This window comes from Sinorhizobium sojae CCBAU 05684, from assembly GCF_002288525.1.
GTDB classification, from domain to species: Bacteria; Pseudomonadota; Alphaproteobacteria; order Rhizobiales; family Rhizobiaceae; genus Sinorhizobium; species Sinorhizobium sojae.
In genome coordinates this window covers 1,436,164-1,551,187 of record NZ_CP023068.1, presented here as the reverse complement: position 1 = coordinate 1,551,187, position 115,024 = coordinate 1,436,164, and the positions used below count along the sequence as shown (strand labels likewise).

Below are 115,024 nucleotides of genomic sequence, written 5' to 3'. Positions count from 1 at the left end.
TCACATGCCGCCCGCGTTGTGCTCGACATCCTTGACGACAAGCTTGACGATTTCCGGTGGTTGCTGATTGGCTTCCGGAAGGAATGGGCCTTTGACATGCACGGCCATGTGATCGCGCTCGATGTCGGCGGTCCGTCAGAGTGGAATAGCAATACCGAGGATGCCGAGGCCCAGAAATTTGTAATCGAGATTGCCGGAGAATTGCTGGATGCTCTTAAAGCTTTCACCCAGTGAACTGGCAACTCTGACGACTGCCCTCAAGCGTGCCGGCGACAAGGAAATCGGGGGCCAGCTGTTCGGCGAACAGGTTGAGCCCTCGCACTTCCGCGTATCCACAATGACGCTTCAGGCTCGGCCCGGCACTTTCAGCCGGTTCCTGGTCGACATTCTTCAGGCCGTACGCGATGCAACGCGATTCTTCGACCGGACTCATCACCAGTATCGCCGCTACAACTATATCGGCGAGTGGCACAGCCATCCCAGCTTCGAAGTCCGCCCTAGTGGGGTCGACGTCCAGAGCATGCGGGATCTGGTCAGGGATCCGGATTTCAAGGGCAGCTTCGCAGTGCTGATGATCGTTCGCCTGCGCGCCGACAAATTCGAGGCGGGCGCTTGGCTCTTTGATCCACGCGGCTTCGAGCAAAACGTAAAATTGGAATTGGACGCATGACCGACAAGCAGCCAGCGCCAACGCTGACCGATTACAGAGGTATGGGTGGCGTGATCGCCCAGAATGGTTTTGAATACCAGATCTGGGACGGCCTTGCCCGACTGCCGGCCTGGCTCGTGAATCCCGCGTTCGAAGGCATGATCTTCGAAGGTCTCGAAGATCTCGAAGCCCGCTTTTTTGCGCCTCTGGCGCCACACGGCTCAGTCATCGACCGCCATCAGGCCAAGTCGGGTGTTCTTAAGCCGGCCGACGTCAAGGAGATCGTGGAAGGGTTCTCTCATTATCATGATAGCTACCCCGATACCGCGAGAACCCATATTCTCGTCACGCCGCAGATTCCCGCCACCTTGGCTTACATGGCGAAGGACCGGGACCGGGTCCGGAAGGCGCGCCCATTCTATGATCCGTTTACGGAGATCAAGGCACACTTCGATGCCAAGTTCCGAGCCGATGTTGTCGCTCAATATCCGGATCCGCTTGGCGGATTCGTGGTCGATTTTGTAGACTTTGACGAACGCAACATACCGGACGAAAACACAGCCCGAAGCCTGTTTGATAGTGCGTTCCATGAGGCGTTTCCCGCCTTGGACCTCAAGTCCAGCCAGCTCCAGAAGATCTTCGACGATCTTCTCGCAATGGCCAAGGCGAACCACAACATCGGCAGTTTCCTGACCCGATCGGCCTTGGTTCAGTGTATTGAAGCAGCGATGGACGAAAGCCTGCCTTTGCCACCCTTCGCTCTGCATATTCTCTCCGACCGGAAGGAGAGTAATCCCTCGATGCTGGAACTGGACGCCGCCGCATTTTCGGCCGGCGCCGGCAGCACGGCCGACTGGCATGAAGGATTGCTCAAGCCTCTGCAGCGAACGGCCACCTGGCTGAAGCAACAGGGAGCGTCCCGCCTGACTCTGCAGGGATCCTATCGTCTGTCGGCCGGCTTTGCTCTCGGATGGTCGTTTCGATCAGCCTCCGGCTTCGACATCGATATCCTGACCCGTGACGGCGTATGGGCAACGGACGATCGTCCTGAGGCAGGCGCTGCGTATCCTCAATGGGACGTGTCGGAGCCTCAGCTGGATCCAGGTGATGTTTTGACCGTGAGCATCGGGATCCTCCGGGACCCTTTCCGCGATCTGGTCTCATCGGGGATTCCTGCCGAAAAAATCCAGCGCTTCCAACTCTCAGTGCCGGTTACGTCGGCCAAAGAAATGCAGGCGATCGTCGGGCAGGTCAAAGGGCGCATTGCCCGTCTTGCGGCAAAATACCAGCTGAAGCAGATCCAGTTCTATTATGCCGGTCCATCTCAGTTCGCCGTCGCGCTCGGCCACCGGTGGAATACCATGCCTGAAACAGTGCTCCACGAGTTCAACGCTGGAACCCGAGAATATGTGGCTACGCTGACGCTCAAATAGGCCGCCGAAAACTTTGGCGGGCAGGCAATGGTGCGGACGTCACGATGGGAGGCAAGCTCCCCAAAGCCACCTGCGGTTCTTGAAATGTCATCCGGCATAAGCCTTGTCACGCCCGTCAACCAGCATTCCAAGCCAGTTTTCTAGGCCGTCGAGATAATCGGCCAGCTTCTCCATATGTATGGCAAACCAGCGGATATTAATATGGACGAGATCCGCCCCCAGCGTGCGCGTCGCGTCGCGACTGCGCGCGTAGCGGAAGCTCTCCCCTCGTGGATCCCGCTCATTTAGCTGGCGCATGTAGGCTTCGATACCGTCGAGATCTTCCAGGGCAAGTGGTCGGCGCCTGCCAGATCGCAAATGGGATCAAGCATGGGCCGAATCATGTTCCACAGCTGCGCAAGATCGTGCCGACCCAGGTGCTTTTCCTGACTTCCCGATATCGGCGCGTTGAGAAGATCGGCGCCGAGGCGGAAAATGTCCTTGAGCATCAGTTCGACGTGATGACGGTAAAGATAGACGATCGGATAAACGATGGAATCCTGATCGTGGGGGCGCTCGCACATCTGTGCGGCCAGCTGGTAAGCAGCCCTCCGGAAGCCGGCCTTATAAGCATGGTCAACCTCGCCCCAGTGCTGAATGCAAGCATTGAGTGGCCAGTCTTCAGTGCTCGACCCGAACAGGACATCAGCCGCGCGCGGAGGTGGGGAGGCATTAAAGACGGATCCGGTTGCGTCGTTCATGGCAAATCTATTTGTATTGAAACTTGGGTCCGCCCCCCAACGCAACCAGCTGGTCGAGGACGTCCTCAGCGTCGGTGAGAATCTTGGTGCGCTCTTGGTCGAACTCTCCATTCGCACCATAAGCTTGGATCCAAGCCGCCCGGGCCTCTGTGTCAGAAATCCATGTCAAACGGGCATGGAGGGCATCTAAACGCTTGTTCAGCTCGTCTTCGTTCATCGGGTTCTTCTTTGATATGACATTATCACATCGAATCAGTGTTTTGGTCTCAATGATCCTATGGTGTCATGGGTTCGATTCCGACCTCACTCTGCCGCTACTCACCCCTGATGGGATCTCAAGGCGAGGGGTTGCCCTTCAGAGAATTGCTCTTAGCCCACAGAGCCTACAGGTCTACCCCATCTTGCCTGCTTTGGCCACGATGTGCTCTCGCAGAGGGTCGTGAACATCCAAGATGGGAGGTGGGGCATTTCGTCCACCACTGGTGACTGATGCTGTAATTTCCGGAGGGGCAGCGCGATCAAGGATGCTGCGGCCACCGTTGCGTTTTTCGAACATCCGCTTAATTGAGAGGAACGGCAATTTCAGATCGTACGGTCGGCAGCACGCGCCATATCGCCGATCTGACCCACAGCTGCAAAGTTCAGCCTCCTTGAACTGGAGTAGCCGGTAGTAGGGGTCAGATCGCCCTGCAGCATCCGGCATCGCGTGCTGGCGTCCCACCCACCGATCAAAAACCGCCAAGTGCAGGTGCCGGAGCGCCCATACGCTGTAGAGGTCCAGCAAAGTGCGCAAGTCACCGCCCGGCGACCAAGCGTTGTCGAGCTTCGGGTGATAAGCGCATACAGAGCCATCAGTGAAATTAGTGTGTCGCGGGCCGATCCATTCGACCTGCCCATCTTGCTCCCAAAACGCCCATCCGCGCGGCTCCACCGCAGGTGTGTACGGCAAGGCGATAAGAAATTTGGCTTCGCGCGCTAGGCCATCCAAGACGCGGCTGCGCGCGAGAAGCCATACCCCGTGCTCGTCGGGGAGGAGAGTTGCTCCGGGGTATGCTCGTTGCACATCCTCTAGCTGCCGAGCGTAGTGGCCGGCGAGGCCGACGACCCGTGGTTGGGCACGGGTCGCCCGTGATCGATCGGACGACCCTTGCCGTCGGGTGGACCCTTGCCGTGACCTGGCTGCGGGTCCTCGCGCACTCTGTCGTTGCTCATGATTTTTCTCCTGGACGGTTGTTGACGTGGGCTGCGGGTCGAGGATGACGATGCCCCCGTCCTTTACCCTCACGGGCTGGCGCGCGTCCAAACCGTCGCCAATCCGCTGCAACTCAGCGCGCGCATCGCCGTTTAACAAGACTTCCATTTTACCTGCCGATGTGCGAATCTGTGTCACCAGCACAGGATGCCTTTAGCGAGGAAACGTGTCAACGTGTGCTGATCGCACAATTGGGTAAAAATGAACGAATTCGAGGAAAAACTCGTCAGGGCCGTCCGCGAGAAGCGAGAACGCGAAGGCTTCAGCATTAGGGCGCTGTCGGGGATCGTGGGGATCAGTTTCTCCACGCTGGCCCGCATCGAGCGGGGCGATGGATCGCCCGACAACAACTCCAAGATCAGGCTGCTCGAGTGGCTCGGCCCGGACGCCGATGCACATGAGCTCGGCTTTGACCAGGTGGCATTCGTCCACTTCCGCGCCGGGAAGAACGCATCCTCCGGGACGGTGCAAACCTTGCTGCGGGCCGCGGCATGTCTTCGGCAGCACTATGCCGAGGGAGACACATCGGAGCCGAGCAATGCGCTAACAGATGGTGAAGTTATCGTTATGTCCAAGGAGGAACTAGAGCAGACCGCTGAAGATTTCCGAAAGGACTTAGGATTGAAGAAGAACGATCCATTGGATCCGTTCTTTTTGATTGTCGATTCAGTCACAGTAGAGCGGCTGCGGGATTCATCCTGCATCGATGAGAAAACAAGAAACACGCTTGCAGGACCATCGTGCAACGAGTGGTCGGCGATGAGCATTCCGTTGAACGCTGTTCAGGATAGCTGGGTTGTTTTTCTAAACGACTCCCATACCATAGAGAGACAAAGAGTAACGCTGCTCGAAGAGTATTGGCACATTCTTTCCGGGCATAAGCTTACTAAGATAGCGAAGATTGCCGGCTCCTTCGGCCGTACGTACGACAGTGCTGAAGAACACGACGCTTATTTCCTTGCGTCGGCGACGTTGCTCCCACGAGATGCGGTCAAGCGAATGATCTCGGATGGCAAGAGTGCCGCTGAGATTGCGTCTTTCTTCGGGACCTCACCAGAGCTGGTTGAATATCGAATAAAGCGGCTTGGACTTTGGCGCGATCATATCGGAAAGAAGGTGAGCCTCGCTAAGCCCTAAGAAGCTCCCCCTAAAGCGACTGCGCACTTTCAGCAATTGGCGTCCCGAGAAGCTGACTCGGCTCTCGGCCATGTGCACCGCTGCTAAGCGTCCGAAGACTTTCATCGCAGCAAATCGGATGTTTCCGTTCTGTGCTAAAAAGATGGTGTAACGGGCGGAACCCGGCCCGCCCGGTTTGAAGGGCCGGTGGTCGTCCCTCACAATGATGGTGTCGCGGAGTCAGGAGTGGCCTGCTCCATAGCAGCACGGAGAGACGACCATGAAGCAGTATGCCGGCATCGACGTATCCCTGTCGCTTGGCACGTAAACGGGTTCTTCCTCACTTTGTGTGGTGGCGATTTTGGCCGAGCGGCAGCAGCGGGCTCGGTATCCCGCTTCAGCTGCCGCAGGATCGTGTCGTCGCTGACCGGCATGCCGAGCGTCGCATCAAGCGCTCGCCGGGACGGTCGCCTGCGCTATGGTCTAGCAGACCGACAATCGCGGAGACCCTCCTTGTCCGGCGCGCATAAGGGGAGGCAGTCGTCGGCAGTCGCTCGGTGAACGTTTGTCGTTCACATTTCTGATGCGCGCACCGCCAGCGGCTCAACCGAAGCTTCACCGTTACGGTCTTTCCCTGGACCGGCAGATCTTGAAGGCTTCGGTTGGACCAGCCATGCCGATTTCGGGTCCGCCGTCCGCAATCAGGGCAAATGCCGAAGGCTGGTCCGGCAGCGGAAACAACCCAGCTGTCATCATCAGTGAGCGCGACACCCAGAACTTGATCCCTGGCCGGCGGCCATTTCATTTTCGTTCGCATACCACGCCTATAGCGGCATCATGTCTAACGGCGAGTGAACCACACAAATTGAGGGAGACCCAAATTAAATGCCAAGCGACAGTACGGCGTCTGCCCTTGCACGCAGGCATCGACGGTCACTTCCAATGACTTCCCACAAGAAAAATTAGCGTTGGAGATTTGTGAATCACAAATTGTAACGGGCGGCTTTGCAACTGGCTAATTTAAGGGGTTGGTTGTATAAACTGGTGCTGATAAATGCCTCCCGCAGGGCGCTGCATTGAGCAGCAATGTTACTTCTGGAACAGACAGGTATTCCGGCGGGAGTACAATAAGCAGCCGTTGCAGATAGAATGTCGATTTTTCGTTTGGCGGCCATCGCGAGATAGCTGCGGATATTTGTCGTGCGAATGCTGCGAGCATTGTTGCTCAGGACTTAATCGACGGTAGCGCGGGGCGATTACATTTAGTGAATAGTTGCAGAGAGAAGTGGCTGGTGACGCCAATCACTTCTGAGAAGCACTCGTGTTGTCTAATTCAAGATGCCGCCGCGTATCCTGACTTATTGGTGGAGGGGAATGACCATGAGTGTGGAGCAACGATATCCCGAAATTCAGCCGTTTCTTGACGACACAACTGATTACGTGAACGAGGGGGCCGAGATAAACGTCAATGGCAGAAGATATCTTGTGGTGACACAGCGCGGCGAGGAGGATTCCGGCCAACTTCTCTTCGAAATTACCGAGCGCGGACTGGAATTGCGCGACTCGGACACCGCCATTGATGTCCTCCAGCGTGAGACCGCAACGCCGACGGCAGCGGGCGTCTCATGTGGTCCTAGCGATGCTAACGCCCATCGTGACGTGCATTCTCGGGCCGTCGAGCAGGTCGACAGATTTTCGTCCGCTGACGGACCAGACCATGGGAATTTGGCGTGCGTGTGGGCTGTTCGGAGGATCGCCCACCAGGTTCTTGGCAGATGGATAACGAGAACCGACGGAACCGCTATCTTTGACCAGGAACTACGCGCCTGCTTCGGACACACACTCCAGGATGACGAAGTACCAGCGGGCGGGATCATCATCTCGCCAACGGAGACGGTCGGTACGCGCCGAAACATAGGCCATGTGGGGCTGCTTGGGCCCCACACGGGCAACGGGAGCCGGCTTATCTATTCAAACTCCAGCTCCGCCGCGAAGTGGAAGCAAAATTTCACCCTGGAGAGCTGGATTGCCAGGTACCGCGTAGCGAAGGGGCTGAAGGTCCGCTTTTTCCCTCTGCCCCTGAGAGGCGGGCCAATCGCCTGAGATACTGGCGCAATATCGTGGAGTTCCGCAGATTGTGAGCTTTTGCCGCAAAGCCCGCGCGGATCCCCACACATTATTGAGCTTTCATTTGAACTTCTGAAATAAGGAGGGTGCGATGTTGTACAGAACGATCACCCTGTTAGGGCTGGCGACGCTATCTTCGATTGCAGTTGCTTTGCCCACGCATGGGCAATCCACGTTTTCCAAATCCGGAACCGCTCTCCCATCGAAAGACGCTAGCGCCGCGATCGAGCAACTCGGTACCGTTGGCGTCGAGGAATGGAAGAAGCAAAGGACACAGCCGCGGGAGCTGACGGCCGACACCGAGGGACTCGATCCTGCCGGGAAAGCCGCTCTGGAAATGAGCGGCGAGCAGACCAAGAGCATGCCGTTCGTGGTGCCGAACTCGATGATAATACAGTTCAAGCCCAACACCACCCCTGAGCAGATTGAAGACTATGTGGAGACGAAGAACGTCGAAGTCATTCAAACGTTTCCGAACATCGGGGCGATTCAGATCGACGTGGACATCTCGCAATACTTCGAGCCGAGATTGTCCGACCAAAGTTCCAACGATGCGATTCTGCGGGGCGTTACCACAGCTATCTCGGAATTCAGGAAGGACAGCCGGGTTCAAGCCGCCACGCCCGACATCCTTCTAACCGACAAAAGCGGAAACGACCCGGAAGCTGACCCGACCAGCGCGCTCCCCCCAGAGACAGCTGCGCCCGTGGCTGCGATGGCTGGCGAAGTAATGGACTGGGGCGTAAGCGACATAGAAGCCGATCAACTGTGGAACATGCCCGGAGCCCGCGACGGAGCAATCTTGGGCGTCCTTGACGTTGGATTTTCGCGACACACGGATCTTATCTTCCTCGGGCTGCCGCCAGATACAAAACCGGACAACCACGGCAATCATGTCGCCGGGATTGGCTGTGGGCTTCACAACGGAAAAGGCGTCCAAGGCGTCCTTCCGAACTGTTTCGTCAGGGCCCGCGCAGGCGACGTCTTTTTCGAGGCTATGGAAGGAAACCCCGAACTGAGATTCATGGTGCTTTTTGGCCAGATTCTCAGCACATTGGATAGGTTTGTGCTGGAGCAGAGCGACATAAGGACGTTCAACGTCAGCCTCGGATATAACTGGAGACGCAACTTCGGCATCAATCCTGATCTCCCAGAGTCCTCTCAATGGAGAACGCTGGTGGAGATGCAAGGGCTTATGCTCGTAACCGTGCTTGAGCGGGCTGATCAGAGTGGAAAGGTAATATTCTCGGCTGCCGGCAATGACAGTTCCGGACTCGGTGTCCCGATCCAAGCGAAGTATGCAAGCCCCTTCAACTGGGCCGCCATCACCGCACGCGAACGGGGTATCGCCGACAACGGATACATCGTGGGAGCACATGGATCTAACGGCAGCAGGGCTGGCTTTTCGAACAGCGGAGCCCAGATATCCTGCCCGGGTGTCAACGTCCTCAGCGCCGTTGCCTTCGACGCGAATAGTCAGCCTTCAGAGTCCGCCTATGGAAAGATGAGCGGGACATCGATGGCATCACCGTACTGCGCTGCGGCTCATGTTCTGCTGAAGCTCGTGCGGCCCGGCTACACCGGCGCAGAGATCGCACGGTGCATGTTGGCGACAAGCGTCAACACAGACGACGGCACGCCGCGCCTTAAGCTGACGCAAGCGCTGGCCGCATGTCCTCCGCGCGGATGACATTCACTTAGATCGACGCCATTGCTGGAGGGGAAAGATGGGACGAACAATCGATCAGCGTTTCCCGGTCGCCGCTACGGTTTTCCTGGCAACGACACTCGCCTTCGTTTCTCACTCGAAGGCAGACTTCGTTGGTAGTCTCGAGCTCCTGCCTCCGGGGTGCGAGACCGCGGGAAACTGCAGACTAGGCCAGGACTTCGGTTTCGTGGACGCGAGCGGACTAGGCTGGCAGGCAAGTAAGGGCCTGCTGACTGATGGGGCGTCCATTCCCCCTTGGGCGAGGCCACTTGTGGGCGCCCCTTTCGAGGCAGCGTTCATCAAGGCGGCTGTGATCCATGACCATTATTGTGACAGACACGTTCGCCCTTGGAGGCAGACCCACAGAGTTTTCTATGACGCATTGATCGCAAGCCAAGTCTCAAAATCGAAGGCTGGGGTCATGTATTTCGCTGTGATGATCGGCGGCCCCAAATGGGCCAGACTAATAAGAGGCAGACCGTGCCCCGTGGGAATGAGTTGCATCAACCAGGTAAACGTCACCAACTCGGTACCGGGAAGCGCGATCGCATTGGGCGAAGCTGGAGAGCTGTACGTCTCGCGGCCAGACGAATACGGTTCTGCCCGATTTGTGAACACCCTTTCTGGCCATCTGCCTGACCTTGAAAAGTCGGGAGAAGGGCTGACGGCAGAAGACGTCGAACGGTTGGCCGGGAAGGCGATGGCGGACGATTTCTATTATAGGAACGGAGACGAAGTGGGGTCCGGTGTGAGCGTTACGCTGCAGACCGAATAACCCGCAGCCGCGACGCGACACGCACGGTGGTATCTGGCACCTTCGGCCCAAAAATCGGAGTTTAGGGGAGGGGCACACATGAGAAACAAACTTCGGGTTTGGCTAGTATCCGGGACTTTGTTGACAATGTCATGCTCTTTGGCACAAGCCCAGAGCGCCCGTCCCGCGGGTGTCACTGATGAGGAATTGTTCGGGACTGTCATCCGTCAATCGAAATGGGAGACTCTACCGATCCAGGTCTGCTGGGAAAACCCGGGGGAGAACGACGCGCGCTATCGAGCAATTACTCGGTCTGCTGTCGAGGAGACTTGGGAACGGCATTCCGCCGTCCGGTTTACAGGTTGGAGGGCTTGCGCCGCCAACGACTCCGGAATTCACATTCGTATCGCCGATGAGGGGCCGCACGTGAAGGCGCTGGGACGCTACCTCGACAAGCGGCCCGAAGGAATGGTCCTGAATTTCACCTTTGCGAACTGGAGTCCTGGCTGTCAGCGCACCCAAGACTTTTGCGTGTACGCGATCGCCGCGCACGAGTTCGGCCATGCCCTCGGGTTTGCCCATGAGCAGAACCGCCCCGATGCTCCTGCGCAGTGCCGCGCTGAAAACGCGCAGGGCACGACCGGCGACTACAATGTGACGAAGTATGATCCCTTTTCCATCATGAACTATTGTAACCCGACATGGAACGGCGACGGGAAACTGAGCGAACTCGACATCGAGGCGGTGCAAAAATTCTACGGCAAGTAGTCTCTTGCTTGCTTGTCGCTTGGCACGTAAACGTGAGAATGCGGCTGTTTCAGCCGGATGTGGCATTTAAAGATGAGAATCCGACGGGCGGGATTCTCAAATTAACTGCAACTGCGAAGACGCCACCGAACGGCATGTATGGGTCATGATCTCGTCGATAGCGCTGCTGAATCGTGCTTGGTTCTGACCCATCATTTTCGCACGCAGCATTTTGAGCATCTCTGGTCCAGCCCGCTCGACGATAGCTACTCCTGCCAGCAGAGCAGGTCGCAGATGCAGCGGCAGGATCGGACTTGCTGGAGTAGGCAGGTTCCTCCGTTCCGTAGCGACGACACCATCGAGATCTGGAATGATTGTGCCGAGCACCCTGAATCGCCACGGTTCGTACTCACGGGGAAGGGGTCTCGGCACGCGTCGCATCAGCAGAAGGCGCGCGATTTCGGCCGGCGATGTCCAGGTTCGGATACCGCGCTCGGCTTCATCGTCGAGGAGCCGTTCTCCTATGAGCGCGGCCCTTTATAGCGGTCGAAAGGAGAGGGGCGATCATGCCCTCCTGCGCGCTCGAGCAGGTCGCCGCAAAGCGGACAGGTGATGCGCCAGCCGAGAAACTGGCTGCGAAGGAGAGGCCTCGGTTCGTGGTCACCCGAATGACAGGCACAGGACTGTAGCGGTCTGGCCGCAATCAGGCGTCGCGATGCTGGCGCCACATTCGAAAAGGTCATGCGGCGCAGGGTGGCCGGTTCGGTGGAGAAGATGCCGGCGAGGCGGGTGACCTGAGTAGCCGTCAGATTGCGATCGGCCGAGCGCAAAGACGACACCTCGGGAAGACAATGCCGCAGCATACCAAGTGGCGGGATCGCATAGAAGGAAGCATGCCGGCTGATCCACGACGACAAGAGCTCGTCGGCGTGGGGCGCCAAGATTACCGGCAATTGCCGCGAGGATGTTCCCGCGTCATGCGAAGGCTGCCTCGGCATCAAACTCCGGCTCCCACTTCTCGATCGCTTCGTTGGTAATCTGCTCGCGTCCGCTTTCGATGGCCTCAATGGCGAGGGTGTTGATGGTGTGGAAAATGTTGGCGGTAATGCCCTCGGTGATCTGCAGCATCCGCCGCAGCGATTTTGCAGTTAACACCGAGGACTGCCGCAATGGAGTGTTGCGCAAGATTGACACGACCAGAGTCTCGAACTGTTCGTTTGCAGCCCAGCGGCTCAACGTGAATTGCTCGAACCGGCGGGCCAGTTGCACGTCGCCGCTAATGGCTTCCCGCGCCTCGTTGACGCCGAAGCAAACGAGTGAGATCCGCAGACGATTGCTAAGAAAGCGCAGAGTGTTGAGAACGATGCGCTGCTCACGATAGGTTCCGGCGAGAATGTTGTGCACCTCGTCGATCACCAGCACCTGCACGCCGATCGCTTCCATGATCCGCAATGCAGCCTGCTCCATCTGGGCGATATCGGCCCGCGGCCGCTGGGGTGCGCCGAGCAGGGTCAGCAGTTCAGCGTAGAACCGCCGTTCGCCGGGCCGGCTGGTCATCTCCATCGCCAAAACCGGTGTCTTCAGTGTTCCCGTCAGCGAATTGAACGTTGGCGGATGCTGGTCGCGGAAACGCTTCATGATCATCGTCTTGCCCATGCCGCTGTCGCCATAGATAGCGACGGAAGGCATCCGCGTTCCTCGTGGATGATCGAGGAGCCGGTTCAGCCGATCGAGCGCCTGCTTGGCGCGCGGGTAGAGCACCCACCGGCGCGATCGTATCGCACGAATGCGTTGCTCGTCCGTTTCAGCAAGCAGCGCTGCGGCGCTCGCGGTCAGGTGGGAGATTTCGTTGTTCATGCCAGCTCACTCCGTGTCCTCGACAAAGGGCACAGGTTTGCTGGAGTCGATTCCCCGAAGCGAGCCCCATCCGCGGTCATCCACGTTCGTTTTTGGCTTTCCTGCACCGCCGCGTCGTACGGCTGCCGTCTTCTTGGTTGCTGCATCCACCAGTTGGCGCTGCGCGATTGCCGTGCCGACGATGGCGCGGGTATTGATTTCCTGTCGCCCTTTCGCCAGCAGTGTGCGTCGCGCCGCCACGGCCTCATGAAGTGTCACCGAAGGCAGGGTCAAATCAGCATAGCGGGCTTCCACGAAATTGCCCGAAGGTCGCCGTACGAAGATACGGGCCATGTCCCGAGGGTCGTATTTAACGAGCAGGCGACGGTTCGAGCGACCGACGTCGGCGCTGAGCGCAGCTGACCAGTAGCGCAGGCCAAACAGATGAATACCGTTTGGCCGCAATGTGCGCTCCTGTTCGGGCAGGAACGCCAGCCAGAAACGCATTCGATCCTGCGGCAGTCGCAGCGGAATCTCGCCCTCGTGCTCCCGCCAGACGGCAATTGGCGGGCGGCCCAAGCTGCTGTGGATCGACTGATGATAGGAGCCGACAATGTCGAGGACGATGTAGCGCTCGAGTTCGCGCAAAGTGAGCGCCGAATGCCGCTTGGAATCGTATTCGCCAAGCTCCTGCGCACTGCTGAAAGTCGTGCCGGGCAGCAGGTGGAGTTTTCCCATCTGGGTGCCGATCAGACGCTCGATATGGCCACCGAAGCGCGGCTCAGCCGGCGGTCGCCATGCGATCGCAATGCCTGCATCCTGGCACCCTCTCTTGAAAGCACGGCTCCTGAAGTCGGCGCCGTTGTCGACGTGCAGCGTCTCCGGCAGACCGGCGACGGGCCAAGGTTCGGTGATCTCGCGCTCCCGCAACCAGGCCGATTTGTCGAAGACTGAGTGCAGCAGGCACAGACTGGTCGACAGCCGGGAGGGCGCATCCATCGTCAGGTAAAATCCCGTCACCATGCGGCTGCAGACATCCATCGCCAGTGTCAGCCAGGGCCGGCCGATCGGCTGCCGGGTCTCCTCGTCGACGACAAAGATGTCCGCCTTCGTATGGTCGACCTGAACGACCTGCAAAGGCCGGGAGGCGGCAAACACCCCAGGAACGGCCTGTGTCTGCTTCACGATCTCGGTTTCGCCGCGTCGTTTGGCGCGCTTCTGCAGATCGATCTCCTCGAGACGAGCCTTGATCGTTCGGCGATGCGGCGGCTTGAGCCCGGCCGACATGCAGTTCGTCTGCACATCCCGGACCAGCTGCGAAACTGTCGGCCGGTTTCGTGTCAGGTAGTATCTGTTGATCGTCGTGCGGATGATCTCTTCCCGCTGGTCATCCAGTACCCGGTGGCCCTGCGGTCGACCGCGCTTGCGATCCACCAACGACATGACCGTGCCACCGGCTCGAAACAGCTTGATAAGGCGATACGCGGTCGCTCGACTGACTTCGAGCTCGGTCGCAAGCAGTGCCACATCTCCGGCTGTCATCTTGCCAGTCCGGTGTTTCAGAAATTCCCGAATCGCGTCTGCGCGTCGGCACGCTTCATCCCAAAGCGCTTCATCGACTTCATCGGGAAGTGGGTCACTCATTGCAGGAACACCGTCGATTATCTCGACTGCCTGATTCTCACATTAAGTGACAAAATCCAAGTCGCATTCTCAAATTAAGGGCCGATTCTCAAATTAAGAGTCGTGGCAACGTATTGAAATCATTGGCGCGGAAATCTCATAATTTAATGGCAAATGACAAGCATGAAATGCGAGCTCTGAAAACTCGGACTCACGTTCCCGAATGTTACGCTTGATGCCGACCGGACCACGGCTGAAATAACCTGCGCGGGCCAAGCCGCTCAATTCTTCGGCCCCGCCGTGGCGGGGCCGCCCTTTCTGGTGCGACAGTAAGCAACGGGGCAAGGCACGTAGGGGCCGCTATGGTGCCTCGCCACGGGCACTACGGAGATGTTCTCATTTTGTGCTTCGAAAATCGCATAATGTATCGACCGGAACTGCGCTGGTAGAGGCGTCGAATGCGAGGTTTGTTCGACGAGACTTCGGAGTGGCCCTGGAATTTGTCATGCAGGTGCATTACAATGACAGTGAAGGGAGACACGGATATGGTTTCAAATGCACTGGTCCAGACCCGGATTGATGCCGACGTCAAAGAGCGCGCCACGGCGGTTCTAGAAAACATGGGACTCACGCTCTCAGATGCCGTTCGAATCCTGTTAACCCGGACGGCGAATGAAGGCGCTCTGCCGCTTGAACTTGTCAGTCATAGCGAGGCTTACGATACCTGGTTCCGCGCGAAAGTGTTGCAGGCGCTCCAGGACACCCGACCGGACGTCGATGATGCTGACGCCGATGTGCACTTTCGCGAGCGTCGGGCGGCCGCCCTGCGTAAGGCCGTAGCGGGTGACCGAACCCATGTGCGGTAACTCTGTGGTCGCGTGGTGCCCTCCGGCTGCAGCCGCCGGGAGGAAGATGCGGTCTCGCCTGCGCGAATCCTCAGGGCCGCCAGAGGTTGCCATTCCAGTGCTCTCCCCAATGAACCTTGAAGATCAACTTGCGGTAGCCTCCAGGCATACCGTCATACAATACCCAAATGGTTGACCTGCGGCGCCTGGATCGGGCTTGCGGCAATCTCGATGACATTCCTGATAGTCAAGGGCTGGGTAGCATCCGCGCATTTGCAATTCAAAGGCGGCTTCGCGCCCCGGAGCGGACACTGCGACTACATGCCAGGTTCTCAGTTCCCCACTCAAGCGGTCGTTCAACCAGCCTTACCCTGGGCATTCGGCCTGGGAGACGTCGGATTTGCTTGTCCTGGATCGTCTTTCTCCCGTTATAGTGTTATTTCTCGAGATTGCCGGTTTGGGGGGAAAAAGATGAACGAAGGTACTGGAGGATTTGGCAACCGGCACATGCCAAGTGTTCTTGATAAAGAAGTGTCCGATTTGACGAATGATGCTTTCGGGCACGAGCATTTCGCGAACGCCCTCAGGAATCTGATTGAAGGCCCGCATCGAGCTCCATTCAGTATTGGATTGCTTGGGTCTTGGGGAACCGGGAAAAGCACGATCAAGGAGCTTTATCTCGCCTCTCTCGCTTCAGACTCCAGCGGTCCCAAGGGGAAGAGGCGAAGAGATCGATTCCGTCCAATTACCTTCAACGCGTGGAGGTATGGAGGGGACGAAGACATCAAGCGGGCATTGCTCCGCCACGTGTTTCTCCAGTTGGGAGGCGACGATGTGGAACTTCGTCGCAACCTCTACCAGCAGGTGACCGACTCCGCCCAGAGCAGGCGAGGCATGGGAGAATGGCTCAAAGAAGCCGTCCTTCAAAATGCCGCTTCGGTCGTGCTGTTCCTAGGACTTCTCGCGGCCACCATGGGGATCATATGGGCTGCCTCCTACTCTCTAGGCCTGTCGGACCAATGGGGCCTGACGCTCGTCCTGTCCGTGGGAGCAGTTGTTGCGGCATTCCTCGGCAAATACGTGGTCGATATCCGACTTAAGTCACCCACGCTTTTCAACAATCAGTCGGTGATTTCCTTCCCCGCCACGACCGCAGAGGAATACGAACGATTGCTGGTGGATCAAATTAAGGAATTCAGGGCAGGACGCGAAGGTCGTTCTTGCGAGCGGCTCATTGTGTTCGTGGATGATCTCGACCGATTGTCCGCCGCTGAAATGGTCTCTGGATTGGATGCCATTCGAACTTTCCTAGAGCTCCCACTTGGCAAGGAAACGGAGAATTTTGGCGTCATCTTCGTCATTTCCTGTGACGAAGACCGAGTGGCAGATGCTCTGTCTCGTGGACGCGGGAGGATCAATCCGGAGCTGCCGGGATCGGTGTTCACGCGCTCGGACGCGCGACGCTATCTCGACCGCCTGTTCCAGTTCCGGCTAGAGATCCCGCCCTTCCCTAAACTGGACATGAGGCAGTTCACGGAGAAGAAGCTTCGGGAGTCCGGTTCTATCGCCGCTGAAATCGAAAAAGGCGGGGTGCGGCTGCACGATGTCGTGGAAAGGCTTATCCACGTGGGTGTCCAGAGTCCGCGCAACGCAATTCAGATCCTAAATGCGTTCACACAGACGTGGTGGATTGCCGTTCAGCGCGAGCGCAGCGGAGTCGGATCAACCGCCCCCGGCGTCCTTTATGCCGGCGCTGTATCAAATCATCCCCTGGCCTTGGCCGCTCTATGCGTGCTGCGCGTCGATTTTCCAGATTTCTACAACGAGCTACAAAAACGCCCGGAACTAATCCAAGAATTCAACCGCGTAGTTTTCAGGCGCGAGGCATTGGATTCGCTTGCGGTCGGCGCTCAACATGCTCTGAAGGACTTCCTCGTCGTTCAAAATGGTATGGTCGGGAATGACGTCCGCGCCGAGCACCGAAACCTTCGTCAGTACCTGTCGAGCCTCCTTGATCTTCGGTGGCCGAAATCGCTGCAGCCACTTCTACTTCTTGCGCAGGATGCGATTTCCCGGAAGTACGGAGATCGCGCCGCTGAGCTCAATGATGCGTTCGTTTCCGGCGACACCCAAGGAGTCCTGGAAATCTTTGGCCACCATCTCGACGACAATGACCTCGGCCGCGAAGACGTTCGATTGCTGGAAGAGCTCGCCGAAGGGCTTTCGGACGACACGCAGACGCGCCGTGTGAACGCGGCCAGGGTTCTGGCTGCGATAGCCGATCGAATCCCGACGGAGGCCCGCAACGGCTTGATGGTTCCCTTGGCGCGCCAGATGATCGACCTCAAAGATATCAGGATGAACGTTGGGCCAACCGCCGCTAAGGAGATTATCGCCTCCCTCGCGGCGGCTGACAGACGTGAGGTTGCCGACAGCTTCTCCAGCGATCTGCTTACGGGGCAGAATCTCGAGTGGCGCCTACCCACCGGCGAAACTCCAAACCTCGAGGAACTGGTCTCCGATGCCAAGGCCGCGGCCGAGCTCGTCCTCGATGTTCGCGCGAACAACGGGCTTTCTCCCGCCACGGACTCCCGCTTGAGAACTTGGCTGCTGGGACGAGAGATCCAATCCTCTCAGGGAGCGCAGACGCTACCCTTCGCACAGTTAGAAAGGTGGATGGACGAGCATGCTGAACACCTGCTGCATTTCCTCGCTGAGGACTACACCCGTCTGGGCATTGATGAGCTCGAAAGCGATCCGGAAGGCATCCCTGACAAAGATCGCATGCTCCAGAGATTCGGGCAGGTGTTCAAAGGTCTCGCTGAAGGCGGTCAGGAGAGCCGTGAAGTATTGTGGCAGCAGCTAACTGGGCTTGTCGCTATCCCTGATTCCGACGGCGTATCCAGAGCGTGGATCGAGGCGGCTGCCCACGCTGCCTTGGCTACAATCCAGCAAGCACGAATATTTCTCCTCGCACTGGCCAATCGACTGCACCAGGAGATGGGAGACGCCGACCATTGGGGATTAGATTGGAAAACCGGCGCACAGCAGTTTCTTGACCTGGCCACCCGATGGGCGGATCACATAGATCAGAAAACCGCATCGGGAGTTCTCCCTCTCGCTCAATCATGGAGCGAAGACGGCGAGACTTCTGGATACATGGTCCGGATCGCAAAAATCCTGATGCGCCGCGACAGGGAGTCCTGGGACGGATTGATCGGAACTCTAACTAGTAAGGCCTTCGGGGATTTGCCTTGGACATCCCTCGAATACATTGCCTCAAACCTTCAAGAGCTGAATGATGAACAGAAAACGGCCTTAGCGGGTCAGATGAACGCGTTCGTGAATGCCGACGCTGTCGAGGCGGATGAAGCGGAGAAGTATGTAAGGTTCATAGCCGCCGCACCCGAGGCTGAATGGTCATCGGCCCCGCTTTTGGCCCATACGAAGACCTCCGGGGCACGCGTGCTCGCGATGTCGACCAGAGCTGATTACCTGTCCGCGGTTTTTCCTGCCGCTCGAATACTCCTTAGCAGCGCTCCAAAGGGGCAGATCGCTGCTGTTCTTAAGCCACTCTTCGAGCAAGCGGCGGGTTCTCCCGAGGCCTATCCAATCCTGCATCGCGAGATGGCAGACAACTGGCCGGTGGAAGACGAACAGACGGGGCAGTATGACCCCAGCACCATCGCCTCACGTGCGATCAAGTTCATCAGGGAAAACCCCGCACTCCCGGGATCAGGGGACGTCTTCAAGTCTGTCGTAGACATGGTATCGCGCGGTATCGTTGGTGAGAATATACGCACCGGAGTATCAGACGTGGCCACGATCTTATGGCCGCATTCACCAGCATCTGTCGTTGAATCCGTGAGGCAGATCGCCTCGTTCATATCACCTGGTGATGTGACGAAACTCCTGACCGGTAAACAGGCGAACGACGCAGGCGAAGAAGAGATTCAGGCAATAGTTGGCGCACTCTCCGCCAGCGGAGACGAACATCGGTGCTTGGATATTGCGAAGGAAATTCTGGCGGTCCCGCCCAAGCAGATCAATGACCGGCCCGATGGGGCACTTTCGATCTGGCTTTCGGAGCTCGGCGACAAAGAAGATCGAGTCCTGAAGACACTGTTCGAGGTTAAAGGTCTCAATGAGGCTCAGAGGGAACGGATACTCACCTACGCGCTGGCTAAACGGCAGAAACTTGGCCTGACGTTCTTTGTCGAGATAGCGCCGATCGTGCTGACGCGGCCGGGAGAAGCAAAGCCGCTTGGAATCCTCATCAGTGGGATCGACAGCATCGTCTCGTTGGCCCGCAACAGTGATCAGAGAAGCTCGCTCGCCACGGCGCTTGTTCCAACTCTGCCGAGCCTTTCAAGCGACCCTTTGGCAATAGTCGCTCGGGCCATCAACCAGCTAAATGGCAAGGGGATACTCGAACGAAACACTGAGGTTTTAGACAAAATGGATGTCGACCAGTTGACCATTCTATCGCGAGAGATTCCAGGTTCGAAGGTAATTGCACGTTACGTAGAATCCAGCGAGAATGAACCTGCCGAATGACATTGGCCCGAATATGTGAACGACCGCCGTCAGTTGTTAGGAGCGTCTCCTGTTGAGGTTACACACGTCGGTAAAGGATCAGTTCGCGAGCTCGGCCGCCACGGGGTGAACGTCTGCAAGTTGTCGGCCCCAAATCTGTCGTTCAACCCACGCTGAGCTGATGCCCCTACTGGGGAAGTTGAGACGGAGGGATTTCGTGACAACAGGGTCGTTGGTTCTGATCCCTTCAAGGCGAGGGATAGGAATCGACATCCCGGGCAGCCGGCATGTCGCCGGCTTCCTGTCGTCTTAGTCGGGTGGAACGTTGCCGTTTGACTCGCCCCTCGGAACGAGCAAAGAGCGCTATTGCCAATAGAATGCTCTAACGTCGCGTTCGGGGCGGACCGAGAGGTCAAGCCGAGGATGTCTGCGCCGGGACGGTCGGTTCAAAGCTGTAAATGGGAGCTTTGAACCGCTCCCGCACGCCAGCAACGCTGCAACGGGCTACATCCTCCGTTCGTCGCCGTGCACGACAATCGGAGTGAACAACTACCGTATTCGCCCTCAGGGTACGGCCCCGCTGACCTCAACGACCCGATTGGGCGCCGGTGTGCGCGTCAGCCGAGATGTTGGCTTCGAAGAACGGGCCTTGATTCGTGTTCGCCCGGCTGACGGGCGGAGCAGGACTGCAGCGGTCTGGCTGCAATCAGCCGTCGCGATGATGGCGCTATGTTCGAAAAGATCATACGGCGCAAGGTGGCAGGTTCGGTGGAGAAGATGCGGCGAGACGGATGACCTGATCGCCGCTCAGATGGAGATCGGCCGAACAGATTGTTCGGCACCGCAAATAACAGCTCATGCGCTAGTGGATTGATCGGATCAAAAGAGTCTGAATTGGGATTCCCCTTGGCTTGATGGCATGCGAGTCTGTCGCATGCGCAGCGACATTTCCTTCACCGTATCTCCCCGCCGAGCGTCAGCGATTAGGCGCCATCGCCGCGGACCCCAAGAGCCCGCAAAAGCACGTCTGGCGGGCGCGTATTGTCCTTCTGAGCGGCGACGGTCTGGGCACCTCGGCGATCATGGCCAAGACCGGCAAGTCCAAGACCTGTGTCTGGCGCTGGCAGGAGCGGTTCATGCATGAGGGCGTCGACGGCCTGCTTCGCGACAAATCCCGTCCGCCCGGCAAGACGCCGGTCCCGCCGGAGCGTGTCGCCGAGATCATCCGCCTGACGCAGGAACCGCCACCGCATGAGGCGACCCACTGGACGCTGCGCGCGATGGCCAAGGTCGCCGGGATCGCGGCCTCGACGGTGCAAGCGATCTGGAAGGCGCACGGTCTCAGTCCGCATCGCTGGCGGCACTTCAAGCTCTCCAACGATCCGGCCTTCGCCGAGAAACTCACGACCATCGTCGGCTTGTATGTCGATCCGCCGGCTCATGCCGTGGTGCTGTCGGTCGACGAGAAGTCGCAGATCCAGGCGCTCGACCGCACCCAGCCCGGCCTGCCGATGAAGAAGGGCCGACTCGGAACCTTGACTCATGACTACAAGCGGCATGGCACGACCACACTGTTTGCCGCGCTCAACGTGCTCGATGGGACGGTTATCGCACAGAACATGCAGCGCCACCGCCATCAGGAGTTCATCCGCTTCCTCAACCGCATCGAGCGCGAGGTGCCGGCCAATAAGGCGATCCACGTGATCCTCGACAACTACGCCGCACACAAGAAGGACAAGGTCCGCGCCTGGCTCGCCCGCCATCCGCGCTGGACCTTCCACTTCACGCCGACCTCGTGCTCGTGGCTCAATGCCGTCGAGGGCTTCTTCGCCAAACTCACGCGGCGCAGGCTCAAGCACGGCGTCTTCCATTCCGTCGTCGATCTCCAGGCCGCCATCAACCGCTTCGTTCGCGAATACAATGCCGACAACCCAAAGCCATTTATCTGGAAAGCCGATCCCGAGGACATCATCGCCGCCCGAAACCGAGGGTTCCAAACGTTGGAATCAATCCACTAGCTCTTCGCAGCTCTGACTGCTTTAGCAGGAGCGCCGCTTCCTCAATCGGCCGAACAATCACCGCCCAGCCTTCGTCCCCATTGACGGTCCAAAGGCGCGACGGGAGCCATTCATCTATCTGAGGAGTTCGACGCCAACGGCGCGACAATGCTCCGGCATGCCCACAAACGTTGCCAAGAGAATATCATCGCAGAATGCCGCGGCGTTCCCCCATTTCGTCGAATTCTTTTTGCTGACGTTCTAGGCACAAAAGAGTTTCCGAGTATAATCCGAGAGGGACGTCATTAGATTGCTGTTTCGCGGCAACTCGGAAGCCGGCCACGGCTTTGCAACCTTCAATCATATAGCCGGGGTAGTGACGGGCAATCATGCTGCGTCTGGCCCTCATGTCGTTTACTACACAGCGGTCCTGCATCCTGCGCTCGTTCGATAACTTCGAGCAAGCCCTGCGTATTTCGCCGCGGACATTTGCAGGACTCTGATCTCGCGAAATCACCGCGTGAGGAATCGTTGCAATGGCGCCCGCGATCAGGACTATTCCGATTACGTGCTTGCCAGTTCCGAGCATCATGGACCCTCCTTCCGCTTTATTTATCGGCGCTTTGTTAGCTCGGCCGGTCTGTACCGGAAAATACTAGCAACATTCACCGACTGCTGAAATCGCAAGGTTTCGGGCCGCTGCCTGCGGCGACAAGAGGATCCGCTTATCGCGGGGAATTGCCTACAGATCGTGGGAGAACGACCGCATACCCGGGCATCGAACTGCATCCATCGACAGTCTTGGTGTGATTGAGTACTTTGTCGGGAAAGCTCCCGAGGAATTCTTTCATACTCGCATCACTCGCTTCGTGATGCTTCAGGTAGGGGGTTTGATACCCCAAGATGTTTCGCTTGTTAGCACTGGACAGTTCTTGCTTGACGGGCAGCGCTATTTTCAGCTTTTCGCCGATTGCTCTCTGGATATCTTGTTCATCGCTAGCATCTCGCTCGCAAAGCCCAAGGCGGCATCGTCCACGTCGGAGCGAGGGCGAGTAAGGTGGCAATTAACAACCTGCGCAAGTAGCTAAACTGTTGCATCGAGCATCTCCGTGTGAGAGGATACTAATACAATATCAGATTGTACCAATCAATTTTGCGAAGCAGCCTCGCCGGTCAAAGTAATGCTAGTTGCAGAGGTAGCAATTTTGTGCGGTTAAGTTGTAAGCGCATCTCGTGTCAGCTTTGTAAATTGAAGGCGTAGTCTCGCCTTCTGTCGAGCGTACCCGCGAGTTGTTCGTCGCGGACGGGTGCGCCTGCGTCTTCCGACGAAATACAGCTTTAAGTTGTGTATTCTAGTCAATTCCTGGGGGAATGGCATGAAGCCCGACGCAAGACGCTACTTGGCGTTTCGATTCTTCGGCGCATTTCAATGGCCGCCTGTAAGACGGCTATATGAGTCGACCGCCGATGAAGACGAAAACACGGTGCGGGCTGTCGGTGTCGTAGACGTTTTCTATGCGGAAAGCGGCAATAGGAGAAGGCCTCTCTCAGCTTTCCTGCGTTGGACGCCAAGAGGGGGCTTCGATGGCAATGCCTCCTGGAAGGCGATAGATTCTGACCTCTCCAAGGTTGACCAAATACAGACCTTAGACGACAGAAGACTCATGGATCTGTTCAGGGACGCCCGAGATTCCGTCCTGCTGAGACTCGATCCTCCAAGCCGCGGCAGCTTAATCTGGAACCGACGCCTCCTGTTCAGAGGTGGTCTGATCTTCGATCAATACACGATCAACCGAAAGAATAACGCTGCGTGCAAGGTATTACCTCCAATCGAACGACGCCTGTTGCTGTCGCGTAAGTTCGCAAAAGGTGCAGCTCGCTACTACAGCGACCTTATCGTTGGCCAGCCCGACGAAAAGGACAATACGCACAACTCTTCTTATCGTTTCGATCTCGCGCTTCCCACGATTACACCTCAATTTACGACGGGGAATGCCCAGACGGATGCATTTCCGTTTGGAGTGATCTACGCCAGCAAGATCGAAAGACTGGCTGACCGTCCCGTTAGTATCGACACGCTGGTGGTCGGTCGACGACCTTCGTCACTTGTAGCTATCCCGAGTGACTTTTCACTGGGCCAACTCGGATTCTCTAAAGGCCGGAGTAGCGGATGCGTGGAAGCGCCCAGTAGGCTGTGGCTGAGCGATGGGAGGCTGATGGCTACCCGCGTTTTGGCTCCCCTAGGCTTTGTGACCAGAGGCACCCTGAGAGTGCCTGGAGCGCTTGGTGCCCATCGATTCAGCATCCGCTTCGGCACGAAGGACGGAGTAGAGACGAGCATATTTTACCGCATAAGCGTTGCGGCGGGTGCCAGTGGTCCGTGGGAGGATGGCGACGTTGCCAAAATTTCGGGACGGCTGCACCTTAAGGTTCCGGGACTGCTTAATGAGGATCAATTTCTTGATGTCGGCGACGACGTGCTCCCTATTGAACTCGAACACCGCTATTCCATTGCTGACGCGGAGATTTGGTCGGTCGTAGGGGGCGCAGAGCCAGTTGAACACGTGCTGGCGGCCCGCCTGGGCTTGACGGGAAGGTTCAGTACCCCATGGATCGAACCGGATGAAAAGAGAAGAAGTGCCGCGGATCTGATACAGAACGCAATCCGTGGCATGCGACTTGCCGTCCTGGCTCTGGAGAGTAACCAGTCGGCCGCTCCGGATTCATCCTTGGCCGACATCTACATCGCGCCTCAGACCGCGCTCTTCTCGCTCACTGCCGATTTCGATATCAGGCGAAGCAAGAATGGGAATCTTGATTGGAAGGTCGGATCCGGAGCCGAACCGGACTATCGGCTGACAATGTGGGATAGCGCCCTCGGCGCGGATGGGGACCCCGCATACAAGGTGCCGGCGGATGCATGGCTGCCCTTGCTAACCGGAAGAAAAGGCGGTGTCGGCTGTCCGGACTTAAACCTGATAATCTCAAGCGACATAAAGCACAGCGGCGATAGAAAGTGCCAGTTCCGTCTTCAACCTCGAGATGTTGCGAACGCAACATCAATGACAGCGATGCTAGCGGGGATGTCGCTGCAGACTGTCGGTTCCACGGTGAACGACGATTCTAACAGCGCCGACCAAAGCCATTTCTGGTTTTCAGCGAGAAAGCCGAGCAGCAGCCGAATTCCGGTCGGCACAAATTCAAACACTTTCCAATTGCCAGACATTTTTTTACGGCTGCGGTTGCTCTTGTCACGCGCGGCACCGGTGGCGCTAACCCTTCCGTGGGGCGAGCGCACTAATAGACCCCAACCACTTTTGATCGTCTCGCGACAAGCCGCCTCAACAAGCCGATTTCTCCTCGATTGCAGAGAGGTGATCAGTGACAAGGATGACCGCTGGCTACAGTCGGATCTGATCGACCAGACGCCCGGTATAGTTGAGCGCGACGAGTACGTTGTGCTGGCGCAGGAACCTTTCGGAATCGTCAGATTCCGTTCACAGGCTCTCGAAGCGCTTGGCTCACAGGATAACGCGATCGTTGCGTTCTACGATAGTGACACGCGTCAATGGCAGCTGAAACTAACTGCGCCTACTTACCAATACGAATTTCCTCCGCAGGTCGCTGGGGAATCGATGGACAAGCCGAAACGCCTGGAACTCCACGACATAAACCCCTCGGAAGAAGAAAAACTACGGCCTGCTGTGGACGACGTACACCGCCGGGCCGTCGAGTTCCGTCTAACCCCCTCGGCTGAAATTTGGATCAAACCCAGCGACGTTGAACGTGGTTACGTTCTTCCGCAGTGGGAGAGCGGGGAAATCTTCCGACAAGCCGGCGAGCTTGGCATGGGCGTCGGCTTGGAAGCGCTCAGAGCCGAGTTTCTGTACGGCTTGAGCGTCGGCATCAAGCCGAGCGAAGAGTTGGGACCCTCTCGGCGAGCGCGGATAGCAGAAATAGAAGCTCTTGTTGGCCGGCTTCCGAACCGGGAAGCCACGGTGCGGCTGGACGATGATGTCTCGCTGCGGTGGTCGGCATTGCACCAGACGCTCTCGCGAAGACCGGAGCGGCTCGAAATTTGGTCTGCAGATCCAGATTCAGACGTGGCATTTGCGCCGGCGCGTTTCCAGCGCGGCACTCTTTTTGCGCTGCGCTCAACCGCTCTCCATCGCCCGCCTATTATTGATGGCGAGGTGGCCAACGAGCCTGAGACAGGGAAGCTTCGCTTTGACAACAAGCACGGCTTGAGTGGCGGCGCGCTGTGGCCACTCGAGTCCAAGAACTTCTTCAACACCCTGCTTGCCAATCCAGCCTCAACCCGCGGTTCGATAGAGCGCGTTGCTTTATCCCCGATTGGGGGCGATGCCGACCAGAAAGCAGAGTTTTTGGAGAACCGGCTGGCGATTATCTCCGAGACGAGGAATGGCTTTGTCCAACGCCAGAAGATCGAAATCATAGGGCGTATTGCCGTCTTTTGGCACAGAGCGAAACATGTTGTCGTCTATGAAAGGACGGTCAATCCCACCGCGCAATTCGCACCAAAGGGCGAAAAAGCTGAGACGAGGACCAGACGACCGGTCCTGCGGAAAGTCAGTGAGTATATCGAGTTGCTCGAACCGGTACGGAACTATCCGGATTTTCCAGCGGAGCTTGAGAGCAGCGGCTTCCTGCGGTCGGTTCAGTTCAATCAAAAGATCATCAACGTCGACAGCGAATGGTCGGAAGACACGGGTGAATTTGGCTGGAAGATCCCGCTTTGGAACCGATACAGCGCCACCCAACGACCGCAGGTCTACCCGCGGCCGGACATCGGCTTCGTTACGAACGCGGAAGGAGAAGGAGACGCCCCAACAGCGACGCAGGAGTGCCTTGAACCTGAAAATCTGTACTTCTTCGCCGATGCCACACCAGGTGCAGGAGATAACACCGACGAATGGATTTCGAGAGCAGGCATCGATTATTCCCGGTTGCCTTTCCCAACCGACGAGTTGCAGCGGCAGAGCGATATAGGCCCTGAGGAGGACGCTCGCGCGCCAAGCGCTCGTCGCATTCCACGCGGCTTTCGCCGTTTCACCTGGAGGCTTGCGCCGGCGTCCGCCCGCACCATGGTCAATGCAGGACGAAGTGGAAAGCCGCTCTATGTCGGGCTTGAGTCGATCACGTTCATGCGGCCAAGACCAGAAGAGACTACAAAGATCACGAGGATCGCTGAGGCGCTGAGAGATTCAAGTTCCCTCGAACCGCCTCACCCCTCGGCCCAACTCAAGCATTGGCACAGACCGGGGGAAGGCCCCCCGGAACTACAGGGCTTAGACGAGGCCCTTGTCGGCTTTTTGAATGCGGTTGAGACTGGTGGGGATATCAAAGGCTCTGCGCAGCTGCTTTGGCAGGAACTCAAGGACACAGGCCCGCTACTGCAGCAGGATCCAAAGCTCAGGGCCTGCGTGGTTCAGCTGAACGACTATTGGCAGAAGGTCCAGCAGTTTAGCTTGGAAGATCGCAGCAAAGTACTCCGCTGCGATAAGCTTATTGACGATTTCATCGGTTCTCTTCGGCGTAAGCAACTTCTGATTCTTGAGGAAATTCGCTCATGGGGAGCCTACGACGATACCGAGATAGTTCCGATCGGCAGGGCAACGAGGCTTGACCGGCTTGTCGAGACGATAGCAAACTTGATTGGCGACGAGCTGAGGCCGGTCCTGACGGAAACCGTCAAAGACGTGACCAGCGCAGGCAGCAGTCTCGCGGCAGCCCGTCAGATTGCCCGTGATTGGGAAAGTGAGGTCACCGGCATTTTGCAGCGGGCGGCGCGCGAGTTAAGCTTGGTGCGCACAAGCTATGACCGTAGCAAGCCTTGGTCATCCCAGCGCTTGTTGGAATTTCAGCAGAAAATTCGAAATGTGCAGCAAGGAATCGCTGGTGATCTCGAGGCAACCGTATTCGAGATCCAGCATCGTCTTGCCGCCGAACTTGATGAGGTAGCCCAACAGATCGCCTCGGACGCTGCGTACGCCGTTTGCAGAATTATCGATGGCGAGTCATCCATCGCGGCGGCGCTGGGCGGCGTCGAAACAGCGGCGAAGGCCTACCTTCAGTCAATCAAATACCAGATCGAAAAGTTGAAAATCCACGAACTGGCTGCGCTAGCGTCGGCAAAGCTGGATGAAGCCATGGCTCAGGACGATGGCACATACAGGGCTCTCTTCGAAAGCATGAAGGTTCGCCTGACCGAGCTTGACCAGGCAACCAGCACGATCGAGAGCCGATGTGACGCCCTCGGGCAGATCTTGGGACAGGGGAGCGCGCCGCTGGAGCAGGCGTCAAGCGAAGTCATTCAACTTTGCACCAATTTGATCAGAGACGCGGCAACCTGGTTGGTCGATTCAATTCGTGAATTGGAGAGTATTGCCGATCCCGCCCTCCAGGCGATCTGCGACGAGATCAAGCGCGCGTTGCAGGCGACATTCGAATTGCCGACGGGCCTTCTGTCATATGGCGGAGATCTTGGCCGTGTCGCAGACGGTCTGGTAGACACCGCACTGACGCGGATCGACGAAGCCCTGAGAGGCCTTCAAAATGACGTGAGGGCGGTATTTAACGACATCGATCGCGCCGGGGCCTGGGTCGAGGAAAAGCTAAAGGGCATCGCGATCGAGATAGGTCCCGACAAGGCACTCACATTGATCGTCGAAAATATAGTGGAGCCGGCCGTGAGAGCCGCGTTGAGCGGCCTCGTCATACCCACCGTTGTGGATTTGGAGTTCCAGCTCGCGTTGCGGCAGCGACTGAGAGACCTCAGCACTCTGGCCGAAGAGGAGTTCAAGGGGCTGAGCAACAAGGCGCTTGGCGGCATTGCAACCATAAAGGCTGCTTGCGAAGGGGTCGGCGGAACAATCGACACGCTGGAGGGTCTCTTAAAAAGGGCCGAGGAGGCGGTCAAAGGCCAGATAGATGCAGTGTTCAACAAGCTCGACGCCGCGCTGCAAGAACGTGACATCAATAAAGCCATCGCTCAACTCAAAGATCTCGCCAAGACCATCGATGTCGATGTGCGAAAGATCGGCAACGATCTTGCAGACGCATTGTCGAGCGCAAATGCCTATGTTGACCGGGTTAGCGAAGCAATCGGCGCGTTCAACAGCGGCGATCCGGGGTCTCTGCCAAATAAGGTCCTGCGCCTTTATGCGGCGGCGGCGACGGCGCCTGCCATGCCCAATCTTGATTTCGCGCGTGAGCGTCTCGCCTACTACTATAACGACGTCAACAAGATCATTGACACGACGAAAGCCGAAGCCTGGTTCGGCAAACTTGGTGATGACCTGAAGGCGCTTGGCCTTAGCCTACCCTTCAGCCAGATCGGCGATAGCCTGATCCCGTTTGACCTTAGAAATTACGACATCGGCCGAATCTTCCGAAATTTCGGCGGCCTCAAGCTGGACACCCTTTTTAAGGGGTATCGAGTGCCCGATGGCGTCAAAGATGCCATCAGGATCACCCATGACTTTGAAAAGAAGCTATTCCGGGCGTGGGTTCAGATCGATGTTAATGCGCCGATGAAGGGCCGCAAATCGCTTTTCTCAATCGGCCCATTCCAACTCGATTTTGTCGATACCGACTTCATTGCCAAGGTCAGGCTCGACGCTTCCAAAGACACGGACAAGGTCGAGCAGACCGGTAGCGCCACACTGGTTACCGACATCGAGGCGGTCGTCGGCGGACAGACGATGGTCACAATGCGCCGGGTTACCATTCACTATGATAAGGCCTCCGGACTGAAGGTGGACTTCGATCCAAAGGGGATCAGATTGAACCCCGCCTTTCAGTTCGTACAGGACACTCTGGGAAGTCTCTTTCCGAGCGAACTCGGCGGTTTGAAGGTCATCAAGCAGAGTGGCGTGCCTGTCGGGGTAGAGCACGAATTCTCTATGCCCCCTGTCAGCCTGATGTACGCAACAAGCGGCGTCAGCAACATCTCTATTTCTAACAGCTTCTCTCTGATCGCTTTTCCGGACTTTGTCATCTCCGACAGATTTTCGCTGAGCAAGCCGGAGACGCCGTTCCTTTTCTCGCTCTTCATTCTGGGCGGAACCGGCTATGTCAGCGTCGATACCGAATACCGGCCGTTCCGGAATGAGTTGATGGTCGTTGTGGAGGCGGCAGCGGGCGGATCCGCCTCACTCGGGTTTGCCTTTGGCCCCGTAAGCGGCCAGGTCTATATAACCTTGAGTGTCGCGCTCGCGTACCGCAAACTTATCGGCACTTCCGGCGGTGGATTGACGGTCTCGCTCGTCCTGTTGGTAGCTGGCAACGTCAGCGTCGCCGGGATCGCGACGGTGTACATGGGGCTGCTCCTCAGGCTCGCTTACCGCAACACCGGCCAGATTGACGCGGCTGGAACTCTGACGGTGAGTATCCGCATCTCCCGCTTCTTCACTCTCTCTGCCCGGGCAAACGCCAAATACACGCTGCGAGGAGGAAAGGCGCAAACCGTCACGTCGGTCGATACGAACGCGACGATCGACGACCCGAAACTCGCGGCGGCGGCTCGAAAGGCCGAGGACATAATGGGGGCACGCCATGGATGATCGCGTTTATTGCACGGTGGTTTTCGAGCCGAGAGCAACTTACGATCGACCGGTTGTCCCGCCTGACTCTTTGAAGGCGGTAATGCTGCATCTAAATTTTGATGTGCTTGACACAAACCTTGGACCGAACGTTCCCAAAGACCGATTCCGGGCGTTCCTTAAGGCTCTACCCACAGCGACGTTCAGCGCCTATCGTTTTGACGCCGCGGGTGATCTGACCCTTGTTGATCCTGCTGATCTGGTGCTGACGACCAAGGGGGCGCCCTCCGGCAATCGAGTTGATGAGATCATCGACTGGCTTGACCGGCGGGTAGCGGCACTAGGTGTCCATGGAGGCAACTGGACGGGCGAGGATCCAATCGTCGGGGGCGTTTATACAGCCAAGGAGCTTGATGCATCGAAAGTTCTGTCGACCGCCGGCCTGTGGGACGCTCCGCTACCCCAGGAAGCGGGATTGGTGCGCTTTGTGGAATTGAAAGCGATCAATGCGGGGTTCGATTTCAATGGCCTGCTTGTGTTGCCCTTTTTCAACGCGGCCTCGGCACCGCCCACGATCCCAAAATCGACCGTGCAACAACCCGATGGCCAAGAACTCGATATCACCTATGATGCAGGCTTGCCGTCTGGCTCGACCATCGCCTGCAGGACGCAGGCTACATCGGAACCCAAGTACGACCCCTCGAGCCTCGTCGACGAAAAGACCGGGTTCCTCATGATCAACGAGGAAGCACCGATAATCCACCGGACGCTCGAACAGGTGCGCAACAAGTCAGGGTCTCTTTTCTGGTCATTTCCGCAGATTCAAGGTTTTGAATGGCTCGACCCGAAGAACGGAACCGCCCGGGCGAGTTCCGTAAAACGCCTCATCTGGCGAACGATGAACGGACTTGCGACTATGCTCGACCCGCTCCTGCTTAGTCTCGAGATGCCGTTCCGCAACATGGGGGGGCCTTTTGTCTCAGCGCTGATTGGCGAGGTTTTGGAAAGGGTGCCAGAGGCTGATCCGCGGACGATCAGCGATTCCGTCAGAAATCGTGTGAAAGCACTGATCGCGACGCCTCCCGCGGAAGCAGATTCAGCGGAACGGGAGAAGGTTGCTGAACTTTTTCGCGCTTTGTTCGAAATCGGGGAAGATCCTAACACCACTGCCTTGCTGTCGGCTCTCATGAATCTCTATGTGACGCCAGGCCCTGCTGACGCGAACGAAGACGATCTAGAGAACGAGCTCCGCAAACGGTTTGATGAAAATGACGATCAACCAGCGGCGCTGGACCGGCAACTAGTTTCCGAACTTGGAGATCTCGCAGCCAAGCTTCAGTCGGAGATCGGCATGGAAGATCTTCTTCTTGGAATATTCCAGAAAGCTGACATCAACGCGAGCACGCTATTCGCCGATAGTAGTGTCGGGACGCCAGCGGATTGGGAGTCTGCGTATGATGCGTTCAACGATTTTCTCAAGACATCGTTGAACGGCCTCGATGCTGCGCGTCATGGGCAGGCGACACTTTACGAGATGGCATTGGTGAGCGAGGCTAAGTCGAAGGCGCAAGCTCGTGGCGCGTCGTCCCAATGGAGCCACAACCTCTTGATCGAAACGATACAGGAAGCCGATTGGTTCGCTCGTCGCTTAACGGGAGACAAGGGTGGGGCGTTCGAACCCATAGCATCGGCTTGCCCGGTCTATGCGCTTCAAGCCTTGGACGCTGCTGAGATTGATGCGCTTAGATTGGAGATGAAGCGTGCTTACGACGACGTGCTCGCCGCCGTTCTACCTGTCGGCAAGCCTGCTCGTTTCAATCCGGATCACGTCCCAAGGCCGTTGCCCATTCAGATCAGCGTGGACGCCGACACTACGGACCTCGATAGCTTCGCTGAGCGCTACAACGGCGTTTCAGTGCTCATAAAGCGCAACGACAGCAATTGGGCTTATGCGAACCTTGCCAAGCATCAGGTCGTCGGTAGTTCACAGGACATCGATGAACTTACACTTTATCCTCTCCAATCAGTGGACGTTGACGGACAGCGGCAACTTTTTCTGGAATTCAATGGCCTGCCGTTTTCGTCGAATGCGATGGTGGAGTTTTCGCCGACGCAGGATGAAGCACTTCCGGCATCAGACCCATTCTATACGGTCGATGCTCCGACAAAGGACCAACTTGGTACCTACGCTAAACTACCTAGTCTAGCATACGGCATGACCTACCGCGTTGCTACGCATATTATCTCAAGTTCCGGCGCCTTGCCCACCGTGCTGCAAAAGGTCCCTGACGAGCCATGGTGGCCGAGTGAAACCATCGACCTAGATTCACTTCCAGTTGGCTACATTCAGGATCAACCCTATCTGCGCTCGACGTCGATCGGCCGGACGGTCCTTAATGAGAAAACGGAAGGTCGCGCACCACGGATCGGCGTTAGTATCGATGGCGTCCATCCGCTGTTTGGAGATTTTCCGAGAATTGGTCTGGCAGCGGCCGAGGGCATGGCAGCTTCACTCGATGTACTGCGGAACGCTGACGGGACGGGCGCTTTCACGCTTCCAAGCGAGGGGCAACGTGCAGTAATCGAACTCACGAATTTGATGTGGTGGGGCGGCGCAGGGACATTAAAGCTTGCACTGTTCCTCCGGCCCAACCCTAAGCCTGGCGACAGAGCTGAATCAACATGGACCTTCCCTATATCCAATGCGTTCGAAGACGAGCGCGCCATCATCACTATTGTCGGTGGAACGGCACAATGGTTGGTATCGGCAGTCGGGCCGAAGGGTACGATCGTGGTCGGCCCCCATCCAATTCCAGCCCCTAGCGGTCTTGATGATTCGTCGTGCTGGTTGCGTCTTTCCATCGAAACCTCAAACACCGGCGATCGCGTCGCCCTCAGCTTGCGGGATCTCTCGAACAGCTCTCGCGCCAATCATATGGGATCTCGTACGCCACCGGGAAACCTCGTGCTTGTTGCACCAGACGATGCTTCCGGCCGGACAGAGTGGTTGCCAATATATCAGAAAGTCGTGTCAGCCGAGATCGTGTTTCCGAAGGTGGCCTACGAGGACTTCGATCGCTGGTATAACAATCCAGCGGCACGTTCTGCCCCCACGACTGCCGATCGAGAGAAATTTGAGAAGGCACGGCAAGCCCTCCTCGCCGGCGTCTTGGGAAGGACACTCGACGATCGATTGTCGAAGTTGATCGATGCGCTACCGGATCCCGCGATCGACAAGATGCTTATTGAGCTCGTTCCCTTGGATGGTTTAACAAACAAGCCGGCGGAAATGGTCCTCAACTACGCCGCGTCTTCGTTGCTAATCGAGCTTGTGTCCATCCACGAGCGCCCTCTTCCTGATATCGAAGACGCTGCCAATCTCGTCAGGGCGTTGGCAAACCTCGCGCGGCATCATTCAGCCGACGTGACAATATCGTCTGGAGGAACTGAGCTGCAGGTAAAGCGGGTAGCTCCTCCCCGCGCAGCCCCGCCCGGACGGATCAACCCGGAGTGGACAATTGAAGTCAATGTCCCTCGCGGTCTCGTTGCACAGTTAACTGTGAGACCGCTGCTCTCAGCGGAGAAAGTATCGGCGTTCACTCCCCGCATCCTCGAGCTTGCGACCGAGAAGCGAACGATCGGCGGAAACGACTATTATGTGATGGATGGAGCATCACTGGTAATTGAGAGCATGCTTGGCGTTCTGGCCGCACCGAATCCGACGAACGATGAACCGTGGCTCTCGAGGCTCAAGAAGCCGACCACCCCTTTTGAGGAGCCGATCAACGACTGGGCCGATCTCATCGCAGACGCAATCACGATCGTCGACGCTGGCAAAGAGCGCCGCTATGATCTAGCCCTTCGACCGGACAAAATATTGAAGAACGCTAACGGTTGGCGGTGGCGCCAGTTGGGAAGCGTCGACATTCAAACCCAGCGCTGGCGGCACACCGGGCGTCCAATCTATTCGTGGTTTGACCCCAAAGCTAACAAGACCGGCAACCCGGTTAGCACTCCCGTGATCGCGCTAAAGAGCGACCATGCCGGCCTTGGCCCCTTCATCGGCGAGGCCTTTTTTGACCGCGACGATGAAGATGCAGATACACAAACCACGCGCCTTAAACTCAACGACCTCCATGAGGACTGGCAGCAATATGCGTTTCCAGCAGAGACGCGGCTGCAAGCCTTCCCATGGGAGAGGCCCTCGGCAACGCTTTTCAGGCATCGGCTCGTCGTCAGATCGCGATATGCGGGAGCATTGCGAGATGGCGCTGTTTCGGATGTCCCGGCGTGGAGAACGCCCCCTGACGACCGGACGTTCGAGGCGTGGACCCATGTCGCAATGCTCGCTGATCAAACGCGCCTGCAACTGACAAGACCGCGGCTTCGGGCGCTGATACCATTGACTCAGTCTCCGGAGGTTGGGTGTTCGTCGGGAGTAACCACGCCGCCCATCATGGCGGTTCTGGACGAAGCGCCTTACGTTCACGGAGGGCTAGCTGATCGGATCGGGGCGGAGATCAAAACCGGGTTCGGATACGAACTTCGAAGTGGTCGAGTGGGTCTCAAAGACTCGCGAAAAGAGGTCGGTCCCGACCCACGACTTACCTATTCTCCCATGGAACTCGAGACGGCGCTGGCAATGTCGCTCAGCAATGAAGGCCCGGTCGGACTAACCTTCGATACGATTTCGGCGAGGGCACCCGCTTTTGCGAATACGGCGCTGGTTCTCTGTCCCGTTCATCTCGGCAAGCCTTCCGCTGCGCCCATTGATCTTGAAGAGCACTTCTTAAGCGTTGCTCTGCGTCGATATCTCGATCATCGATGGGTGGTCGAGCACGATCAGGTTCCAACCGAACTGTCATCTGCCGACGCGTGGTGGATCGAGTTTGACGAAGAACAAACATTGTCTTGTTCAGGTGATGATGTCTGCAAAATCTTAATTCAGGACGACCTGTTCGACGTCAGGTTTAATTCTGAGTTACTCTATAAGGGCGGCAATAACTCCAGGGATTTCGTTTCAGTCTGTAAAGCCTTCATGGGTGCACTCGAGGGGCTGGCATTTCAGTACTTACCACTCGAAGCGGGGCGAGCCTCAATATCGGTCTTTGGGCGACCGAATCAGAATGGATATTTTGGCAACACCCTTCCGGTCCTGCTTGCAACTGTTGAGTGGGCGCTCCCGAAGGGGGCGGAGACTTTGGAATTCCGCCCGCCGGGTCGCATAGAGGCACACCGCACTTCCGCAAGTCCCACGACGTTGATGAACTGGACAAGGACCAGCCGAAACTTCGAGTTGCTCAGTGCGTTCGATGAAGGAAACGATGCTGCATTGTCGCGATATCCGGTGAGTGCGATCGCGGTGAAGAACACCGGTGGGACTTATCAATTCACAATGAAAGCCGATGCTAAGACAGTCGCGCTAGAACCGTCACTCACCACGGCTCCCAACCCACTCTATGTTCATCGCCATCTTGCGGTGGTCAGAGCGTTGAATGTCCGCAGCGCAGGAAGAGACGTGGAGGTGTACGATGACGCTCGAAGGCTTCTGGGCAGTGAATTCAAGATAGCCGAGGGAAAAGGTTCGGTTCGTGTCGTAGAATTCGAAACCCCGGCCGTACCCTTATGCTGGAATCTGCCAAATGGCGTCACCGGATTGGACCAATTCAAAGTGGCTCACTTCGACCTCTTTTCGGTGCTTGGCACGAAATTCGCTGACAACAAAGAAAAGGCTCCGATCGGTTTGAGCGTTTTCCTGCGGCCGCTCGTGGGAACCCGTGGAACGAAGAGAATCGCTTCGATTTCGTTCGCTTTGTCGACGAAACCTATACAGTCAGGAGGGAGCGTTCAGGACGCTGGTGAATTTACTGTCTCACTGCCTGCTGACAAGGCCGCTCCGGTTCGCGCAATCGTCCTCAATTTGATTGCGAGCGAAGCAAATTACCCAGGTGAAAAAGTCAATGCAAAGGTGATGTATGGGGGCGGGGGCATCGAGGATGCTCGTGTCTCGTTCACGACGGCGAAGCCTGTGGATTTTTCCGTGCTGGCGTCCGCTTCCATGGACTTAACAATCGCGTCCATCGCGGGCCTTTCAGCAGATAGCGAGTTTTGGGCAGATATATCGATGTTGACACTGCCACCGACGTCCGCCAGCAGCGCCGAACCTCCCGATGTCACATCGTTCACGTTTGACTGGTTCTTCACCGGTGGTGACGCAGAGGCTTCTGATGCCGTTTCCGTCCGGAGTCTCGGTGGAATGGTTGAAGCGCAAGCGCGCATCGTCTCTGTCTCGCCCCCGATACCTGTCGACACTTAAGATATCTCGGTCCTTGTGCGCGCGAGTCGATACCTTGAAAACAGAACAAGGCGTGAACATGGCGAGAAATTCTCGAGGAAGCCGCTGGTCGGAAAGTCCGCGGCTCAAGGCAGGAGCCGGTGACGGAAGGTTCAATTTTGCGTCGCGTTTGAACCCGGAGGCAAACACACCGGAACATTAGGCTGATTGACTCATCAAGTAAGGAAACGACGGAGAACGACGATGGCGAATAGATACGTCTTTAGGCTTAGCGAAGACAATTTCAGTGTAGTGGTGATCGACGAGCTTGGCCCGATAAATACCTGGTCCACCGATCCTGAAAATGTCTGCCTAATCTTTGAATCGGGCATTGTCGATGCAACTGGGAACAAATTCACGTGCCACACGGGGCCGCCGAACAACGCTACCGTGGTGACGCTTCATGGAGCAATATGGGATTCCGAAGTCGACGACAGCGGCGACGCCACTATCGAGCTCGGCGATGGGTGCACGCCGAGCCAGCGATGGACGCTCATTGAAAAGCAGTGAACCGCCGCATTCGTTGATCAATGAGGGCAGTTAGCGCACTCGCACGTTAGTTGATATCACATGAGTAGCGCATTTAGGTGTCGCTTGGCACGTAAATGTGAGAATGCGGCTGTTTCAGCCGGATGTGCCATTTAAAGATGAGAATCCGAGCGACCGGATTCTCAGATTAACTGCAACTGCGAAGACGCCATCGATCTGCATGTATGGGTCATGATCTCGTCAATAGCGCTGCTGAATCGTGCTTGGTTCTGACCCATCATTTTCGCACACAGCATTTTGAGCATCTCTGGTCCAGCGTCCAGCCCGCTCGACGATGGCTACTCCTGCCAGCAGAGCAGGTCGCAGATGCAGCGGCAGGATCGGACTTGCCGGTGCCGGCAGGTTCCTCCGTTCCATAGCGACGACACCATCGAGATCTGGAATGATTGCGCCGAGCACCCTGAATCCTGAATCGCCACGGTTCGTACCTTCGGGAAGGGGTCTCGGCACGCGTCGCATCAGCAGAAGGCGCGCGATTTCGGCCGGCGATGTCCAGGTTCGGACACCGCGCTCGGCTTCCTCGTCGAGGAGCCGTTCTCCTATGAGTGCGGCCTCATTGTAGCGCTGAAAGGCGAGGGGAGGCCCTGCCTGCCCGTGGGTCGGAGCAGGCCGCCACACAGTGGGCAGGTGATAAAAGGCGGTATGCGGTCGCTCGACTGATTTCGAGTTCGGTCGCAAGCAGTGCCACATCTCCGGCTGTCATCTTGCCAGTCCGGTGCTTCAGGAATTCCCGAATCGCGTCTGCGCCTCGGCACGCTGCCTCCCAAAGCGCTTGGTCGACCGCGTCGGGAAATGGGTACTCATGGCAGGAACACCGTCGATTATCTCGACCGCCTGATTCTCACATTAAGTGACAAAATCCAAGCCGCAATCTCAATTTAAGGTAAGCGGTGTGCCGCTCGCACCTGGGCGGGATAACTCCGGGATTGAGTGCTACGGTGACAATTTACCAGATGCGGACAGGCGCGCCTGCCTAAATGTGCATTCTAGTGAGAACGGCATGTAGCGTTTGCGTTTCGGCCTTCGAGTATCTCTTCTGAGGTCATGCGGCCTATCAGGGGTGCCAAAATGACACCGGGATGGCCGACTGCAAGATAGGGATTTCTGATCTCCGGGAGGAAACCGAGACGCGGTAAGCCGTCGGCAAAAACCGGACGATCTCCGATTTCCGCTCTTTTCAGCGCAACCTCGTCGGGCAAATCCAGCTCGTCCTTCATCACAGCCAGCATTTTCTCGCCTACGAGCCGAGGGCAATTCTCATCTCCGGTTTCCACGTAGGACTTCGCAACGAGCAAGGTGCTATCGCTGGTCTGCCTAATTTCCAGCCGGGGACCACGCAGGATATGGTTGATGATGGGGCGATCACACGCGTAACGGAGAAGCAAGGCCGGAGACGTCGTCAGGCCTGTTTGAATGCCAAGCCGATCAGTCAGCGTATGGACGCCAGCGCCCGCTGCCACAACAACGACGTCAGCGGCGATTTTCTCATCCCCTACCCGTACACCGGAGACCTTACCATTGACAGTGTCGATGGCACTGACGGCCGCGCCAAAACGCGTCGAGCCGCCAGCGGCGATTGCGGCAGTTACCAAGTCTCCAGCAAGCTGCATTGGGTCAAGAGCCAGATCATCTGGCGAGAAGGCAGCGAGGTCTGGGACTTGGCGGAGGCGTGGCTCCAATCCCTGTAAGGTGCTTCGTTGCAACAGTTCGACACTCTCCCCGGCGCTACGGTGAAGCTCTGCAAACTGCTCTGTTTCTTGTGATGTAGCCTCCCACAGCAGGGAGCCGAAACGAGCGCGGGAAAAGGCCGTTGGCAGAGCATATTTCAAATTCCGGTACTCAGCGACGGCCTCCCGCCAGAGGGCATAGCTTCTGTCGCCAGGCATTCCGTTAATGACGTTGACCCAGCCGAACGCTTTACCTGTTACGCCGGAACCAGGCATCGGCCCTTGATCCATGAGTAGGACGTCTGCACCCCGAATGGCTAGATTATAGGTGATCGCCGAACCGATGATCCCTGCGCCGATAACTACGATGCGCGGCCGATAGTGTGCCAAGAAAGGAGCTTGAATCGGACGGCTAGGCTGCGTCGATGACAACAGCGTGAAAGGAACGCAGACTTTCAGCGCATCAAGGAACGGGGACGTTCACTGTTGCTCGAAATCACCAGCTCGGCCTGCGTTACGACCGCAATAGGTCACAGCGGTCATTGGTGGCACTTGCAACATAGGGCCGGATGATTCCACGGTAAGAGTTCATCGATCCGGCTCTGCTTGTGGCCTTTGACGATGGCGGTGAGCGTGGCGGTCAGGTACGCTTGCGGATCGACTGCATTGAGTTTGCAGGTCTCAACGAGCGAGGCGATGGTCGCCCAGCTCTCAGCCCCTGCGTCATGCCCCGCGGAGAGTGAGTTCTTTCGATTGAGAGCTATCGGTCTGATGGTTCTTTCGACGCTGTTGTTGTCGATCTCGATGCGTCCGTCGGTCAGGAAGAGCTTCAGGCCCTCCCAGTATTTGGCGATGTAAGCAAGAGCCTCGCCGAGCGGCGATTTGGCAGCGATGCGGGCGCGGTGATGGGCGAGCCATGCTTCCATGTCTGTGACCAACGGGGCTGATCTCTCCTGCCTTCCGGCAAAGCGGGTTTGCGGATCGAGGCCACGCAATTCGGCCTCGATCCGATACAGCTCGCCAATCCGTTTGACGCCTTCCTCGGCAATCGGGGCGGCTCCGTTGCGGGTGATCTCCACCAGCTTGCGACGAGCGTGTGCCCAACAATAGGCAAGCCGGATGTCCGAGCCGACACGGTCAGGTGCGATCAGTCTGTTGTATCCGGCATAGCCGTCGACCTGCAGAATGCCCGAGAATCCCTGCAATATTCGCTCAGCATGCAGTCCGCCGCGACCGGGAGCATAGGTGAAGGCGACGCCTGGTGGAGCATCGCCGCTCCATGGTCGATCATCACGCGCCAGCGCCCAGAAGTATCCGGTCTTGGTTTTACGGGAGCCAGGATCGAGCACCGGAGCGCGGGTCTCGTCCATGAAGAGATTGGACGAGCGCTTCAGGTCGGTGATCAGCGCATCGAAGACGGGACGCAGCTCATAGGCTGCCCGACCGACCCAGTCGGCAAGCGTGGACCTGTCGAGGTCAATGCCTTGGCGGCTCATGATCTGCGCCTGCCGATAAAGGGGAAGATGATCGGCGTATTTGGAGACCAGGACATGCGCGACCGTGGCCTCCGTCGGCAGCCCTGCCTGGATCAAACGGGCCGGGGCCGAGGCCTGGACGACGCCGTCCGTGCAGGCGCGACACGCATATTTGGGGCGACGGGTAACGATGACGCGGAACTGCGCTGGGACCACATCCAGCCGCTCGGACACATCCTCGCCGATGCAATGCAGGCAACCGCCGCAGGCGCAGATCAGGCTTTCCGGCTCGATGACCTCTTCGATACGGGCAAGATGGCTGGGAAGTGAGCCGCGATTGGTCGTGCGTGGCTTGGAGGATCGTTTGCCCGGAGAAGTATCGGCCTCGTCCTCAGCCTGGACGGCCGCAATGGCCGTTTCCAAATCCTCCAGCGCCAGATCGAATTGATCGGGATTCGGTCTTCTCGGATTTGCGCCCGAAGGCTGCTTGCTTGAAGGCGGCAACCAGTCTTTCCAGTCGTTCGATCCGCTCGTCCTTGCGAACTTCACGCGCTTCCGCTGCGATCAGCATCGCCTTCAGGGCGGCAATGTCATCTGGCAGGTCGACGGCGTTCAGCATGCGCCGGGTCTATCAAATTCGGCCTCGGCTTACCTCTGCAATGTACCACCCGAGTCATCGTGACGCAGTTACTCGATGGCCTCTGGCGCTCTCGTCTCGACAGCGCGGACGCGACGCCAGTCCAGGCCCGCAAACAGGGCCTCGAACTGGGCATGGCTCAACGTCATCAAGCCGTCCTTGATGCCGGGCCAGGTGAACGTGTGTTCTTCCAGTCGCTTGTAGGCCATCACCATGCCGCTGCCATCCCAGTAGATCAGCTTCAAGCGATCTGCCTTGCGCGACCGGAAGACGAAGACCGTTCCAGTGAACGGGTCCTTGCGCAGCTCGTTCTTCACCAACGCTGCCAACCCGTCATGGCCCTTGCGGAAGTCCACAGGCTTGGTCGCCACCATGATCCGCACGCGGTTGGACGGAAAGATCATGCCGAGGCCGCCAACGCACGCGCAACCGCAGCGATCCGGGCTGCCGATGCGCCTTCCTCCAGGCGGATCATGACCGGACCGACGATAATCTCGGGACGGCTGACTTCTATAATCGGCGGCACGGCATCACACGTCTCGACAACCATCGCCGCGAATTCCGCCGCATCCTCGGGCGGGGGCAAAACCAGCTTGCCCTGCCGCGCCATCGTGCGCCATGACGACAGGTGGTTCGGCTTCAGCCCATAACGTTCCGCCACCTCGTTCACCGTCACGCCCGGCCGCAAACTCTCCGAGACGATCCGCGCCTTGACCTCCTCTGGCCATTGCCGATGACGTGCACCCGCAGCCTTGGCGGTTGTGAGAACCTCCAACGTAGTCTCCATGGAGAAACTCCCTTCGTTCTTCCATGGAAAGCCGATCACAGATCACGGCAGGCAGGGCAACGTGGAGGCTAAACACCGGTTACAATTTAAGTGGCCATTCTCAAATTAATTGCCATGCCAAGCATATGAAATCATTGGCACAGGAGTCTCGCAATCAAATGCAAAGCGACACTATCAACTCTTCGCGTATGGTCAGAAGTATCTCGGCGGTGCGGGCGACATGTTCCTGGTCTACCCTGCGGTGAGCGGCTTTCCCAAATTTAGCGAGCCATTCAAGCTTTCAGAAGACTTGCGCTTGCATGTCCTGCCATTCGACATGGAGAGGCGGCACGCGGCTTACGCTTTCCTCCCGTAGCTGCAGGCAGTGGCTTTCACGGTCCATGTGCGCTGGAACGTGGCGGTATGACTGTCGCCGCTCATGAGGCGCCAAAATTTGCCCTAGCCAGCTCTCCAGATCGATCGTAAGCGGTAGGGCACCCCACGTATCTTTAAGGCGGCTGAACGCGCATCCTGTCCGGTGAACCGGGGAGCGCTCCATGCGACAAGTAAACAAATCAGGAAGGCGAGGTCGCATTTATGAGGACGTATAAGTTGAAGGCCCCGAAAATAATCCCGAACAGAAATATCCCACTCCAATAAAGGATCTGGCCAAGAACTCGGCGCCAGAACCCTAATTCTTTAGTCGGCAGCACGAACTGGTTCTGGAGCACGGTGATCATGTAGGCAAGGAAGACGCCGCCGAGGGCACCAGCGAGCAGGTAGATGAATATGCAGGCAAGGAGCGGCGTTATCCACATCACGCCAAACGAATCTTCCGGCGCGGCATCCCAATCTATCTGCCGAAGGGTGTAAAATAAGCCAGCATATAGAAAGCCGAGGCGCGTAAAGACGCCTACGATGTCGGACCAATACTTGAGCTGGACGAAGCCTTCTTCCGGGCTCTCGATGCGTTTGAACATGATCCCTCCCTCCAACGACCAATCCAATCATGATCGAAGTCGGGTAGTTGTAAAGCGGGCGTCTAGAGCCGCGTGCGCTGCCATGGGCTGTGGGAGGACCAGTCCGGACACGCAGGTCACCTTCTGGCTCCTGCGTTCCCCTTATGTGCTCAAAAGATCGCATAATATATCAACTGGTACAGATGAGGTTATCAGCTAGGCTCTCCGCTTCATGCGCATGCTAGGGCGCATGAGCTTGCGATGACGCGGGGGTGGGGTGAGTCCGTGCGCCTCGTGCGACTAACCCATTTGTGCAGCTTTTGCAGTTTGGTCGTGTGACTTACGATCTTCGCGCGAAATCTGCGGAGACGGGGCTAGGCGCTATCACGGGGGGCGCGTCGAGGTCTAAGTGCGAAACGCCGAGGTCATTCGATTCTGAGAGTGAGCAGCGCGATTGAGACCTTTCACGCTATGCAAAGCTGGATAATAATGCGTCTTTCTAAGGGGAGCAGCGGAATGTCGGACCAGGATGATCCAGATGCGACAAAGCCGGTTCCTGGACCGCCAGTCGAACCGTTAAAGGATGGGCCGTTACCGGAGTCACCGGAGCAAAAACTGTCGGGTTCAGGCTCTAAGCCAAAGCAAAAGGCCGAAAGAAGATCAGCGCCACGCAACACGGTTAGCCGCTACATACCGGTTTATATACTCGCGCTGATCACCTTGCTCATCGCCGTGATCCTCGCGACCCTCCCAGCCTTTTTCGATTGGGCGCGGTTCCTCTATGACAGCCAGCCCTATGTTCAGACGCTCTTCATACTCTTGAGCTTGTCGGTTGCCCTCGTGACTTTCGGAGTGGTCGGTGACTCGACAGGCTCAGTGACAACGACCTGGTTTCAACTGGGGGGTTCTGTCGCAGGCGCCTTTATATTCTACTGGACTTTAAGCGATGCACTTAATCCGTACCAGAACAAGCTTCTTGTCATCAATCCCGCTGACGCTCCGCAGCCCGCGCCCCAGGAATTCGACTTGATCGTGGGCATCAAGGAAATCAACCAGAATGTCCCTACCAATCAGCGTCAAGCGAGAGTTTTGATACCCAAGTCAGCTGAGCTTTTCACAGTGCGAATACCCAGCACTGACGGCAGGACCTGGCGAATTGCTTCAGTGACGCCGGACGAGTGCTATTCGAATGGCTATTTTGTGGCGTCCTGCGAGAGCAGTTTCGGTGACGTCCAAATCAACGTCGTTGGCGAGAAATGTGTGTCTTCGCTCTCCATGTCCATAGGATTTCAACGGCAGACGACATTGCGATCCATGATCGGCGAATTTGTAAAAGCGGCGCGGGGTCCTGTCCTTCGCTTGCCGCTTGAGGCGCACTACGAAACCTCGGTAGGCGACTCCGAAATATTGCCTGCGGGCTTTGAAAATTCCCTAATAAACGTAGAAGGGTACCCTGATGGTAATGTAGACTTCTGCTTTCATCTCGCATCGATTGAAGGGGTTTACAATGAGCAGAATACACAGCGGATTGAGCTCTATGCCGATTGCAGAAATGTATATGCAGTTCCGGCCGCAGCGTATCCGCAGCGATCGGCGCAGGATATCTGCGCCGGTCGATAAGAAAAGCCTGCTTGAATGGTTCGCGGGCGTTTCCCTTAGCGCGGCTTTATGCATGCAATCTGAGTTCGCATTAGCGGCGAGTTGCAATACATCATCCGGAAGTTTATGCGAGTTGTCGTGCAGTTCGGGGACACCCGTTGCGACGTGCTCGGGCGAAAGTACGACCTGCGCGCTCTCTTGCAGTGCTACCTCAAATCAGCTTCTTGCCAATGTGATTAACTCGGTGCGTAGAGTCACCGGGGACAGAATCTCCGCACAAGCAGCCGAGAATTTCGCAACTGGCGAATTGTCAAACGCACTATCGGAACTTCGCCGCACCGAGGGACCGCAACAATTTACTATTGAGGGAACGACCCTCTTTATCGATGTTGGTGAAACTGCCCGTTGAACTAGCCGCTAGTTAGATGTTCGCACGTGGGCCCATTTGATGCCGTACCAATCGAATTGTACGGATTGAACGCGGCCAGGACGTCCTGCAAATATTCCGCCGGGTGCGAGAATCGCTGGAATTCGCTCGCCAGCCAAGCGTTCCACGAATTGCATCGTCTCGTCCCCCTTGTCAGCATATCCCTCTGTCCAAGCCCACAACAAGTCAGCCTGACCCGACGATAGCGAATTTACCTGAACTGACTTGTCTCTAACATTGACCAGAGTAATTCGCTCGGCGGTTCCCGTCATCTCGGTTTCCGTCCATCCCCACCAATCAGTGTTTCGCTCAAATATGGCCCGATAGTCTTGTTGTATGTCCATGAGCCGGTAAGCACCGGTTCCTGGCGGAGAAGCGCCGCGATCACCATCTACCCAGCTCCGCGGTATGACAGGCAGATATATTAGCCAGGCGGCGAGAGGCGTTTGATCGTTTTCCGCGATCACCTGAATTGTATGGTCGTCGACAACGTCGATGCGGAGACCAGGAAAAGAGCCTTGGTCCTGAGCATGGCGAAGGGAAGCAGCAACATCGGCCGAGCTCAAGGCGTCGCCATTTGTAAACCTGCACTCCCGCAACCGGAGCAGTAAACCCACGCCATTATATTCCCACGAAACAGCCAATGCGGGCACGAGGTTTAGGTTGTTGTCGACGCCGACCAACGCCTCATAGACATTGTTGCGCCACATCACATCCCCTGCGTCGCCCCATTCATTAGGCTCCCTCGAGTCCAATCTGGCCGGCGCAGCAATGACCAATTCTTGGCCAAAAGCCGCGGGGGCGTTTAACCATCCAAGACTGAAGACCAGCCCATAGAAAGCCGATTTCATACACAAGGCGCTCCAAAGCATTTTCGATTTTTCTCTAGTATGCATAGTTCCCGCCCGCACTCTAGGATTTGCATCCACGAACCCGCCCTGTCAGTTCAGCCGGATCGGACTCGTCGGGCTAATGGCGAACAAACCTCGAGCCATTCTCGGGGCGCACGATCGCAAGCCAAGCCCGCTGCCGGCAAAGGATCGGTCAGCTCTGAACGTCCGCTTTGGGCCCGCCCGACATCGTTCTCTTCAAGGGCGGCGGCTCGGTTATGAGCGTTGTCGACGCGCCTTCGGGTGCTACGTGCTCGGATGGCACTTGATGGGGTAAGCTGGGTATCTTCCATCGAGATGTCCAAAGTCTGTTGAGATGTTCACGGTACCGCCCGCCCCCTGATCTTCTTGAACGGGGGATCCCGCAGCTTTCCGGAATTCGATCTCGGCGACGAGCATTTAGGCCCTTGCGAGATATTTTCCCGCTACATGCCGTGCCATACTGTAGTGATCATCCAAGTGGAGGCCCATTTTCCCAACGAAATCAAGCACTTTGATTAAGCAATCGGCTATCTGCCTAGCAAGGTAGTCCAACTGGGCATCCATTCTGCCAACGTCCATGCCGCTCGCCAACGACCGCTGTTCAAAGGCACTATTCCATTGACGCTGATAATTCTCCATAGCGCGTGTTAATGTCTCAATGTATTCGCGATCGCCGCCGCTGAGCGTTTCGCATAGCGTCTGATAAGTTACAGTCTGGTAGGTGGCGCCAGTCTTACGCGACTTAGCAACAAAGGCCTTTTGTTCTGGACTGTCGATGTAAACAAAATCCGGTGGAGGAACGTGCGGCGCAGTTGGCTCTTTTTTTGCCACAACATCTGCAAATCCGCGAAAAATCTTATCAAACGCGCCCACCGCATCCGAGGCCATCTTTGCGATTACCGTTGCTGTTGCTAGGTCTATCATTGCGTCCTCCCCGTGACGACTACCAGCAAGTGAACAACGTTGTCGCTTCACACGTCAACTGAATTCCGTCTGACTAAGTTTGCCGCCGTATGCAATTTCGTTATTTGCTCGCCGAACGCTTCCTGAGGGCACGAGTGGGTCTCAACCCACTGTGTCCCCTACGGCCAGTGCTCCCAGTCGGCGAGCTTCGATCAGACTCTTCGTGAGTTCGATGCGCATGATGCGCTCACCGAGGCGGAACAGCAAGATCACGTTGCGGTCCGGGCCTGAGGCCGCCACGTCGCCGAGCGCCGGAAGCGGGATGTGGACTCCCTAGTCGAGTCGCATGCCGAGTCATGAGCTTGATGCAGCGCGAACGGAGACAGCAACAGACACATCTGGAAACTTAACCACAGCAATTCATAGTCCAAATTGACTATGTGACGATGTGCCGTAACTCTGGTATTTTAGGCGACCTGGAATTGCCAATGGAACATACAATATGTCGCACCCAGCGGTGGGAGTTTAACTACACCCGGCCGTGCTAACCGTGACGTCATACACTTTTTCAAAGCGCTAGTTCATCTGCATGGAGTGACCATGGCTTTTGTTACTCTTACCCGCCCCGACAATTCGAGCATCGCAATCCGGATTGAGGAAATCCTTCATTTTGCACCGGTGCCTAGTTCGGGATCGCTATCGGGCGCACTGAGCAAAGGCACTAGGATCGTTTTCAAAAACAACAGCATTCAAGACGTCGTCGAGTTAATCGACGATGTGCTCGCGAAAATAAATGAGGCGTCGGTTTGATTCTGAAGAATCAAATCAAATTAATGCAATCTGTCGGGCGGATGATCAAAATGTAATCCGTTTTGGTGTGTTCCCTGCGACAAATTCCTGAGGAGGGGAAGCGAGCGCTCAAATGATCCCGATCAGTTCCGGGGTGCGATGGTCGCCCCTGGGGAGATGAGACGCCGCCCGCCGTCTCCTACTTCTACAGTCCGGATCGCAAGGGTGAGCATCCGAAAGCCCACCTCGCAGACTTCTCGGGCGTCTTGCATGCCGATGGCTATGCCGGGTTCCGCGACCTCTATGAAGCAACCCAACCCGATAAACCCGCCGCCATCCAGGAGGCGGCCTGTGGGCGCATGTCCGCCGCAAGTTCTACGATTTGACCACCAGCCCCGGAACGCATCCGATCGCCGAGGAAACGCTCGTTCGGATCGGCGAACTCTACGACATCGAGAATGCCATCCGCGGAGCGCCGCCGGACAGGCGCAAGACCATCCGCCAGCGTCAGGCCAAACCGAAGATCGAGGCGCTCCGGCGGTGGTGGGACAAGATGAACGGAACTGCCGCGCTCGAGCAGCACGGCGGAGGCGATCCGCTATGCGATTACCCGCTGCGCGTCGCTTTGCCGCTTCCTCGACGACGGCACCTCGAGATCGACAACAACGCCGCCGAGCGGGCGATCTGTCGCTTGGCACGTAAACGTGAGAATGCGGCTGTTTCAGCCGGATGTGGCATTTAAAGATGAGAATCCGACGGGCGGGATTCTCAAATTAACTGCAACTGCGAAGACGCCACCGAACGGCATGTATGGGTCATGATCTCGTCGATAGCGCTGCTGAATCGTGCTTGGTTCTGACCCATCATTTTCGCACGCAGCATTTTGAGCATCTCTGGTCCAGCCCGCTCGACGATAGCTACTCCTGCCAGCAGAGCAGGTCGCAGATGCAGCGGCAGGATCGGACTTGCTGGAGTAGGCAGGTTCCTCCGTTCCGTAGCGACGACACCATCGAGATCTGGAATGATTGTGCCGAGCACCCTGAATCGCCACGGTTCGTACTCACGGGGAAGGGGTCTCGGCACGCGTCGCATCAGCAGAAGGCGCGCGATTTCGGCCGGCGATGTCCAGGTTCGGATACCGCGCTCGGCTTCATCGTCGAGGAGCCGTTCTCCTATGAGCGCGGCCCCTTTATAGCGGTCGAAAGGAGAGGGGCGATCATGCCCTCCTGCGCGCTCGAGCAGGTCGCCGCAAAGCGGACAGGTGATGCGCCAGCCGAGAAACTGGCTGCGAAGGAGAGGCCTCGGTTCGTGGTCACCCGAATGACAGGCACAGGACTGTAGCGGTCTGGCTGCAATCAGGCGTCGCGATGCTGGCGCCACATTCGAAAAGGTCATGCGGCGCAGGGTGGCCGGTTCGGTGGAGAAGATGCCGGCGAGGCGGGTGACCTGAGTAGCGGTCAGATTGCGATCGGCCGAGCGCAAAGACGACACCTCGGGAAGACAATGCCGCAGCATACCAAGTGGCGGGATCGCATAGAAGGAAGCATGCCGGCTGATCCACGACGACAAGAGCTCGTCGGCGTGGGGCGCCAAGATTACCGGCAATTGCCGCGAGGATGTTCCCGCGTCATGCGAAGGCTGCCTCGGCATCAAACTCCGGCTCCCACTTCTCGATCGCTTCGTTGGTAATCTGCTCGCGTCCGCTTTCGATGGCCTCAATGGCGAGGGTGTTGATGGTGTGGAAAATGTTGGCGGTAATGCCCTCGGTGATCTGCAGCATCCGCCGCAGCGATTTTGCAGTTAACACCGAGGACTGCCGCAATGGAGTGTTGCGCAAGATTGACACGACCAGAGTTTCGAACTGTTCGTTTGCAGCCCAGCGGCTCAACGTGAATTGCTCGAACCGGCGGGCCAGTTGCACGTCGCCGCTAATGGCTTCCCGCGCCTCGTTGACGCCGAAGCAAACGAGTGAGATCCGCAGACGATTGCTAAGAAAGCGCAGAGTGTTGAGAACGATGCGCTGCTCACGATAGGTTCCGGCGAGAATGTTGTGCACCTCGTCGATCACCAGCGCCTGCACGCCGATCGCTTCCATGATCCGCAATGCAGCCTGCTCCATCTGGGCGATATCGGCCCGCGGCCGCTGGGGTGCGCCGAGCAGGGTCAGCAGTTCGGCGTAAAACCGCCGTTCGCCGGGCCGGCTGGTCATCTCCATCGCCAAAACCGGTGTCTTCAGTGTTCCCGTCAGCGAATTGAACGTTGGCGGATGCTGGTCGCGGAAGCGCTTCATGATCATCGTCTTGCCCATGCCGCTGTCGCCATAGATAGCGACGGAAGGCATCCGCGTTCCTCGTGGATGATCGAGGAGCCGGTTCAGCCGATCGAGCGCCTGCTTGGCGCGCGGGTAGAGCACCCAGCGGCGCGATCGTATCGCACGAATGCGTTGCTCGTCCGTTTCAGCAAGCAGCGCTGCGGCGCTCGCGGTCAGGTGGGAGATTTCGTTGTTCATGCCAGCTCACTCCGTGTCCTCGACAAAGGGCACAGGTTTGCTGGAGTCGATTCCCCGAAGCGAGCCCCATCCGCGGTCATCCACGTTCGTTTTTGGCTTTCCTGCACCGCCGCGTCGTACGGCTGCCGTCTTCTTGGTTGCTGCATCCACCAGTTGGCGCTGCGCGATTGCCGTGCCGACGATGGCGCGGGTATTGATTTCCTGTCGCCCTTTCGCCAGCAGTGTGCGTCGCGCCGCCACGGCCTCATGAAGTGTCACCGAAGGCAGGGTCAAATCAGCATAGCGGGCTTCCACGAAATTGCCCGAAGGTCGCCGTACGAAGATACGGGCCATGTCCCGAGGGTCGTATTTGACGAGCAGGCGACGGTTCGAGCGACCGACGTCGGCGCTGAGCGCAGCTGACCAGTAGCGCAGGCCAAACAGATGAATACCGTTTGGCCGCAATGTGCGCTCCTGTTCGGGCAGGAACGCCAGCCAGAAACGCATTCGATCCTGCGGCAGTCGCAGCGGAATCTCGCCCTCGTGCTCCCGCCAGACGGCAATTGGCGGGCGGCCCAAGCTGCTGTGGATCGACTGATGATAGGAGCCGACAATGTCGAGGACGATGTAGCGCTCGAGTTCGCGCAAAGTGAGCGCCGAATGCCGCTTGGAATCGTATTCGCCAAGCTCCTGCGCACTGCTGAAAGTCGTGCCGGGCAGCAGGTGGAGTTTTCCCATCTGGGTGCCGATCAGACGCTCGATATGGCCACCGAAGCGCGGCTCAGCCGGCGGTCGCCATGCGATCGCAATGCCTGCATCCTGGCACCCTCTCTTGAAAGCACGGCTCCTGAAGTCGGCGCCGTTGTCGACGTGCAGCGTCTCCGGCAGACCGGCGACGGGCCAAGGTTCGGTGATCTCGCGCTCCCGCAACCAGGCCGATTTGTCGAAGACTGAGTGCAGCAGGCACAGACTGGTCGACAGCCGGGAGGGCGCATCCATCGTCAGGTAAAATCCCGTCACCATGCGGCTGCAGACATCCATCGCCAGTGTCAGCCAGGGCCGGCCGATCGGCTGCCGGGTCTCCTCGTCGACGACAAAGATGTCCGCCTTCGTATGGTCGACCTGAACGACCTGCAAAGGCCGGGAGGCGGCAAACACCCCAGGAACGGCCTGTGTCTGCTTCACGATCTCGGTTTCGCCGCGTCGTTTGGCGCGCTTCTGCAGATCGATCTCCTCGAGACGAGCCTTGATCGTTCGGCGATGCGGCGGCTTGAGCCCGGCCGACATGCAGTTCGTCTGCACATCCCGGACCAGCTGCGAAACTGTCGGCCGGTTTCGTGTCAGGTAGTATCTGTTGATCGTCGTGCGGATGATCTCTTCCCGCTGGTCATCCAGTACCCGGTGGCCCTGCGGTCGACCGCGCTTGCGATCCACCAACGACATGACCGTGCCACCGGCTCGAAACAGCTTGATAAGGCGATACGCGGTCGCTCGACTGACTTCGAGCTCGGTCGCAAGCAGTGCCACATCTCCGGCTGTCATCTTGCCAGTCCGGTGTTTCAGAAATTCCCGAATCGCGTCTGCGCGTCGGCACGCTTCATCCCAAAGCGCTTCATCGACTTCATCGGGAAGTGGGTCACTCATTGCAGGAACACCGTCGATTATCTCGACTGCCTGATTCTCACATTAAGTGACAAAAACCAAGTCGCATTCTCAAATTTAGGGCCGATTCTCAAATTAAGTGTCGTGGCAACGTATTGAAATCATTGGCGCGGAAATCTCATAATTTAATGGCAAATGACACTCGGCCCTCGATTTTGACGTTACGCTTTCACGGGCGGAGGAAGGGGAGGGGCTTTCAAAGCCCGGATGCCTTGGTGAGGTTGATCTGGAAGCGGTCGCGCCGGCGCTGGTATTTGGCCACGCTGGCATGGCCGAGTTCTTGACATAACGCTCGTCGACCGTTGCTGGCCCGAAATTGCCCGAGCTGCCGTTGATGTTTGAACTGCAATCGCCTTGGCAAAGTGGCTCCACTGAAATCGTTAGCGGAAAATCGTGCGGTGTTTATCGTCTAAACCAAACCGACATATGACAATTTCCGGTTTGAAGCGGCAAAGCAAAACCCACAATGGTAGACCTTGACTCCCGCGAAGGCAGCTTCGATGGCGACAAGATGACGCAAATGTTCCAAGGCGCTGGCGACACCTTGATGATCCGATCGCTCCACAATGTGACGCGCCACTCCTTGCAAGAGTAAAGCCTTGTTCCTCCTCATTCCGGAGCAACCCGTGCGGGCCTCGGGACAGCCTCCCCAGTATCAGTTGCGAGTAGCAAAACCCCGCGGAGATCGCGTGATCCGGCACACCTATTTGGGATCCATGACAGGATGCCTCAGCCGCTCGGCCGCTTCGATAGCCTGCAGTCTGTCCCGCGCCGCGGCCTGATGCCGTGCCCGATCGATCGCGCGGCCATGCACGGCTACCGCGCCACCGTCGTCGCCGCGGACGTCGCGGCCATCTCGATCAGGGCCAGTCGGCCGATGGTCTGGTCCCGCATCGCCTTAGCGCGGGTCTGCAGCCGGTCGGCCTCATCGCGCCACGCGGCGCTTTCGTCCGGCAAAAGCGCATCGCAGACGCCGATGACCTCGCGGAAGAAATCGATCGCGAAGCGATGCAACGCCCCGCCAAGCTCTGCCGCGCTGTCGCGTGGCACAGGTGTCTCGGCGTCAATTTTGCGGCAATATTGCTCCAACTTCGCGATATCGGCCAGCGCGCCGGTCAAGAGATCGAAGGCCCAGCCGACGCGCGCATCGCTGAAGTCGTAACGATAGCCATCCCACGCGCCCTTGAGCCGCCCGCGCGCCTGCAGATCGCGCTCGGCCGGTGTGCCGGGCAGCACATCCAGCCGGCTGGTCAGCTGGCTGATCTGATAAAGATCGCCATATTGCGCGATCAGTTCGATATTGGCGATCAGCTCTTCGGGCGTGGTGTCGGGATCGAACAGGATGCAGCCAAGGTTGATCGTTTCGGGCCGGTGGCGCATCAGCACATCCAGCGCGCGGTGATTGACCTCGATCGGTGAGTTCTTACCAAGCCGGCGCAGTTGGGACGGCGACCAAGTCTCCATCCCGATGCAGATCCTGTCCATCCCCGCCCCCAACAGCCGCGCCATGATATCGTCATTGATGACTTCGGCCCGCATCGCGGCGAAGAACCGATAGCCGCGCGCGCCGCGCGTCTCGATGCCCTCGCAAATCTCGCGGGCGCGCCTTTGCCCGCGCGTGCCGGGGCCGACGAAATTGTCGTCGAGGATGCGGAATTTCGACACGCCGTGATCGGACCAGAGCGCGTCAAGCTCGGCAAGGACATATTTGGCGCTTTGCCCTCGCCAGAGCGAGCCCTCGGCAAGCCGGGGAAAGACCTGGCTGGTGCAAAAGGTGCATTTCGCCCAGCAGCCACGGCTGGTGATGAGGGTCGGTTGCAGGCCGACCGCGTCGAGATCGGGCAAGAGATCGCGGGCGGGAAAGGGCAGGCTGTCCAGATCCGGCACCATCCGCGGCAAAGGCTGTGAGCGCGCCTGCCCCTCGACAAGGCAAGTCACGCCCTTGACGGCCCGCCAGTCCGTCCCGGCCTCGATATGGCGGATCAGCTCGGGCAGGGCTTCTTCGGCCTCGCCGCGTAAGACACAGTCGACGCGCGGGATCTGGCGCAAAAGCGCCTCTGCCGCGAAGGTCGGCAGCGCCCCGCCTGCCAGGACAAAGGCGTCCGGGCAGACCCGGTCGATGGCGGCGACGATGTCGGTCATCGCGGCAACCTGCGCCCCTCCGGTCAACGAGATCCCGGCAAGGGCTGCGCCCTCCAGCACAGTTTCCAGCGCCGCCGCCCGCTGATCGGGCAACAGAAGGCCAAGATCGCGCAGCGCCACCTCATGCCCCTCGGCCCGAAGCACCGAGGCCAGCGCGAGAATGCCCATCGGCTCTCCACTGACGCCAAGGGGATGGGCGCTTTCGGGCGCGGGGTTGAGCAGAGCGATCCTCATCTCAGTGCCCTTCGCAACAAGATGTCATCCGGTCCGGCATCAGAGCGGCCCCGTCTCGCCCAGCCAGAGCCCGAGGCTCGCGCGCCACGGTCCGGCCTTGGAAGACGGCAGCTCCGGCACCTCATGCCACTGATCTGCACCGACATCGAACACGACCAGACGGTTGGGTCGCGGCTCTATCACGCGCTTGTGTCCGTTCGGCCGGCCGAAATGCAAAAGCCCACCCTGCGCGGAGTTCCAATCGGCATTGAGGTAGAGGATCAGGGCGAAGCGGCGGCGCGAATGGTTGTCGGTATGGGCGCGCAGAAAATCACCCGGACCCATGCGGTGGACGTCCAGAAATACCTCATCCAGAAGCGGCCCCTCGGGGCGGAAGAGCCGTGCGAACGCGTCCCGACGGGCCAGGGTGACGAATTGCGCGAAGTCAAACCAGGGCAGGCTGAAGGGGGCATCCTCTGCCCGCTCGGCCAGGCGCTCGAACCGGAAAAGCCGCCGATCGAGTGGCGCGGCGTCAAAGGCCGCCGCGTCGCAGGGCTGTCCCCGCATCGCCTGGGGTCCCTCGCCGGGCGACGAGGCCAGCGCATAGACCGGCTCGAACCGTGCGGCTTCGAGAAAGCCGCGAAGCGCGTCAAAGCGCTCTGGCAACAACACATCGTCGAAGATGTGAAGCTGCCACGGATCCTCGGGATCGGGTTGCCGAAGGGCCTCTGCCGCGGCCGTCAGAAAGTGGTGTGTGAACCAGTCGTCCAGTTCAGCGGCCAGGACAGGTTGCGTCATGACGGCGACCTCCAGCGATAGATGGGAATGCCGAGCGGCTGAAAGAGGTTGTCGCCTTGGAACAGCTCGGCAGTCGGGCGCTCGCCGTCCCAGAGGGCGTTCAGCGAATCCAACGTGCGGGCGGCCGACCAGCTGGCGGTGGTGAAGAGCCCGGCAATTTCATCGGCTTGTTCGAACCTGGTAAAGCCCTGACCGCCACGGCGACACAATTCGGCGACGATTGCGCGATGGGCCTCATTCATCACGACGCGCGTTTCGTGCCAGCCGAGCGCGCCAGGGAAGAAAGTGACGTCGAACCCCTCGGCTCTCAGCATCTCATCGGCGGCGCGGCTGCCCGCCGACAGCTGGATTTCACCCCCCGGCGCGAGGACGCGGCGCATCTCGTTGAGGCCGCTGATGCCGCCGCTGTCTTCGAAGGGCTGAAAGGCCATATTGGAGACGACGACTTCGAAACTGTCCGCTGGGAAGGGTAAGTCCGAAAACCGGCCCAGACGAAAGCTTGCCCCATTGCGGGAACGGCGGCGCGCGACCGCGAGCATCGGGGCGACCGGATCGACACCGGTTGCCTCTTTCGCATGCCGGGCAACCCAGCGGGTCAGGGCGCCGGTGCCACAGCCGACATCGAGCACGCGCGCGCCGGACAGCAGCGTCGCGGGGAAAAGATCGGGGAAGGGGAAGGCCTGGATCTCGGCAAAGGCGTCATAGGCGTCGGGATGGCGGCGATAGATCAACTCCCAGAAAAGCGCGCTGATGATCCGCTGCTGCGCGCGAAGCGCCGACAGCGGATCAGGGTCGGGCTGGGCGTCAAGCTCGCTGCGCACCGCGCCAGAGCTTTCAGGCGCAAGATTGTCCAGAATATAGGCCGCGAGATCGGGCGTGGCCGCGGCGAGCGCAAGGGCAAGATCCTCTGCGTCCCAGCCATATTCGGCCGGATCGAGCCGGGCGAGGAATGCCGGTTCAAGCGCGGCAAGATCGTCAAACCGCATGGTCATGCGCCAGGCCCTCCTGCTTTTCCGCATGCGCCAGCGCGGTTTCGATATCGTTCAGCTGTGCGACCGTCTTCGGCCCGATCACGACCTTGTCGATGGCGGGGTGACTCAGACAAAAGGCCAGGGCGTCGACGGACGGGGAAATCCCTTTAGGTCGTGCGCGTCCGGCATCAAAGAGTTGCGCGCCCCGAAGATAAAGCGCCCGGATCGAGGGCGGCAACGCCGCGCGAAAATCCCCTTCGGGGAAGGCCCATTGATCGGTGTAGCGCCCGCTCAGAAACCCGTAGCAAAGCGGCTGCATCGCCCAGACCTCCCAGCCTTTGGCCTTCAACGCCCGCGCCGCCGGCGCCGCCATGCCCTGATTGACGCCGTTGAACTCGATTTGTGCGATGCGCCCGCCCCCCGGCAGGGGCAGATCGTGGCAGGCGGCGATCTGGTGCGTAGAAATCCCCGTCTGGCCTCCGGGTGCGAATGCCTGCAGCGTCTCGAGATGTACGGCGAGGGCCTCGGGCGCGTCCAATGGCGGATCCTTCAGCAGAAGGCTTGCCGATGGGCCGATGACCGACTCGGCGCTTGCAAGCTCATCGGCCAAATCCTGCCGGGTCAGGCGCCGCTCTGGCCGGCCCTCTGCGTTCAGAGGGCGCCCGAGTTTCAGGGTAAGAGCGAAGTGGCGGCCCGTTTTCCGCGACCAGCGCGCGATCCGCGCTAGGCCCGCACCGCCGCCATAGCCGGACGCGGTGTCGACATGCCGGATGCCAAGCGCCCAGGCCCGGTCGAGCACGTCCAGGGCCTGGGCCTCCGGCACCGCGCCATAGCCGATCCGCGTGCCCGCGCGTTCGAACTGGCCGGCCAGCCCCCAACTGCCCAGAACGATCCGCTCGCCCCCCCGCATCAGTCCCAGATCCCCAAAAGCGCGGCTTTTGCCGGAGGCGCATCGCGGAGGGCGGCCAGCATCCGCTCGCGGATGCGCGCGGCGGCATCCTCTGGCAAAGGCGGCTGCGGGGCCGTGCCTGCCGGGCCGCGCGCCGGCCCGCGGATCGACAACGACAGCGTGCCCTCTGCCGGCATCAGGATCAGATGGATCCGCTCGGACCCGAGGCCATAGATCTGTCCCGCCGCGACATGCATCTTTTCGACAATGTGTAGGGTGCCCGTCTCGTCCCGGTGATAAAGCCATTGCGCGTAGCGTCCGGACAGCAGCCGCGTCGCGAATGGCCGCTCATGCGCATGCGGCACCAACTCGCCCGCGACCCAGAGTGCGCCAAAACTGTCAGGATCGAAGAAATTCAGCAGAAGTTGCGGGCGGTTGGGGGCGGCCATCTCGTCACCGAGATCGAGGATCCACTGCCCGGCGGGCCCCTCAGGCGGCGAAAGCCGCGCGCGAAACGTCGCAAGCCTCATCGCCTCGATATGATCGGCAAGCTGGTGGGCTGGGTCCGGCGTCTGCATCAGGACATGCGCTGTACGGCCAAGCGGTGTCGTTTCCTGTTGGGAGGTGGCAAGATCACGCATTGGCATGCTCCTGCGGATGGGCGATCAGATCGGACTGTGTCCAATAGCGCACCTCGCCCTCTTTCTGACGCACCCAGGCACAGACAAGAGCGACCGATCCTTCTTTGGATTTGCGCCATGTGCCCAGTCGCGCCCGCAGATCGTCAAGAAGCGTGGCTCCGGAAATTGCGGGCTGGCTTTCCAGCGTCTCGACGGTTTCGCGCATCATCTGGAACAGCTCGGCATTGATCGCCGCTTCCAGCGCGTTGACGACGCGCCGCGTCTCGTCAGAGCGCGCGGGCACGTCGCGTCGCCACTGATAGGTGATCGCCGATTGCAGCGCGGCGATCGCGCCGATGAACGGCGCAGCGGCGGCGGCGATCTCGGCCGCGGCCTCTCTGGCCAGCGCGACATGGAGGTCGAGAAACCCCGTCGCGGTGCGCCGCGCGGCGTCCGTCATCATCCCGTCGCGGGCGACCTTGTCGGCCAAAGGCGTCCCGCGATAGGGCGCCGCGGCGGTGTTGAAATTATACGGTTTCGCCTCGCCGATCTCTTCGAGGAAATCGAGGTTCAGCCGGATGTCAGCCAGCGTGCTTTGGTGGTTGAACGCCATAAAGCCGGCCTGGAACGACAGGCCCAGCCGCTTGACCGTTGCGATCGCGCGGCGGCTGTCATCGAGGGTCTGGGACTTCGCGAACAGCTTCAGCGCCTGAGCGACGCCCGATTCGATGCCGATGAAGACATGCGACAGACCCGCCGCCTGAAGCCGGGCAAACAGCGCCTCTTCGACATTTTCGGCCCGGCACGAGATCGCGAAGCGAATCCCCAGATCGGCTTCAATCAGCCGCGCGGCCAGCTCTTCGGCGCGGCGCTTGCCCGCCTCGCTGCCGCCAAAGAATTCGTCATCGACGAACAGCAATTCGATGATGCCGAAACGGTTCTTCAGATCGCGCATTTCCTCGACAACGCAGGCGGGCGAACGGGAAAGCCACGCGCCAGACGCGTGTTTGTGACCTGCCTCCAGCCCGAAAAAGCGCGGGACGCTGCAAAAGGTGCAGCGCGCATAGCAGCCTCGGCTGGTCGAGATTGCGACCAGCCCGTCATTGGCGAGGATATCCGGCACGGCATCGCGCGCCGGCCTTGGCAGCGCGTCCAGATCTGCCTCGCGCCGGACCGGCCGCTGAACGGCTCGCCCATCCTCGGCGAAGGTCACGCCCGGCGCTGTCCGGAAATCCTCGCCCGCGGCCAGTTTGGTGGCGATTGCGGCTATGGCGCTTTCGCCCTCGCCCCGGATGACGGCCGAAATCTCGGGATGTGCCAGAACGACCTCATCTGCTGCGAAAGAAACCGAATGGCCCCCGACCAAGATCGGCCCGGCAAAGCCGGCGGCGCGCAGCCTTTTGGCGATGTCGGGAATTTCGGGCGGCAGATATTGAAAGGCGACGCTCAATCCGACCACGTCGACATCCGCGGCAAGGATTCGCTCTACCGTCTCATCGACGCTCCACCGCCATAAGAGCCCGTCCAACAGCACCGCCCCGTGCCCCGCTTCGCGCAGCGCGGCGCAAAGATAGCCAAGCGCGAGGCATTCTACCGGCTTTGAATATTCATGCGTCACCGTCGAGGGTGGTCTGACGAAGGCGGCACGGATCGCTCGGGTCATCGGCCCCTCTCTCAGAACGTGAAGCGCGAACAGGACATCAGTTCGCACGGAATGTCGAAATGGTTCGGCAGATCCTTCCAGTGCCGCCCCAGAAGATCGCGGCCCTCGCGATTGAACCCGGTGCCGGGGCTCAACAATAAATCGGGGCGCGCCGCCGCGGTTGTCTCGGCCTCGACATGGCGGGTCATATCTCCGATTGTCGCCATATCCAGCACTTGGATATTTCCGCCCAGATAGTGGTTGTCGACAGGCACCAGCCGCACGCGGTCCCAAAGATCGTAAGGCGCGAGAAGCCGGCGGACGGCCGGCATCATCAGCCGTGAGGTAAAGACCCAGGCATTCTTCGCGCCATAATCGTCGATCTGGTCGCAGACCTGGCGGATATCGGCATCGGACAGCGAGGGTGCCAGCACCATGCCCTTCGGAAAGCGGTATTTGCCATAGCTCTCTCCGACATAAGGAAACGCGCCCGCCGTCGCATCGAGGCAAAGCGTATGGACGGCTGCCCCCCGTCGTACGGTTAGCCGCGCATCACCCCGATCCAGTGACAAAAGCGCCTGGGCCGAGGCGCGCGACGTCACCGGCAGCAACCCGATCCGCTCGATCACGTCGCCCGGCCGCAGCCCGGCCCGATCGGCGGGAGAGTTCGGGATCGTGCCGATGACCCGCGCGGCCACGGGATCGTCATGGTAGAGATTCTCTTCAAACGCGCTGGGAATGACGAGGATGGGCAGTCGCACGTGCGCGCGCAACGCGCGCGCCCATTCGGTAACGCGCGCCCAGGTGGACGGGGTGTCAAAGGGATGCTCGGGCGGCAAATAGCGTGTGTAGCCCGGCAGGTTGATCCGGACATAAGCCGCGCGCAGGGTCGCGACATGCTCGATCGTCGCCTGGAGATCGTCGATCGGAAACTCGGGAAAGGCGGCCAGGCTGATGCCGAATGAGATCCCGCGGTCGTCCAGCCCGTAAAGCCCCTCTAGCGCACGCGCGCGCCTTGTCTTCGATTCGCGCATGACATCCGCGCGCAATTCGGGATTGGCGCTATTGATCGAGACGATCACATGCACCGGCTTGACCGAGGCCAGAAGATCCAGCATCGCCGGTGTCAGGGGATTGCCGTTCGTGACGAAGAAAAAGGGTTTGTCCGATGCCTCTCTCAGCCTCGGCAAAAGCTGCGGCAGTTTCGGATCGACCAGCGTTTCGTTGTTTTCCCACTCGGCATGGAACAGCGCCTGACCGGTATCGGCGAGGAAATAGCGCAGCCTTGTCTCAACCTCGTCCTGGCGAATGACCCGTGTGCCGCGTGCGATCGCTAGATTCCCGGGATTGCCGAAGAGATAGCAGAATTTGCACGAAACATTGCAGACGCGGCCGAGATGTTCATAGACCTCGGCCGGATCGCCGGTAGAAGGTACCTGCCAGTCGGCCGTGCGACGCAGGCGGAAACCGGTGATCGGGGCAGGCAGGCCCGAGCCGTCGGCGATCGCGCCCGCAACCAGTGACCAATGCCGCGCTAAAGCGACGATTGAGGGCTGCGCTCCGACAACCGAATGCAGGGGCTGGCGATGGCCCGAGCCCGCCTTGCCATCGGTTCGCGCGCCGATCTCGGGGGGTGCCGCGGGATGTGGCGCGGGCAGGTCCCTTTTCTCGGCGCCCTGCGCGATCCAGCCCGGTACGATGACTTCGTCCTCGTCCAGCAACTCGACGACGTCGAGAAGCGCCCCGATCAGCGCCGCTGCATGATCGATATCCGCCGGCGCGGGCGTTGTCGGACTGACCGCATAGGAAAATACGAAATCCCCGGGTGCAGGCGGATCGGCATGCCACGCGGTGGCCAAGCCACCCGGCTGCCATTGCCCGGACATAAGTGGGCCACGATCCATCTCTGGCAGTGAAATTCCGATCAGCGCGCGAAAAGCAACGGCCGCAGGATTTTCGGCGAAGGCGGTGCCTTTTGCCCAACCGCCATCCTGCGCCCCGAAATCGCAAAGCGGCAAATCCGGCCCCGCCATGTCACCCGTCTTACCGCGATATCTAACGAAATGCGGGCGGAGCCGCTGCCCATCTCGGCCAAAGCACAATCCCGCCGCGACATAGACCGCAAGGACAGATTGCGCATAGGCCATAAATGCACTGGGCGCGGCAAAACGGTTCACGCGTGCCGCGATCGCAAGGGTACGACGGTCGACCGCCGGCTGAAGCCCAGCCACTAGACGCGGGTGACGTCGATCACCGCGCTGTTCAGATATCGGTTGAGCAATTCGGCCCGCTCGACAAAGTCTTCCATGGTCAGATTGTGACGTTCCATGAACTTGGCGGATTCCTCTTCGCTGGCCAAAGCCTTGACCAACTCATCCACGGGAACGTCCATCTCAAGCTCGCCCGCTTTGTCGTTGCGGGTGCGCAGCTGCCATTTGGATTTTCCAGGAAACTTACTTTCAACCATCGACATGTCCTCCTTTTGCCGTCCTCAGATAAGGTGTCGTACGCAAATCCGATCCCGAGAGACACGCAGCGAGAGAGACATAGACGTGGCCTCTCACGCGCTTCGCCATAAGTTTTAAGGTTATGTTACGAAGGCAGTAGTGTTAAACCTATGTTAAGAAGGCAGTGTCAAACTGTCAACTCATGCGTGCATGACATCGCGGGTCCGGCAGTCGGTTCGATTGAAATTACCGTTTTGAAAAGGTTTTTTGCCTTTGGGCCAAGGTCGAGGCTGATGTGACGTGACCAGTATACTCGAGGAGACCCTTGTCCGAACGCGCCAAGGACCCGCGTTCGGTATTGTGAGCCCCCATACAGCGTTGCCCGCCGGCTAGGGGTCGAGCTGGCGATATGGGTGGCGGTGATGAACTCCCCAAACGCCTCACACCAGATCAAGCCAGTCATTCTGCTCGTAGATGGAACGACCCGCAGCGGCAACGAGGTGCTCGCCTTTGCACTACAGCGCTATGGTGCGACCGTGGTCGGAAACAGGACGGCGGGCGCGGTAGTGGCGGCACGCCCATTCCTGCTCTCGGATCAATCACTCTTGCTGGTTGCCACCCACCGGGTCGAAGTGGATGGCACCGATCTCGAATGCGTGGTGTCGCCCCAGACATCCTAGTCGAGGCAACGCTCCCTTATTCTGCTGGTGTGGATCCGATCCTGGAAGCAGGACTTGCCCTCGAAGGTCGCTGACTAGCGTATTTACCCTCAAGGGCGACGACTCTGCTTTCACGCGAGTGTTGAAAAGATCGGCGCAAAGCTTCTGATCCACCCCGACGTTGCGAGCAATGTCGATGATTTCCTGATAGGAGATCGGCGTAATTGCGGCTTGGCCGCCGAAGGTCGGATCAAGGAGGCCAAGTTTTGCCTTCCGTGCAGTCGGAAAACTCGGGTGATCGGCAAAGGCGGCGACGCCGGCGGCTTGAAGGTTCCGGTGCTCGCGTAGGGCGACCGCCAAAACCACATTCCGCATCCATTGATAAGCTGTCGCTTGGCAGATAACGGTGAGAATGCGTGCTCTGAGGAGCTCCGGGCCTGCTCTGCCATACATCGCACGTTTGATCGTCTTCAGGCGGTTGATCTGGCCCTCTGCCTTGCCGTTGCTCCAGGGCAGTTCGATAGCGTTGCGGACGGCGCCGATGTCACGGCACAAGACCCGCGCGAACCGGACGATCGGGGCGAGCCCGGTGCTGACGGCATCGTCGATCCAAATGTCGAGCTTGCTCGATTCACGGCTCCGGAGAATGCCGCGAAATCGGATGGCAAGGCTGCGCATCAGGGCAAACTCATGTGATCCCTGCTTCAGCGCATCCACCTTGCTCGCCTGATTGATCGTCAGCATGCCTCGCGGCTTCATGCAGAGGGCAGCTGCGACTACAGGCGAGATCACATGGCCGGTCCCCGGATCCCGTATCGGGACAGCATCGGGAGCCGGTTGATCGGGTATGATCGGAGCCGGCGACGCACTGTCCTTGACCGACCTCTCGGCGCGGCGCCAGCTTGCGAGAAGCCGCTCGAGATTCGAAAAACTGCCCGTGTAGCCGCGCTGTTTGATATCGTGGAACAGATGCCGTCCGCAACGATTGCCATCTTTCCAGCATGCCGCGAGAAACACCTCAAAGTACAGGGGCGATGTCGGCTTCAACGCCGCTTTCTGTCGGTCGGGTGGCGTCTCGAAAGTCAGCCATTTCGCGATGCTGCGCCGGCCGTAGCCGGTGCGACGTGCGATCTCCGAACAGGACAGCCCCTCCTTGCGCAAGGCGTGCACTGTATCGAACACCACCTGCCGTGATTGTCGATGAGCGTGACGCACCCGGCGGCGGTGCGTTGCGTCAACGTGCGGATCATCCTGAATCAGATCGATTTGCGCGCTCCCGATACTTTTATCCGACAGCAATGCTCGTCCAGTAGCGCGGCCGGAAAGGCTCATCTGCTCCTCGATTGCGACCCGCAGATTCTGCATGAGATGGAACCGATCAGCCACCTGACGCGCTTGCGGCGCACCCTCGCGAGCGGCTTGCGCGTAAAGCCCGCATCGGTCTCGGCTCACGATTTCGACAGAAGGGTGCCGCTCCAGCCATCGCGCGGCACTCGCCACGCTCCGGTCGTCAAGGATATCGACAACCGAACGGCGCTCCAGGTCGACGATCACCGTGCCGTAGCGCCAGGATCGCCGCCAGCTCCAGTCGTCTATGCCAACGACCCGGATCGTAGCGTCGCAATGAGCGAGCGCGGCATCCTGCTTCAGCCGCCGCAGGATCGTGTCGTCGCTGACAGGCATGCCGAGCCTTCGCATCAAGCGCTCGCCAGGACGGCCGCCTGCGCTATGGCCGAGCAGACTGACAATCTCCGAGACCCTCCTTGTCCGGCGCGCATAAGGGGAAGCAATCGTCGGCAGTCGGTCGGTGAACGTTTGTCGTTGACAGTTCTGATGTGCGCACCGCCAGCGGCTCAACCGAAGCTTCACCGTTACGGTCTTGCCCTGGACCGGCAGATCTTGAAGGCTTCGGTTGGACCAGCCATGCCGATTTCGGGTCCGCCGTCCACAATCGGGGCAAATGCCGAAGGCTGGTCCGGCAGCGGAAACAACCCAACTGTCATCATCTGTGAGCGCGACACCCAGAACTTTGACTCCTGGGCCGGGTGACCATTTCGTTTTCGTTCGCATGCCAGCCCATAGCGGCATCATGCCTAACGGCGAGTGAACCACACAAATTGAGGAAGACCCTTTAATCATGAGCATCCAGTGCTCTGTATCGGTCTCCAAGCCGTCCTTCACACACGGTAGTGTTGCAGCAACTTCGTAGGGGCCCAAGGGCCCGGCCGGCGTAGTCAGGCACTGCATCGCCGCCAACGTGCGGGAGGCTGTCCCGTCTGCCGCCGGAATACTGTGATGAAATGGGTCTGCGAGCGAAATCCAACGTCGATGGCGATTTCGTCGATGCGCATCTCATCGCTCATCAGCTTCGTTTTTGCCCGCTCTATTCGACGGTCGCGAACATAGGCATGCGGGCTGAGGCCCGTCGCCGAGCGGAATCCGGCGGCGAAGTGCATGGGGCTGAGGCCCGCCGCGCGGGCGATGTCTGCGAGGTGAAGCGGACTCGCGAGGTTTGTTTCGATGAAATCCACAGCACGCTTGATCCGCCACGGTGCAAGCACGACAGAACTGGTCTCGCGCCCCCTCATCTTTGGTCTCCCCCCTGGGTCGCAGCAACAAGTCTGGACTGGACCCTATCAAGCGTTCGTTCGAAGACCTCCGGTTCGTCGAGTGCTCTGGCGAGCACCAGGGCCCCCTGAACGGCAACTACCGTTTCTTCGGCGATCGCAAGTGCATCTTGGTGCGAGCATCCAGCCTTCTCGATTGCCTCGGTGAGCGCACTCCGCCATTCGGTGAAGTACTCCCTGACCTGATCGCTGAACTTGTTCCGGACGTTGTCCAACGCAAACGCGCCAACGAGGCACACACGGCGGCCGGAGCGAAAATACTCGGAAACTGAGTGACACATGTTGGCGATAGCGGAGCGCGGATCATCCGCGCTCCGCAATGGTTCGAAGACCTTTGTCGCGAACCATTGGTCGATCTCGCCGAGCACGGCGGCCGCCATTTCCTCCTTCCCGCCGGGAAAGAAGTGATAGAGACTTCCCTTTCCGAGGCCGGTCTTTTCGGTGATGGTCGAAAGACTTGCTCCATCGAAACCAAATTCCCGAAAGATCTCGGCCAGGGATGGGATTACGTCCGAGCGCTCGGCGACGATCTTTGCCATGTTTTAAAGTCCCAGTTCCGAAAGGCTCGGGTGGTCGGCAGGCCGTGGCCCAGACCGGTCCCAGAAGAATTTGCGTTCAGATTCCGCAATCGGCATGTCGTTGATGCAGGCGTAACGGTGGTGCATCAGACCATTTTCGTCGAACTCCCAGTTCTCGTTGCCGTACGCCCGGTACCAGTTTCCGGAGTCATCGCGATATTCGTACGCAAAGCGGACGCCGATACGGTCGCCGTCATGGGCCCAAAGTTCCTTGATCAGCCGATACTCGAGTTCCTTCCGCCACTTCCTGGTCAGGAATTCGACGATCTTTTCGCGACCTTGGACAAACTCTGCGCGGTTACGCCAATAGCTGTCCACGCTGTAGGCGAGGGATACCCGATGCGGATCGCAACTGTTCCATCCATCCTCGGCGGCGCGGACCTTGGCTGCCGCAGATTCGCGGGTGAAGGGAGGCAATGGCGGGCGCTGTTCAGACATGGTCTTGATCTCCTGTTGTCGTCCTACTGTACCGATCGGTAAACAGTGTGTCAATCGGTACATGCGCCTGCGCGTGGCGTCAACAGTCAAAGCTCGGCGCTGGCCGTTTTGCCGTGCGAATTGAAAGGTTGCGCCGCAGGCCGACGAGTGCGCCCGGCCAGGAATTGAGATCTTAGATGTCGTGTTTGTAGCCGTTTGCGAGATGTTTGTCCGCCCAGAGCATGAGCTCACGAAAAACTGACCCAAGCTCTCGCGCGGATAGAAGTAGAGCCCTCGCAAGGCGTCCGCTCGCAGTTATGACGATGATGTCTCGTCGGGAAATGCGGAGGAGGCTGGCCTGCGGAACGGGTCGACGTTTGTGGCGCGGTTATCAAGTTTGGTTGATAGCACGCAAACACTGCTTTACGCCCAACAGCGGAACTCCGAGTGCTGTCGGGGGAGCGGCCGCATTGGGTCGAAACGCGTCGATCCGCAGCTTACGAGGTAAGGTCTGGAAATGGTGCAAACCTGCAGCTCGGCGGCATGTATGCATGTCCGCTTCTGGGGATAGCACCGTGCTCTGCTCAGTGTCCGACTTGGGGGCGCGAAGCGGCCAACCGCGACTCCGCCTGGAGTCTGCTTCGGGTCGATCTTTCCGGTTCCCGATAGTCGCGGGAGCCAATAAAACTTCGTTAGGAATCTGATGGCACTGTTCGCACCATTAGCCGATGGATCTTCTATGCCTAATATTTATGCGTACCGCCTCGCTCCGAGTGCAATTGACCGAGTCGTCGAGCTTCTTGAAGACAACCAAATAGCGATAGGTTGGAGCGAGCTTGATGAGCAAACGGCATTAAGTTCATCATCAACAAAAGACGAGATCCGACAGAAACTTACCGCGCTTTATCCCCAGCTAGCCGCACAAAAGCGGATCACGCATGGGACGAACCAGGTGTGGCGGTTCACCCAAGAGTTAAGAGTCGGCGATATCGTTATCGTCCCGCATCTTGGCAAAGCTCATTTTCTACGTGTGACCGGAACTCCCATCTATCTTAGGCACAAGGTAAAAGATGACACCGCCATCAGGCGCGACATCTGCAAGCTGCAGACTATTGCGATATCGGACCTTCCTAACGCGATACGCCAAGGCCTCGTTTTCCGCGGTCATGCATCTGTCACGCTCGAGCACATCAAGGACGACGTACTAGATTTTCTTGGTCTTGATCCGGAAATCTTGGCTGAAGAGGAGGAGGCCGCTAGAGCTGAGAAACTGATGAATGAGGCTATGGGATCGTATGTGATCCCTGCGAAAGATGAGATCATCGTCACCCGCAAACATGCTCATGTCTCGGAGGCATTGATCCGGCATCTGCAGGCAAAGGGGTTGAAAGTGGTCAACACCCGAACAGGAGGCCTGGCGCCGGATCTCTGCACCGTATGCGCGACAGACCCCATGCTGTTCGAGATCAAGACTGGATACGGGTCCGGTGACTACCTAAAGGCGCTCGGACAACTATTGTTTTATGAGAAGCTGCGCGGGCGCACGTACCGTAAACTCCTGGTCGCTCCGACTGGTATTCGACAGCTTGCCATATCCATTCTGGCAGACTTCAATATTGGGATCATCGAGTACACGGAGACTGACGGCAGCTTCAGCTTCAGCTGGCAGTGACGTCCTTCAACAAGCCAAAAGAAAGAAAAAGCATACGTCACCTCGTCGACAGCGCGAAACAATCCATGGAATCCGGCAACTGCTATGCAGCGCGTGCCACCGTCCTGATCCTGCCCGACATATGTGCGGGTCTGGAGACAGATCACGAGGTGAAGGGATCCCACTATATCGACTGGTGTCGGCGTTTCGCCGTTCCAATCTATGCCGATCGATATAATCTTTAGTGGAGCCCGTCTCTGCACGGCGACAACCAGGATGTTGCCGTTCTGTGCTAAAAAGATCGCATAATGTATCAACGGGAACCCCTGCGGTGAGGCGGCCTGATGCTGGGGTACCCGTGGTCGGGCATCTTCGGGCGCAACGGGATCTACAACTTCCATCTGATGTGGGGACCTGGCTTTTTCGATGAAGCCTAGCTAGGGCCCTGTCCCAATCTCAGTCGAGGCGCCGGCCGCCAGCTGGATCGGGGAGCTCCTGTTCGAGACGAGCCTGGGAAAGGCGCTCTGCAGTCGAGCATGCACCCTATCGTCAGGGAAGGTGGCATGGAAGCTCGCCGACAAGGTTTACTTGTACTCGATGCGGGACCCCCTCGAACTGAAAGCCCCTGTGGCCGCCGCCCGGGCGCGGCGGGTTACGGCCGCTATCTCGTTTCACGCGCCCACGAGGATCTGTGCCGCTGGCTCGTCGCTTGGGCCTGAGCACCCACCGGCCGCGCTGGACGGGAGTCTGACGGGGGCGTTAGCGCCCTACGAGTTACCTCCGGAACTGCCGCAGTGACACAGCCCGCGTATCACTAAGAGATCGATGGGGCGTGCGGGCCGAGCGAACCTACGGCACAACACCCTGATTACAACCGTTTGAATCTATCACCTCGACCGCATTGGCGTGTGTAGTGCCGCCAGCTGGACACACCGGGGAGGGAAGCACCATGTCTAAGACCTCGTTCAAGATTGATCCATCCGCCTTTCTGCCGGTGGTGCGAAACACAGCCTCGTTCGCCTACGCGGCACAGTTTGCCGAGAGAATCCGCGATCGGAGGCAGATCAGCCATGCACGCCGCCGCGCCCTTCATGAAATGCCGGACCACATCGTCAAGGACATCGGCGTGACGCGATTCGAAATCGACCACCTCTGCTTTGGACGAGCCCGCAACTGGCGCACGGGCGCGTGACGCGGCCGGATGCCATTGTTTCCTCCGATCGAGAAACAGATGAGGATGACCATGAAAACGCACCTTCTCTCCAGCGCCCTGTCTGCAGTAATCCTGATCAACGCGGTTCCGGTGCTTGGCCATGATGCGAAGTACCACCGGGCGAAGAACACTGAACTGAAACAGTTCGGCGGCAACCAGCTTCCGACCCCAGCCACGCGTGGCGCACTAGTTCCCCTGTGGCCAAGCCTGAGCGGGCATCGCTTTTCCGGCTCGACGGACAGCGAGGAAGCGCAGGCCTATATCGATCAGGCGATGATGTTAAGTTTCGGATTCAACCATGCCGAGGCTGCACGCAGTTTCAAGCAAGCACAAAAGCTTGATCCGTCTTGCGCGATTTGTTTCTGGGGCGAGGCACTTGTGCTCGGTCCGAACATCAACGCGCCAATGGATCCCGATAGCAATGCTGCAGCGATGGCCGCAATGGCGAAGGCCACAGCCTTGGCGCCCAGCGCATCTCCGCGTGAGCAGGCGTTGATCGCTGCCCTGGCCCATCGCTATGCGCCGGATGCCGACCGTGCCGTTCTTGACCAAGCCTATGCAGACGCCATGGCCGAGGTCACCAGGAAGTTTCCGGATGACGATGATATTGCTGTTCTTTATGCAGAGGCGTTGATGGATCTCAGCCCCTGGGACTACTGGACCGACGGCGGCAAAAATCCAAAGGGACAGACTGTGGAGATCATCTCGACACTTGAACGGGTGCTGGCGCGCAACGCCGACCACGTCGGGGCGATTCATCTCTACATTCATGCTGTCGAGGCTTCGACCACGCCCGAGCGGGCGGAGCCGTACGCCGATCGCCTGACGACGATGGAAATCGATGCCGGTCATCTGGTCCACATGCCCTCTCACATCTACTACCGGGTCGGACGCTATGCGGATTCGCTTGCGGTCAACCGCCGGGCGGTCGCGGCGGACGAAACTTTCTTTCAAGCCGTAACACCTGAGGGGCTCTATGCAGGCGGCTACTATCCGCACAATATCCACTTCCTGCTGGTTTCGGCGCAAATGGCGGGCGACGGACCGACTGCAATCGAAGCGGCGCAGAAGCTCTCCCGGATAATTTCGGACGAGCTCGCGCGCGCCGCGCCTGCCTTCGTTCAGCCGATAAAGGCCGCCCCCCTGTTTGCGCATGCCCAGTTCAGCGATCCTGAAACGATCCTGGGGGTCGCGCGTCCAAGTGGAGCCTTCCCGTTTGTTGATGCGGCCTGGCATTATATGCGCGGGGTGGCCCAAGCTGCGCGCGGTGATCTCGACGCTGCTCGGGTCGAAAGGGCGGCGATCGCAAAGATCACACGATCTTCCGACTTAAGCGGGCTCGAGGCAGGCGGAATGCCCGCTGCTGACGTCTTGGCTATCGCCAGGCACGTCCTCACGGCTCGTATTGCCCAGGCCCGCGAAGATTGGCTGGCTGCCGCTCGCGCCTTCTCAGATGCCAAAAAAGTTGAGGATCGCCTCGCATATATGGAACCGCGCCACTGGTATTACCCCATCGGTCAGTCACTTGGGGCGGCGCTGCTCCGTGTTGGCGATATCGATGGCGCGGAGAAGGCCTTTCTTGAGAGCCTCGATCTTGCTCCGAACAATGGTTGGGCACTATTCGGCCTGAGCGAGGTCTATCGTGCACGCGGCGACGAACTCTTGGCTGAAAAAACAACGCGTCGATGGCGCGATGCTTGGGTCGGCAACACCTCGATCCTGCGGATCGACCGCCTGTAGGGCGGAAGGGCGCAGCAATTGCTGCGCTCGAACTGGTGTCATCGATCCGCGCCGGTCGACTTTGAAATTTCGAGGGCCACGGCGCTCCACTACTGGCGCAAGCATCCGAACCTTCACGGCTGGATGGAGCATCTCTACCCGAGAGGCGGCAAGGACGCAATTTTCAATTGCGTCAATCTTTAGCTGACAACCGAGGATCTCGATCGCTGGAAACGGCGATCCATGATCGCAGCCTGCCGTCGACTGAAGGCTTCTTCTTCGGCGTGTCCGAGGGCATCGAAGTGGACGATGATCTCGCCTTTGTCGCCAAGGAACGCAAAGCGCTCGGGATCGGCCCGGTGGGATGCGCGGGCGCATCACTCTACCCGCTCCTTCGTCGCCCTCGCCGCCGGCTTCATCTTGCTCTATCCGTCCACACGGGCCAGCAGCTAAGCCTTTAACATGGAACTGTCATCGCGATTGCCTGACGGAAGCTTGTCGAAAATCGCTTTGATCACCTGAGTAGGTCCGTTCTTCATCGGAACAGTCATGTTCATATAAAGTTGGCCGTCCGTCAGTGTAAAATGGATGTCAAAGGACGCCCGACCGTAGCTACCGCCGTACCCCGGCTCCCATCGTCCGACGCCGCTTAAAGCATTGGATTTTCCGCGTTTGTCAGCTTCGACAATAGCAAACCAGCCGTTGTTTGAAGTAACGCGCAGGACGGACCCTTGCTGCTTGATGGTGATTCGGCATTTGTCGCACTTGCCGGCGTTCGAGACGATTTGCTGCCAGATTCCCGCTAGACTGCGATTATCCGCCTTCGCTTGCGAAAACGAACCGAACGTAAGAACCAGAAAACAAACGAAGCTAATGATCTTGCGCAATAACCTTGCCCCCTGCTGTTATCATCTTGACGCTTTACGCCAACCGGCCTCTCGCGCCTCTGCCTCAGAACAGAACCAGCGGTCGCCATATCTCGTGCGGATGGTTGTGGCGTCGTAGTCCTCTTGTCCCGGCACATGGAAAAACCGCACGCCGGAATTGATGGAGATATTGCCTTTGATATTGCGATCGGGATCGTACCACGCTCGCGGAACGAAAGTATGTATCCGCCTCCTGCAAAGAAGGCGGCAGCCGAAGACGCGACAACCAGTAACGTGAGCGTTCTCATGCCACAAGCATAGGTGGCGGCTATTTAGTGCACGTTTTCGAAGCCGTTAAATCTTGAGCAAGCAGACTGAAGGCCTACCTGAATTGCGCCTTCAATCAGTGCCGATGGCATGTGCGGGGGGTTACGCTGAAACTGACCGTGTATTCGAACAGATGAATATTCGGAACGACCGTCCGCGCATATTTCAGGTTTCGGTTGACCGACTTTGATGGTGCCGGAAACGTCCACGTCACGGCCTATCGTCAGTTTGACCCATCCCATGTAACGCGCGACTTGCCCTAAGACCCGATCCGAACTTTGGGCGCGTTTGAGTTCGAAGACAAAAACGCTCCAGTGTCGTCTACAGCCAGAATGTCGATAGGCCCGACAGCCGTTGGATATTCGATACCGTCACGTCCCGTTGGATCGACATATAGCCGAAGTCTCCTGCCCCCGAAGTCGATTGACGAAAGGTTGGATGCGAGAAAATCCCGAAGCTGGTATTCAAGCGAAAAATACGGAGCGCTCGTCAGCGCCCCCATCCTCGGTTTCTTCCGTGCCGCCCAAAACATCCTCCACCAGATGTGCGGAGTGCGCGGGGAGAATCAACCGCACCTCGTCCGGTGTTTCCTGCATGGTCCACCCGGCTTGCCGTAGGGCTGCACGCAATTGATGCGAGGTATTGCTCGTCGCATCCACGCCAAGCCGATCAGCCTGCCTCTCAGAAGGCCGCCTAAACCCACCCCTACATCATAAGGCAGTTCTACTCCGCGCGCGACTCAAGAAGCTGCAACGCTGCAACTCGAAGGCGCGCCAGCTCTACTGCCGGAGCGCCGAGCGGGCTCGGTGAATGCTTTAGCCCGCGACCGCAGCCGACCGCTTGAAGATGATAGTCACCTTAGTTCCCTCACCGACGGTTGATGTGACGTCGAACTGCGCCTTGGCATTTTCCGTCAGCGACCGCGCGATGAGGGCTCCGAGTTTACCGGGGGCGGGCCACGTCACACCTTCAGGCAGGCCAATACCGTCGTCAGCGACCACGACCCGGCAACCATTGCCGTCAACCATGCTCTGCAGCGTGATTGTCCCTCCCTCAAGACCTCTAAAGGCATGCTTCAGCGCGTTTGTGAGAAGCTCGTTCACAACCAGTCCTGTCGGCATGGCGACATTTATCGAAACCGGATAGGTGTCGACCTTCATGTCGAGGCGGATGCCCTCCACCGCGTGAGAGGTCATGACGGCGGAGGCTATCTGGCTCAGATAGACGCCCAAATCGATCTCGTCCTTGTGATCCTCACCAGATAGCGCTTGATAGAGGATCGCGAGTGCATCAACGCGCCCCACCAGCCGTTCGAAACGCTCCTTGTCTGGCTCGACCGCGTTCCGAGTTTCCATTCGGATGAGCGCCGTGATCATTTGCAGGTTGTTCTTGACCCTGTGCTGAAGCTCGCGCAGGAGCGTGTCCTTCTCCCGGATTCGCTCCTCGATGGACAGTTTGTCCGCATCGCTATGGGCAGACACATCAACCAGGGCAACAAGTCGGAAGCAGAGCTTGTCGTCGTCGTCCTCAATGACATTTGAATAGACATCTACGATCGCTGAACCTGAGGTCTTGCGCTCGAGGCGGAAGGTTCCTACGGAATCGGTTTGCGTGACAATCGCTTCATCGATCCGCCGATCGAAGGGCGCTTTCACCGCACTCCCCGAAAGCCCCTCCCAATTCTCCTGCTCAATGCGAGCGGCGGTGAGCCCGGAAAGCTTTTCGAACTCTGGGTTGGCGTAGACCACCGTCTCGCCATCCCTCAGATCGGATACCGCAATTGCGATAGGAACTTGGTCGAGGAACTTCTTGAACTGTTCGCTTTCGAGCGCAGTCGCAAGTTCTGGAGTGTCGAGCAATTGTTCGACAGGCTCGTGCCTATCTTCGTCGGATGTCATCCGTTTGCCCCGGTCCCTTCGCCGTGTAGCCACAGCAGTACCAGTGAAATTATACGCCCGTCATCTGATCAAGGCTATAACGCCCTGGCTGTGGATTTCAGGAGCAGGAGGACGTGATGCTCGACGGTTGCGCCGCCGATTGCGCCGGAACACCTTCGCTGTGCCTGCAGCGGGGAACTGATTGCATCCGTGAAACACCGTCCCGTTCCTGTTGCGCTTCCCGACCATCTGGCCCACCAGACGAACGGGGCATTGACGCAAGGCAGCGCCTTCGATCGTCTCGTAGCGCACCTCATCCCCGGCTATCTCGCAAAGTTCCCGGATATAGCGGGACGGCTGGCGACTGTTGGTGATGAGATATACGCCCCGGCTGGCGTGTGCGCGAGAAGTCGACATTCCACGACCAGTTAGACGGCTAATCTTATTGACAATCTGACTTGCGTAGCAGCGGAGCTCTTGCCTGACTGTCCTGCGCGAACTTAGCGAATATGAACCAAGACCTCGGTAGACGTTAGAGAGCGCCGTCACAACGCTTGCCTCAAGCCACCGCTTGCGCACCGTTATTTCCACAAGAGAGCCACACATGAGCGCTGCCTCATCGGATGCGAGGAAAGCGACAAGGGCGGCGACTTCCTCCGGCCCGCCAATCCGCTCGAACAGCACATGTTTGTCGAGGGCGGCTACAGTCCCGGTGTCGCTTGGCACGTAAATGGGGTCTTATTGTCGGTCTGCTCGGCCATAGCGCCGGCGGCCGTCCCGGCGAGCGTTTGATGCGACGGCTCGGCATGCCGGTCAGCGACGACACGATCCTGCGGCAGCTGAAGCGGGATGCCGCGCTCGCTCATTGCGACGCCACGATCCGGGTCGTAGGCATAGACGACTGGAGCTGGCGGCGATCGTGGCGCTACGGCACGGTGATCGTCGATCTGGAGCGCCGTTCGGTTGTCGATATCCTTGAGGACCGGAGCGTGGCGAGTGCGGCGCGATGGCTGGAGCGGCACCCTTCTGTCGAGATCGTGAGCCGAGACCGATGCGGGCTGTACGCACAAGCTGCTCGCGAGGGTGCGCCGCAAGCGCGTCAGGTGGCTGACCGGTTCCATCTCATGCAGAATCTGCGGGTCGCAATCGAGGAGCAGATGAGCCTTTCCGGCCGCGCTACTGGACGAGCATTGCTGTCGGATAAAAGTATCGGGAGCGCGCCAAACGAACTGATTCAGGATGACACTCACGCTACGTCGGCGCATAGCGCCCTTTGGAGCATTGTTACGTATGAGCGTCCTCATGTTCGAAGTGAGCGATTGCCGCCGCGCGTGAGGTGCGGTCTAAAACGATATGTCGTTCAGAGTGGGAGCGCGAGGTGGCCCGCAACGGCGCGGCGCTGGCGCAGGAGAGAGCGAAGCCTTTCCGTGCTGCCACCGATGGCGAAACGGTTGCGGGCACCTTCACCGGGACCGTGCAGCTATCGAGCGGCAAGTTCGCCATTGTCGAAAGGTCCCACGAGTTCACGCTTGTCCCGTAGCGGCCGGTCATTGACCGACAGCTCGGTCGCGAGGTCGCGGGCATCATGCAGGGCGGAGCGGTGTCTTGGCAGTTGGGGCGGCAGCGGGGATTGGGGCTTTGGCCTCTCAAACCCATTGACCAACGTCACTAAGCACCCGTCGTAGCCATTGATGTCCTGGGTCGGCATCATGTCGTGCGTGCCAAGTCTGCACCACTCGGAATGAAGGAATATCCAGTGGCGGCGGAAAAAGTCGGAGCGGGAGCCGCCCGGCCAACGGTGCGAAGAGACGGCGGGGTTCCGTTGCCACGAGGTCGGAGGCATCGACCAGCATCGGCGCCATCAAGAAGTGGCCGACCGTCACGACGACGTTCCTTTTCAATCCTTTCTCGGTGAGCACAGCATCGACATAGCCGCTCGCATTGCCCTTCATCGAAACCTGAAGATGGCGAAGCGAGAGGTAACGGTCGAGGTCAAGCCTTTCGTCCAGATCGGGATGATCGCCACGGCCGGCGCAGATGAAGTCCTCTTCGTAGAGCAGTTCTTCTCGCATATGCGTGGGCGGCGGCGGGAAGTTGCCTGCGATGAGTTCGACTGCACCGTCGTCCAGCATCGGCAAACCGACACTGCGGCTCGTGTTGCGGATCACCAGAGAAATGCCTGGTGCTTCGCGATCGAGCCGTGCGGTCAGACGCGATAGAAGCACGAAAGCAGCATAATCGGAGAGACCGATCACGAATTGCCGAGTGCTTTCGGTCGGATCGAACGCCCGCCCGCCAAGCAGGACGCCCTCAACCTGTTCAAGAATCGACCGCACACTTGGCGCGATGTCCTGCGCCAGCGGCGTCGGCATCATACCGCGGGGTGATCGGACGAACAGAGGGTCTCCGAACAGGGCCCGGAGGCGATTGAGGGAATGGCTGACCGCCGGCTGAGTCAACCCAATTCGCTCGGCCGCGCGCGTAGCATGCCGTTCTGCAACGAGGGCGTCGAAGACGACCAGTAGATTGAGATCGACGGCGGCGATATGAACCTTCTTCATCACGGTGATGCTAATAATGAATTGGATTTATCGCAAGCATCTCAGCAATGTTCGGCACGAATGAAAGTAGGGGCGGACAGCAGAGTAGGAGAATATGAATGCCAGGTTCCGATTCTGTCACAACGGGAAAAGCAAGCTCTCGCCGACGCTTCATCGAGACTACCTTCGTTACAGCAGGCTGGTTCGCCATCAGTAGGAGTGCGCAAGCTATGACCTCGGAATCTCATGAGGATCGATTTTCACGCGGCTTGGAGATACTCCGCCGGATCGGCGGCCTGAACTTCGACGAGCCGATCAATGCGTTGGCGGAAACCTCCGCCGACCTTTCGCGCTTCACCGTCGAATACCCCTACGGCGATGTGCTATCCCGCCCGGGGCTTGATCTGCCGTTAAGGCAGCTGTGCACCGTCTCCATGCTGCTGGCAGACGGGAGTGCCCAACCGCAACTGAAGTTTCATATAGCTGGCTTTCTCAATGCGGGCGGCGAGCCCAATGCGATCGTCGAATTGCTCTTCGTATCGGTCGCGATCCTGGGCTTTCCGGCAACGGTCAATGCTGTCGGCATCGTTCGTTCGGTATTCGCCGAACGCGAGCTGGCGTTTCAGCCCATCGAGCCTGTGACAGGTGATGGAGCGGGTCGAGGAGCGACCGGACAGGACATGCTCCACCGGCTGGCTGGCGGAGACTGGCAGGACTACTTCGATCGCTTTGCTACCGCCGCTCCCGACCTCGCGCAGCTTTCAATCGATTTCGCGTTCGGAGAGGCGTTGGCCCGTGATGGGCTGGAGCACAAAGTGAAGCTGCTCGCGATTGTCGCGATGCTCGCCTCAAGCGGCAATCGCAGCGATGCGCTTCGCCTTCATCTGGCCGGCGCCCTTGCCAATGGCGTCACACGCGAAGAGATCATCGAGCTTTTCATCCAACTCAGCGTCTACCGTGGATTTCCGGCCGCCCTCAACGCATTTTCGGTCGCCCGGAGCGTCTTCGCGCTCGGCGTCCAGCCGCTTCAGGTCGACATCCCCACGTCCGTCGATACGGAAAGTCGCGGGGATCGATTGGAGCGGGGGAAGGCTCTGCTTGCGAAAAGCTCGGCCGCATCAGGCGATGCCGTGGTCCGTAGTTTTGACGATATCGCACCGGACCTCGGACGCATGATCGTCGAACATTCCTATGGCGAGGTTTTCTCGCGCAAAGGCATCGATCTGAAGACCCGTGAACTCAGCGCCTGCGCGGCTTTGGCCGCCATCGGCTCCGCGACAACGGAAACCCCTTTGCGCGTCCACATCAACGCCGCCTTGAACGTTGGTGCGAGCCGGGATGAGATCATCGAAACGCTGGTCAATCTCACCGCCTACAGCGGCTATCCAGCGACACAGCAGGCGATCCGCATCGCTGCGGAAGAGTTCGCCAAGAGCAACCCGTCCTCGCGACCACGTAGTGAAGAAAGTGAATGATCGACCGACGTTCAATGCTTTCCGCAATCATCTCAACTGCACTCGTGCCGCCATCGCTCGCCATGATCACTCCCGCCGCAGCGCAGAGCACCAACCGGGCCGAACGTCTCTGGACGGGTTTCAGCTCGGTGGTTGGCATAGCTTTCGACAAGAGCGGGAACCTCTATGCGGCGGAATGGAGCGCTGACCGCATCTCGCGCGTCGAGCCGGATGGAAAGCGCACGACGTTCGCGGGTTATTTGTCCGGCCCCTCGGGTCTCGCGATCGACGCGGAGGGCAACATTTATGTTGCTTCCTATTCTCGCGACGAGATCTATCGTTTCACACCCGATGGCAGCCGGGAAACCTGGCTCACGGGGCTCGCGACGCCAGCGGTCTCAAGGACCACTCGACGTGTCACGCTGACGGATGAAGGCAACCGCTACTATGCCAAGAGCGTTCAGATCTTGCGTCTTATGGAGCAGGCTGGCGACGAGGCGCGGGGTACGCGCAGCGCGCCGGCCGGCACGATCCGCATATCCTGCACGGCAGCATTCGGGGTCTTGCACATCAGTCGCCTGATCTTTGCCTTCCAGGATCGCTATCCCGATATCGGGATTGATCTTAGCCTAACCGACGAACGCATCGATCTCGTCCAGGAGGGCGTGGATATCGCGTTGCGCTTGAGCCCGCTTACCGACAGCTCCATGGTCGACCGCGCCGACTTTCCCTTACTGGCGCGGGACGAACACCTCGTTCCGGTTGCCGCCTCCAAGAAGGGGTTCGAGACCGGCACCCTCACCGAAGACGTCAAGACCGAGATCGAGAAACTTCTTTGGGCTGATGCCCTGATCCTGCAGTTTCCCATGTGGTGGTTCACCATGCCGGCGATCCTCAAGGGCTGGGTCGACCGTGTGTTCGCCTACGGCTTCGCCTATGGCGTCGGCGAGCACAGCGACAAGCGGTGGGGCGACCGGTACGGCGAGGGCACGCTGGCGGGCAAGCGCGCGATGTTGATCGTGACCGCCGGCGGCTGGGGAGCACTACGCGCCCCGCGGGGTCAACGGACCGATCGACGACCTCCTGTTCCCGATCAATCACGGCATCCTCTACTATCCGGGCTACGACGTCCTTCCGCCGTTCGTGGCATATCGCGTCGATCGTTTCGATGAGAGCGAGTTCGATCCTGTTGCCGAGCGCCTGCGCGAGAGGATGCGCACGCTTTTTACGGCCCGACCCATCCCCTACCGGCAGCAGAATGGCGGCGACTATCTGATCCCAAGCATGCAGCTCCGCCCCGAACTGGGCGATCCGGGCGCGCCCGGTTTCGCGCTTCATGTGAACAATGAGGGCCATGCCACCGCCGATTCCAGCAAGAGCGGAACACGGGAGAGAGCTTCATCGCCCACTCCAGAGTCTCCCGCTCCCAAGCCGCACACCACGACTCTTGGGAACGTCTGCCTTGAGTGAGTTTTGCGCCATAGCTTGCTCAATGCCGGTCCATACAACTGGGTCGATTCCAGCCACCCATCGGAAACTGTCGTGCGACTGCTGTTGGCGTAAATGCGCACTCACGAGAAGCACATTGGGAACAGAGGGGTGGTGTCCCATGCAGGGCATATCCCGCGGAACTGGTCCCCCGGATGTTCCCGTTCTGTGCTTCGAAGATCGCATAATGGTATCGTCTGGAACGACGGAGATTGCCGGCGGCGCGAGTTCTTAAATCCCTGACCCGTCGAGCTCTTGGTCGTCATCGCCTTCCCAGGGTGAGGGCATAGAGGTGCGATTGAGATTGGCCGACGGCATCGGCATCCAGCACTTCAATTCGGGCTCGGCGTATTCGATGATGCGGCCGGGAGACGAATCAGCGGCGCGCCAGCCTTCGCCGAACTGATCGCCATTCGACCAGTACGCGAGGTCAACTTCTGCCGCCCCCTGTTCGGACGGGCGGATCGTGACGAGATCCGACTGCCGTTTTTCGGCGCGCTTGCCATGTGGCGCCAGTGGTCTGGCTCGGCCATCATTTTTCCTCCTGCCTTGCTGCAGAAGTGTCGCCTCGCCATCGAAAACGGTCAACTCCAACCTTGCACAACCATCGTCTATCGATTGACTGGGTCGCGTCCCCACAGGTGGTGTGGTTAGGTGGTAGCGAAGCCGCTCGCGAGCGCGCCCTCGAGCGCGCCGTAGCCAGCGAGCGGTGCCGGAAGCTCGGTGTGTCTTTTCAACAGATTTTACGGGCATTTTGGCTTGTGTGTCCGGTTCTGCCGGCTTCATTCGCATTGCCAGAGTCTCCCTCGGTTTCTATCCTGACGCATGATCCGCACCCTACTGGTGCGCCCGAAGCCCGAGGACACTGGAGGCCGATGGCATCTCAGCTGGATATGTTTTCCTCGCCACCTGAGCCAGGGGATGACGTCGTAAAGCTGCGAGGACCCTTGAAGCTGCGGCGGCAGACGCCACTTGATGACGAGGGTATGGCCCGGCTTTTGGAGGAGAGCGGCAGCTATCGTGTGCTGCGCAAGCTTGTCGGTCGCAAAATCGTCGATATACCGCGCCCGGGATTTCCTCGCGTCGGAGTGATTGTCGACACCGAGACGACGGGCCTCGACCACAGCAAGCACGAGATCATCGAAATCGGCGCAGTTGCGTTCACCTTTGACGACGAGGGCCATATCGGCGACGTCACGGGCGTTTACGGCGGCCTGCAGCAGCCAACCGTCCCAATCCCCCGTGAAATCACCCGCCTTACAGGAATCACGGACGAGATGGTTGCCGGGCAGATGATCGATGTCGAATCGCTTCGAGTGTTGCTCGACCCGGCCGACCTGGTGATCGCCCACAATGCCGGCTTCGATCGTCCGTTCTGCGAGGCGTTCTCGAGCATGTTTTGCGGCAAGGCATGGGCCTGTTCCGTCAAGGAAGTCGATTGGGCGACGCGCGGGTTCGAGGGCACGAAGCTCGGCTACCTGATTGGTCAAAGTGGCTACTTCCACGACGGTCATCGCGCCGTCGACGACTGTTTTGCTCTGCTCGAGGTGCTCGCCGGCCGCGACGGGGCGACGGAGCCAAGCGCTTTTACGGAACTTCTCGAGACAAGTCAGCGCTCGCGCGTGCGCATCTTCGCCGAGCACAGCCCCTTCGACATGAAGGATCATCTGAAGGCTCGGGGATACCGCTGGTCGGATGGCAGCGACGGCCGTCCGAAATCCTGGTGGATCGAAATCGACGAGGAGCGGCTCACCGCGGAGCTCGCTTTCCTGAGGTCAGAGATCTACCGGTGGGAAGAGGCCGACCCACCGGTCAAAAGGCTGACGGCGTTCGATCGGTACAAGGCTTGAGGGGATGGCCTCGCCGGGCGGGCCGTGGCATGCAGGTGCGCAGGCTCGTTACCGAGATGGTGTTGCCATCTCGAAAGTGGTGAGAAGCAACAGCTGCAGCAGGATCGCAGTCCGGCTTGCTCAAGGTGGAACACTATGAAATTACCGTGGAAATTCCTTGCCCAATTGATGTCGCGGGGACCATCGGGGGAAGCGCAAGAGAGTTCGATCGAAATCAATGCCGATTCCAAGGTTCTCGAGAGCGAAGTGGAGCATAGGTCCGCGCTTCCGCCTAGTTCAACGATAGCTGCCGGCCGCCCTGCTGACGATGAGGACGACTCGGTTGATCAAGGGTCGGTCGCATCGGATAAGACGAAAGCCGATGACGATTCTGCACAGGCATTAAAATCGCCGATCGATGCTGAAGGGGCCCGAACAACTGCGCGAAACGAAGCCGGCCAATCGGATGCCGAGGCGAATTCGTTGGTTGCGGAAAGCCCGGCAAGCGCAAAGTCGCAGAGCAAACCGCGGCTCAAGCGTCGAGAACGTGGGAGGAGAGCCAACGCCCGGGTGGCTGCGCAGAGCGGTGTCGCCCCAAAGCATCATCAAAGCTTGCAGCCCTCGTCGTCACGTGACCTGTTCTTCCATGAAGTGGCAACACTCGACGAAGAAATCAAAATGCTGAGGAGCCAACTCGCTCAGAAGCTCCATCTGCAGAACGTCCAGCTCAAGAAGATGCTTGAGCGATTCGACGTTTCGTGAGCTTGGCGGACGTGCTCGAGCCGAACCTGGCGCCAACCTGTAGGGGTCGCCACGATCGTCAATTTGGGGGATCGTGGGCAGGCGGCGTCTATTTCAGGTGAGAGTTGGGAGCCTTTCACCGTTGCCGTCAAGCTCTGGGCACAGGCCAGGCCTCAACGTTCCGTAAAGCAGGACTCTCATGGTTGTGTTGACTCTGTGGAACACTCAGCCGAAAACAGGCGATGACTAAAGGAGGGATTGCTGATGGCTGACGAGAGTAATGCGGGACCAATTGCTGCAGCTGTAGCGACGGACGCAGAAGTGAAAGCACCAACGGCTAAGAAGCGGAGGTCGCCACGGCCTCAGAAGGCGGCTTCCGAACCAGTTCAATCAAAGACGCCGGCCGCTAAACGCAGGGGCTATACCGAGCAACAGAAAAGCGAGAAGCTCAAGCTGATTGCGACGCAAGTCACCGGAGGCAACACTCTCAAGGATGCTATCAAGAGCGCCGGCATATCAGAGCAAACCTACTACCATTGGAAAGGTGCTGCGAAACCTGTCGAGCAAAAGGATACGAAGAGCACCAAACCCCTACCGGCCGGCGATGAGTTGGCAGATCTTGTAAAGCTCGAAGAGGAAAACCAGAGGCTCCGCAAGCTGCTGGCGGAGAAGCTGCGAGCGGAAAATGCCGAATTGCGCAAGAGGCTCGGTCTCGACTAACCAGGTCCGGGAATGCGCGGGGGACAGTTTCATCGGCGTCCTCCGTGTTACGCCGAAGCTTATATTTGCTCCCCATTGGCATTGTCGCGGCAAACGCAGCATTGCTGTGTCCCCGCTCTTGCCGGTTGAAAGTCGCGCCAGCTCCCGAGGTTGGCGAGGAGTTGAAGCGCGCGAGGAGGGGCTGTATTGGTGCGCCAGCAGGAATGCAGCGGCGCCAAATCGGCGTTGAATTTTTCACGCTTTGGGATCGAAAGTAGATGAAGACGCCACAACGGAGATTCGTTGTCGAATTCAAGTCGGGACGACGACTGCCAAAAGCCCAGACGAACTCAATCTGGGGGGACACAGATCTCAAGGCTTTGGCCCGCGAAGTGGAAGATACGGCGCTGCATCTGTTCAATTCAAATGAAGCACCTGGAACGCCCGACCCGGGTGAAACCAAGCCGGCTGATCCGATCAATGCAGAGTCTGTCTACGATCGCGCCGACGATGTCGACGTTGCGCGAGCAGCGACAGCATTTACCAACGGCGCAGAGGTCGAAATCCCGAAGCACCATGAGGCCGATCATCCGGCCGAAGCGGTTGGGCAAGTACAGGAGAGCCAACCAGCATCGCAGCCTCGAACGACATCTACCGGCACTCCTAGAAAGCGCGCCAAGCGTGCCGCCGCCCAGGCGATCGCGTACGACTCGAAGGCTCGGCACGAGGATCGAAAGGCGCAGAGCGGGACTGTAGACAATCCCATCTTCCTCGACGAGCTTGCCGCCCTGGATGCAGACAACAAGCGCCTGAAGAGGTTGCTGGCTGAACAGCTTCGTGCACAGAACCTTTGGCTCAAGAAGATGCTTGAACGATTTGATGCCGCATAGCGAGCTGGCACCACTGGCGTCGGGAAAAAACCGCTGAGGCCCGAGTTCCACGGATAGCCGCGGGGCTGCGCTACGTCGATGTCACCTGATTGTTCATTCTTTCTGACGTCGTTGCGGAACTGGGCAATAGAGTTTCTCCAGTTTCCTGCAGTGAAGGCCATTCGGAAATGCCCAAGTTCACTGTCATCCTTTAGGCTCGTGGAAGTGAGCATCGAACGTCAGCGATCAAAAGTGCGGTTGAGGCCTGTAACCGCGCGCTCGCTTCTGGCGAAGCAAGGAAAGGAAGCGGCTTATCGCTTGACGGTCATCCTCAAACAGATGGACGCGCTCCTGGCCGCGAGTACCGATGCGACCCCAGCGACGGATGAGAGCCGAGCCGCCGAAGAGATCCGGCTCGAGCGATATCTCGTAAAAGCGTGCCATGTTTCTGGTCTGATCGATGCGCTGAACATACAGGCGGAACCAATGCTGGGTCATGGCTCCAAACTGGCCGGACAAGGTTCAGGCGTCCAACGACATTTTTGAATCGATCAGCGCTGATCGATTCAAGACGTTGATGCGACGGTGACGTGTCCGTCCGTCGTCCTTCGCAAGCGTTAGCCGAAGAAGCCGACAAGCGGCGCGGCGAAACATTGTCGCGCTAGCCTGTGGTAAACGGGAGTGGGCGGCTGCCGTTTCGCAACCCTCTTTGCAACGGGGGCATTCCAACCACGCCGCCATACGGGAGCGGCGCCGCTGCTTTGGGCCGCGCTTGCGCCGCTCTTCCTCCTCCGAGCCCACATCCGGGATGCCGCCCGCGATGCAGGACGAGGCCGGTCCCAGGCTCCTGTGCGTTGCGGCCCCTCCGGTTTCTTACGCTTCTGCCGGACGGCGCCTTGCCGTCAATGGCCTGCCCCGCGCCAGCCTTCGTGGAAGACCCGTGTTGGCCATGACGGCGGCGGCCGACGCCGCCCGGTGTCGGCCCGCTTCCGCCGTGTGGCCCATTCACTCACGAGCCGGCGCGAACCACGAAAGCCCTGTGTTCTCAAACGCCGCCATAGCTCAGTGCCGTTCCGCTTGCCGGCAGCCCATTGCGCGTCGAGCCATTCGAGATAGGGCTCCAACGAGCTTTCTCTGGACCGAAAAACATCGTTTCGTTGACCTCTGAGCACCTGGCGGACCAAGCCGCGGCTATGACCGGTACGGCGCACGATTTCCTTGATCGTGGCACCCTCCTTTGTCAGCGCAATGATGACCGCGTTGGTCTGTTCGCGCCTGAGATAGCCTTCGTATTGAAGGCGTTTGGCCGCCGTCAGCAGCTTGGGATTGACGCGCGTTGCTCCGAGTGTCTTGCGGATTTGCCGCATCGATTTGCGGACGGCGTCCAGGAACGCACGGCTGGCATTCTCCATCAAATGCCATCGATCAGCGACCTGCACTGCATCGGGCAATGCCCTTGCGGCCGCCAGCCCGTAAGCGCCGCCACGATCGCGGGCAATGATTTGGATTTGGGCATTCTGCCGCAGCCAAGCCTCTGCCGTCGCCGGCTCACGGTCCGGCAGCAAGCAACGATACCTTGCTCCGCGTCATCCGCAGGCAAGGACTACCGCCATCGACCCCGCCCTCGGTGATTGGCATCGACGACTGGGCCTGGCGGCGCAATCATCGCTACGGCACGATCGTGTGTGACCTGGAGCGTCGGCGGCCGGTCCGTCTAATCTCGCCTTCGGAGAATGGCCGAGCGTCTTCGGCGACGCCAAGATGATAGTCGTTACGATGATGGAGGTGCGCTCGTAGAGCCTGCTGATCAGATGGAACAGGAGTTGGCCGCCGGCCTGAGCGAAGGGCAGATAGCCGAGCTCGTCGAGGATGATGAAGTCGAGGCGATTCAGATAATCGGCGAGCCGCCCCTGCTTGCCGGAGCGGGCTTCGGTCTCGAGCTGGTTGACGAGATCGACGACATTGAAGAAGCGACCGCGCGAGCCGTTACGGATGAGGGCACGCGCGATGGCGATGGCCAGATGGCTCTTGCCGGTTCCCGTTCCGCCTACGAGGACGATGTTGTGCTGTTCGGCCAGGAAGTTACCGGTGGCGAGTTCGCGGATCAGCCCCTCGTTGATGGGCGTTCCGTCGAAGTCGAAGTCGTCGATGTCCTTGGCGAGCGGCAGCTTGGCGACTGTGAGCTGGTAGCGGATGGAGCGCGCCTGCTTCTCGGCGATCTCCGACTGCAACAGGTCGCCGACGATACGCGGCGGCTCGTGCTGCCGCTTGATGGCGTTCCCCATGATCTCGTCATAGGCGCTGCGCATGCCGAAGAGCTTCAGCGTGCTCATGAGTTCGAGAACCTGCGTGCGTTCCATCAGCTTGCCCTCCTGAGGCTGTCGTAACGGGCGCAATCGGCCACCGGCTCATGGGTCAGCCGAAGCGCGTCGGGAATGGAAAGGCGCTCGGCCGGCGCGGGATCGCGGGCGCGGGCGAGGATGTTGATGATGACGGCGGCCGAGAAGGCGCCGTGATCGAGGGCTTCCTGGCAGGCCGCTTCGACGGCCGGCAATCCATCGGTCGCGACGCATCCGAGGATCGCGACCATCTGCCGATCGCCGTCCGGGGCGTTCTTCAGCTTGCGCCGCACCTTCTCCATCGCCGCGGGCAGAACCCATTCCCGGAACGGCGCACCGTTGCGCAGAGCGCCGGGTTTGCGGGCACTCTTCCTAATCAGGAAAACAAGCTCTCCCGATTGAACCGGCTGACGATGCGGCGCCAGCCGGCTCTCCTGACGAGATCACCTTCGCGAACCTACCGGAATGGTTCGATCTGTTCTGCAGTTGCCGCAGATGCGGCCGCGAAAGTCGAATTGATCGGCGCGCGCTTGCACCGGTTCTTTTCGCATGGCGCTATAGCATTTGGTCCTCGTTCAGTGGCCGCTTCAACAAGACGGCTCCCGCTTCGCACGCTCGGCGCGCGCCAGGCACGGTAACTGGAAACGAGATTCGGGGCAAAACGGTCGATACTCTCGCTGGCGCGGCACCTACGCTGCACGAAATGCGGCAACAAGGACGGCAACGTTGTAAAGCTCGGGAAGGTCCGTCGATGAATGGCGTTTACCGACGTTGTACGGAGACTCGCATTGAAGAAGCTAACGGCCACTACGCTTATCGCACTCGGAGTGGCGCACGCTCAACTTTCCTTCGCCTCTGCCGATAGGTGAGCCGACAGCGGTCATAGAAGCGGTTCGCGGTCCTGTCGCAGCCGTTAGCGATTGCCAACTCCGTCAACAACGCGGGCATGCTGCGGTCACCGAGGCGCTTGAGAATCTGTGCGGCGTCGTATCTCTTCTTCACACCGCACTCGCATTCAACCCGGATCTTCCGTCCAGCAAGCTCAGATAGCCACCAGGCACCAGCTCTAGGCATTGCGCGGCTTCCATTCCGGCCGGTGCTCAAAGCAGAACCAATTCGGATTCGCCTTACCGACCGCAAATCCGAAGGCGCCCCATTTCTTACAGCCGGTATGCTCGCAATAGTGCACGTAGAGTGCCGTGTCGTGCCTGGCCGCGCCTTGCTCGTCGCTCATCTCGTCACCTCATCTTGGCGCTCTTGGCAGGGTGCCCAGCGTCTGGTGAAGCCGACGCTCATCGCGATCTGAGCCAGCGCCAATTGCTCGCGCAGATGCTTGCAGTCGGCGAGGAGTGTCCGGATTGTCGCTTCCGCGTCACCGCCGTGCCAGGCAAGTGCTGACGCAACCTCATCCATCCATGTGTCGAATTCCTCGATCTCGGACGTTTGCTTCTCAGCAGACATGACGTCTCCTTCTCCGCGTTCGCACGAAGTCCTTTGCCCCACAGATTCTCAGATTGGCGGCCGCACCGCCGATGAATGTTCTTATTATGTTCTCATCGTCGCTGGAGTCAATGCGGCGCTTAATGCTGCTTTTCTCTTTCCAGCAGCTCAACAGCTTGCGCTTGCAATGTCGAGGCACAAACTCTCGTACCAAGGAATAAAGGCTTCTCGGGCGGGATCTTTGCGCAGATCCTCGATCTTCATCGCCGCAACCGCATACGACTCGAAAAGCCGGTCTAGCTCGCGGCTTTTTACCGAGCGAAGTTGCTCTTGATGAAGGGGCAGAGCCAGAGCCAAGCGGGCTCTGCCGTTGCGCATTAATGACATTCCCATCACTGTTGCGGCTAAGAGGCCTTGCGGCCCGGCTTCTTGCCCTCGAGGCTTTGCTTGAGAGCCGACATCAGGTCGATGATATTTCCTCTCTCGGCCGGTTCTGCACCGCCTTTGGGCTTGGCGGCCTTGACGGGCTTCGTAGCCTTCCGCTTCTTCTCGATGATCTCGAGCAGTTTTTCCTGGACAGGGTCGCGGACCATGTCGGGCGTCCACGGTTTCCGCTGTTGCTCGATGAGCTTGACGATCAGCGGCAGCATCTCCGGGTCGGCCTTCTCGTCAATGTCCTCGAAATAGGCTTCCTCCTTGCGAACCTCATCACCGTACCGGAGTGTCCACACAATATGGAGTTCTCCCTGCGATCTGTAACCGGTGTTCTGCCCCCACGCTGCTCGCGCATGGCGCGGATCGTGTCAATTGACCGGTCAAGAAGTCGGCTGATCTTGTTGGTCGTCAGCTTGTTAGGCTCGTTTGCAGCCTTGATCAGCTCAGCGATGAAATTGGTTGCAGGTTGTCGAGCATCTTTCTGGTGCCCATAAGCTGGTCGATCATGGACCTCGATGGCCATCAGTGTTCCCGGTTCACGCGCCGGAGAAAACGTAATGCCGGCGCGGTTCACACGTTCATGGGTGCATGCAGTGAAACGCCTGCCTTTTGAGCAGCTGCCGCAAGGCGCTTGTCTCTGGTCCATAAGGTCGATCGCCGGTCGAGTAGCGTCGAAGCCAGCAAGTGCGCATCCGTATAGCCAATCCCCATGCTGAAGATCAAATGTCGATCAATCATCGTCATGACCTCGTCATGCGTAGCTACAAATGCTTCCCGCTGGGCTACTAGGAAAGCCAGCACAGCGCCACGGTCGCGAAGACTGCCAAGCGCCAATTCGCCGATGACGACAGGGTGGCAGAGTAGGCGATCATCTTCAATAATCTTGCGTAGCTCGACGTCTCCGTGGCGGAAATGATCTATCCAGATTGAGGTGTCTACCAGTATCACTCGACCACTTCGCTCCGGCGGCGAGGCGCTGCTTCTGCGTCCGGCATGGTTCCCCCGAGCGCAATTAGGCGCTTTCCGGACTCAATCCGCACGAGTGTCTCTAATGCTTGGCGGACAAGCGCGGCTGTTTCCTTCGTGCCAGTAAGAGATCTTGCCCTTTCCACCAGATTGTCATCGAGATTAATGGTAGATCGCATGATCGAACTCCTAATTTTTAGCATCAAAAATAGCACCATATGGTGCGATAATCTACGCCTTATTCACCTGCGGCTTTGATGCAGATGACTGGCTATGAGCCAGAGCTATAGGAGCGTCGGTCCGTATCGCATCAAGACCAGCGCGTATAGTAGGTCGGTTGACTCCCGAGGGTGGCGTTCGATCGGTCATTGAGCGATCGTCTCAGGTGGCAAATTTGGTATTCAGCGCGAGCGGATAGGGGCGCTTCTCGCCGAGCCACCGCTTTGCGCTGCACTAAGATGTTACGGTTTCTGAGCCTCAAAGTCGCAAGTTGTCTCCGCTGCGAGTACACGGCAGATCGGTCCAGCAAAATCAATGTCGCTCGATCGCAGCTCGGCTCTTTAGGAATGTGATGAACTCACGGAAGCCGGCACGAAGCGGGTTGAACAGCGCATTTCCCTTTTCTTGCAGCATCACTTCCCCGAGCAGCTTCAGTCCGACGGCGGCGGCTGCTGCGTCATCCGGAGCGAGGCCGGTGGTGCGGCGCATGCGCTCCACTATGTCGATGATGTCGTCATGGTTGACATGTTCGAAGGTCAGTATGGCAGGCTCCTCGGGAACGCTGCCGTCGCCCCCGCCAACCAGCCTCAGGGATACTTCGTAGGTGTAGCCTGAAGAAGCCACGATTTTTCCTTTGCTGTCTCATTCAGTAGAGGACGACGGAACGGATCGATTTGCCTTCGTGCATCAGATCGAAGGCCGTGTTGATCTCGTCGAGTGGCATGGTGTGGGTGATCAGATCGTCGATGTTGATCTTGCCCTCCATGTACCAGTCGACGATCTTCGGGACGTCGGTGCGGCCACGGGCGCCGCCGAAGGCCGTGCCCTTCCATACGCGCCCGGTGACCAGTTGGAACGGACGCGTCGAGATCTCCTTGCCGGCTTCGGCAACGCCGATGATGATCGACTCGCCCCAGCCGCGATGGCAGCATTCGAGCGCCTGGCGCATGACATTGGTATTGCCGGTTGCATCGAAGGAGAAGTCGACGCCGCCGCCAGTCAGGTCCTGGATGGCCTCGACGACTTTGCCGGTCCCGACCTCGTTCGGGTTGACGAAGTCGGTCATGCCGAAGCGGCGCGCCATCTCCGCCTTGGCGGGGTTTAGATCGACGCCGATGATCCGGTCGGCGCCGACCATGCGGGCACCTTGGATAACGTTGAGGCCGATTCCGCCGAGGCCGAACACCGCGACACTTGCACCCGGCCAGACTTTCGCCGTGTAGATGACCGCGCCGATGCCGGTCGTCACGCCGCAGCTGATGTAGCAGATCTTGTCGAAGGGGGCGTCCTCGCGAACCTTGGCGGCGGCAATTTCGGGAAGGACCGTGAAGTTCGAGAAGGTCGAGCAGCCCATGTAGTGGAAAATCTCGCCAGCGTCGCAGGAAAAGCGGGTGGTCCTGTCCGGCATCAGCCCTTGACCCTGCGTAGCCCGGATCGAGGTGCAGAGGTTGGAGCGTTGCGACAGGCAGGTTTTGCACTCCCGACATTCGGGCGTATAGAGCGGAATGACGTGGTCGCCAGGCCTCAGCGATGTGACGCCAGGACCTACCTCCCTGACGATTCCGGCGCCCTCGTGCCCGAGGATCGCCGGGAACTTGCCTTCCGAATCCAGGCCGGAGAGCGTGTAGGCGTCCGTGTGGCAGACGCCGGTTGCCATGATCTCGATGAGAACTTCCCCGGCCCTAGGGCCGCCGATTTCGATGGTCTCGATCGACAGGGGTTTGTTGGCCGCCCAGGCGACCGCGGCGCGTGATTTCATGTGGAGTCCTCCCTGGAGATGCGCCGATTGCGGCATTGACGTTCGTTAGGGTTGGCAGATACTATTTGGTATCTGAAATTGCAAGGCGCAGTTTCGAGATGGTATTCACACGCTGGCTCGGAAAAACGAGCGATACGACGTTCAGCTAAGTTGACGGAGACAGGGAGGGTTCGAATGTTTGATTTCGCGGGAGCGCAGCCGCCGAGCGGTTCGGGGGCTGTTATGAGGGCGCCGGTCACAGACGATTCCGGCGAGGTGCTCGTGGCGGAGTCTCGCCAGAGGTCGCGCGGTACGGCAGCACCGGGTGACGGCAAGCGCCACGTCGAAGCGCCGAACGCGGCATAGGAGGGCCTGGGAATGGATTTTATCTTGATCGAACCGAGCGCAATCCTTCGGATGCTGTGCGGCCTGTGGTTCATTCCCCATTGCATCGGCAAAATGCGCAATGTCGGGCCTGCCTCGGCCACATTTGCCAAGGCCGGGTTCCATCCGGCTGGCGCATTCGTGATCATTACCATTATCGTTGAGTTGACTGCCGGTGCGGGACTGGTTCTCAATATCTTTCCGCGCCTTGCCGCCGGGCTGGCTGTCGCCGTGCTGCTTGGCGCCAGCTATGCCGTCCTTCGCATCAACGGTTGGAACTGGCGCTGGCAGAAGCAGGGGCCGGAGTTCATGATCTTCTGGTCGGTGGCGTGCGTCCTGGCCGTGCTTGATTGACGCTCCGATGTTTTCGAGATACTGCGAGGTATCCGAGTGCGATAGCAATCAGGGAGAGTAATCTTGGCGCGATTGACACGGGAACAGAGTCAGGCGCGGACGAAAGCAAAGCTGCTGGCGTCCGCGCGCGAGGTCGTCGCCCGCGAAGGCTACGAGGGCGCAACTATCGAGCGCATCGCCGAGGAAGCGGGTTTCAGCAAGGGAGCCTTCTATTCCAATTTCAACGGCAAGGAAGACATTTTCCTCTACCTGCTCGAGACCCATGCGGGCGAAGACGTGGTCGAGCTCCAGGAACTGCTCGGGCCAATCGAAGATCCGCGCGAGTTGATCGATACGTTAAGCAGTTGGGCCCAGGAGCGCTCTACCGACCCGAGCTGGGGGATGCTGGCATTGGAGCTCTTCCGCCACGCGCGACGCAATGCCACCTTCGGAGAGCGCCATTCGAACCTGTTCCGCGCTCAATGGGAGGGGCTCGGCAAAATCCTGCTTCGGATGTTCCCGGAGGGCGAGGCGCCCGCCGGGCCGACCGCTCTCGGCGGCATCGTTTTTGAGCTGACCTATGGGGCGGCGTCGAGCTTCACAAATGGACCGACGGTCGGCGAACTGGTGAAAGTCGCCCTGACATCGATGTATGAGGCCTACGGCGCCAAGGAAGAGGCGAGCTGAGCCTTTTGCGGGTGCGACGTCCGGGGAGTGCCCGCGACACGGTTATCGGCCGCGGGCGAGGGCCATGATCAGCCGGTTGCCTTGCGATTGAAGGTCGGGCGCACCGCAAGCGCACCATCGCCTGCAAGAACAACCGCCGCCAATCCAACGATCCACAGCGCCAAGAATTCCCATCCGCCATTCGGGTTGGTGAAGAAGAAGCCTGCCGCGGCATGGACTGTGATGATCGCGCCGAGCAATACCGGTATCAGGGCAAGCGCAGCCACCCGCGCGAAAAAGCCGACGATGAGGGCGACGCCGCCCAGGGTCTCGACAGCGATCGTCAGATAGGCGAGGGCAGCCGGCAGGCCGAGGCTTGCAAAGAACTGTGCCGTCCCGGCCGGCGTGAAGACGAAGACCTTCAAACCGGCATGGGCGAGAAATAGTAGCCCGAGTGCCACCCGCAGTATGAGGATGGCGTAGGGGGCAGTTCGTGAATCGATCATATTATTTGTCTCCTGTTGGATGGTCTGGTGGTTTGGCGCAGCATCCGGCCGGTCCTGACCCGGCGAGGCTTCTGGCGCAGTTCGATATGATGCGCTGCCGCCGTTGACGGCGCAGGCATGAAGATTTCGCTCGCTGACATCTCTCCTCCATTTTGCCGTTTCAGCCGGCTCTCCCCGCTTGCAGCCGCCCGGTGCACCCGAGGTTTCCGCTAACGACCGCCTCACATCATTTCCTACCCGACGGCTTGCCCCTACACCTCAAAGTAAGCATTGACATACCATTCGGACTTCAGATACTTTGCGGTATCTTGAGGATTGTCAAGGCGCCGCAGAGGAGAATTGGCGGGGACAACCTCGGAACCGACTGAACAGCCCCAGGGAGGATAGGATGGCTGTGGATCTCAAGGCTGCCGGCAGCGGCGGCCCGGTGCTTTCCGTCGAAAATGTCGATGTGCGCTTTGGCGGCATACATGCGCTCAAGGGCGTCTCGCTCAGCGTAAATGCCGGCGAAATATGCGGCCTGATCGGACCGAACGGCGCCGGCAAGACGACGCTGTTCAATTCCATCACCCGGCTTAGCGCAGTGACCGCCGGTTCGATCCGTCTTTGCGGACAGGCGATCGAGACGGTACCCGCGCGCCGGATCATTCATATGGGCATTGCGCGCACATTTCAGAACCTCGGCATCTATGGCGCCATGACGGTTCTGGAGAATGTCATGCTTGGCGCCCACCACTTGACCGGCGGCCGCTTTGTCGAGGCGGTGCTTCGACCCGGGCGTGCCCGTCATCGGGAAAGCGAGAGCGAGCAGCGGTGCCGTGCGATACTCGACGATCTCAAGCTTTCCGGCGTTGCTGACGAGGCGGCAGGCTCGCTGCCCTATCCGACGCAAAAGCGGATGGAAATCGCCCGGGCGCTTGCCTCCCGTCCCACGGTGCTTCTCCTCGATGAGCCGGCGGGCGGCCTCACCCATGGCGAGGTCGCTGAATTCGGCGAGCTCGTCGCCCGCGTTCGCGAGGACCATGGCGTCGCGATCGTCCTAATCGAGCATCACATGGGGCTCGTCATGAGCCTTTGCGATCGCGTCGAGGTTTTCCATCTCGGTCGCAATCTGGCGAGCGGCACGCCCATGGAGGTGAAGGCCAATCCGGCAGTCATCGACGCCTATCTCGGGAGGACACGATGACAATGCTGCAGGTGAAGTGCCTGTCTGCCGGATACGGCGCAGCCGACGTTTTGCATGGCGTTGACTTTTCCGTCGAGCAAGGCGCGATCGTAGCGCTGCTCGGGTCGAACGGCGCCGGCAAGACGACGATCCTCAGAGCCCTGTCGGGACTCATGCCCGCCCGGGGAACCGTCGATTTTTGCGGCTCGAATCTCAACGGCTGCAACGCGGCACAAAGGGTGGCGCTCGGCCTTGCGCACATACCACAGGGCCGCGGAACCTTCGGCGACTTCACGGTTGAGGAGAACCTTGCGGCTGGTGCTTATACGATCGGCGACAAGCGGCAGATCGCTTCCGACATGGAACGGTGGTACGCGGCCTTTCCCCGGCTCTCCGAGCGGCGGCGGCAGCAGGCCCTCAGCCTCAGCGGCGGCGAGCAGCAGATGCTGGCGCTTGCCCGGGCGCTGATGTCGCGCCCGAGGCTGCTGATGTGCGACGAGCCTTCGCTCGGTCTGGCGCCGGCGATCACGCAGGAGATCTTTGAGATCTTCAAGACGCTCAACCGCGAGCACGGCATGACGCTCCTGATCGTCGAGCAGAATGCCGATTTGACGCTGCAGTTTGCCCATCGCGCCCATGTTCTTGAAGCCGGAGCAATCACGGTGAGCGGCGCAGCACGGGACCTCCTCGGCAACGAGGTTGTCCAGCAATCCTACCTCGGAGTGTGAGATGGCTTTGTTCTTCCAACTCGTCGTCGATGGACTCGCCTCCGGGGCCATCTACGCGTCGCTGGCGATGGCGCTGGTCCTGATCTTTCGCGCAACGCGCATCGTCAATTTCGGTCAGGGTGAGATCGCCACCTTCTCCGCCTATTGCGCCTGGCAGCTCTGCGAATGGGGGCTGCCGATGATGGTTTCTTTCCCCCTCGTCGCGCTTCTGTCCTTCCTGCTTGGCATCGGCGTCTTCCGCTTCGTCGTCCGGCCCGTTTCCAAGGCCCCTGTCGAAACGGTCGTCGTCGTTACACTCGGCCTGTTCGTGGTGTTACAGGCGTTTTCGCTATGGCTCTGGGGCTCGGACCAGCGAGCCTTTCCCTCAATGTTCCCCAGTGTCGGCTGGGACGTACTGGGCATTCGCGTGACGGCAAGTGCCGTCGGCACGCTGGCGGTGCTTCTCTGTCTTGCGATCGCGATGGGAGCGACCTTCCGGTTCACGAGGCTCGGCCTCGCCATGCGCGCCTCCGCCTATGACAGTGAAAAGAGCCTCCTCGTCGGGATCCCCGTAGAGCGCATGCTGATGCTTGGCTGGGGCTTTGCAGCAACGATCGGGTTCGTCGCGGCTGCGCTGGTCGCACCGCGACTGTTTCTCAGTCCGACCATGATGATGCCGATCCTGCTTTATGCCCTTGCGTCGGCCACTCTTGGCGGCTGGGACAGTCCGCTCGGCGCCATGATCGGCGGCTTGATCGTCGGAGTGGCCGAAAGCGTCGGCGCTGCCTTCCTTCCCTTCATCGGCGCGGATCTGCGTGTGGTCATCCCGATCATCGTCGCCCTCCTTGTCCTGCTCGTTCGGCCTGTAGGCCTTTTCGGTACTCGCACGGTGGTCAAGCTATGAGCACGCAACATCTTCGATTTGTCCCAGCGGGCCTTCTCGCTGTGGCCGCCCTCGGTCTGCCTCTCACGGTCCCCGACTTCCTGCTGTTCGAGTTCAGCATAGCGGTCTCCTACGGCATCGCTGTGCTCGGCCTCAATCTGCTGCTCGGCTTCACTGGCCAGATCTGCCTGGCACAGGGCGCTCTCTTCGGAGTTGGCGCCTACACGACGGCTATCCTCAACGTCAATTTCGGCTGGGATCCGGTCGCCACTCTTCCTGTATCGGCCATCGTCACCGGCTCGGTCGGCGTGCTACTCGGGCTGCCGGCGCTGAGGCTGCAAGGGTTGCAGCTTGCGATCATCACCTTTGGCGTCGCATGCGCCTTTCCGCAACTCTTGTTGAAGATGGACGGGCTCACGGGCGGCGTCACCGGCCTTGCCACCGATCAGCCGTTTGCGCCGAAATGGTTTGCGGGAAGCCAGGAAGCGTGGCTCTACGGCCTGACGCTCATCTGCGCCGCGGTTTCGGTGCTGATCGTCAGGCGGCTGCTGCGGGGTGACACCGGTCGCCTCATGCGCGCCGTCCGCGACAATCCGGTGATCGCCGAGGCCATGGGCATCAACCTGGTGAAAGGCCGGCTGGCAGCCTTTGCCGTGAGTTCCGCACTCGCAGGGCTCGGCGGCGGACTCTTCTGCATCCTGAACGGCTTCATCAGCCCCCAGTCCTTCCTGCCGATGAAATCGATCGACATCCTGATCGGCGGCATCGTCGGCGGCATCACCAGCATTGCCGGCGCGTTCATCGGTGCGGTGTTCGTGGTCTTCGTACCGGGTGTTACTACCGACATAAGCCCGGCGCTCGGCGGCTTGATCTACGGCCTCTGCCTGATCGGCATGATGATGGTCGCGCGCCAGGGCATCGCCGGATTGCGGATCGACAAGCTCAAGGCGGCCGTTCCGGGTACCCTCAAATTCAAGGTTTTGTCACGGATGCCGGGCGCATTGCCCGGCCAATTGGGAGGAGAATGACATGCCGATACGCATTCCGAAGGGAGCTTTCAGCCTGATGCAGGTGCTGGCGTTGGCTGGACTCATGGCCAGCGTCGCGCGGGCCCAGCAGAGCGAGACCCCTGGCGTTACGGACGACGTCGTCAAGATCGGCATATCGGGACCGCTGACGGGCCCCGTCGCGGCGATCGGTGCGATCGCCGATGGCGTCAGGACGAAGGTCGATGCCGTCAATGCCGGTGGAGGCGTGAAGATGGGCGACGGCAAGACCCGCAGGATCGAGCTCCTCGTGGAGGACGACGGCCTCGATCCGCAGCGCACGCTCACCAATGTGCGAAAGCTGGTGGAGCGTGAGGAGGTGTTCGCCGTTCTTGCGACTGCAGGAACGCCCAACAATCAGGCGATCGGCCGGTATATTACGCAGCGCGAGGTGCCGAACCTGTTCATGTATTCGGGCGTCCACGAACTCGCGGGACCGGAATGGGAGATAGGTCTCGTCCCGTCCTTCACGACTGAGGCAGCCGTGTTCGCCCGTTACCTCGTCGAGACGAAGCCGCAGGCGAAGATCGCGCTGCTATATCTGAACACCGAGACGGGGCAGATCTTCCGCAAGGCTCTCGAGGACGCGGTCAGCATGTCAAACATCCAAATCGCCGCCGCTCAGCCGGTGACATCGGCCGATCCGACCGTCGAAACCCAGCTTTCGACCCTGAAGGCTTCCGGCGCGGACACACTAGTGGTGATCACCGGTCCGAAGCAAGGTGCCGAAGCCGTGCGTTTCGCGGCGGAAAGCGGCTGGAAGCCGACGACTCTCGTCTCGAACATCGCCGCTTCCGTCGCGTCCCTGAAGCCGGCGGGTCTGGAAAATGCGAAGGGCGTTATAACCAGCCAATATCTGAAGCAGGTGAATGCGACTGCTCCAGGAGACGATCCGGGTGTCACCCGTTACGTCGCCGATCATCAGGCCGCCAAGGCTCGCTATTCACTGGACGATGCGCTTGGTCAGGTCGGCTATGCAACCGGCGACGCGCTGGTCAGGGTGCTTCAGTCGATGAAGGCGCCAACGCGCGAAGCGTTGATGGAGACTGTCCGCAACCTTAACGGCGTCGAGCTGGATCTTCTGTTGCCGGGGATCACACTCAATACGAAGAGCGCTGAAGACGTTTACCCGATCGAGAGCCTTCAGCTCTTTCAGTTCGACGGCTCTGCCTACCAGCCGCTCGGAAAGATGATCTCCTTCGAGGGGAGGACCCCCTCTCACTGATCACAATCGATGTGCGCGGCATTGGGGGGCTCAGGCGCTGCGCTCGGGCCCCTTTTTTTCTGCCTGACACCCGCGGAACTTCTCACTTGTGACATTGACATTCGCATTAGAATTCAGATACTAATTAGTATCTACAAAAACAAGATGATCGTCGGGCGGTACGTTCGGCGGTCGTGGTGACCGGGAGGGGCATCATGGCAAAGGTAATGCGAAACATAAGTCGGACCGACGAGGATATTGTGCGCGGTCTTGGCGAGCTTGGCGTGGCGACAATTCATGAGGCGCAGGGCAGGAAAGGGCTCCTCGCTCCCCACATGCGGCCGATCTACCGGCCCGCCAGGATTTCCGGCAATGCGCTGACCTGCGAGGTCGCGCCCGGCGACAACTGGATGATCCATGTGGCGCTAGGCGAGGCCCGGCCGGGAGATATTCTGGTCGTGGCGCCGACATCGCCTTGCGACGACGGCTATTTCGGCGACCTCCTGGCGACCTCCGCCAAAGCGCTTGGGATTCGCGGGCTCGTCATCGATGCCGGCGTCCGCGATGTCGCGGCGCTGACCGAGATGCAGTTCCCGGTCTGGTCGAAATCGATTTTCGCACAGGGCACGGTCAAGGAGACCCTGGCCAATGTCCAGGTGCCGATCGTCTGTGCGGGCTGCCTGATCAACCCCGGCGATGTCATCGTAGCCGATGACGACGGCGTTTGCGTAGTCCCGGCCGAAAGTGCGGCAGCAGCACTCGAGAAGGGGCGGCAGCGGGAGCGCATGGAGGAGGAGAAGCGACTGCGCTATGCAGCGGGCGAGCTGAGCCTCGACGTCAACAATATGCGCCCGAAGCTCCTGGAGGAGGGACTCGTCTATGTCGGTTGACAAGCAGACTGACGTGCCGCGGCGGGTGGTGACAGGCATCAGGAATGGTCGTTCTGTCTTCATCAGCGACGGAGAGGTGCCCAATGCGCATCTTCATGCTTCCGTCCCGGGCTTCGTGACTTCGGTCTGTTGGGCAACGGCGCCCGAACCGAAGCTTCCCCTGGACGAATCGGACCCCGCCCTGCCCGGGATCGCAATCACGCCTTCCGTCGGCGAGACGCGCCTGATGATCGTTCGTTTCCCGCCGGATTCGGTGATGGCCGACCCGAGTTTCGATCCGGCAGCAGCGGCGGTTGAGCAGCAGGTGCAGTTGCCGGGGCTCGCAGAACTCTTCGAGCGCGAAAACCCCGGCATGCACACGACGGATTCGATCGACTACGACATCGTGCTCGAAGGCGAGATCTGGCTGGAGCTCGATGACGGGGCGGAGGTGCATCTGCGCCAAGGCGACATCGCGATCCAGTGCGGAACGCGCCATGCCTGGCGAAACAAGGGGACGTTGCCGGCAACGATGGCCTTCGTCCTGATTGGAGCAGCGCGTTCCTGAGCAACATCGCTCGCACGCGCGGAAATCAACACATGTGCAAATTACGCTGCCGGAGGAGGGCGCGATGCATTACGATTGCCTCATCGTCGGAAGCGGGCACGGCGGTGCCCAGGCAGCGACGTCGCTTCGCCAGAACGGCTTCCAGGGATCGATCGGCCTCCTCGGCGAGGAGCGGGATCCTCCTTATGAACGTCCGCCCCTCTCCAAGGACTATCTTCTTGGTGGCAAGACGTTCGACCGCATTCTGATCCGGCCGGCTGAGTTCTGGACGTCGCGCAACATCGACCTTTGGCTCGGAAACGAAATCGTCAAGGTCGACGCGAAGGAGAAGCAGGTCCTGTGCGCGGATGGCACCAACTTCAGTTACGGCAGTCTTGTCTGGTCCGCAGGCGGGCGCCCGCGCCGGATGACTTGCCCCGGCCATGATCTTCAAGGCATCCACGCGGTCCGGACACGCTCGGATGTGGACCGGCTCGTGGAGGATCTTGCCAGCGCTGAACGAGTGGTAGTCGTCGGCGGCGGTTACATCGGGCTCGAGGCCGCGGCTGCGCTAACCAAGCTTAGGAAAACGGTGACCGTCGTCGAGGCGATGAACAGGGTGCTCGCCCGCGTGGCAGCGGAACCGCTGTCACGTTTCTACGAGCGGGAGCACCGTGACCACGGGGTCGACATCAGGCTCGAGACCGGTATCGAGAGCTTTGTCGGCAACAAGGGGCGCGTCACGGGCGTCCTCTTGAAAGATGGTGAGACGCTGCCTGCGGATATCGTCATCGTCGGCATAGGTATCGTGCCTTGTGTCGAACCGCTGACCGAGGCCGGAGCGGCGGGAGAGAACGGCCTCGATGTCGACGAGCATTGCCGGACAAGTCTGCCAGACGTTTTCGCGATCGGCGACTGCGCTCGGGTCAAGAGCACCCACGGCCTGCGGATCGAGTCCGTGCAGAACGCCCACGATCAGGCCACTGCCGTGGCAAAGACACTTTGCGGTGAACTGACGCCCTACAGCGCAATCCCCTGGTTCTGGTCGAACCAGTACGACCTCCGGCTTCAGACCGTGGGTCTTTCCGCCGGCTTCGACAGAACGGTGGTGCGGGGCGATCCCAACACCCGCAGCTTCAGTATCGTCTATCTCCGCGAGGGTGCGGTGATCGCCCTCGACTGCATCAATTGCGTCAGGGACTACGTTGAGGGCCGGTTGCTGGTCGAAAGGGGCGCGCGAGTCAGTCCGGACGTTTTGGCAAACAACAGCATCAGACTGAAATCGCTGGCCGTTGCGTGAAGCAGACGAGAGCGATGTGGGAGGTATAGAATGTCGAATTTTACGGTTATCTCGCGAAACGGACAGGTCGTGCCCGTCGAGGGGCGCGATGGAATCTCGATCATGGAGCATATCCGCGATGCGGGCGTGGACGAGTTGCTCGCGCTTTGCGGCGGCTGCTGTTCCTGTGCCACCTGTCACGTCTATGTCGATGACGAATTCCAGGAACATCTACCGGCGCTCTCCGTCGACGAAGACGATCTGCTCGACAGTTCGGATCACCGCCGGAGCCAATCGCGGCTGTCCTGCCAGGTTCGCTTCACCCCGGAGCTAGCGGGCATGATCGTGACGCTGGCGCCGGAAGACTGAACCGGTCAGTCGCAACGATCTTTCGAAAATCAGAGATCCAGTACCGGCCGGAGGTAAAGTGGCGGTGAATGTGACCGTGTACATAGCAAGGGAAAACAGTCCCGACGAGCCGCGCGTGGCGGGCTCGCCTGAGACGGTGAAGAAAATCCGATCGTTCGGCTTCGAGGTCGTCGTCGAAGCCGGTGCGGGCCTCAGTTCGCGCATTCCCGATGCGGAATACGAGAAGGCCGGTGCGCGGATCGGCACGGCGAAGGACGCCAGGAACGCCGACGTCGTGCTGAAGGTGCGCCGCCCGACGGTGGCCGAGATCAAGGGCTACAAGGCGGGCGCGCTGGTCATTGCCATCATGGACCCCCATGGCAACGAGGAGGCGATCGCCGGGATGGCGAAGGCCGGGCTCACCGCGTTCGCCATGGAACTGATGCCGCGGATCACCCGGGCGCAATCGATGGACGTTCTGTCTTCCCAGGCGAACCTCGCCGGCTACCAGGCGGTGATCGACGCGGCCCATGAATACGACCGGGCGCTGCCGATGATGATGACGGCGGCCGGCACGGTGCCGGCGGCGAAGGTCTTCGTCATGGGCGCCGGCGTCGCCGGCCTGCAGGCGATCGCTACCGCCCGGCGCCTGGGTGCCATGGTGTCCGCCACCGACGTCCGTCCGGCCGCCAAGGAGCAGGTCGCCTCGCTTGGCGCCAAGTTCATCGCCGTCGAGGACGAGGAGTTCAAGGCGGCCGAGACCGCCGGCGGCTATGCCAAGGAAATGTCGAAGGAATACCAGGCCAAACAGGCGGCGCTCGTCGCCGAGCACATCGCCAAGCAGGACATCGTTATCACCACGGCGCTGATCCCGGGGCGGCCGGCGCCGCGGCTCGTCACGCGCGAGATGCTGAAATCCATGAAGCCCGGCTCGGTTGTCATCGACCTCGCCGTCGAGCGCGGCGGCAATGTCGAAGGCGCCGAAGCCGGCACGGTCGCGGAGGTGGAAGGCGTCAAGGTCGTCGGCCACCTCAACGTGCCTGGCCGCATCGCCGCCTCCGCCTCGCTTCTTTACGCCAAGAACCTCGTCACCTTCCTGGAGACGCTGGTCTCGAAGGAGGAAAAGCGGCTGGCTTTGAACATGGAGGACGAACTCGTCAAGGCGACGGCGCTGAGCCACGGCGGCACGGTCGTGCACCCGGCCTTCGGCGGCGCGAAAGAGGGGAACAAGTGATGGCGAATGAACTCTTGGACAAGGCACTGACAGACCTCGAACGGGCGGTCGAGGCGGTCAGGACCGCCGCCGAATACGTGCCGGATGCGGCCGGGGCCGTTGCCCATGGCGCCACTGGCGGTGCGATCGATCCCTTCGTCTTCCGCCTGGCGATCTTCGTGCTGGCGATCTTCGTCGGCTACTACGTCGTCTGGTCGGTGACGCCGGCACTGCACACGCCCTTGATGGCGGTGACGAATGCGATCTCCTCGGTGATCGTCGTCGGCGCGCTGCTTGCCGTCGGTATCTCGGCCTCGGGGCTTGCCACCGGCTTCGGCTTCGTCGCGCTGGTGCTTGCTTCGGTCAACATCTTCGGCGGCTTCCTCGTCACCCAGCGCATGCTCGCCATGTACAAGAAGAAAGAAAAGTGAGGCGGGGCCAATGAACGCGAACTTTGCAGCCTTCCTCTATCTCGTCTCCGGCGTGCTGTTCATCATGGCGCTCCGGGGTCTGTCGCACCCGACCACCAGCCGCAAGGGCAATGCCTATGGCATGGTCGGCATGGCGATCGCCATCGTCACGACCCTCCTCTTGGCGCAGCCCTCGCTCGGCGGCTTCCTGCTGATCGTGCTCGGTCTCGCGCTCGGCGGCGGCGTCGGCGCCTATGTCGCCAAGCGCATCCCGATGACGGCGATGCCGCAGCTCGTCGCCGGCTTCCACTCGCTGGTCGGCCTTGCGGCGGTGCTGGTTGCCGCCGCCGCCCTCTACGCGCCGTCCTCCTTCGGCATCGGCGAGATCGGCGCGATCCATGCCCAGGCTCTGGTCGAGATGGCCCTCGGCGTCGCCATCGGCGCCATCACCTTCACCGGCTCGATCATCGCCTTCCTGAAGCTCGACGGCCGCATGTCCGGCAAGCCGATCCTCTTGCCCTACCGCCACCTGATCAATCTGGCGCTCGCGGCGCTCGTCGTCTTCTTCATCATCGGCCTGGCGCTGACCGAGAGCCACTTCAATTTCTGGGCGATCGTCCTCCTGTCGCTGGCGCTCGGCGTTTTGATCATCGTCCCGATCGGCGGCGCCGACATGCCGGTGGTGGTGTCGATGCTCAACTCCTATTCCGGCTGGGCGGCGGCCGGCATCGGCTTCACGCTCGGCAACCTGGCGCTGATCATCACCGGGGCCCTGGTCGGCTCCTCCGGTGCGATCCTCTCCTACATCATGTGCAAGGGCATGAACCGCTCCTTCGTCTCGGTTATCCTCGGCGGCTTCGGCGGCGAGACGGCTTCGGCCGGTGGCGACGACGGCGTTGAGAAGACGGTCAAGCAGGGCTCGGCCGACGATGCCGCCTTCCTGATGCAGAACGCCTCGAAGGTGATCATCGTGCCCGGCTACGGCATGGCGGTGGCGCAGGCCCAGCATGCGCTGAGAGAACTGGCGGACAAGCTCAAGGAGGCGGGCGTCGAGGTCAAATACGCGATCCATCCGGTCGCCGGCCGCATGCCGGGGCACATGAACGTGCTGCTCGCCGAGGCGAACGTGCCTTACGACGAGGTGTTCGAACTCGAGGACATCAATTCCGAGTTCGCGCAGGCCGACGTCGCCTATGTCATCGGCGCCAATGACGTCACCAACCCGGCGGCGCGCGACGACAAGACCTCGCCGATCTACGGCATGCCGATCCTCGACGTCGACAAGGCCAAGACCTGCCTGTTCGTCAAGCGCTCGCTCGGTTCCGGCTATGCCGGCATTGACAACACGCTGTTCTACAAGGACGGCACGATGATGCTCTTGGGCGACGCCAAGAAGATCACCGAGGAGATCGTCAAGGCATCAATCACTAAGCGTCAGACCCAGCTCTGAAAACAGATGCCCGCCGCGAGGCGGGCATTTGCGTGTCGGCGTGTGGCGGGCCAGCCGGCGGGCATCTCCGGCAATTGCGCCTTAAATGCCGCGTCATTCCCACGGCCGACCTTATGGCCGGGGGCCGCACCGCGGGTCCTGCAAGGCGGCCGGATGGCCAATAGGCTCTGTGAGCCCTTGGATGGCACTTCCGCCTCACACAAAAATCCCGCCCGGCGGCACCGGGCGGGAGGTATACGCAACGATCGCGAATTTTTAGGCCAAACGCGCTGAGCGTGCCTCAGATCGTAACAGCGTAGTAGGTGAAGCCGCCATCGCCCGAGGCGACACCGGAAATGGCCTCATTGATGCTTTCGAGCGGCCAGACCTTTGGCTCCATGACGGAGAGGTCGACGACCTTGCTTTCGAGCATTGCGGCGATTTCCATGCCCTCGGCGGCGGTGAACCAGACGGAGCCGATCAGCTCCATCTGCTCGTCCATCCACCATTTCACGTCGACGGGAAGGTCGCCGGCGGTGCCGCCTATATTGACGATGCGACCACCTCTGCGCACGCCCTTCATGGCGTCGAGCATGGAATCGAGCGGCGCCTTGGCACCGAGCGTGTCGAGCATCAGGTCGGCACCGACCCCACCGGTTTTGGCCTTCACAAACTCACCGCTTGAGCTGGTCCGGTTCGAAAAGACTTCGATCCTGTCCGGCGCAAGCGCCTTCAGCCGAGCAAGCAATTCGTCCCCACGCGCGACCGCATAGATCTTGCCGACCCCCATTGCGAGCGCGAGAAGAGTGGCGCCGACGCCGAGCGTCCCGGTTGCGCCGTTGATGATCAGCGAGCGCCCCATAAGCGGACCGCACTTCTTCAAGGCTGCGTAGGACGTGCCGAGATAGCCCATCCGCGAGCCCTTTACGAAGGACATGTTGTCCGGAATCTTGATGACTTGGGCCTGCGGAGCCAGCATGTATTCGCCGAATCCGCCGAAGGGATAGCGCTTGAACATTTCCAGGCTGTTCGGGTTGTAGCCGAAGTAGCCGCCGAGCGTCCAATGATCGCAGGCCTGCGGGCGTCCAGACGAGCAGGCGTGGCAGGCGCCGCAGAAACGGCCTGGATTAACATAGACCCGGTCGCCGGGCTTGAGCGCCACGACCTGCTCTCCGACCTGATGGACAATTCCCGAAGGATCGAGGCCATGAATCGCGGGACGCGGCGGCAAGGGCATTTGCGGGTACCAGCTTTCCCAGTTCGCGAGAACATTGGCGAGATTGGGTACCATGCCGCAGGCCTTGACCTCGACAACCACGTCGCTTCCGGTGGCCACGGGTCGCGCCACCTCATCTATTCTCATCGGTTCTCCGACCGCGTGCAGCCGCGCGGCGCGCATTGTCTCCGTCATGAATTCCTCCCTGTTCCATCAGTGGTAACATACTACTGGGTTTTCAAATACCATTGGGTATTTAAATGTGCAAGCGCCACCTGCGTATCTGCTACGCTGGATTGACACGGTCGTTGCATTAGGATACTGACTGGTATCGGAAATCCAGTTGGTATGTAAACGCGTGCCGTGAGCCCGAAAGGGCGCACGCGCTCGCAAACGCCAGGCGGAGGAACGGTGCTGGATCGGCATCCGTTGTCAGGCGATTTCAAATGGAGGATAGACATGGCATATGACGCGTCAGCACTGACGGGCGCAAATCTGTACAACGACCCGTACCCGGTCTATGCGCGGCTGCGGAGCGAGGCGCCTGTTGCGCTCTTCGAGGGCACCAACGAGTATTTCGTTACCCGTTATGACGATTGCCGCACAGTTGGTGCGACCAACAGGGTCTTCGGGCCGTCCGGTGCTGCGGATCGACCCGAGGCACGCGTCATGGGCATGCCGAACGTCCTGACCATGTCAGGCGACGAGCATGCCTGCCTGCGCGAAGGCATCGACCTCAACCTAACGCAGGAGCGGGTGCGTTCCTATGTCGAGCGCCTCACGCTTCCGGTGGTCCAGTGCTTCCTTGACGAGATCAAGCCCAAAGGCGAGGCGAATCTCACGACGGAGCTCTTCGAGCCGATCTCGGTGCGCTGCATTGGCGACGTGATCGGGCTGACTGAGACTTCGAATGACAATCTCGTCGAGTGGTTTCACGCAATGGCCCTCGGCCTGCAGAACGTATCCAACGATCAGGCGGTCTGGGACCGGCTCGACGCAGCACTCGCGGATATCGATAACCAGCTTGGCGCGCTTTATGAAGCGGCATTGTCGAAGCCGAACAGCACGCTGATGAGCCATGTCATGCATGGCGGCATGCCCGATGGGCAGGTTCGCAGCCTGAAGGAAATCTCGCCGACAATGCGGGTCATCATCTTGGGCGGACTGCAGGAGCCGGGACATGCGGCTGCAAATGCTTGCGCGGGACTGCTTTCCAATCTCGAGCAGGCCAAAGTCATGGCCGAAGACCCATCCGCACACGCGCTCAGGGCCTTTGACGAGGGACTGCGCTGGATAGCACCGATCGGAGTGACCCCGCGCATCGCGCTTGAAGATTTCGAGATTGCCGGCACCACTATCCCCGCAGGCTCATCGGTTGCCATCGTGATGGGGTCCGCGAACCGCGACGAAGCGCGCTTCGACAATCCGGACCGGTTCGACATGTTCCGCAAGAAGAAGCAGCACGTGTCCTTCGGCTTCCGGCCGCATTTCTGCTCGGGCCATTTCCTGTCGCGCGCCATGGGCGAGATCGCCCTTCAGGAAGCCTTTCGGCAACTGCCGAACCTGCGCCTCGATCCTGAACAGGAGATCAAAGCCAAGGGCTGGCGCTTCCGCGGCGTGAACGTGCTGCCGGCGAAGTGGGACGCGTGATGACCCTGATTATCGATTGTCACGGCCACTTCACTACCGAGCCGCAGAAACATCACGAGTTCCGCAAGGCGCAGGTCGCCTATGCGGAAGGTAAAGCGGCCGAAAGGCCGGCCTATCTGGGCATTTCCGACGACGAGCTCTACGCGATCATCGAGGCGAACCAACTGCGGCTGCAGAAGGAGCGCGGCTCGGATCTGACTATCATAAGTCCCAGAGCCTCGGGGATGGGCCACCATATTGATGACGTGGCGATCGCCAACGAATGGGCGCGGATATCGAACGATAACATCAGGCGTATCGTGGATATGTTCCCGGCCAATTTCGCCAGTGTCTGCCAATTGCCACAAACGGTCAATGGGGATCTGACGACGGTGATTGCCGAGCTGGAGCATTGCGTCGAGCACGGCTTCGTCGGCTGCAATCTCAATCCGGATCCGTCGGGGGGGAGGTGGAGCGCGCCGCCAATCTATGACGAGTGGTGGGATCCACTATGGCAGGCCATGGTCGCGCTCGACGTGCCGGCGATGATCCATGTTTCGGGCTCCTGCGAACGCTGCCTGCACACGACCGGCGCCCATTACATCAACGCCGACACGGCCGTGTTCATGCAGTTGATACAGGGCGACCTTTTCGAGCGGCACCCGAAGCTGCGCCTGATCATCCCCCATGGTGGGGGTGCTGCACCCTATCACTGGGGACGCTACCGGGGTCTGTCGATCATGCTCGAAAAGCCGCCGTTGGCCGAGCACCTGATGCACAATCTGTTCTTCGACACCTGCGTCTACCACCAGGCCGGCATCGATACGCTGTTCCGCGTGGTGGACAAGAAGAACATCCTGTACGGATCCGAATTGCTCGGCGCCGTCAAGGCGGTGGACCCAGAAACGGGGCACAGCTTCGACGACACGAAGCGCTATATCGACGCGCTCGATCTCAGCGTCGAGGACCGGCACGCGATCTTCGAGGGCAATGCGCGGCGCGTCTATCCCTTGCTCGACAAGCGGCTCAAGTCGCAAGGCCGGTAATCTCGCAGCGATAAATGGAGGAATATTCATGACGACCACAGTCAAACTGGCGGGCGGTGCACAGGGTTTCAACTGGTTGCCGGTCTTCGTCGCCGAAGAGCAGGGCCTTTTCGCGAAACACGGGCTGAAGATCGAATATCTGCGCATGGGCAGCGTCGACAAGGCGACGACGGCCGTTCTGGAGGGCGTGGCGGATCTGGCGATTACCCCGCCGGAAGGGGCCGTTTCGAACTACATCAATGGCGGCGAATTGCGTGTTGTTGGGTCGAACTCGAACCGCCTTCCCATGTCGATCGTGGCGCATCCGTCGATCGACTCGATCGCCGAACTCAGGGGCAAGAAGGTCGGTACCTCGTCGCTTACGGAAGGCACGGCGATCTATACGCAGCTGCTGCTTGGCCGTGAAGGGTTGAAGTACCCGGGTGACTATGAGTTCGCGCTCGCCGGCGTACATACGAAGCGTTGGGAGGCTCTCCTGGCCGGAGCGATCGACTGTGCCCCACAGCCGGCGCCCTGGAACTTCATCGCTGAAGCCGCGGGATACAATCTGATCGGCGAGGTCAATGATGCGATCCCGGAAATCGTATTTGCAGCCCTCATCGCCGCGAAAAGCTGGCTTGATGCGAATGGCGAAACAGTGGGGAAGCTATTGAAAGCGCTCGCCGAAGCCCATGCGATCACCAACGATCCGGCGAAGGAGGAGATCACGCTGCCGATTTTCCAGCGCATCACCGTGCCGAAGGACGCCGATCTCGCGCTACGAGGGTTGCGCTACATGCGCGACATGGGCATGTGGCCGCAGGGCCTCGCCATTCCCGACAGAGCGCTCGAAACCACAGTGGACCTGATGATCCGCGCAGGTTTGCTTGAGGAAGGGAAGCGTGCGTCCGCCGCTGGAGTCTTCGATAGCCTCTACCTTCAAGAAGCGCTTGCGTGAGGTGCAAGCGGTCGTGCCGCAGTGTGCAGAAAGGACCGCCTCGCCATCGCTGCGCGAAGGTCTGTCCCTTGCTGAGGTGGTCCGACTGAGGCTGACGACCCTCACACATGAATCAGTGAATTAGAAGACCAACTGGTATCAGAATATCATTGGTCTTTGTCGCCGACCTGGGGAGGAGAGGGGTGATGCCGAACTCGTGCAATTATGTTGGTTGACGGCGTGATTTCGATGGGAGGCACTCCTCAGGAAGCCGTGCTCAACGGGACGGTTTCGATCACAAGCGCCGTCTTCGTCCAGGCGGGCCTTCGCCGAATGCTCAGTCTCAGCGCGGCCTGGGCCGGGCTGATTGGTTCGGCAGCCTTCCTGGCCTCATATTTCCTCGTCTACCAGAAAGTGCCGCCGTTTCCGCCCATCGGTGCAGTGAACAAGATTTTCTACATTTCTATGGCGGGTGCCCTCATAGGCCTTGCTGTCGATCTTGCCGATCGACCGCGGCTGACAACTTGGGCGGTGGTGCTGCAGCCGCTGGCCGCCGCCTTGTACATAGGACAAAGCCGGCTAACTGCCGCCCCGCTTGAAGTGGTTCTCGCCGCAGCCGCCGGCATGTTGTCGATGACCTTGCTGCGCCGTGACTTTGGGGGCTCCGCCGGGGAAGATGGCGCCAAACGGATGCTGCTTCTTGCCATCGCTTCAGCCGGTTTTGCGCCGATCGCTTTATTCGGTGCGTCCTCGTCAAGCCTGCAGCTTTGTCTGATGTTCGCAGCCGCCCTTTCGGCGATTGTCGCCTGGAGTTTTGGGACGAGGACAATCCTTTCGGAACACCCGCTTTTCTGGGTGGAGCCGGCGGGATGTTGTCTGTCGTTTACGCAGTGACGCTGATTACCCGTAAGGCCGATCTCCTTGCGCTTGCGACCCTCACGCTCGTGTTCCTCGTTCCAGAGGTCGCACGGCGGATCAGACGAATCGGCCGGCTCAAAAGCCGCTTTGCCCGCCTCTGCGCATTCGGATTGCTTTGCGTGATACCGGCGGCGTCCGGGGCCGCGATTGCCATCATCTCACACGGTTCAAGCTTTCCAATTTGACAAGGGAGGAATGTCAATGATCAAGCTTCTATACGCTTGTCTCGGATCGGTTCTCATCGCGGCAGCGCTTGCGACTGGATCGGCCCGGGCGCGAACTTATGGTCTTTTAAAGCAGCATTGTCCAGCATCGCATCCGCCAGAAGCCGCTTCAGCTTCGTATTCTCGTCCTCCAGCGTCTTCGGCCGCTTGGCTTCGGACACCTCCATGCCGCCGAACTGGTCTCCTGCCCTTTCTAGGGCCTCAACGGCCTCCGGTTGGTGTCTTCGATAGCCGCTTGGCAGCCGTGATCGAGCAGTCGAACTTGGCTGACCGGATCGGAAGACGCGACCTGCGACATTCTTCTGGCGCACCATCCTGCCGTCTTTCGACGGATGCCGCTCACGCCGGTGCGTTTGCGGCCCCGGCGTGTCGTGTGTGTGGTTCATCATCCGCTCTTTGACGGACAATGCATTCAGCAATACGATCTCGCAGTCGTCGAGCGCGTTTTGGATCGCCTCTTCGGCGTTCCGGTTGCGTTTGCCAAAGTACTCGGCGGCGTCCCGGAGCCAGTCGAGGACTGGATAGGCTCGAACTGGGAAATTCGTAGTTTCTCGGAGAACGACGTACCGGACTTTCTTAGCCGCCTGGACTTTTACGTTTTTTCCACAGCAGGCGGTGGATAGAGGCAGGCGATTGCGGCCGAGGCGCGGCGACTCAAAGTGAAGTCGACGATCCTGGACGGCGAGGCGGTCGTTCTCGACGAGCAAGGGCGCTCCGACTTCGGCATGCTGCAGCGAGCGCTCGGGCGCCGGCCGGCCGCGCATGAGCCAGACGAGATCATCCTCTTCGCTTTCGATCTCCTCTATCTCGACGGCCGAGATCTGCGACGACTGCCACTCGGCGAGAGGCGGCAGCTGCTCGAGCCCATCCTGGCCGGCCTCAAGGGCGCGATCCGACGATATATAGGATGCAATAGCTGGGCTCACACGCCAAAGAGGCAGACCAGCAGGAGCGATCGGCGTTTAAGATTACTTGACGGCCCGCCCCAGGGACTGTCACCATCTGCCGGGCTCAGTCAACTCGTCTATGACCCACCAACAGAATAAATAGAATAAGGCTTGGAGGATCGGGCCGAAAACGAACAATAAGGCTACCAGCCTGTTCGTTGAATCGAGGCGCCGCGAGCTCGTAGTCTCAGATGCCTTCCGCCCAGTGGTGTGAAGATCCACGATTTCCTCTACGCCCTACAACCAAGACTTGGAGGGTCTCACACGGCACAGGTTGTAGCTCAAGGATTATGAAGCGCGCTCAATGGGATAATAGATAGACAGAGTGGGCTAAGACCTTTTGCAAAATTCTTGTTGGACTAAAGTCCTATCTCAACGCGCTCACGAGAAACGTATGGGGGTGAACGCCTCGACGGCCCTGATCTCTGCTTTGGACAGCGGCTGGCCGTTCTCGGTGCAAACCTGCGGCATCCATCGTGGGTCGGGGAGCCGGCGGACGATGCGACGGGTACACTCTAACCTCGATACGTCCTCGGACTCGTCGTCTGCGCCGCAACCGGATTAGCATTCGTCTGCGTGAGAATTGATCAGAGTTCAGTCGTCCCTGACCACACCAGAACGAGACATTCTCTAACCGCTGGAGTATGATTGGATTGGGCTGAGACTATGGCACACCGAACCGTGGCGCACACGAAGACTGGGTGGGCACATGGACGATCCGAACGTGCACAGACGTTTGACGGCCATTCTCGCCGCGGACGTAGTGACTTATACCCGCCTCATGGCCCGGGATGAGGCAGGTACTCACGCGTCATGGAAATCGCACCGCAGGGAACTTATTGATCCCAAGATTTCCGAGTACGAGGGGCGCATCGTGAAGGACACCGGCGACGGATTCCTAGCGGAATTTCCAAGCGTCGTGAATGCGGTCACCTGTGCTGCCACGGTCCAGTGCGGTATGCTTGAGCGGAATGCAGGTGTGCAGCCACCTAGCCGGATCGAGCTCCGCATGGGCATCAACCTCGGGGACGTGATAGCAGAGGGCGACGACATCTTTGGCGACGGCGTCAACGTCGCCGTACGGCTCGAAAAACTTGCAGCGCCGGGGGGGATCGCGGTCTCTGCAGCGGTCCGGGATAACGTCGGCAATCGTCTCGATCTTCAATTTGAGGACATGGGTGAGCACACGCTCAAGAACATCGATAGGCCGGTGCGCGCTTACGGCATTTCCCTGGGCTTTCCTCCGGCCGCCAGGACGATCGGATCGGGTGCAGACACCCAAGAGCCCTGGGAGATCGAAAAGCCCTCTATCGCGGTCCTGCCCTTCAACAATATAAGCGGTGACCCCGAGCAAGAATATTTCAGCGATGGGATCACAGAAGACCTTATTACCGACCTGACGAAAATCTCCGGCCTGTTCGTCGTAGCGCGCAATACAGTATATACCTACAAGGGCAAGCCGGTTAAGACGCAGCAGGTGAGCCAAGATCTGAGCGTTGGCTATATTCTCGAAGGAAGCGTCCGCAAGGCCGGATCGCGTGTTCGCATCACGGCGCAGCTCGTCGAGGGTAAGGGCGGCGGTCATCTCTGGGCGGATCGCTACGACCGGGATCTGACTGATATCTTCGCCTTACAAGACGAGATCACCCATACCATTGTGGACCACTTGAAGGTCAAGCTGCTGCCAGAAGAGAAGAAAGTTATCGGCCGGGTGCCGACCGAGAACTTCAAGGCCTACGCGTACTACCTTAGAGGACGGCAATTCCTGCACTGGCATTCCAAGTCCCATTACGTCTTGGCGAAGCGCATGTTCGAGATGGCGGTTGAACTCGACCCGCTTTACGCGCGGGCGTATGCGGGCATTGCTGACTGCGACTCCTTTCTCTTCCTTCACTACAATGCTGATGTGTCGGTCGACGGTATTCTGGCGACTAGTGCCAAGGCCTTAGATCTTGAGAGCGGCCTCGCAGAAGCGCATGCTTCACTCGGCCTGGCGCTTTCGCTTCGCGAGCGGCATTCGGAAGCAATGGCGGAGTTCGATCAGGCAATCAACCTCGATCCAAATCTGTTTGAAGCCAATTACTTCTACGCCCGAGCCTGCTTTGCCCAGGGAAAACTGGACGAAGCGGCCAGACATTTCCAACGCGCCGCAGAGATCAAGCCCGACGACTACCAGTCCTTGATTGTGCTCGTTAACGTTCTCCGGTCGCTCGGGCGCGAGGATGAAATGAAAGTGGCGGCGCGGGAAGGTGTCGCGCGCGCCGAGCGTGAACTCGCGTTGCGTCCGGAAAACTCGAGAGCCGCCTACCTGGGCGCGGTGGGTCTCGCAGCACTTGGTGAGCTTGATCGTGCCAAAGAATGGGCAGGCCGCGCGCTGGCTATTGATCCGGACGACCGTCTAGCAAAATACAATGTGGCTTGCTTTTACTCGCTCGAGGGCGAAGCTGATCGAGCGGTCGACCTGCTACTAGAGCTCCTTCCAGGCGCCACCCATGAAACAAAGAGGTGGATCAGATATGACTCGGATCTCGATGCGGTCCGTAGCCATCCGCGCTTCCCGAAGGTGCTTGAGCTTCTCGGTTGAGAGGCGAGTTTTTCAACAACTCAAACAATGAAGTGGCGGATCCGGGGGGATCGAGAGATAGCCCAGCCGGTGCAAACCCGCAGCATCCATCTTTCAAGGGCATCAGGGAGCGGGCGGATGATGCGACGGTTGATGAAATGACGACGTGAAATGGTAAGACTAGCGATTTTCAATTCGCCAATGATTTCAATGCGCCGGTGATCGAACGCGGCCTGCTGAATGACGACGGCCGTATCTCCGGACGGGCGCAGTCCGCGGTGAGGCCGATCTCTCCAGGTGATTTCAATCGCATGTGTCGGTGAGCCAGAGACCGTCAATCCGGCGCCCGGATTTGGCGAGCAACGGCAGGACCCCCTCGTTCTTGAGCAGGAGCGCGATCGCGTCACTCAGCTCACTTCCCGAATCGTGCGAAACCGCCTGTTCCGGCACCTCGTCCTCAAAACCTACGACAAGCGGTGCGCGATCACCGGACTGAAGTTGATGAACGGCGGCGGCCGGGCCGAAGTCGATGCCGCGCATATTCGACCAGTGGAAGCCAGCGGCCCTGATATATTGGGCAATGGTATCGCGCTTTCCGGGACCGCCCACTGGATGTTCGCGATTCCCGCTGCGTCGCATTGTCAGCGCCGATCGTGTCGTACGGGTTGGAAAGAGGACGCTAGTGCCTCCGGTCAAACGGGATAAATCGCCGATCTTCGTACATCGGAAGATAATCCGAAGTCCGCTTTGGGTCGAGGGCAGCCGTTCTTCACGAGCCATCTGCCCGCCTGGTTGCGAGAATGTTCGCCCTCTGTGCTCAGAAGATCGCATAATGTATCGAGTGGAACGGCATCGTGAGCGAGTCGCATGCGGTAATACCAAGCCTCACAATAGTCGCGGCAACCGCCAGCGCCCTCGGTCCTTTGGCCAGCACGCGGAACGAAGTCCTGATCCTCTTCAGTCCGATGATGGGCCGGTTGGGTTTAGGCTTCCCGAACCCGCAGGCGCAAGTTGGATCGTGGAGCTGACCCCTTCGGATTCCAGGTGAAGGGCGAGGACATCGGTAAAGCCAAAGCTTACGTCTGGAGGAGCCTGGTGCTGATGCGTGCCGCCTGATCCAGATCAAATGGGAACAAAGCGCCGAGCCGCTCGTTCGAGCGCCTGTGGGGGCGCAAGTCGCGTCCTCCAAATCGGGAGACCCCGCATGGGCAGTGCAAAGGACAAAGTGGCCGGCAAGGCCAATGAGCTCGCTGGTAAGGCCAAGAAGGCCGCAGGCGACGCAACCGACAACAACTCGCTCCGCGCCAAGGGCGCGGCGCAAGAGGTAAAGGGCGGTGCCCAGCAAGCCAAGGGAAAGCTAAAGGACGCAGTTAAAAACGCTGTCGACAAGACTTAAAGCATTGAAGCGCGGTTGGTGCGTTCCTGTTCCTGTGCCTGCCGGAACAGGTTTCTCTTGGCGCCCTTTTAACAGAGGGTCGTGCGCCTTTATGCGGACATCGACTGGCTTTATCCCGGAGCGTCGCGCAATGCGCGCGGACCAGCATCATGGTAGAGCGAACAGCTGCCAGCGTCTCGCCTCGGGAGCTTTGGACCTGGCACCTTTAAACGTGGCCACACGATAGATGTAAATGTACGGAAATCGCAAAGGCAGTCACTCAAGCAATTGCAATGAGACTGCATGTCGACTATATTGCAGTCATTGAAGGCAAATTCGAGCTTCTGACTATGGCGATCCTGACAGTGAGGAATGTGCCCGATGAGGTGCATCGCGCTTTACGCGTGCGTGCGGCGATGCACGGCCGCAGCACCGAGGCGGAAGTCCGTGACATTCTGGAAAGTGTGGTAAAGCCCGAGCAGCGCGTTCGCATGGGGGATGCCTTGGCTGAGGTCGGCCGGCGGCTGGGACTGACCAATGATGATTTCGCAGTGTTTGATGAGGTACGTGACAAGGCGCCGGCGGAGCCAATGAGGTTTGAATGATCGTCTTGGATACGAATGTCGTCTCCGAGGCGATGAAACCAGCCCCCAATCCGGTCGTGCACTCCTGGTTGAACGAGCAGGTCGCCGAGACCCTATATCTGTCCAGTGTGACGTTGGCCGAACTGATGTTTGGAATCGGTGCATTGCCGGATGGCCGGCGCAAGAAAGCCCTGAGCGAAACGCTTGACGGGGTGCTCTCACTGTTTGGCGATCGCGTATTGCCGTTCGACATCGGAGCTGCCCGGCACTATGCCGCCTTAGCAGTGAAGGCCCGAGCGGCCGGCAAGGGCTTCCCGACGCCCGACGGATATATTGCCGCCATTGCCGCCTCCAAGGGATTTATCATAGCGACGCGTGATGTAAGCCCCTTTGAAGCGGCAGGACTTACCGTCGTAAATCCTTGGAGTAATCAACGAATATAAAGCTCGATCCACTGGTCTCGGGTCCGAATAGGTTCAAGGCGTTATATACGCTCGGTGCGGATTTGTTACCGATCCTGCGACCATATTCTGGCGCCGGACACATATTCTCGGCTCAGGAGACTGACCTGCTCTGTCTCGAGTGGTCACTGCGATTTGCCGGAGAAGCACGGGTTGCCAAGTCGCGCGTGGTCAGATGGCAGCGGATGAACCCGTTGTCCGTTGCTTGGACGGGCGGCCGGGTTTCGGCGCAGACGTTGCCAAGCTGGCGGGGACAACGGCCGGCAAGTGGACAGCCAACGCCGGGCACCGCTTTCGAGGTCGGAGCAGCGGGCGGGTGGGAGATGAAATGGTCTTTTCGAAGGCCCGGGGCGGCTTCCAGCAGCATTTCCGTATAGGGATGCAGGGGCTCGGAAAGCAGCGTTGCGGTGTCGGCGAGCTGCATGAGTTCGCCGCGATAGAGCACCGCGACCCGGTCGGCGAATTCCTGCACGACGGCGAGGTCGTGCGAGATGAACAGCATGGCGACGGCGTGTTTCTCCTTGAGGGAGCGCAGCAACTCGACAATGCGCGCCTGCACCGAGACGTCAAGCGCGGAGAGGATCTCGTCGCAGATCAGGAGTTTTGGATTGACCAGAAGCGCGCGGGCGATGGCGATGCGCTGCCGCTCGCCGCCGGAAAGCTGTTCGGGGAACCGGTCGAGATAGCCG

Annotated in this window: 93 protein-coding genes and 20 pseudogenes (2 of these 113 running past the window's edge); 56 read left to right on the top strand and 57 right to left on the bottom strand. The window is 59.4% G+C overall.

Annotated features, from left to right (window positions below):
* The 3 genes in view from SJ05684_RS24915 to SJ05684_RS24905 are tightly spaced (each overlapping or abutting the next) and all read left to right on the top strand, a layout consistent with a single transcriptional unit that may run on beyond the window.
* On the top strand, positions 1-234 hold the end of the coding sequence (locus tag SJ05684_RS24915; RefSeq protein WP_050980147.1) for a ThiF family adenylyltransferase. Its footprint begins 1,455 nt before the window's first position; only the last 234 of its 1,689 coding nucleotides appear in the window; its start codon lies off the left edge, out of view; its stop codon occupies positions 232-234.
* A complete protein-coding gene (locus tag SJ05684_RS24910) occupies positions 209-670 on the top strand; it encodes a M67 family metallopeptidase (protein ID WP_034857975.1) in 462 nt (153 codons plus the stop codon). Before SJ05684_RS24915 ends, SJ05684_RS24910 begins: the two co-directional genes overlap by 26 nt.
* Positions 667-2,082 (top strand): SAVED domain-containing protein, encoded by a 1,416-nt coding sequence (locus tag SJ05684_RS24905; RefSeq protein WP_034857976.1) that lies wholly within the window; start codon positions 667-669, stop codon positions 2,080-2,082. Before SJ05684_RS24910 ends, SJ05684_RS24905 begins: the two co-directional genes overlap by 4 nt.
* Before the next feature lie 87 nt (positions 2,083-2,169).
* On the opposite strand, the gene SJ05684_RS24900 is transcribed toward SJ05684_RS24905, so the two are convergent.
* The 4 genes from SJ05684_RS24900 to SJ05684_RS29815 all read right to left on the bottom strand — a co-directional run bounded on the left by SJ05684_RS24900 (position 2,170) and on the right by SJ05684_RS29815 (position 4,034).
* Positions 2,170-2,379 (bottom strand): hypothetical protein, encoded by a 210-nt coding sequence (locus tag SJ05684_RS24900; RefSeq protein ID WP_034857977.1) that lies wholly within the window; start codon positions 2,377-2,379, stop codon positions 2,170-2,172.
* Complete coding sequence (locus tag SJ05684_RS29820) at positions 2,367-2,822, bottom strand: hypothetical protein (RefSeq protein ID WP_157211999.1); 456 nt, start codon at positions 2,820-2,822, stop codon at positions 2,367-2,369. Before SJ05684_RS29820 ends, SJ05684_RS24900 begins: the two co-directional genes overlap by 13 nt.
* Positions 2,823-2,829: 7 nt before the next feature.
* The gene (locus tag SJ05684_RS24890) at positions 2,830-3,039 is read right to left on the bottom strand and encodes a hypothetical protein (RefSeq protein ID WP_034857978.1); all 210 of its coding nucleotides are present in this window, start codon (positions 3,037-3,039) and stop codon (positions 2,830-2,832) included.
* An 851-nt stretch (positions 3,040-3,890) separates the two neighbouring features.
* Positions 3,891-4,034, bottom strand: coding sequence for a hypothetical protein (locus SJ05684_RS29815; protein ID WP_157212000.1), 144 nt, complete (start codon positions 4,032-4,034; stop codon positions 3,891-3,893).
* A 241-nt stretch (positions 4,035-4,275) separates the two neighbouring features.
* On the opposite strand from SJ05684_RS29815, the gene SJ05684_RS24880 reads away from it, so the two are divergent.
* Positions 4,276-5,211: a helix-turn-helix domain-containing protein gene (locus SJ05684_RS24880; protein WP_034857981.1), complete on the top strand. Its 936-nt coding sequence runs from the start codon at positions 4,276-4,278 to the stop codon at positions 5,209-5,211.
* Between the two features lie 356 nt (positions 5,212-5,567).
* On the opposite strand, the pseudogene SJ05684_RS24875 reads toward SJ05684_RS24880, so the two are convergent.
* Positions 5,568-6,007 (bottom strand): annotated as a pseudogene (locus tag SJ05684_RS24875) (transposase family protein); the annotation flags it as partial.
* A 557-nt stretch (positions 6,008-6,564) separates the two neighbouring features.
* On the opposite strand from SJ05684_RS24875, the gene SJ05684_RS24870 reads away from it, so the two are divergent.
* From SJ05684_RS24870 to SJ05684_RS24855, 4 genes are all read left to right on the top strand, one after another.
* Positions 6,565-7,293 carry a hypothetical protein gene (locus SJ05684_RS24870; RefSeq protein ID WP_157212051.1) on the top strand — a complete coding sequence of 243 codons (729 nt, stop codon included), beginning with the start codon at positions 6,565-6,567 and terminating at the stop codon, positions 7,291-7,293.
* Positions 7,294-7,408: 115 nt separating this feature from the next.
* A complete protein-coding gene (locus SJ05684_RS24865; RefSeq protein WP_034859749.1) occupies positions 7,409-9,007 on the top strand; it encodes a S8 family peptidase in 1,599 nt (532 codons plus the stop codon).
* Between the two features lie 37 nt (positions 9,008-9,044).
* Positions 9,045-9,800 (top strand): DUF1353 domain-containing protein, encoded by a 756-nt coding sequence (locus SJ05684_RS30865; RefSeq protein ID WP_050980239.1) that lies wholly within the window; start codon positions 9,045-9,047, stop codon positions 9,798-9,800.
* Positions 9,801-9,878: 78 nt separating this feature from the next.
* Entirely contained in the window at positions 9,879-10,547 is a 669-nt protein-coding gene (locus SJ05684_RS24855; RefSeq protein WP_034859747.1) for a M12 family metallopeptidase, read from the top strand.
* A 96-nt stretch (positions 10,548-10,643) separates the two neighbouring features.
* Here the strand turns inward: SJ05684_RS24855 and SJ05684_RS30675 are convergent, their stop codons facing one another.
* The 4 genes from SJ05684_RS30675 to SJ05684_RS24835 form a co-directional block, all read right to left on the bottom strand.
* Positions 10,644-10,913, bottom strand: coding sequence for a hypothetical protein (locus SJ05684_RS30675; RefSeq protein ID WP_244938025.1), 270 nt, complete (start codon positions 10,911-10,913; stop codon positions 10,644-10,646).
* 134 nt (positions 10,914-11,047) lie between these two features.
* Positions 11,048-11,524, bottom strand: coding sequence for a TniQ family protein (locus tag SJ05684_RS30670; RefSeq protein WP_244938024.1), 477 nt, complete (start codon positions 11,522-11,524; stop codon positions 11,048-11,050).
* A complete protein-coding gene (locus SJ05684_RS24840; protein ID WP_095694378.1) occupies positions 11,502-12,383 on the bottom strand; it encodes a TniB family NTP-binding protein in 882 nt (293 codons plus the stop codon). The genes SJ05684_RS30670 and SJ05684_RS24840 overlap by 23 nt, the downstream gene beginning before the upstream one ends.
* A gap of 6 nt (positions 12,384-12,389) precedes the next feature.
* Complete coding sequence (locus SJ05684_RS24835; protein WP_244938023.1) at positions 12,390-13,904, bottom strand: TnsB C-terminal domain-containing protein; 1,515 nt, start codon at positions 13,902-13,904, stop codon at positions 12,390-12,392.
* 626 nt (positions 13,905-14,530) lie between these two features.
* Between SJ05684_RS24835 and SJ05684_RS24830 the strand changes: the two genes are divergently transcribed.
* The 3 genes and pseudogenes from SJ05684_RS24830 (at position 14,531) to SJ05684_RS24820 (ending at position 21,384) form a co-directional block, all read left to right on the top strand.
* Positions 14,531-14,851: a type II toxin-antitoxin system RelB/DinJ family antitoxin gene (locus tag SJ05684_RS24830; protein WP_034859416.1), complete on the top strand. Its 321-nt coding sequence runs from the start codon at positions 14,531-14,533 to the stop codon at positions 14,849-14,851.
* 450 nt (positions 14,852-15,301) lie between these two features.
* Positions 15,302-19,387 (top strand): KAP family P-loop NTPase fold protein, encoded by a 4,086-nt coding sequence (locus tag SJ05684_RS24825; RefSeq protein ID WP_157212038.1) that lies wholly within the window; start codon positions 15,302-15,304, stop codon positions 19,385-19,387.
* 913 nt (positions 19,388-20,300) lie between these two features.
* Positions 20,301-21,384 (top strand): annotated as a pseudogene (locus tag SJ05684_RS24820) (IS630 family transposase).
* A gap of 184 nt (positions 21,385-21,568) precedes the next feature.
* On the opposite strand, the gene SJ05684_RS24815 reads toward SJ05684_RS24820, so the two are convergent.
* Entirely contained in the window at positions 21,569-21,955 is a 387-nt protein-coding gene (locus tag SJ05684_RS24815) for a hypothetical protein (RefSeq protein ID WP_034859414.1), read from the bottom strand.
* A 784-nt stretch (positions 21,956-22,739) separates the two neighbouring features.
* On the opposite strand from SJ05684_RS24815, the gene SJ05684_RS24810 reads away from it, so the two are divergent.
* From SJ05684_RS24810 to SJ05684_RS24800, 3 genes are all read left to right on the top strand, one after another.
* Complete coding sequence (locus SJ05684_RS24810) at positions 22,740-29,948, top strand: coiled-coil domain-containing protein (protein ID WP_034859412.1); 7,209 nt, start codon at positions 22,740-22,742, stop codon at positions 29,946-29,948.
* Complete coding sequence (locus SJ05684_RS24805; protein ID WP_157212037.1) at positions 29,941-36,243, top strand: hypothetical protein; 6,303 nt, start codon at positions 29,941-29,943, stop codon at positions 36,241-36,243. Before SJ05684_RS24810 ends, SJ05684_RS24805 begins: the two co-directional genes overlap by 8 nt.
* A gap of 222 nt (positions 36,244-36,465) precedes the next feature.
* Entirely contained in the window at positions 36,466-36,771 is a 306-nt protein-coding gene (locus SJ05684_RS24800) for a hypothetical protein (RefSeq protein ID WP_034859407.1), read from the top strand.
* Positions 36,772-37,796: 1,025 nt separating this feature from the next.
* Here the strand turns inward: SJ05684_RS24800 and SJ05684_RS24780 are convergent.
* From SJ05684_RS24780 to SJ05684_RS24765, 5 genes and pseudogenes are all read right to left on the bottom strand, one after another.
* Positions 37,797-38,867 (bottom strand): NAD(P)/FAD-dependent oxidoreductase, encoded by a 1,071-nt coding sequence (locus SJ05684_RS24780; protein WP_157212036.1) that lies wholly within the window; start codon positions 38,865-38,867, stop codon positions 37,797-37,799.
* 149 nt (positions 38,868-39,016) lie between these two features.
* Positions 39,017-40,571: pseudogene (gene tnpC, locus SJ05684_RS24775) on the bottom strand (IS66 family transposase).
* Between the two features lie 68 nt (positions 40,572-40,639).
* A complete protein-coding gene (gene tnpB / locus SJ05684_RS29810) occupies positions 40,640-40,993 on the bottom strand; it encodes an IS66 family insertion sequence element accessory protein TnpB (protein WP_037435302.1) in 354 nt (117 codons plus the stop codon).
* Positions 40,990-41,376, bottom strand: coding sequence for a transposase (locus SJ05684_RS29805; RefSeq protein ID WP_157747898.1), 387 nt, complete (start codon positions 41,374-41,376; stop codon positions 40,990-40,992). Before SJ05684_RS29805 ends, tnpB begins: the two co-directional genes overlap by 4 nt.
* A gap of 554 nt (positions 41,377-41,930) precedes the next feature.
* Positions 41,931-42,335, bottom strand: a complete 405-nt coding sequence (locus SJ05684_RS24765; RefSeq protein ID WP_034859720.1) for a hypothetical protein — start codon at positions 42,333-42,335, stop codon at positions 41,931-41,933.
* Between the two features lie 495 nt (positions 42,336-42,830).
* On the opposite strand from SJ05684_RS24765, the gene SJ05684_RS24760 reads away from it, so the two are divergent.
* Positions 42,831-43,934 carry a hypothetical protein gene (locus SJ05684_RS24760; protein ID WP_034859722.1) on the top strand — a complete coding sequence of 368 codons (1,104 nt, stop codon included), beginning with the start codon at positions 42,831-42,833 and terminating at the stop codon, positions 43,932-43,934.
* A gap of 396 nt (positions 43,935-44,330) precedes the next feature.
* Here SJ05684_RS24760 and SJ05684_RS24755 read toward each other — a convergent pair whose 3' ends face one another.
* On the bottom strand, positions 44,331-45,191 hold the full coding sequence (locus tag SJ05684_RS24755; RefSeq protein WP_157212050.1) for an ABC transporter substrate-binding protein: 861 nt from the start codon (positions 45,189-45,191) through the stop codon (positions 44,331-44,333).
* Between the two features lie 438 nt (positions 45,192-45,629).
* Entirely contained in the window at positions 45,630-46,136 is a 507-nt protein-coding gene (locus tag SJ05684_RS24750) for a hypothetical protein (RefSeq protein WP_034859726.1), read from the bottom strand.
* Between the two features lie 579 nt (positions 46,137-46,715).
* Between SJ05684_RS24750 and SJ05684_RS30115 the strand changes: the two genes are divergently transcribed.
* Together SJ05684_RS30115 and SJ05684_RS24735 are read left to right on the top strand one after the other, a co-directional pair.
* Positions 46,716-46,925: a hypothetical protein gene (locus SJ05684_RS30115; protein WP_034859728.1), complete on the top strand. Its 210-nt coding sequence runs from the start codon at positions 46,716-46,718 to the stop codon at positions 46,923-46,925.
* A gap of 221 nt (positions 46,926-47,146) precedes the next feature.
* Positions 47,147-47,646, top strand: a pseudogene (locus SJ05684_RS24735) (IS66 family transposase); the annotation flags it as partial.
* A gap of 26 nt (positions 47,647-47,672) precedes the next feature.
* Here the strand turns inward: SJ05684_RS24735 and SJ05684_RS24725 are convergent.
* The 13 genes and pseudogenes from SJ05684_RS24725 to SJ05684_RS24680 form a co-directional block, all read right to left on the bottom strand.
* A complete protein-coding gene (locus tag SJ05684_RS24725; RefSeq protein WP_095694367.1) occupies positions 47,673-48,554 on the bottom strand; it encodes a TniQ family protein in 882 nt (293 codons plus the stop codon).
* Positions 48,532-49,413 carry a TniB family NTP-binding protein gene (locus SJ05684_RS24720; RefSeq protein WP_034859561.1) on the bottom strand — a complete coding sequence of 294 codons (882 nt, stop codon included), beginning with the start codon at positions 49,411-49,413 and terminating at the stop codon, positions 48,532-48,534. Before SJ05684_RS24720 ends, SJ05684_RS24725 begins: the two co-directional genes overlap by 23 nt.
* A 6-nt stretch (positions 49,414-49,419) precedes the next feature.
* A complete protein-coding gene (locus tag SJ05684_RS24715) occupies positions 49,420-50,934 on the bottom strand; it encodes a TnsB C-terminal domain-containing protein (RefSeq protein WP_244938023.1) in 1,515 nt (504 codons plus the stop codon).
* A 316-nt stretch (positions 50,935-51,250) separates the two neighbouring features.
* A pseudogene (locus tag SJ05684_RS31090) lies at positions 51,251-51,360 on the bottom strand (integrase); the annotation flags it as partial.
* Between the two features lie 510 nt (positions 51,361-51,870).
* The gene (locus SJ05684_RS24710; protein WP_083846270.1) at positions 51,871-53,430 is read right to left on the bottom strand and encodes a B12-binding domain-containing radical SAM protein; all 1,560 of its coding nucleotides are present in this window, start codon (positions 53,428-53,430) and stop codon (positions 51,871-51,873) included.
* Between the two features lie 39 nt (positions 53,431-53,469).
* On the bottom strand, positions 53,470-54,207 hold the full coding sequence (locus SJ05684_RS24705) for a 2OG-Fe(II) oxygenase (RefSeq protein ID WP_050980201.1): 738 nt from the start codon (positions 54,205-54,207) through the stop codon (positions 53,470-53,472).
* Positions 54,204-55,199: a class I SAM-dependent methyltransferase gene (locus tag SJ05684_RS24700; RefSeq protein ID WP_172901138.1), complete on the bottom strand. Its 996-nt coding sequence runs from the start codon at positions 55,197-55,199 to the stop codon at positions 54,204-54,206. Before SJ05684_RS24700 ends, SJ05684_RS24705 begins: the two co-directional genes overlap by 4 nt.
* Entirely contained in the window at positions 55,183-56,088 is a 906-nt protein-coding gene (locus tag SJ05684_RS24695) for an aldo/keto reductase (RefSeq protein WP_034858926.1), read from the bottom strand. The genes SJ05684_RS24700 and SJ05684_RS24695 overlap by 17 nt, the downstream gene beginning before the upstream one ends.
* A complete protein-coding gene (locus tag SJ05684_RS30110; protein ID WP_162098827.1) occupies positions 56,088-56,645 on the bottom strand; it encodes a hypothetical protein in 558 nt (185 codons plus the stop codon). The genes SJ05684_RS24695 and SJ05684_RS30110 overlap by 1 nt, the downstream gene beginning before the upstream one ends.
* Positions 56,646-56,700: 55 nt before the next feature.
* Positions 56,701-57,900 (bottom strand): B12-binding domain-containing radical SAM protein, encoded by a 1,200-nt coding sequence (locus SJ05684_RS24690; RefSeq protein WP_244426725.1) that lies wholly within the window; start codon positions 57,898-57,900, stop codon positions 56,701-56,703.
* Between the two features lie 105 nt (positions 57,901-58,005).
* A pseudogene (locus SJ05684_RS31085) lies at positions 58,006-58,350 on the bottom strand (cobalamin-dependent protein); the annotation flags it as partial.
* Positions 58,351-58,361: 11 nt separating this feature from the next.
* A complete protein-coding gene (locus SJ05684_RS24685) occupies positions 58,362-60,362 on the bottom strand; it encodes a radical SAM protein (protein WP_157212031.1) in 2,001 nt (666 codons plus the stop codon).
* Between the two features lie 197 nt (positions 60,363-60,559).
* Complete coding sequence (locus SJ05684_RS24680) at positions 60,560-60,802, bottom strand: hypothetical protein (protein WP_095694373.1); 243 nt, start codon at positions 60,800-60,802, stop codon at positions 60,560-60,562.
* 396 nt (positions 60,803-61,198) lie between these two features.
* Here SJ05684_RS24680 and SJ05684_RS31080 point away from each other — a divergent pair, with 396 nt between their 5' ends.
* Positions 61,199-61,456 carry a S41 family peptidase gene (locus SJ05684_RS31080; RefSeq protein ID WP_083846272.1) on the top strand — a complete coding sequence of 86 codons (258 nt, stop codon included), beginning with the start codon at positions 61,199-61,201 and terminating at the stop codon, positions 61,454-61,456.
* A gap of 387 nt (positions 61,457-61,843) precedes the next feature.
* Here the strand turns inward: SJ05684_RS31080 and SJ05684_RS24670 are convergent.
* From SJ05684_RS24670 to SJ05684_RS24655, 4 genes and pseudogenes are all read right to left on the bottom strand, one after another.
* Positions 61,844-63,505, bottom strand: a pseudogene (locus SJ05684_RS24670) (ISL3 family transposase); the annotation flags it as partial.
* Positions 63,506-63,669: 164 nt separating this feature from the next.
* Positions 63,670-64,023, bottom strand: coding sequence for a helix-turn-helix domain-containing protein (locus SJ05684_RS24665; protein ID WP_034858937.1), 354 nt, complete (start codon positions 64,021-64,023; stop codon positions 63,670-63,672).
* Positions 64,020-64,601 carry a TetR/AcrR family transcriptional regulator gene (locus SJ05684_RS24660; protein WP_034858939.1) on the bottom strand — a complete coding sequence of 194 codons (582 nt, stop codon included), beginning with the start codon at positions 64,599-64,601 and terminating at the stop codon, positions 64,020-64,022. Before SJ05684_RS24660 ends, SJ05684_RS24665 begins: the two co-directional genes overlap by 4 nt.
* A 3-nt stretch (positions 64,602-64,604) precedes the next feature.
* Positions 64,605-65,078 carry a nuclear transport factor 2 family protein gene (locus tag SJ05684_RS24655; RefSeq protein WP_034858941.1) on the bottom strand — a complete coding sequence of 158 codons (474 nt, stop codon included), beginning with the start codon at positions 65,076-65,078 and terminating at the stop codon, positions 64,605-64,607.
* 682 nt (positions 65,079-65,760) lie between these two features.
* Between SJ05684_RS24655 and SJ05684_RS24650 the strand changes: the two genes are divergently transcribed.
* From SJ05684_RS24650 to SJ05684_RS24630, 3 genes are all read left to right on the top strand, one after another.
* Positions 65,761-66,729: a DUF8426 domain-containing protein gene (locus tag SJ05684_RS24650; protein WP_034858944.1), complete on the top strand. Its 969-nt coding sequence runs from the start codon at positions 65,761-65,763 to the stop codon at positions 66,727-66,729.
* A 928-nt stretch (positions 66,730-67,657) separates the two neighbouring features.
* Complete coding sequence (locus tag SJ05684_RS24635) at positions 67,658-67,900, top strand: DUF1127 domain-containing protein (protein WP_034858946.1); 243 nt, start codon at positions 67,658-67,660, stop codon at positions 67,898-67,900.
* A 39-nt stretch (positions 67,901-67,939) separates the two neighbouring features.
* Positions 67,940-69,661 carry a tetratricopeptide repeat protein gene (locus tag SJ05684_RS24630; protein WP_034858948.1) on the top strand — a complete coding sequence of 574 codons (1,722 nt, stop codon included), beginning with the start codon at positions 67,940-67,942 and terminating at the stop codon, positions 69,659-69,661.
* A gap of 428 nt (positions 69,662-70,089) precedes the next feature.
* On the opposite strand, the gene SJ05684_RS24620 is transcribed toward SJ05684_RS24630, so the two are convergent.
* The 4 genes and pseudogenes from SJ05684_RS24620 to SJ05684_RS30660 form a co-directional block, all read right to left on the bottom strand.
* A complete protein-coding gene (locus tag SJ05684_RS24620) occupies positions 70,090-70,527 on the bottom strand; it encodes a hypothetical protein (RefSeq protein WP_034858951.1) in 438 nt (145 codons plus the stop codon).
* Positions 70,528-70,548: 21 nt separating this feature from the next.
* Positions 70,549-70,710: pseudogene (locus SJ05684_RS31190) on the bottom strand (sunset domain-containing protein); the annotation flags it as partial.
* 938 nt (positions 70,711-71,648) lie between these two features.
* Positions 71,649-72,731, bottom strand: coding sequence for a sensor histidine kinase (locus SJ05684_RS24610; RefSeq protein ID WP_095694369.1), 1,083 nt, complete (start codon positions 72,729-72,731; stop codon positions 71,649-71,651).
* Between the two features lie 538 nt (positions 72,732-73,269).
* Positions 73,270-73,418 (bottom strand): annotated as a pseudogene (locus SJ05684_RS30660) (short-chain dehydrogenase); the annotation flags it as partial.
* 23 nt (positions 73,419-73,441) lie between these two features.
* Between SJ05684_RS30660 and SJ05684_RS24595 the strand changes: the two are divergent.
* Positions 73,442-73,930, top strand: a pseudogene (locus tag SJ05684_RS24595) (ISL3 family transposase); the annotation flags it as partial.
* Positions 73,931-74,079: 149 nt separating this feature from the next.
* A pseudogene (locus SJ05684_RS24590) lies at positions 74,080-74,382 on the top strand (DUF3363 domain-containing protein); the annotation flags it as partial.
* Here SJ05684_RS24590 and SJ05684_RS24585 read toward each other — a convergent pair.
* Positions 74,357-75,271, bottom strand: a complete 915-nt coding sequence (locus tag SJ05684_RS24585) for a LysR family transcriptional regulator (RefSeq protein ID WP_034858961.1) — start codon at positions 75,269-75,271, stop codon at positions 74,357-74,359. The pseudogene SJ05684_RS24590 and the gene SJ05684_RS24585 overlap by 26 nt on opposite strands.
* A 209-nt stretch (positions 75,272-75,480) precedes the next feature.
* Here SJ05684_RS24585 and SJ05684_RS24580 point away from each other — a divergent pair, with 209 nt between their 5' ends.
* The 3 genes from SJ05684_RS24580 to SJ05684_RS30645 are packed head-to-tail and all read left to right on the top strand — an operon-like array spanning position 75,481 to position 78,174.
* Complete coding sequence (locus SJ05684_RS24580; RefSeq protein WP_034858963.1) at positions 75,481-76,725, top strand: carboxymuconolactone decarboxylase family protein; 1,245 nt, start codon at positions 75,481-75,483, stop codon at positions 76,723-76,725.
* Positions 76,722-77,876: an NAD(P)H-dependent oxidoreductase gene (locus SJ05684_RS30650; RefSeq protein ID WP_244938022.1), complete on the top strand. Its 1,155-nt coding sequence runs from the start codon at positions 76,722-76,724 to the stop codon at positions 77,874-77,876. The genes SJ05684_RS24580 and SJ05684_RS30650 overlap by 4 nt, the downstream gene beginning before the upstream one ends.
* Positions 77,848-78,174 (top strand): hypothetical protein, encoded by a 327-nt coding sequence (locus SJ05684_RS30645; RefSeq protein ID WP_309546799.1) that lies wholly within the window; start codon positions 77,848-77,850, stop codon positions 78,172-78,174. Before SJ05684_RS30650 ends, SJ05684_RS30645 begins: the two co-directional genes overlap by 29 nt.
* A 249-nt stretch (positions 78,175-78,423) precedes the next feature.
* Here SJ05684_RS30645 and SJ05684_RS24570 read toward each other — a convergent pair.
* Positions 78,424-78,725, bottom strand: a pseudogene (locus SJ05684_RS24570) (hypothetical protein).
* A 342-nt stretch (positions 78,726-79,067) separates the two neighbouring features.
* Between SJ05684_RS24570 and SJ05684_RS24565 the strand changes: the two are divergent.
* The 4 genes from SJ05684_RS24565 to SJ05684_RS24550 all read left to right on the top strand — a co-directional run bounded on the left by SJ05684_RS24565 (position 79,068) and on the right by SJ05684_RS24550 (position 82,351).
* On the top strand, positions 79,068-80,042 hold the full coding sequence (locus SJ05684_RS24565) for a 3'-5' exonuclease (protein ID WP_034858965.1): 975 nt from the start codon (positions 79,068-79,070) through the stop codon (positions 80,040-80,042).
* A 135-nt stretch (positions 80,043-80,177) separates the two neighbouring features.
* On the top strand, positions 80,178-80,783 hold the full coding sequence (locus tag SJ05684_RS24560; RefSeq protein WP_034858967.1) for a hypothetical protein: 606 nt from the start codon (positions 80,178-80,180) through the stop codon (positions 80,781-80,783).
* 243 nt (positions 80,784-81,026) lie between these two features.
* Positions 81,027-81,482 (top strand): transposase, encoded by a 456-nt coding sequence (locus SJ05684_RS24555; RefSeq protein WP_034858970.1) that lies wholly within the window; start codon positions 81,027-81,029, stop codon positions 81,480-81,482.
* 257 nt (positions 81,483-81,739) lie between these two features.
* On the top strand, positions 81,740-82,351 hold the full coding sequence (locus SJ05684_RS24550) for a hypothetical protein (RefSeq protein ID WP_034858973.1): 612 nt from the start codon (positions 81,740-81,742) through the stop codon (positions 82,349-82,351).
* A 225-nt stretch (positions 82,352-82,576) separates the two neighbouring features.
* Here the strand turns inward: SJ05684_RS24550 and SJ05684_RS24545 are convergent, their stop codons facing one another.
* Together SJ05684_RS24545 and SJ05684_RS24540 are read right to left on the bottom strand one after the other, a co-directional pair.
* Complete coding sequence (locus SJ05684_RS24545; RefSeq protein ID WP_034858976.1) at positions 82,577-82,828, bottom strand: WGR domain-containing protein; 252 nt, start codon at positions 82,826-82,828, stop codon at positions 82,577-82,579.
* A 479-nt stretch (positions 82,829-83,307) separates the two neighbouring features.
* Positions 83,308-83,907 (bottom strand): annotated as a pseudogene (locus tag SJ05684_RS24540) (transposase); the annotation flags it as partial.
* On the opposite strand from SJ05684_RS24540, the pseudogene SJ05684_RS24535 reads away from it, so the two are divergent.
* Positions 83,895-84,050, top strand: a pseudogene (locus SJ05684_RS24535) (ISL3 family transposase); the annotation flags it as partial. The pseudogenes SJ05684_RS24540 and SJ05684_RS24535 overlap by 13 nt on opposite strands.
* 46 nt (positions 84,051-84,096) lie before the next feature.
* On the opposite strand, the pseudogene SJ05684_RS24530 reads toward SJ05684_RS24535, so the two are convergent.
* From SJ05684_RS24530 to SJ05684_RS24475, 11 genes and pseudogenes are all read right to left on the bottom strand, one after another.
* A pseudogene (locus SJ05684_RS24530) lies at positions 84,097-84,690 on the bottom strand (ATP-binding protein); the annotation flags it as partial.
* Positions 84,623-85,109, bottom strand: a pseudogene (locus tag SJ05684_RS24525) (IS21 family transposase); the annotation flags it as partial. The pseudogenes SJ05684_RS24525 and SJ05684_RS24530, both read right to left, overlap by 68 nt.
* Before the next feature lie 626 nt (positions 85,110-85,735).
* A complete protein-coding gene (locus SJ05684_RS30100; RefSeq protein ID WP_085939152.1) occupies positions 85,736-85,903 on the bottom strand; it encodes an EsV-1-7 cysteine-rich motif-containing protein in 168 nt (55 codons plus the stop codon).
* A complete protein-coding gene (locus tag SJ05684_RS24510; protein ID WP_034858981.1) occupies positions 85,900-86,130 on the bottom strand; it encodes a hypothetical protein in 231 nt (76 codons plus the stop codon). Before SJ05684_RS24510 ends, SJ05684_RS30100 begins: the two co-directional genes overlap by 4 nt.
* 147 nt (positions 86,131-86,277) lie before the next feature.
* Positions 86,278-86,487 (bottom strand): hypothetical protein, encoded by a 210-nt coding sequence (locus tag SJ05684_RS24505; RefSeq protein ID WP_244938021.1) that lies wholly within the window; start codon positions 86,485-86,487, stop codon positions 86,278-86,280.
* A gap of 26 nt (positions 86,488-86,513) precedes the next feature.
* Entirely contained in the window at positions 86,514-86,840 is a 327-nt protein-coding gene (locus tag SJ05684_RS24500; RefSeq protein ID WP_050980203.1) for a Ku family protein, read from the bottom strand.
* A gap of 41 nt (positions 86,841-86,881) precedes the next feature.
* A pseudogene (locus SJ05684_RS30985) lies at positions 86,882-87,061 on the bottom strand (hypothetical protein); the annotation flags it as partial.
* Between the two features lie 53 nt (positions 87,062-87,114).
* On the bottom strand, positions 87,115-87,492 hold the full coding sequence (locus SJ05684_RS24490) for a type II toxin-antitoxin system VapC family toxin (RefSeq protein WP_034858984.1): 378 nt from the start codon (positions 87,490-87,492) through the stop codon (positions 87,115-87,117).
* Positions 87,489-87,689: a type II toxin-antitoxin system VapB family antitoxin gene (locus SJ05684_RS24485; protein ID WP_034859045.1), complete on the bottom strand. Its 201-nt coding sequence runs from the start codon at positions 87,687-87,689 to the stop codon at positions 87,489-87,491. The genes SJ05684_RS24490 and SJ05684_RS24485 overlap by 4 nt, the downstream gene beginning before the upstream one ends.
* Positions 87,690-88,041: 352 nt before the next feature.
* Positions 88,042-88,353 (bottom strand): DUF3861 family protein, encoded by a 312-nt coding sequence (locus tag SJ05684_RS24480; RefSeq protein ID WP_034858987.1) that lies wholly within the window; start codon positions 88,351-88,353, stop codon positions 88,042-88,044.
* A gap of 22 nt (positions 88,354-88,375) precedes the next feature.
* Complete coding sequence (locus SJ05684_RS24475) at positions 88,376-89,488, bottom strand: S-(hydroxymethyl)glutathione dehydrogenase/class III alcohol dehydrogenase (protein ID WP_034858990.1); 1,113 nt, start codon at positions 89,486-89,488, stop codon at positions 88,376-88,378.
* Positions 89,489-89,662: 174 nt separating this feature from the next.
* Between SJ05684_RS24475 and SJ05684_RS29795 the strand changes: the two genes are divergently transcribed.
* From SJ05684_RS29795 to SJ05684_RS24465, 3 genes are all read left to right on the top strand, one after another.
* Positions 89,663-89,833 carry a hypothetical protein gene (locus SJ05684_RS29795; RefSeq protein ID WP_157212032.1) on the top strand — a complete coding sequence of 57 codons (171 nt, stop codon included), beginning with the start codon at positions 89,663-89,665 and terminating at the stop codon, positions 89,831-89,833.
* Positions 89,834-89,845: 12 nt separating this feature from the next.
* Positions 89,846-90,205, top strand: coding sequence for a DoxX family protein (locus SJ05684_RS24470; RefSeq protein ID WP_034858992.1), 360 nt, complete (start codon positions 89,846-89,848; stop codon positions 90,203-90,205).
* A gap of 63 nt (positions 90,206-90,268) precedes the next feature.
* Positions 90,269-90,871 carry a TetR/AcrR family transcriptional regulator gene (locus tag SJ05684_RS24465; RefSeq protein ID WP_034858994.1) on the top strand — a complete coding sequence of 201 codons (603 nt, stop codon included), beginning with the start codon at positions 90,269-90,271 and terminating at the stop codon, positions 90,869-90,871.
* 68 nt (positions 90,872-90,939) lie between these two features.
* Here SJ05684_RS24465 and SJ05684_RS24460 read toward each other — a convergent pair whose 3' ends face one another.
* A complete protein-coding gene (locus tag SJ05684_RS24460) occupies positions 90,940-91,356 on the bottom strand; it encodes a DoxX family protein (RefSeq protein WP_034858998.1) in 417 nt (138 codons plus the stop codon).
* Positions 91,357-91,744: 388 nt separating this feature from the next.
* On the opposite strand from SJ05684_RS24460, the gene SJ05684_RS24455 reads away from it, so the two are divergent.
* The 12 genes from SJ05684_RS24455 (at position 91,745) to SJ05684_RS24400 (ending at position 102,477) form a co-directional block, all read left to right on the top strand.
* Positions 91,745-92,542: an ABC transporter ATP-binding protein gene (locus SJ05684_RS24455; protein WP_050980204.1), complete on the top strand. Its 798-nt coding sequence runs from the start codon at positions 91,745-91,747 to the stop codon at positions 92,540-92,542.
* Entirely contained in the window at positions 92,539-93,249 is a 711-nt protein-coding gene (locus tag SJ05684_RS24450) for an ABC transporter ATP-binding protein (protein ID WP_034859001.1), read from the top strand. Before SJ05684_RS24455 ends, SJ05684_RS24450 begins: the two co-directional genes overlap by 4 nt.
* Before the next feature lies 1 nt (position 93,250).
* Positions 93,251-94,132, top strand: a complete 882-nt coding sequence (locus SJ05684_RS24445) for a branched-chain amino acid ABC transporter permease (protein WP_034859004.1) — start codon at positions 93,251-93,253, stop codon at positions 94,130-94,132.
* Complete coding sequence (locus tag SJ05684_RS24440; protein WP_034859006.1) at positions 94,129-95,139, top strand: branched-chain amino acid ABC transporter permease; 1,011 nt, start codon at positions 94,129-94,131, stop codon at positions 95,137-95,139. The genes SJ05684_RS24445 and SJ05684_RS24440 overlap by 4 nt, the downstream gene beginning before the upstream one ends.
* A 1-nt stretch (position 95,140) precedes the next feature.
* On the top strand, positions 95,141-96,382 hold the full coding sequence (locus SJ05684_RS24435; protein WP_034859009.1) for an ABC transporter substrate-binding protein: 1,242 nt from the start codon (positions 95,141-95,143) through the stop codon (positions 96,380-96,382).
* A gap of 194 nt (positions 96,383-96,576) precedes the next feature.
* Complete coding sequence (locus tag SJ05684_RS24430; RefSeq protein WP_034859012.1) at positions 96,577-97,251, top strand: 4-carboxy-4-hydroxy-2-oxoadipate aldolase/oxaloacetate decarboxylase; 675 nt, start codon at positions 96,577-96,579, stop codon at positions 97,249-97,251.
* Complete coding sequence (locus SJ05684_RS24425; protein ID WP_034859014.1) at positions 97,241-97,798, top strand: cupin domain-containing protein; 558 nt, start codon at positions 97,241-97,243, stop codon at positions 97,796-97,798. Before SJ05684_RS24430 ends, SJ05684_RS24425 begins: the two co-directional genes overlap by 11 nt.
* Before the next feature lie 64 nt (positions 97,799-97,862).
* The gene (locus SJ05684_RS24420) at positions 97,863-99,077 is read left to right on the top strand and encodes an NAD(P)/FAD-dependent oxidoreductase (RefSeq protein ID WP_034859017.1); all 1,215 of its coding nucleotides are present in this window, start codon (positions 97,863-97,865) and stop codon (positions 99,075-99,077) included.
* A 30-nt stretch (positions 99,078-99,107) separates the two neighbouring features.
* Positions 99,108-99,425 (top strand): 2Fe-2S iron-sulfur cluster-binding protein, encoded by a 318-nt coding sequence (locus SJ05684_RS24415; protein ID WP_034859020.1) that lies wholly within the window; start codon positions 99,108-99,110, stop codon positions 99,423-99,425.
* A 64-nt stretch (positions 99,426-99,489) separates the two neighbouring features.
* Positions 99,490-100,638, top strand: coding sequence for a Re/Si-specific NAD(P)(+) transhydrogenase subunit alpha (locus SJ05684_RS24410; RefSeq protein ID WP_095694402.1), 1,149 nt, complete (start codon positions 99,490-99,492; stop codon positions 100,636-100,638).
* Positions 100,638-101,048, top strand: a complete 411-nt coding sequence (locus tag SJ05684_RS24405) for an NAD(P) transhydrogenase subunit alpha part 2 (RefSeq protein ID WP_015887714.1) — start codon at positions 100,638-100,640, stop codon at positions 101,046-101,048. Before SJ05684_RS24410 ends, SJ05684_RS24405 begins: the two co-directional genes overlap by 1 nt.
* Before the next feature lie 10 nt (positions 101,049-101,058).
* Positions 101,059-102,477 (top strand): NAD(P)(+) transhydrogenase (Re/Si-specific) subunit beta, encoded by a 1,419-nt coding sequence (locus tag SJ05684_RS24400; protein WP_095694368.1) that lies wholly within the window; start codon positions 101,059-101,061, stop codon positions 102,475-102,477.
* 280 nt (positions 102,478-102,757) lie between these two features.
* Here SJ05684_RS24400 and SJ05684_RS24395 read toward each other — a convergent pair whose 3' ends face one another.
* The gene (locus tag SJ05684_RS24395; protein ID WP_034859508.1) at positions 102,758-103,867 is read right to left on the bottom strand and encodes an alcohol dehydrogenase catalytic domain-containing protein; all 1,110 of its coding nucleotides are present in this window, start codon (positions 103,865-103,867) and stop codon (positions 102,758-102,760) included.
* 264 nt (positions 103,868-104,131) lie between these two features.
* Between SJ05684_RS24395 and SJ05684_RS24390 the strand changes: the two genes are divergently transcribed.
* The 4 genes from SJ05684_RS24390 (at position 104,132) to SJ05684_RS24375 (ending at position 108,157) form a co-directional block, all read left to right on the top strand.
* Complete coding sequence (locus SJ05684_RS24390) at positions 104,132-105,322, top strand: cytochrome P450 (RefSeq protein ID WP_034859507.1); 1,191 nt, start codon at positions 104,132-104,134, stop codon at positions 105,320-105,322.
* Entirely contained in the window at positions 105,322-106,347 is a 1,026-nt protein-coding gene (locus SJ05684_RS24385) for an amidohydrolase family protein (RefSeq protein ID WP_034859506.1), read from the top strand. Before SJ05684_RS24390 ends, SJ05684_RS24385 begins: the two co-directional genes overlap by 1 nt.
* 28 nt (positions 106,348-106,375) lie before the next feature.
* On the top strand, positions 106,376-107,284 hold the full coding sequence (locus SJ05684_RS24380) for an ABC transporter substrate-binding protein (protein WP_034859505.1): 909 nt from the start codon (positions 106,376-106,378) through the stop codon (positions 107,282-107,284).
* Positions 107,285-107,512: 228 nt separating this feature from the next.
* On the top strand, positions 107,513-108,157 hold the full coding sequence (locus tag SJ05684_RS24375; protein WP_244426735.1) for a hypothetical protein: 645 nt from the start codon (positions 107,513-107,515) through the stop codon (positions 108,155-108,157).
* Positions 108,158-108,467: 310 nt separating this feature from the next.
* Here SJ05684_RS24375 and SJ05684_RS24370 read toward each other — a convergent pair.
* Positions 108,468-108,584 (bottom strand): annotated as a pseudogene (locus tag SJ05684_RS24370) (IS3 family transposase); the annotation flags it as partial.
* 450 nt (positions 108,585-109,034) lie between these two features.
* Between SJ05684_RS24370 and SJ05684_RS30640 the strand changes: the two are divergent.
* The 6 genes and pseudogenes from SJ05684_RS30640 to SJ05684_RS24340 all read left to right on the top strand — a co-directional run.
* Positions 109,035-109,301: pseudogene (locus SJ05684_RS30640) on the top strand (ATP-dependent DNA ligase); the annotation flags it as partial.
* A gap of 760 nt (positions 109,302-110,061) precedes the next feature.
* Complete coding sequence (locus tag SJ05684_RS24360) at positions 110,062-111,936, top strand: adenylate/guanylate cyclase domain-containing protein (RefSeq protein ID WP_034859503.1); 1,875 nt, start codon at positions 110,062-110,064, stop codon at positions 111,934-111,936.
* Between the two features lie 194 nt (positions 111,937-112,130).
* Positions 112,131-112,533: pseudogene (locus tag SJ05684_RS30635) on the top strand (HNH endonuclease); the annotation flags it as partial.
* 586 nt (positions 112,534-113,119) lie between these two features.
* The gene (locus tag SJ05684_RS24350) at positions 113,120-113,311 is read left to right on the top strand and encodes a CsbD family protein (RefSeq protein ID WP_034859501.1); all 192 of its coding nucleotides are present in this window, start codon (positions 113,120-113,122) and stop codon (positions 113,309-113,311) included.
* A gap of 329 nt (positions 113,312-113,640) precedes the next feature.
* A complete protein-coding gene (locus tag SJ05684_RS24345; RefSeq protein ID WP_034859510.1) occupies positions 113,641-113,895 on the top strand; it encodes a FitA-like ribbon-helix-helix domain-containing protein in 255 nt (84 codons plus the stop codon).
* The gene (locus SJ05684_RS24340; protein ID WP_034859500.1) at positions 113,892-114,317 is read left to right on the top strand and encodes a type II toxin-antitoxin system VapC family toxin; all 426 of its coding nucleotides are present in this window, start codon (positions 113,892-113,894) and stop codon (positions 114,315-114,317) included. Before SJ05684_RS24345 ends, SJ05684_RS24340 begins: the two co-directional genes overlap by 4 nt.
* Before the next feature lie 112 nt (positions 114,318-114,429).
* On the opposite strand, the gene SJ05684_RS24335 is transcribed toward SJ05684_RS24340, so the two are convergent.
* A protein-coding gene (locus tag SJ05684_RS24335; RefSeq protein WP_034859499.1) for an ABC transporter ATP-binding protein crosses the window boundary here: on the bottom strand, positions 114,430-115,024 show its final stretch. The gene runs 1,442 nt beyond the window's last position; the window shows 595 of its 2,037 coding nt (coding positions 1,443-2,037); its start codon lies beyond the right edge, outside the window — the gene reads right to left on this strand; the stop codon is at positions 114,430-114,432.

Excerpts from the sequence above, each read along its gene's own strand:
- SJ05684_RS24910 (WP_034857975.1), top strand. The coding sequence starts at position 209 with ATGCTCTTAAAGCTTTCACCCAGTGAACTGGCAACTCTGACGACTGCC.
- SJ05684_RS24905 (WP_034857976.1), top strand. The coding sequence starts at position 667 with ATGACCGACAAGCAGCCAGCGCCAACGCTGACCGATTACAGAGGTATG.
- SJ05684_RS24900 (WP_034857977.1), bottom strand. The coding sequence starts at position 2,379 with ATGCGCCAGCTAAATGAGCGGGATCCACGAGGGGAGAGCTTCCGCTAC.
- SJ05684_RS29820 (WP_157211999.1), bottom strand. The coding sequence starts at position 2,822 with ATGAACGACGCAACCGGATCCGTCTTTAATGCCTCCCCACCTCCGCGC.
- SJ05684_RS24890 (WP_034857978.1), bottom strand. The coding sequence starts at position 3,039 with ATGAACGAAGACGAGCTGAACAAGCGTTTAGATGCCCTCCATGCCCGT.
- SJ05684_RS29815 (WP_157212000.1), bottom strand. The coding sequence starts at position 4,034 with ATGAGCAACGACAGAGTGCGCGAGGACCCGCAGCCAGGTCACGGCAAG.
- SJ05684_RS24880 (WP_034857981.1), top strand. The coding sequence starts at position 4,276 with ATGAACGAATTCGAGGAAAAACTCGTCAGGGCCGTCCGCGAGAAGCGA.
- SJ05684_RS24870 (WP_157212051.1), top strand. The coding sequence starts at position 6,565 with ATGACCATGAGTGTGGAGCAACGATATCCCGAAATTCAGCCGTTTCTT.
- SJ05684_RS24865 (WP_034859749.1), top strand. The coding sequence starts at position 7,409 with ATGTTGTACAGAACGATCACCCTGTTAGGGCTGGCGACGCTATCTTCG.
- SJ05684_RS30865 (WP_050980239.1), top strand. The coding sequence starts at position 9,045 with ATGGGACGAACAATCGATCAGCGTTTCCCGGTCGCCGCTACGGTTTTC.
- SJ05684_RS24855 (WP_034859747.1), top strand. The coding sequence starts at position 9,879 with ATGAGAAACAAACTTCGGGTTTGGCTAGTATCCGGGACTTTGTTGACA.
- SJ05684_RS30670 (WP_244938024.1), bottom strand. The coding sequence starts at position 11,524 with ATGCCGAGGCAGCCTTCGCATGACGCGGGAACATCCTCGCGGCAATTG.
- SJ05684_RS24840 (WP_095694378.1), bottom strand. The coding sequence starts at position 12,383 with ATGAACAACGAAATCTCCCACCTGACCGCGAGCGCCGCAGCGCTGCTT.
- SJ05684_RS24835 (WP_244938023.1), bottom strand. The coding sequence starts at position 13,904 with ATGACAGCCGGAGATGTGGCACTGCTTGCGACCGAGCTCGAAGTCAGT.
- SJ05684_RS24830 (WP_034859416.1), top strand. The coding sequence starts at position 14,531 with ATGGTTTCAAATGCACTGGTCCAGACCCGGATTGATGCCGACGTCAAA.
- SJ05684_RS24825 (WP_157212038.1), top strand. The coding sequence starts at position 15,302 with ATGAACGAAGGTACTGGAGGATTTGGCAACCGGCACATGCCAAGTGTT.
- SJ05684_RS24815 (WP_034859414.1), bottom strand. The coding sequence starts at position 21,955 with ATGATGCTCGGAACTGGCAAGCACGTAATCGGAATAGTCCTGATCGCG.
- SJ05684_RS24810 (WP_034859412.1), top strand. The coding sequence starts at position 22,740 with ATGAAGCCCGACGCAAGACGCTACTTGGCGTTTCGATTCTTCGGCGCA.
- SJ05684_RS24805 (WP_157212037.1), top strand. The coding sequence starts at position 29,941 with ATGGATGATCGCGTTTATTGCACGGTGGTTTTCGAGCCGAGAGCAACT.
- SJ05684_RS24800 (WP_034859407.1), top strand. The coding sequence starts at position 36,466 with ATGGCGAATAGATACGTCTTTAGGCTTAGCGAAGACAATTTCAGTGTA.
- tnpB (WP_037435302.1), bottom strand. The coding sequence starts at position 40,993 with ATGATCTTTCCGTCCAACCGCGTGCGGATCATGGTGGCGACCAAGCCT.
- SJ05684_RS29805 (WP_157747898.1), bottom strand. The coding sequence starts at position 41,376 with ATGGAGACTACGTTGGAGGTTCTCACAACCGCCAAGGCTGCGGGTGCA.
- SJ05684_RS24765 (WP_034859720.1), bottom strand. The coding sequence starts at position 42,335 with ATGTTCAAACGCATCGAGAGCCCGGAAGAAGGCTTCGTCCAGCTCAAG.
- SJ05684_RS24760 (WP_034859722.1), top strand. The coding sequence starts at position 42,831 with ATGTCGGACCAGGATGATCCAGATGCGACAAAGCCGGTTCCTGGACCG.
- SJ05684_RS24755 (WP_157212050.1), bottom strand. The coding sequence starts at position 45,191 with ATGAAATCGGCTTTCTATGGGCTGGTCTTCAGTCTTGGATGGTTAAAC.
- SJ05684_RS24750 (WP_034859726.1), bottom strand. The coding sequence starts at position 46,136 with ATGATAGACCTAGCAACAGCAACGGTAATCGCAAAGATGGCCTCGGAT.
- SJ05684_RS30115 (WP_034859728.1), top strand. The coding sequence starts at position 46,716 with ATGGCTTTTGTTACTCTTACCCGCCCCGACAATTCGAGCATCGCAATC.
- SJ05684_RS24725 (WP_095694367.1), bottom strand. The coding sequence starts at position 48,554 with ATGCCGAGGCAGCCTTCGCATGACGCGGGAACATCCTCGCGGCAATTG.
- SJ05684_RS24720 (WP_034859561.1), bottom strand. The coding sequence starts at position 49,413 with ATGAACAACGAAATCTCCCACCTGACCGCGAGCGCCGCAGCGCTGCTT.
- SJ05684_RS24715 (WP_244938023.1), bottom strand. The coding sequence starts at position 50,934 with ATGACAGCCGGAGATGTGGCACTGCTTGCGACCGAGCTCGAAGTCAGT.
- SJ05684_RS24710 (WP_083846270.1), bottom strand. The coding sequence starts at position 53,430 with ATGAGGATCGCTCTGCTCAACCCCGCGCCCGAAAGCGCCCATCCCCTT.
- SJ05684_RS24705 (WP_050980201.1), bottom strand. The coding sequence starts at position 54,207 with ATGACGCAACCTGTCCTGGCCGCTGAACTGGACGACTGGTTCACACAC.
- SJ05684_RS24700 (WP_172901138.1), bottom strand. The coding sequence starts at position 55,199 with ATGACCATGCGGTTTGACGATCTTGCCGCGCTTGAACCGGCATTCCTC.
- SJ05684_RS24695 (WP_034858926.1), bottom strand. The coding sequence starts at position 56,088 with ATGCGGGGGGGCGAGCGGATCGTTCTGGGCAGTTGGGGGCTGGCCGGC.
- SJ05684_RS30110 (WP_162098827.1), bottom strand. The coding sequence starts at position 56,645 with ATGCAGACGCCGGACCCAGCCCACCAGCTTGCCGATCATATCGAGGCG.
- SJ05684_RS24685 (WP_157212031.1), bottom strand. The coding sequence starts at position 60,362 with ATGGCGGGGCCGGATTTGCCGCTTTGCGATTTCGGGGCGCAGGATGGC.
- SJ05684_RS24680 (WP_095694373.1), bottom strand. The coding sequence starts at position 60,802 with ATGTCGATGGTTGAAAGTAAGTTTCCTGGAAAATCCAAATGGCAGCTG.
- SJ05684_RS31080 (WP_083846272.1), top strand. The coding sequence starts at position 61,199 with ATGAACTCCCCAAACGCCTCACACCAGATCAAGCCAGTCATTCTGCTC.
- SJ05684_RS24665 (WP_034858937.1), bottom strand. The coding sequence starts at position 64,023 with ATGAGGGGGCGCGAGACCAGTTCTGTCGTGCTTGCACCGTGGCGGATC.
- SJ05684_RS24660 (WP_034858939.1), bottom strand. The coding sequence starts at position 64,601 with ATGGCAAAGATCGTCGCCGAGCGCTCGGACGTAATCCCATCCCTGGCC.
- SJ05684_RS24655 (WP_034858941.1), bottom strand. The coding sequence starts at position 65,078 with ATGTCTGAACAGCGCCCGCCATTGCCTCCCTTCACCCGCGAATCTGCG.
- SJ05684_RS24650 (WP_034858944.1), top strand. The coding sequence starts at position 65,761 with ATGGCACTGTTCGCACCATTAGCCGATGGATCTTCTATGCCTAATATT.
- SJ05684_RS24635 (WP_034858946.1), top strand. The coding sequence starts at position 67,658 with ATGTCTAAGACCTCGTTCAAGATTGATCCATCCGCCTTTCTGCCGGTG.
- SJ05684_RS24630 (WP_034858948.1), top strand. The coding sequence starts at position 67,940 with ATGAGGATGACCATGAAAACGCACCTTCTCTCCAGCGCCCTGTCTGCA.
- SJ05684_RS24610 (WP_095694369.1), bottom strand. The coding sequence starts at position 72,731 with ATGACATCCGACGAAGATAGGCACGAGCCTGTCGAACAATTGCTCGAC.
- SJ05684_RS24585 (WP_034858961.1), bottom strand. The coding sequence starts at position 75,271 with ATGAAGAAGGTTCATATCGCCGCCGTCGATCTCAATCTACTGGTCGTC.
- SJ05684_RS24580 (WP_034858963.1), top strand. The coding sequence starts at position 75,481 with ATGACCTCGGAATCTCATGAGGATCGATTTTCACGCGGCTTGGAGATA.
- SJ05684_RS30650 (WP_244938022.1), top strand. The coding sequence starts at position 76,722 with ATGATCGACCGACGTTCAATGCTTTCCGCAATCATCTCAACTGCACTC.
- SJ05684_RS24565 (WP_034858965.1), top strand. The coding sequence starts at position 79,068 with ATGGCATCTCAGCTGGATATGTTTTCCTCGCCACCTGAGCCAGGGGAT.
- SJ05684_RS24560 (WP_034858967.1), top strand. The coding sequence starts at position 80,178 with ATGAAATTACCGTGGAAATTCCTTGCCCAATTGATGTCGCGGGGACCA.
- SJ05684_RS24555 (WP_034858970.1), top strand. The coding sequence starts at position 81,027 with ATGGCTGACGAGAGTAATGCGGGACCAATTGCTGCAGCTGTAGCGACG.
- SJ05684_RS24550 (WP_034858973.1), top strand. The coding sequence starts at position 81,740 with ATGAAGACGCCACAACGGAGATTCGTTGTCGAATTCAAGTCGGGACGA.
- SJ05684_RS24545 (WP_034858976.1), bottom strand. The coding sequence starts at position 82,828 with ATGACCCAGCATTGGTTCCGCCTGTATGTTCAGCGCATCGATCAGACC.
- SJ05684_RS30100 (WP_085939152.1), bottom strand. The coding sequence starts at position 85,903 with ATGAGCGACGAGCAAGGCGCGGCCAGGCACGACACGGCACTCTACGTG.
- SJ05684_RS24510 (WP_034858981.1), bottom strand. The coding sequence starts at position 86,130 with ATGTCTGCTGAGAAGCAAACGTCCGAGATCGAGGAATTCGACACATGG.
- SJ05684_RS24505 (WP_244938021.1), bottom strand. The coding sequence starts at position 86,487 with ATGCGCAACGGCAGAGCCCGCTTGGCTCTGGCTCTGCCCCTTCATCAA.
- SJ05684_RS24485 (WP_034859045.1), bottom strand. The coding sequence starts at position 87,689 with ATGCGATCTACCATTAATCTCGATGACAATCTGGTGGAAAGGGCAAGA.
- SJ05684_RS24475 (WP_034858990.1), bottom strand. The coding sequence starts at position 89,488 with ATGAAATCACGCGCCGCGGTCGCCTGGGCGGCCAACAAACCCCTGTCG.
- SJ05684_RS29795 (WP_157212032.1), top strand. The coding sequence starts at position 89,663 with ATGTTTGATTTCGCGGGAGCGCAGCCGCCGAGCGGTTCGGGGGCTGTT.
- SJ05684_RS24470 (WP_034858992.1), top strand. The coding sequence starts at position 89,846 with ATGGATTTTATCTTGATCGAACCGAGCGCAATCCTTCGGATGCTGTGC.
- SJ05684_RS24460 (WP_034858998.1), bottom strand. The coding sequence starts at position 91,356 with ATGATCGATTCACGAACTGCCCCCTACGCCATCCTCATACTGCGGGTG.
- SJ05684_RS24455 (WP_050980204.1), top strand. The coding sequence starts at position 91,745 with ATGGCTGTGGATCTCAAGGCTGCCGGCAGCGGCGGCCCGGTGCTTTCC.
- SJ05684_RS24450 (WP_034859001.1), top strand. The coding sequence starts at position 92,539 with ATGACAATGCTGCAGGTGAAGTGCCTGTCTGCCGGATACGGCGCAGCC.
- SJ05684_RS24445 (WP_034859004.1), top strand. The coding sequence starts at position 93,251 with ATGGCTTTGTTCTTCCAACTCGTCGTCGATGGACTCGCCTCCGGGGCC.
- SJ05684_RS24440 (WP_034859006.1), top strand. The coding sequence starts at position 94,129 with ATGAGCACGCAACATCTTCGATTTGTCCCAGCGGGCCTTCTCGCTGTG.
- SJ05684_RS24435 (WP_034859009.1), top strand. The coding sequence starts at position 95,141 with ATGCCGATACGCATTCCGAAGGGAGCTTTCAGCCTGATGCAGGTGCTG.
- SJ05684_RS24430 (WP_034859012.1), top strand. The coding sequence starts at position 96,577 with ATGGCAAAGGTAATGCGAAACATAAGTCGGACCGACGAGGATATTGTG.
- SJ05684_RS24425 (WP_034859014.1), top strand. The coding sequence starts at position 97,241 with ATGTCGGTTGACAAGCAGACTGACGTGCCGCGGCGGGTGGTGACAGGC.
- SJ05684_RS24420 (WP_034859017.1), top strand. The coding sequence starts at position 97,863 with ATGCATTACGATTGCCTCATCGTCGGAAGCGGGCACGGCGGTGCCCAG.
- SJ05684_RS24415 (WP_034859020.1), top strand. The coding sequence starts at position 99,108 with ATGTCGAATTTTACGGTTATCTCGCGAAACGGACAGGTCGTGCCCGTC.
- SJ05684_RS24405 (WP_015887714.1), top strand. The coding sequence starts at position 100,638 with ATGGCGAATGAACTCTTGGACAAGGCACTGACAGACCTCGAACGGGCG.
- SJ05684_RS24400 (WP_095694368.1), top strand. The coding sequence starts at position 101,059 with ATGAACGCGAACTTTGCAGCCTTCCTCTATCTCGTCTCCGGCGTGCTG.
- SJ05684_RS24395 (WP_034859508.1), bottom strand. The coding sequence starts at position 103,867 with ATGACGGAGACAATGCGCGCCGCGCGGCTGCACGCGGTCGGAGAACCG.
- SJ05684_RS24390 (WP_034859507.1), top strand. The coding sequence starts at position 104,132 with ATGGCATATGACGCGTCAGCACTGACGGGCGCAAATCTGTACAACGAC.
- SJ05684_RS24385 (WP_034859506.1), top strand. The coding sequence starts at position 105,322 with ATGACCCTGATTATCGATTGTCACGGCCACTTCACTACCGAGCCGCAG.
- SJ05684_RS24380 (WP_034859505.1), top strand. The coding sequence starts at position 106,376 with ATGACGACCACAGTCAAACTGGCGGGCGGTGCACAGGGTTTCAACTGG.
- SJ05684_RS24375 (WP_244426735.1), top strand. The coding sequence starts at position 107,513 with ATGGGAGGCACTCCTCAGGAAGCCGTGCTCAACGGGACGGTTTCGATC.
- SJ05684_RS24360 (WP_034859503.1), top strand. The coding sequence starts at position 110,062 with ATGGACGATCCGAACGTGCACAGACGTTTGACGGCCATTCTCGCCGCG.
- SJ05684_RS24350 (WP_034859501.1), top strand. The coding sequence starts at position 113,120 with ATGGGCAGTGCAAAGGACAAAGTGGCCGGCAAGGCCAATGAGCTCGCT.
- SJ05684_RS24345 (WP_034859510.1), top strand. The coding sequence starts at position 113,641 with ATGGCGATCCTGACAGTGAGGAATGTGCCCGATGAGGTGCATCGCGCT.
- SJ05684_RS24340 (WP_034859500.1), top strand. The coding sequence starts at position 113,892 with ATGATCGTCTTGGATACGAATGTCGTCTCCGAGGCGATGAAACCAGCC.